The 115,343-nt window shown below is 73.5% G+C and carries 96 protein-coding genes and 1 tRNA gene (1 of these 97 cut by a window edge); 28 read left to right on the forward strand and 69 right to left on the reverse strand.

The window, feature by feature from the left end; translation table 11 throughout:
* The 6 genes from MCM47_RS01680 to MCM47_RS01705 form a co-directional block, all read left to right on the forward strand.
* On the forward strand, positions 1 to 275 hold a 275-nt coding region (locus tag MCM47_RS01680), incomplete at its 5' end, for a hotdog fold thioesterase (protein WP_238740203.1).
* Positions 276 to 910: 635 nt separating this feature from the next.
* Positions 911 to 2,143 (forward strand): branched-chain amino acid ABC transporter substrate-binding protein, encoded by a 1,233-nt coding sequence (locus MCM47_RS01685; protein WP_238740204.1) that lies wholly within the window; start codon positions 911 to 913, stop codon positions 2,141 to 2,143.
* Positions 2,144 to 2,270: 127 nt separating this feature from the next.
* A complete protein-coding gene (locus MCM47_RS01690) occupies positions 2,271 to 3,200 on the forward strand; it encodes a branched-chain amino acid ABC transporter permease (protein ID WP_238740207.1) in 930 nt (309 codons plus the stop codon).
* 5 nt (positions 3,201 to 3,205) lie between these two features.
* Positions 3,206 to 5,149 carry a branched-chain amino acid ABC transporter permease gene (locus MCM47_RS01695; protein WP_238741458.1) on the forward strand — a complete coding sequence of 648 codons (1,944 nt, stop codon included), beginning with the start codon at positions 3,206 to 3,208 and terminating at the stop codon, positions 5,147 to 5,149.
* Positions 5,150 to 5,157: 8 nt separating this feature from the next.
* A complete protein-coding gene (locus tag MCM47_RS01700) occupies positions 5,158 to 6,018 on the forward strand; it encodes an ABC transporter ATP-binding protein (RefSeq protein WP_238741460.1) in 861 nt (286 codons plus the stop codon).
* On the forward strand, positions 6,015 to 6,731 hold the full coding sequence (locus MCM47_RS01705; RefSeq protein WP_238740209.1) for an ABC transporter ATP-binding protein: 717 nt from the start codon (positions 6,015 to 6,017) through the stop codon (positions 6,729 to 6,731). Before MCM47_RS01700 ends, MCM47_RS01705 begins: the two co-directional genes overlap by 4 nt.
* 68 nt (positions 6,732 to 6,799) lie before the next feature.
* On the opposite strand, the gene MCM47_RS01710 is transcribed toward MCM47_RS01705, so the two are convergent.
* A complete protein-coding gene (locus MCM47_RS01710; RefSeq protein ID WP_238740211.1) occupies positions 6,800 to 7,456 on the reverse strand; it encodes an ANTAR domain-containing response regulator in 657 nt (218 codons plus the stop codon).
* 92 nt (positions 7,457 to 7,548) lie between these two features.
* Here MCM47_RS01710 and MCM47_RS01715 point away from each other — a divergent pair.
* Together MCM47_RS01715 and MCM47_RS01720 are read left to right on the forward strand one after the other, a co-directional pair.
* Positions 7,549 to 7,632 (forward strand) — tRNA-Leu (locus tag MCM47_RS01715).
* 197 nt (positions 7,633 to 7,829) lie between these two features.
* Positions 7,830 to 8,303, forward strand: coding sequence for a helix-turn-helix domain-containing protein (locus MCM47_RS01720; protein WP_374209045.1), 474 nt, complete (start codon positions 7,830 to 7,832; stop codon positions 8,301 to 8,303).
* A gap of 39 nt (positions 8,304 to 8,342) precedes the next feature.
* Here the strand turns inward: MCM47_RS01720 and pyk are convergent, their stop codons facing one another.
* Positions 8,343 to 9,773 carry a pyruvate kinase gene (pyk, locus tag MCM47_RS01725; RefSeq protein ID WP_238740213.1) on the reverse strand — a complete coding sequence of 477 codons (1,431 nt, stop codon included), beginning with the start codon at positions 9,771 to 9,773 and terminating at the stop codon, positions 8,343 to 8,345.
* 354 nt (positions 9,774 to 10,127) lie between these two features.
* Here pyk and MCM47_RS01730 point away from each other — a divergent pair, with 354 nt between their 5' ends.
* From MCM47_RS01730 to MCM47_RS01740, 3 genes are read left to right on the forward strand one after another with little or no spacing between them, the layout of a single operon-like run.
* Complete coding sequence (locus MCM47_RS01730) at positions 10,128 to 11,225, forward strand: hypothetical protein (RefSeq protein ID WP_238740215.1); 1,098 nt, start codon at positions 10,128 to 10,130, stop codon at positions 11,223 to 11,225.
* A gap of 40 nt (positions 11,226 to 11,265) precedes the next feature.
* Positions 11,266 to 12,930 carry a VWA domain-containing protein gene (locus MCM47_RS01735; RefSeq protein ID WP_374209071.1) on the forward strand — a complete coding sequence of 555 codons (1,665 nt, stop codon included), beginning with the start codon at positions 11,266 to 11,268 and terminating at the stop codon, positions 12,928 to 12,930.
* Positions 12,917 to 13,639, forward strand: a complete 723-nt coding sequence (locus tag MCM47_RS01740; RefSeq protein ID WP_238740218.1) for a hypothetical protein — start codon at positions 12,917 to 12,919, stop codon at positions 13,637 to 13,639. The genes MCM47_RS01735 and MCM47_RS01740 overlap by 14 nt, the downstream gene beginning before the upstream one ends.
* Before the next feature lie 51 nt (positions 13,640 to 13,690).
* Here MCM47_RS01740 and MCM47_RS42485 read toward each other — a convergent pair whose 3' ends face one another.
* Positions 13,691 to 17,035, reverse strand: a complete 3,345-nt coding sequence (locus MCM47_RS42485; RefSeq protein ID WP_305067930.1) for a LuxR family transcriptional regulator — start codon at positions 17,033 to 17,035, stop codon at positions 13,691 to 13,693.
* A gap of 805 nt (positions 17,036 to 17,840) precedes the next feature.
* Between MCM47_RS42485 and MCM47_RS01755 the strand changes: the two genes are divergently transcribed.
* The 3 genes from MCM47_RS01755 to MCM47_RS01765 all read left to right on the forward strand — a co-directional run bounded on the left by MCM47_RS01755 (position 17,841) and on the right by MCM47_RS01765 (position 22,015).
* A complete protein-coding gene (locus MCM47_RS01755) occupies positions 17,841 to 18,509 on the forward strand; it encodes a response regulator transcription factor (protein WP_255751656.1) in 669 nt (222 codons plus the stop codon).
* 297 nt (positions 18,510 to 18,806) lie between these two features.
* On the forward strand, positions 18,807 to 20,636 hold the full coding sequence (locus MCM47_RS01760) for a bifunctional UDP-sugar hydrolase/5'-nucleotidase (RefSeq protein ID WP_238740220.1): 1,830 nt from the start codon (positions 18,807 to 18,809) through the stop codon (positions 20,634 to 20,636).
* Between the two features lie 161 nt (positions 20,637 to 20,797).
* Entirely contained in the window at positions 20,798 to 22,015 is a 1,218-nt protein-coding gene (locus MCM47_RS01765; RefSeq protein WP_238740222.1) for an IS30 family transposase, read from the forward strand.
* Positions 22,016 to 22,127: 112 nt separating this feature from the next.
* Here the strand turns inward: MCM47_RS01765 and MCM47_RS01770 are convergent, their stop codons facing one another.
* The 20 genes from MCM47_RS01770 to MCM47_RS01860 all read right to left on the reverse strand — a co-directional run bounded on the left by MCM47_RS01770 (position 22,128) and on the right by MCM47_RS01860 (position 43,650).
* Positions 22,128 to 23,585 carry an aldehyde dehydrogenase family protein gene (locus MCM47_RS01770; protein WP_238740224.1) on the reverse strand — a complete coding sequence of 486 codons (1,458 nt, stop codon included), beginning with the start codon at positions 23,583 to 23,585 and terminating at the stop codon, positions 22,128 to 22,130.
* A 79-nt stretch (positions 23,586 to 23,664) separates the two neighbouring features.
* Positions 23,665 to 24,531, reverse strand: coding sequence for a helix-turn-helix transcriptional regulator (locus tag MCM47_RS01775; RefSeq protein WP_238740226.1), 867 nt, complete (start codon positions 24,529 to 24,531; stop codon positions 23,665 to 23,667).
* Between the two features lie 312 nt (positions 24,532 to 24,843).
* The gene (locus tag MCM47_RS01780; RefSeq protein ID WP_238740228.1) at positions 24,844 to 26,304 is read right to left on the reverse strand and encodes a glutamate synthase subunit beta; all 1,461 of its coding nucleotides are present in this window, start codon (positions 26,302 to 26,304) and stop codon (positions 24,844 to 24,846) included.
* The gene (gltB, locus tag MCM47_RS01785) at positions 26,297 to 30,898 is read right to left on the reverse strand and encodes a glutamate synthase large subunit (RefSeq protein ID WP_374209072.1); all 4,602 of its coding nucleotides are present in this window, start codon (positions 30,896 to 30,898) and stop codon (positions 26,297 to 26,299) included. Before gltB ends, MCM47_RS01780 begins: the two co-directional genes overlap by 8 nt.
* A 487-nt stretch (positions 30,899 to 31,385) precedes the next feature.
* Positions 31,386 to 32,117: a VIT1/CCC1 transporter family protein gene (locus MCM47_RS01790; protein ID WP_238741465.1), complete on the reverse strand. Its 732-nt coding sequence runs from the start codon at positions 32,115 to 32,117 to the stop codon at positions 31,386 to 31,388.
* Positions 32,118 to 32,268: 151 nt separating this feature from the next.
* Positions 32,269 to 33,261 (reverse strand): prolipoprotein diacylglyceryl transferase, encoded by a 993-nt coding sequence (gene lgt / locus MCM47_RS01795; protein ID WP_238740232.1) that lies wholly within the window; start codon positions 33,259 to 33,261, stop codon positions 32,269 to 32,271.
* Positions 33,262 to 33,414: 153 nt separating this feature from the next.
* Positions 33,415 to 34,278, reverse strand: a complete 864-nt coding sequence (locus tag MCM47_RS01800; protein WP_238740234.1) for a thioredoxin domain-containing protein — start codon at positions 34,276 to 34,278, stop codon at positions 33,415 to 33,417.
* 72 nt (positions 34,279 to 34,350) lie between these two features.
* Positions 34,351 to 34,854, reverse strand: coding sequence for a MauE/DoxX family redox-associated membrane protein (locus tag MCM47_RS01805; protein WP_238740236.1), 504 nt, complete (start codon positions 34,852 to 34,854; stop codon positions 34,351 to 34,353).
* A 101-nt stretch (positions 34,855 to 34,955) separates the two neighbouring features.
* Positions 34,956 to 35,213, reverse strand: a complete 258-nt coding sequence (locus MCM47_RS01810) for a hypothetical protein (RefSeq protein ID WP_238740238.1) — start codon at positions 35,211 to 35,213, stop codon at positions 34,956 to 34,958.
* A gap of 199 nt (positions 35,214 to 35,412) precedes the next feature.
* Entirely contained in the window at positions 35,413 to 36,222 is an 810-nt protein-coding gene (gene trpA, locus MCM47_RS01815; protein WP_238740240.1) for a tryptophan synthase subunit alpha, read from the reverse strand.
* 2 nt (positions 36,223 to 36,224) lie between these two features.
* A complete protein-coding gene (gene trpB / locus MCM47_RS01820; RefSeq protein WP_238740242.1) occupies positions 36,225 to 37,475 on the reverse strand; it encodes a tryptophan synthase subunit beta in 1,251 nt (416 codons plus the stop codon).
* 48 nt (positions 37,476 to 37,523) lie between these two features.
* Entirely contained in the window at positions 37,524 to 37,673 is a 150-nt protein-coding gene (gene trpM / locus MCM47_RS43945) for a tryptophan biosynthesis modulator TrpM (protein WP_374209046.1), read from the reverse strand.
* Between the two features lie 10 nt (positions 37,674 to 37,683).
* Positions 37,684 to 38,490 carry an indole-3-glycerol phosphate synthase TrpC gene (trpC, locus tag MCM47_RS01825; RefSeq protein ID WP_238740244.1) on the reverse strand — a complete coding sequence of 269 codons (807 nt, stop codon included), beginning with the start codon at positions 38,488 to 38,490 and terminating at the stop codon, positions 37,684 to 37,686.
* 306 nt (positions 38,491 to 38,796) lie between these two features.
* Positions 38,797 to 39,237: a DUF2752 domain-containing protein gene (locus MCM47_RS01830; RefSeq protein WP_238740246.1), complete on the reverse strand. Its 441-nt coding sequence runs from the start codon at positions 39,235 to 39,237 to the stop codon at positions 38,797 to 38,799.
* A 134-nt stretch (positions 39,238 to 39,371) separates the two neighbouring features.
* Entirely contained in the window at positions 39,372 to 39,617 is a 246-nt protein-coding gene (locus tag MCM47_RS01835; RefSeq protein WP_238740248.1) for an HGxxPAAW family protein, read from the reverse strand.
* A gap of 230 nt (positions 39,618 to 39,847) precedes the next feature.
* Complete coding sequence (locus tag MCM47_RS01840; protein WP_238740250.1) at positions 39,848 to 40,483, reverse strand: TIGR02234 family membrane protein; 636 nt, start codon at positions 40,481 to 40,483, stop codon at positions 39,848 to 39,850.
* 32 nt (positions 40,484 to 40,515) lie between these two features.
* Positions 40,516 to 41,079: a Uma2 family endonuclease gene (locus MCM47_RS01845; RefSeq protein WP_238740252.1), complete on the reverse strand. Its 564-nt coding sequence runs from the start codon at positions 41,077 to 41,079 to the stop codon at positions 40,516 to 40,518.
* Positions 41,080 to 41,115: 36 nt separating this feature from the next.
* The gene (locus MCM47_RS01850; RefSeq protein ID WP_238740254.1) at positions 41,116 to 42,636 is read right to left on the reverse strand and encodes an anthranilate synthase component I; all 1,521 of its coding nucleotides are present in this window, start codon (positions 42,634 to 42,636) and stop codon (positions 41,116 to 41,118) included.
* 83 nt (positions 42,637 to 42,719) lie between these two features.
* A complete protein-coding gene (gene hisI / locus MCM47_RS01855; protein ID WP_238740256.1) occupies positions 42,720 to 43,100 on the reverse strand; it encodes a phosphoribosyl-AMP cyclohydrolase in 381 nt (126 codons plus the stop codon).
* 79 nt (positions 43,101 to 43,179) lie between these two features.
* The gene (locus tag MCM47_RS01860; protein WP_238740258.1) at positions 43,180 to 43,650 is read right to left on the reverse strand and encodes a hypothetical protein; all 471 of its coding nucleotides are present in this window, start codon (positions 43,648 to 43,650) and stop codon (positions 43,180 to 43,182) included.
* A gap of 186 nt (positions 43,651 to 43,836) precedes the next feature.
* On the opposite strand from MCM47_RS01860, the gene MCM47_RS01865 reads away from it, so the two are divergent.
* From MCM47_RS01865 to MCM47_RS01875, 3 genes are all read left to right on the forward strand, one after another.
* Positions 43,837 to 44,421, forward strand: coding sequence for a hypothetical protein (locus tag MCM47_RS01865; protein ID WP_238740260.1), 585 nt, complete (start codon positions 43,837 to 43,839; stop codon positions 44,419 to 44,421).
* 28 nt (positions 44,422 to 44,449) lie between these two features.
* A complete protein-coding gene (locus tag MCM47_RS01870) occupies positions 44,450 to 45,088 on the forward strand; it encodes a TIGR03085 family metal-binding protein (RefSeq protein ID WP_238740262.1) in 639 nt (212 codons plus the stop codon).
* Between the two features lie 126 nt (positions 45,089 to 45,214).
* Positions 45,215 to 45,997 (forward strand): VOC family protein, encoded by a 783-nt coding sequence (locus MCM47_RS01875; protein WP_238740263.1) that lies wholly within the window; start codon positions 45,215 to 45,217, stop codon positions 45,995 to 45,997.
* Between the two features lie 100 nt (positions 45,998 to 46,097).
* Here MCM47_RS01875 and hisF read toward each other — a convergent pair whose 3' ends face one another.
* From hisF to hisD, 8 genes are read right to left on the reverse strand one after another with little or no spacing between them, the layout of a single operon-like run.
* Complete coding sequence (gene hisF / locus MCM47_RS01880) at positions 46,098 to 46,868, reverse strand: imidazole glycerol phosphate synthase subunit HisF (protein ID WP_238740265.1); 771 nt, start codon at positions 46,866 to 46,868, stop codon at positions 46,098 to 46,100.
* Positions 46,865 to 47,296, reverse strand: coding sequence for a Rid family hydrolase (locus MCM47_RS01885; protein ID WP_238740267.1), 432 nt, complete (start codon positions 47,294 to 47,296; stop codon positions 46,865 to 46,867). The genes hisF and MCM47_RS01885 overlap by 4 nt, the downstream gene beginning before the upstream one ends.
* Positions 47,293 to 48,018, reverse strand: a complete 726-nt coding sequence (priA, locus tag MCM47_RS01890) for a bifunctional 1-(5-phosphoribosyl)-5-((5-phosphoribosylamino)methylideneamino)imidazole-4-carboxamide isomerase/phosphoribosylanthranilate isomerase PriA (protein WP_238740269.1) — start codon at positions 48,016 to 48,018, stop codon at positions 47,293 to 47,295. The genes MCM47_RS01885 and priA overlap by 4 nt, the downstream gene beginning before the upstream one ends.
* Before the next feature lie 19 nt (positions 48,019 to 48,037).
* Positions 48,038 to 48,673: an imidazole glycerol phosphate synthase subunit HisH gene (gene hisH / locus MCM47_RS01895; protein ID WP_238740271.1), complete on the reverse strand. Its 636-nt coding sequence runs from the start codon at positions 48,671 to 48,673 to the stop codon at positions 48,038 to 48,040.
* A gap of 34 nt (positions 48,674 to 48,707) precedes the next feature.
* Positions 48,708 to 48,860 (reverse strand): hypothetical protein, encoded by a 153-nt coding sequence (locus MCM47_RS01900; RefSeq protein ID WP_238740273.1) that lies wholly within the window; start codon positions 48,858 to 48,860, stop codon positions 48,708 to 48,710.
* Positions 48,857 to 49,450, reverse strand: a complete 594-nt coding sequence (gene hisB / locus MCM47_RS01905) for an imidazoleglycerol-phosphate dehydratase HisB (RefSeq protein ID WP_238740275.1) — start codon at positions 49,448 to 49,450, stop codon at positions 48,857 to 48,859. The genes MCM47_RS01900 and hisB overlap by 4 nt, the downstream gene beginning before the upstream one ends.
* Before the next feature lie 6 nt (positions 49,451 to 49,456).
* Positions 49,457 to 50,557 carry a histidinol-phosphate transaminase gene (locus MCM47_RS01910; protein WP_238740277.1) on the reverse strand — a complete coding sequence of 367 codons (1,101 nt, stop codon included), beginning with the start codon at positions 50,555 to 50,557 and terminating at the stop codon, positions 49,457 to 49,459.
* On the reverse strand, positions 50,554 to 51,861 hold the full coding sequence (gene hisD / locus MCM47_RS01915) for a histidinol dehydrogenase (RefSeq protein WP_238740279.1): 1,308 nt from the start codon (positions 51,859 to 51,861) through the stop codon (positions 50,554 to 50,556). The genes MCM47_RS01910 and hisD overlap by 4 nt, the downstream gene beginning before the upstream one ends.
* A gap of 91 nt (positions 51,862 to 51,952) precedes the next feature.
* Between hisD and MCM47_RS01920 the strand changes: the two genes are divergently transcribed.
* From MCM47_RS01920 to ybaK, 3 genes are all read left to right on the forward strand, one after another.
* On the forward strand, positions 51,953 to 53,530 hold the full coding sequence (locus MCM47_RS01920; RefSeq protein WP_238740281.1) for an oxidoreductase: 1,578 nt from the start codon (positions 51,953 to 51,955) through the stop codon (positions 53,528 to 53,530).
* A 94-nt stretch (positions 53,531 to 53,624) separates the two neighbouring features.
* Positions 53,625 to 54,353, forward strand: coding sequence for an LON peptidase substrate-binding domain-containing protein (locus MCM47_RS01925; protein ID WP_238740283.1), 729 nt, complete (start codon positions 53,625 to 53,627; stop codon positions 54,351 to 54,353).
* 66 nt (positions 54,354 to 54,419) lie between these two features.
* Positions 54,420 to 54,914 carry a Cys-tRNA(Pro) deacylase gene (gene ybaK, locus MCM47_RS01930; RefSeq protein ID WP_238740285.1) on the forward strand — a complete coding sequence of 165 codons (495 nt, stop codon included), beginning with the start codon at positions 54,420 to 54,422 and terminating at the stop codon, positions 54,912 to 54,914.
* 43 nt (positions 54,915 to 54,957) lie between these two features.
* On the opposite strand, the gene MCM47_RS01935 is transcribed toward ybaK, so the two are convergent.
* The 6 genes from MCM47_RS01935 to MCM47_RS01960 all read right to left on the reverse strand — a co-directional run bounded on the left by MCM47_RS01935 (position 54,958) and on the right by MCM47_RS01960 (position 61,238).
* Positions 54,958 to 55,731: a hypothetical protein gene (locus MCM47_RS01935; protein WP_238740287.1), complete on the reverse strand. Its 774-nt coding sequence runs from the start codon at positions 55,729 to 55,731 to the stop codon at positions 54,958 to 54,960.
* Between the two features lie 82 nt (positions 55,732 to 55,813).
* Positions 55,814 to 56,626 (reverse strand): ABC transporter permease, encoded by an 813-nt coding sequence (locus tag MCM47_RS01940; RefSeq protein WP_238740289.1) that lies wholly within the window; start codon positions 56,624 to 56,626, stop codon positions 55,814 to 55,816.
* A complete protein-coding gene (locus MCM47_RS01945) occupies positions 56,623 to 57,606 on the reverse strand; it encodes an ABC transporter ATP-binding protein (protein ID WP_238740291.1) in 984 nt (327 codons plus the stop codon). Before MCM47_RS01945 ends, MCM47_RS01940 begins: the two co-directional genes overlap by 4 nt.
* Positions 57,607 to 57,699: 93 nt before the next feature.
* On the reverse strand, positions 57,700 to 58,920 hold the full coding sequence (locus MCM47_RS01950; RefSeq protein ID WP_238740293.1) for an NYN domain-containing protein: 1,221 nt from the start codon (positions 58,918 to 58,920) through the stop codon (positions 57,700 to 57,702).
* 271 nt (positions 58,921 to 59,191) lie between these two features.
* A complete protein-coding gene (locus MCM47_RS01955) occupies positions 59,192 to 60,238 on the reverse strand; it encodes an aspartate-semialdehyde dehydrogenase (RefSeq protein ID WP_238740295.1) in 1,047 nt (348 codons plus the stop codon).
* A 109-nt stretch (positions 60,239 to 60,347) separates the two neighbouring features.
* Positions 60,348 to 61,238 carry a dihydrodipicolinate synthase family protein gene (locus MCM47_RS01960; RefSeq protein ID WP_238740297.1) on the reverse strand — a complete coding sequence of 297 codons (891 nt, stop codon included), beginning with the start codon at positions 61,236 to 61,238 and terminating at the stop codon, positions 60,348 to 60,350.
* Between the two features lie 72 nt (positions 61,239 to 61,310).
* On the opposite strand from MCM47_RS01960, the gene MCM47_RS01965 reads away from it, so the two are divergent.
* Positions 61,311 to 62,198 carry a LysR family transcriptional regulator gene (locus MCM47_RS01965; protein WP_238740299.1) on the forward strand — a complete coding sequence of 296 codons (888 nt, stop codon included), beginning with the start codon at positions 61,311 to 61,313 and terminating at the stop codon, positions 62,196 to 62,198.
* A gap of 39 nt (positions 62,199 to 62,237) precedes the next feature.
* Here MCM47_RS01965 and dnaE read toward each other — a convergent pair whose 3' ends face one another.
* Positions 62,238 to 65,771 (reverse strand): DNA polymerase III subunit alpha, encoded by a 3,534-nt coding sequence (dnaE, locus tag MCM47_RS01970; RefSeq protein ID WP_238740301.1) that lies wholly within the window; start codon positions 65,769 to 65,771, stop codon positions 62,238 to 62,240.
* Positions 65,772 to 65,959: 188 nt separating this feature from the next.
* Between dnaE and MCM47_RS01975 the strand changes: the two genes are divergently transcribed.
* On the forward strand, positions 65,960 to 67,288 hold the full coding sequence (locus tag MCM47_RS01975) for a DUF2252 domain-containing protein (RefSeq protein WP_238740303.1): 1,329 nt from the start codon (positions 65,960 to 65,962) through the stop codon (positions 67,286 to 67,288).
* Positions 67,289 to 67,294: 6 nt separating this feature from the next.
* Here MCM47_RS01975 and MCM47_RS01980 read toward each other — a convergent pair whose 3' ends face one another.
* Both MCM47_RS01980 and MCM47_RS01985 read right to left on the reverse strand, forming a co-directional pair.
* Positions 67,295 to 68,092: a hypothetical protein gene (locus MCM47_RS01980; protein ID WP_238740305.1), complete on the reverse strand. Its 798-nt coding sequence runs from the start codon at positions 68,090 to 68,092 to the stop codon at positions 67,295 to 67,297.
* A gap of 72 nt (positions 68,093 to 68,164) precedes the next feature.
* Positions 68,165 to 68,755: a dienelactone hydrolase family protein gene (locus MCM47_RS01985; protein ID WP_238740307.1), complete on the reverse strand. Its 591-nt coding sequence runs from the start codon at positions 68,753 to 68,755 to the stop codon at positions 68,165 to 68,167.
* Positions 68,756 to 68,959: 204 nt separating this feature from the next.
* Between MCM47_RS01985 and MCM47_RS01990 the strand changes: the two genes are divergently transcribed.
* Positions 68,960 to 70,594 (forward strand): alkaline phosphatase, encoded by a 1,635-nt coding sequence (locus tag MCM47_RS01990; protein WP_238741467.1) that lies wholly within the window; start codon positions 68,960 to 68,962, stop codon positions 70,592 to 70,594.
* 39 nt (positions 70,595 to 70,633) lie between these two features.
* Here MCM47_RS01990 and MCM47_RS01995 read toward each other — a convergent pair whose 3' ends face one another.
* The 10 genes from MCM47_RS01995 to MCM47_RS02040 all read right to left on the reverse strand — a co-directional run bounded on the left by MCM47_RS01995 (position 70,634) and on the right by MCM47_RS02040 (position 84,299).
* On the reverse strand, positions 70,634 to 71,506 hold the full coding sequence (locus tag MCM47_RS01995; protein ID WP_238740309.1) for an ABC transporter permease: 873 nt from the start codon (positions 71,504 to 71,506) through the stop codon (positions 70,634 to 70,636).
* Positions 71,503 to 74,358, reverse strand: a complete 2,856-nt coding sequence (locus tag MCM47_RS02000) for an alpha/beta fold hydrolase (protein WP_238740311.1) — start codon at positions 74,356 to 74,358, stop codon at positions 71,503 to 71,505. Before MCM47_RS02000 ends, MCM47_RS01995 begins: the two co-directional genes overlap by 4 nt.
* Before the next feature lie 149 nt (positions 74,359 to 74,507).
* On the reverse strand, positions 74,508 to 78,020 hold the full coding sequence (locus tag MCM47_RS02005) for a hypothetical protein (RefSeq protein WP_238740313.1): 3,513 nt from the start codon (positions 78,018 to 78,020) through the stop codon (positions 74,508 to 74,510).
* Positions 78,021 to 78,022: 2 nt separating this feature from the next.
* Positions 78,023 to 78,649 (reverse strand): hypothetical protein, encoded by a 627-nt coding sequence (locus tag MCM47_RS02010; protein WP_238740315.1) that lies wholly within the window; start codon positions 78,647 to 78,649, stop codon positions 78,023 to 78,025.
* Positions 78,650 to 78,739: 90 nt separating this feature from the next.
* Positions 78,740 to 80,632 (reverse strand): hypothetical protein, encoded by a 1,893-nt coding sequence (locus MCM47_RS02015; protein ID WP_238740317.1) that lies wholly within the window; start codon positions 80,630 to 80,632, stop codon positions 78,740 to 78,742.
* Between the two features lie 148 nt (positions 80,633 to 80,780).
* Complete coding sequence (locus tag MCM47_RS02020; protein ID WP_238740318.1) at positions 80,781 to 81,224, reverse strand: hypothetical protein; 444 nt, start codon at positions 81,222 to 81,224, stop codon at positions 80,781 to 80,783.
* 278 nt (positions 81,225 to 81,502) lie between these two features.
* On the reverse strand, positions 81,503 to 81,967 hold the full coding sequence (locus MCM47_RS02025; protein ID WP_238740320.1) for a GNAT family N-acetyltransferase: 465 nt from the start codon (positions 81,965 to 81,967) through the stop codon (positions 81,503 to 81,505).
* A 43-nt stretch (positions 81,968 to 82,010) separates the two neighbouring features.
* On the reverse strand, positions 82,011 to 82,949 hold the full coding sequence (locus MCM47_RS02030) for an RluA family pseudouridine synthase (protein WP_238740322.1): 939 nt from the start codon (positions 82,947 to 82,949) through the stop codon (positions 82,011 to 82,013).
* Positions 82,950 to 83,001: 52 nt separating this feature from the next.
* Positions 83,002 to 83,601: a signal peptidase II gene (gene lspA, locus MCM47_RS02035; RefSeq protein ID WP_238740324.1), complete on the reverse strand. Its 600-nt coding sequence runs from the start codon at positions 83,599 to 83,601 to the stop codon at positions 83,002 to 83,004.
* Positions 83,602 to 83,795: 194 nt separating this feature from the next.
* Positions 83,796 to 84,299, reverse strand: coding sequence for a TraR/DksA family transcriptional regulator (locus MCM47_RS02040; protein ID WP_308222271.1), 504 nt, complete (start codon positions 84,297 to 84,299; stop codon positions 83,796 to 83,798).
* A gap of 618 nt (positions 84,300 to 84,917) precedes the next feature.
* Between MCM47_RS02040 and ileS the strand changes: the two genes are divergently transcribed.
* Entirely contained in the window at positions 84,918 to 88,046 is a 3,129-nt protein-coding gene (ileS, locus tag MCM47_RS02045; RefSeq protein WP_238740326.1) for an isoleucine--tRNA ligase, read from the forward strand.
* A 186-nt stretch (positions 88,047 to 88,232) separates the two neighbouring features.
* Here the strand turns inward: ileS and MCM47_RS02050 are convergent, their stop codons facing one another.
* The 16 genes from MCM47_RS02050 to rsmH all read right to left on the reverse strand — a co-directional run bounded on the left by MCM47_RS02050 (position 88,233) and on the right by rsmH (position 106,750).
* Entirely contained in the window at positions 88,233 to 89,570 is a 1,338-nt protein-coding gene (locus MCM47_RS02050; RefSeq protein WP_238740328.1) for a DivIVA domain-containing protein, read from the reverse strand.
* 59 nt (positions 89,571 to 89,629) lie between these two features.
* Complete coding sequence (locus MCM47_RS02055; RefSeq protein WP_238740330.1) at positions 89,630 to 89,911, reverse strand: YggT family protein; 282 nt, start codon at positions 89,909 to 89,911, stop codon at positions 89,630 to 89,632.
* Positions 89,912 to 90,004: 93 nt separating this feature from the next.
* Positions 90,005 to 90,607 (reverse strand): cell division protein SepF, encoded by a 603-nt coding sequence (locus tag MCM47_RS02060; RefSeq protein ID WP_238740332.1) that lies wholly within the window; start codon positions 90,605 to 90,607, stop codon positions 90,005 to 90,007.
* 222 nt (positions 90,608 to 90,829) lie between these two features.
* A complete protein-coding gene (locus tag MCM47_RS02065; protein ID WP_238740334.1) occupies positions 90,830 to 91,642 on the reverse strand; it encodes a YggS family pyridoxal phosphate-dependent enzyme in 813 nt (270 codons plus the stop codon).
* On the reverse strand, positions 91,642 to 92,373 hold the full coding sequence (gene pgeF / locus MCM47_RS02070; protein WP_238740336.1) for a peptidoglycan editing factor PgeF: 732 nt from the start codon (positions 92,371 to 92,373) through the stop codon (positions 91,642 to 91,644). The genes MCM47_RS02065 and pgeF overlap by 1 nt, the downstream gene beginning before the upstream one ends.
* Positions 92,370 to 93,599 carry a cell division protein FtsZ gene (gene ftsZ / locus MCM47_RS02075; protein WP_238740338.1) on the reverse strand — a complete coding sequence of 410 codons (1,230 nt, stop codon included), beginning with the start codon at positions 93,597 to 93,599 and terminating at the stop codon, positions 92,370 to 92,372. The genes pgeF and ftsZ overlap by 4 nt, the downstream gene beginning before the upstream one ends.
* Before the next feature lie 365 nt (positions 93,600 to 93,964).
* Positions 93,965 to 94,771, reverse strand: coding sequence for an FtsQ-type POTRA domain-containing protein (locus MCM47_RS02080; RefSeq protein ID WP_238740340.1), 807 nt, complete (start codon positions 94,769 to 94,771; stop codon positions 93,965 to 93,967).
* Positions 94,764 to 95,870 (reverse strand): undecaprenyldiphospho-muramoylpentapeptide beta-N-acetylglucosaminyltransferase, encoded by a 1,107-nt coding sequence (gene murG / locus MCM47_RS02085; RefSeq protein WP_238740342.1) that lies wholly within the window; start codon positions 95,868 to 95,870, stop codon positions 94,764 to 94,766. The genes MCM47_RS02080 and murG overlap by 8 nt, the downstream gene beginning before the upstream one ends.
* Positions 95,871 to 95,876: 6 nt before the next feature.
* Positions 95,877 to 97,184, reverse strand: a complete 1,308-nt coding sequence (gene ftsW, locus MCM47_RS02090) for a putative lipid II flippase FtsW (protein ID WP_374209047.1) — start codon at positions 97,182 to 97,184, stop codon at positions 95,877 to 95,879.
* A gap of 110 nt (positions 97,185 to 97,294) precedes the next feature.
* Positions 97,295 to 98,746 (reverse strand): UDP-N-acetylmuramoyl-L-alanine--D-glutamate ligase, encoded by a 1,452-nt coding sequence (murD, locus tag MCM47_RS02095; protein ID WP_238740344.1) that lies wholly within the window; start codon positions 98,744 to 98,746, stop codon positions 97,295 to 97,297.
* Positions 98,743 to 99,804: a phospho-N-acetylmuramoyl-pentapeptide-transferase gene (gene mraY, locus MCM47_RS02100; RefSeq protein WP_238740346.1), complete on the reverse strand. Its 1,062-nt coding sequence runs from the start codon at positions 99,802 to 99,804 to the stop codon at positions 98,743 to 98,745. The genes murD and mraY overlap by 4 nt, the downstream gene beginning before the upstream one ends.
* Positions 99,805 to 101,205: a UDP-N-acetylmuramoyl-tripeptide--D-alanyl-D-alanine ligase gene (gene murF / locus MCM47_RS02105; protein ID WP_238740348.1), complete on the reverse strand. Its 1,401-nt coding sequence runs from the start codon at positions 101,203 to 101,205 to the stop codon at positions 99,805 to 99,807.
* Positions 101,202 to 102,767, reverse strand: a complete 1,566-nt coding sequence (locus MCM47_RS02110; protein ID WP_238740350.1) for a UDP-N-acetylmuramoyl-L-alanyl-D-glutamate--2,6-diaminopimelate ligase — start codon at positions 102,765 to 102,767, stop codon at positions 101,202 to 101,204. The genes murF and MCM47_RS02110 overlap by 4 nt, the downstream gene beginning before the upstream one ends.
* Positions 102,768 to 102,860: 93 nt before the next feature.
* On the reverse strand, positions 102,861 to 105,176 hold the full coding sequence (locus tag MCM47_RS02115) for a penicillin-binding protein 2 (protein ID WP_238740352.1): 2,316 nt from the start codon (positions 105,174 to 105,176) through the stop codon (positions 102,861 to 102,863).
* Positions 105,173 to 105,739, reverse strand: coding sequence for a cell division protein FtsL (locus tag MCM47_RS02120; RefSeq protein ID WP_374209048.1), 567 nt, complete (start codon positions 105,737 to 105,739; stop codon positions 105,173 to 105,175). The genes MCM47_RS02115 and MCM47_RS02120 overlap by 4 nt, the downstream gene beginning before the upstream one ends.
* A gap of 36 nt (positions 105,740 to 105,775) precedes the next feature.
* Positions 105,776 to 106,750, reverse strand: a complete 975-nt coding sequence (rsmH, locus tag MCM47_RS02125; protein WP_238740354.1) for a 16S rRNA (cytosine(1402)-N(4))-methyltransferase RsmH — start codon at positions 106,748 to 106,750, stop codon at positions 105,776 to 105,778.
* A 570-nt stretch (positions 106,751 to 107,320) separates the two neighbouring features.
* Between rsmH and MCM47_RS02130 the strand changes: the two genes are divergently transcribed.
* From MCM47_RS02130 to MCM47_RS02145, 4 genes are all read left to right on the forward strand, one after another.
* A complete protein-coding gene (locus MCM47_RS02130; protein ID WP_238740356.1) occupies positions 107,321 to 107,860 on the forward strand; it encodes a carbonic anhydrase in 540 nt (179 codons plus the stop codon).
* Between the two features lie 304 nt (positions 107,861 to 108,164).
* A complete protein-coding gene (locus MCM47_RS02135) occupies positions 108,165 to 109,211 on the forward strand; it encodes an AAA family ATPase (RefSeq protein WP_374209049.1) in 1,047 nt (348 codons plus the stop codon).
* A gap of 1 nt (position 109,212) precedes the next feature.
* Complete coding sequence (locus MCM47_RS02140; RefSeq protein ID WP_238740358.1) at positions 109,213 to 110,535, forward strand: DUF58 domain-containing protein; 1,323 nt, start codon at positions 109,213 to 109,215, stop codon at positions 110,533 to 110,535.
* Positions 110,532 to 112,988, forward strand: a complete 2,457-nt coding sequence (locus MCM47_RS02145; protein ID WP_238740360.1) for a DUF3488 and transglutaminase-like domain-containing protein — start codon at positions 110,532 to 110,534, stop codon at positions 112,986 to 112,988. The genes MCM47_RS02140 and MCM47_RS02145 overlap by 4 nt, the downstream gene beginning before the upstream one ends.
* Positions 112,989 to 113,187: 199 nt before the next feature.
* On the opposite strand, the gene MCM47_RS02150 is transcribed toward MCM47_RS02145, so the two are convergent.
* The 3 genes from MCM47_RS02150 to MCM47_RS02160 all read right to left on the reverse strand — a co-directional run.
* Complete coding sequence (locus tag MCM47_RS02150) at positions 113,188 to 113,577, reverse strand: DUF3040 domain-containing protein (RefSeq protein WP_238740362.1); 390 nt, start codon at positions 113,575 to 113,577, stop codon at positions 113,188 to 113,190.
* A gap of 432 nt (positions 113,578 to 114,009) precedes the next feature.
* Entirely contained in the window at positions 114,010 to 114,762 is a 753-nt protein-coding gene (locus tag MCM47_RS02155) for a methyltransferase domain-containing protein (RefSeq protein WP_238740363.1), read from the reverse strand.
* A 71-nt stretch (positions 114,763 to 114,833) separates the two neighbouring features.
* Positions 114,834 to 115,343: the 3' portion of an SAV_6107 family HEPN domain-containing protein gene (locus MCM47_RS02160; RefSeq protein WP_238740364.1), read on the reverse strand. The gene runs 63 nt beyond the window's last position; 510 of the gene's 573 nt are visible here — the last part of the coding sequence; the start codon falls outside the window, past its right edge; its stop codon occupies positions 114,834 to 114,836.

Genomic DNA, 115,343 nt, shown 5'->3' on the forward strand with positions numbered 1-115,343 from the left:
AGCCGTACGGGCTGCTGCACGGCGGCGCCTCGGCGGCGCTGGCCGAGACCCTCGGTTCGGTCGGCGCGATGCTGCACGCCGGGCCCGGCCGGTACGCGGTAGGCGTGGACCTGAACGCCACCCACCACCGCTCGGCCACCTCCGGCCTGGTCACCGGGGTGGCGACCGCCGTGTTCAAGGGGCGCACCGCCGCCACCTACGAGATCGCGATCACCGACGACACCGGCCGCCGGATCACCAGCTGCCGGCTGACCTGCATGCTGCGCGACCTCTGACGCGACCCCGGGCCGACCGACGCACCCCTGGGCGCGCCCCCTGACGCCCCGTCGGCCCGGCGACCCTCCCGACGGCGGGTCAGCCGGGCTTACTGACCATCAGATCCCTTACGGGCCCCCTTGTTTGACCTTCGACCGCCCTGGGCAGGCGTTGGTCTATACAAGGGGGCCCCTGCGTTTTCACAGAATTTCAACCGTGTAACGCTGAGTGACATTGAGCGAATTCGCTCGACAGGGGACCCCGACGACCCGAGTGACACGGAAGTCCGTTCGTCAACCCCATGAACGTCCGATATACGGACGAGCGCGCCCGACACGAGCACAACGGACGGTCTCGTCCGATTATCGGAGAGGCCAGGAGTAACCCTCATTTCTGGGCCTTACACCTTTCTACCGGCCGGTAGAACCCCGGCAGCGCCGGATCGATCGAGCCAAAACGACCACATAGTGAGACAGTCGCTCCGTGTGCTCATAACAAGAGAATCACAGCCTCGCCACACCACTGCCGGAGCCCGCCCGACGGCATCTAGAGTCACGGCCAGTCACCGCGCCACCGGATTGGGCCAGGCAGCCCATCGCGCATCCCGGCTCCCGCCATTCAGGCGCGGCGCCCTCCTGAACCGAAGGGGACCCCTGTGCGTCATCGTTCAGCAGTTGTCGTGAGCATTGCCGTGATCGGCGCCCTCAGCCTGAGCGCCTGCGGCTCCCGCGGCGAGAAGAAGTCGGGGGACGGCAACAACGCCGGGTCCAGCACCACCGTCACCATCGGTGTCGACGCCCCCCTCACCGGCGACCTCTCCGCCCTCGGCCTCGGCATCCGCAACTCCGTCGAGCTCGCCGCCAAGCAGGCCAACGAGAAGAACGAGGTCCCCGGGATCAAGTTCCAGATCAAGGCCCTCGACGACACCGCCAAGCCCGCCCCGGGCCAGCAGAACGCCACCCAGCTGGTCGCCGACAAGGACGTCCTCGGCGTCGTCGGCCCGCTCAACTCCAGCGTCGCCCAGTCGATGCAGCAGATCTTCAACGACGCCAACCTCGTCCAGATCTCCCCCGCCAACACCGGCGTCGCCCTCAGCCAGGGCGAGAAGTGGGCCAGCGGCGTCAAGGCCCGCCCCTTCAAGTCCTACTTCCGCACCGCCACCACCGACGCCGTCCAGGGCCCCTTCGCCGCCCAGTTCCTGGTGAAGGACGCCAAGAAGACCAAGGTCTTCCTCATCGACGACCAGAAGACCTACGGCGCCGGCCTCGCCGCCACCTTCAAGGGCGAGTTCACCAAGCAGGGCGGCCAGATCGTCGGCGAGGAGCACGTCAACCCCGACGACCGCGACTTCGCCGCCGTCGTCACCAAGGTCAAGTCCTCCGGCGCCGAGGCCGTCTACTACGGCGGCGAGTACCCCGCCGCCGGCCCGCTCTCCCTCCAGCTGAAGGAGGCCGGCGTCAACATCCCGCTGATGGGCGGCGACGGCATCCAGAGCGGCGACTTCATCAAGCTCAACCCCAAGAGCCAGGGCGACTACGCCACCGCCGTCGGCCTGCCCGTCGAGCAGCTCCCGACCGCCGCCAAGTTCATCGCCGACTACAAGAGCGCCGGCTACAAGGACGCCTACGAGACCTACGGCGGCTACTCCTACGACAGCGCCTGGGCCATCATCCAGGGCGTCAAGGCCGTCGTCACCGCCAACGGCGGCAAGCTCCCCAGCGACGCCCGCGCCAAGATCGTCGAGGCCGTCCAGAAGGTCTCCTTCGAGGGCGTCACCGGGAAGGTCTCCTTCGACGAGTTCGGCGACACCACCAACAAGCAGCTCACCGTCTACGCCGTCAAGGACGGCAAGTGGGCCGTGGAGAAGTCCGGCACCTTCAACGGCTGACCCGACCCGCACGTCGAACAGCCACAGCACACCGGAACACACGCGCGGGGGGCGCCACGAGTGCCCCCCGCGCGCCCCACATCCACCACCCACGCGGACCCACCCCACGCACAACGGAGGCCCAGCGGTGCACGACCTACCGCAGCAGCTGGCCAACGGCCTGATCCTCGGCGCCCTCTACGGGCTCGTCGCGATCGGCTACACGATGGTCTACGGCATCGTCCAGCTCATCAACTTCGCCCACGGCGAGATCGTCATGGTCGGCGGCTTCGGCGCCCTGACCGCCTACCTCGCCCTCCCCGGCGGCACCACACTCTGGCTGGCCCTACCGCTGATGCTGATCGCCGGCATCCTGGTCTCCACCCTCACCGCCGTCGCCGCCGAGCGCTTCGCCTACCGGCCGCTGCGCACCGCCCCCCGGCTCGCACCGCTGATCACCGCCATCGGCCTGTCGATCCTGCTCCAGCAGCTCGTCTTCTCCTTCTACCCGGACGCCAAGAAGGCCCGCGTCTTCCCCAAGATCCCGGGTGACCCGTTCGCGCTCGGCTCCATCACCATCCAGCGCAGCGACCTCTTCCTCCTGATCGCCGCCCCGATCTGCATGATCGCCCTCGGCTGGTTCGTCACCCGCACCCGCTCCGGCCGCGCCATGCAGGCCACCAGCCAGGACCCCGACACCGCCAAGCTGATGGGCATCGACACCGACCGCATCATCGTCATGGCCTTCGCCATCGGTGCCGCGTTCGCCGCCGTCGCCGCCGTCGCCTACGGCCTGCGCAGCGGCCAGGTCGACTTCCGGATGGGCTTCATCCTCGGCCTCAAGGCCTTCACCGCAGCCGTCCTCGGCGGCATCGGCAACATCTACGGCGCCATGCTCGGCGGCGTCGCCCTCGGCCTCGCCGAAGCCCTCGCCACCGGCTACATCCAGCACCTCCCCGGCATGCACCTCTTCGGAGGCGGCGCCTGGAAGGACGTCTGGGCCTTCGTACTCCTCATCGTCGTCCTGCTCGTCCGACCCCAGGGCCTGCTCGGCGAACGCGTCGCGGACAGGGCGTGAGCACCATGACGACCACCTCCACCACCGCCGGCACCGAGACCACCCCGGTCATCCCCCTGCCGACCCGCGCCGCCGTCCTGCTCACCGGCCTCGGAGCCGCCGCCACCGTCGCCTCCGCCCTGATGTCCTGGACCTGGACCGACGAGTTCCCCGGCGACCTCACCTACTACGGCTCCCCCGCAGGCCTCCAGTGGCTCGCCCTCACCGGCGGCCTCCTCACCCTCGTCCTGCTGCTCGCCGCCCAGGGCGTCCCCGGACTGCGCTGGGCCGCCCCCACCCGCAGCAACAACGCCGTCCTCCTCGCAGCCACCGGCGCCTTCGCCGTCGCCTGGTTCTCGATCGCGGCCATCGCCGTCGACCTCGGCGGCCTCGCCAACCTCGAACCCGGCGGCTGGGTCCTCGGCGCCGGAGCCCTGCTCGCCCTCGCCGGCACGCTCGGCCTCCCGCTCGACCGCCGCACCGGCGTCACCCTGCGCATCCTCGACCGGCGCCTCTTCCTGCTCGTCCCGGTCGCCGCCGTCGTCTGGTTCGCCACCCACGCCATCCCCGAGGACAAGCCCGTCGCACCGGTGCTCACCGCCCTCGCCGGCGGCATCGCCATCGCCGCCGCGGCCGTCCTCGTCATCCAGCTCGGCCACCTCGCCAACCACTGGCTGCGGCTCTCGAACACCACCCGCCCCCTCCCCGCGGCCCGCGAGCTCCCCTCCTTCCTGGAGGTCCTGCTCATCGTCGTCGCCTTCGGCATCGGCCTGTTCGCCATCACCTTCGGCATCGACACCGAGTACGGCGAGCTCTTCATCGCCTACCTGCTGCTCGCCGCCTCCGTCGGCGCCTCCCTCGGCAAGTCCGGCCTGCTGCCCCGGCTGCGCACGCTGACCGTCAAGTACCGCTCGGTCACCACCGGCGCCGCGTTCGCCGCCGCCGCCAGCTTCCCCTTCACCCAGACCAGCGACCAGTACACCTCGGTCGCCACCAACATCCTGATCTTCGCCACCGTCGCCCTCGGCCTCAACATCGTCGTCGGCCTCGCCGGCCTGCTCGACCTCGGCTACGTCGCCTTCCTCGGCGTCGGCGCCTACGCCGCCGCCCTGGTCTCCGGCTCTCCCGCCTCCCCCATCCACGTCCAGTTCCCCTTCTGGGCCGCGATGCTCACCGGCGCCGCCGTGTCGATGGTCTTCGGCGTCCTGATCGGCGCCCCCACCCTCCGGCTGCGCGGCGACTACCTCGCCATCGTCACCCTCGGGTTCGGCGAGATCTTCCGCATCACCATGCTCAACCTCAACGGGACCACCGGCCCCAAGGTCACCAACGGCTCCAACGGCATCCCCCGGATCCCCGACCTCAACATCCTCGGCTGGGACCTCGGCAAGCCCACCAACCTGTTCGGCATCGAGCTCGGCCGGTTCTCCAACTACTACCTGCTGATGCTCCTGGTCACCGCCCTCGTGGTGCTGGTCTTCGCCCGCGTCGGCAACTCCCGCATCGGCCGCGCCTGGGTCGCCATCCGCGAGGACGAGACCGCCGCCGAGGCCATGGGCATCAACGGCTTCCGCCTCAAGCTCCTCGCCTTCGCCCTCGGCGCCTGCCTCGCCGGCCTCGCCGGCACCGTCCAGGCCCACGTCAGCTACACCGTCACCCCCGACCAGTACACCTTCGCCGAGGCCCTCCCGCCCAACTCCGCCTTCCTCCTCGCCGCCGTCATCCTCGGCGGCATGGGGACCATCAGCGGCCCGCTCGCCGGCGCCACCCTGCTGTTCCTCATCCCCAAGAAGCTCGAATTCCTCTCCGACTACCAGCTGCTCGCCTTCGGCATCGCCCTCATCGTGCTGATGCGGGTCCGCCCCGAGGGCCTCATCCCCAACCGGCGCAGCCAGCTGGAGTTCCACGAGGCCTCGATCCCGGCCCAGTCGACCGGCGACACCGCCACCCTCACCAAGGCAGGGGCGTGACCACCCAGATGACCACCAGCAACGCCCCCACGACCGTCACCGACCGGCCGGCCCCGGCCCGCCCGCTGCTCGAAGTCGCCGGCGTCACCATGCGGTTCGGCGGCCTCACCGCCGTCAACGACGTCTCCCTCACCGTCGGCGAGGGCGAGATCATCGGCCTCATCGGCCCCAACGGCGCCGGCAAGACCACCTTCTTCAACTGCCTCACCGGCCTCTACGTCCCCACCGAGGGCAAGGTCACCTACAAGGGCACCGTCCTGCCGCCCAAGCCCCACCTCGTCACCCAGGCCGGCATCGCCCGCACCTTCCAGAACATCCGGCTCTTCGCCAACATGACCGTCCTGGAGAACGTCCTCGTCGGCCGGCACAGCCGCACCCGCGAAGGCCTCTTCGCCGCCATCCTGCGCGGCCCCTCCTACCACCGCGCCGAGGCCGAGAGCCGCGAACGCGCCATGGAGCTGCTGGCCTTCACCGGCCTCGCCGAGAAGGCCGACCACCTCGCCCGCAACCTCCCCTACGGCGAACAGCGGAAGCTGGAGATCGCCCGCGCCCTCGCCTCCGACCCCGGCCTCCTGCTCCTCGACGAGCCCACCGCCGGCATGAACCCGCAGGAGACCCGCGCCGCCGAGGAGCTCGTGTTCGCCATCCGCGACCGCGGCGTCTCCATCCTCGTCATCGAGCACGACATGCGGTTCATCTTCAACCTCTGCGACCGCACCGCCGTGCTCGTCCAGGGCCAGAAGATCGTCGAAGGCGACCGCGAGACCGTCCAGAACGACGAACGCGTCATCACCGCCTACCTCGGCGCCCCGCTCGAAGGAGCCACCGCCACCGAGGGCACCACCGCAGCACCGGAGGACACCCAGTGACCGCACTCCTTGAGGTCGAGGACCTCCGCGTCGCCTACGGCAAGATCGAAGCCGTCAAGGGCATCAGCTTCACCGTCAACCAGGGCGAGGTCACCACCCTGATCGGCACCAACGGCGCCGGCAAGACCACCACCCTGCGCACCCTCTCCGGGCTGCTCAAGCCGACCAACGGGAAGATCACCTTCGACGGGCAGCCGCTCAACGCGGTCCCCGCCCACAAGATCGTCTCGCTCGGCCTGGCCCACTCCCCCGAGGGCCGGCACATCTTCCCGCGCATGACCATCGAGGAGAACCTCCTCCTCGGCGCCTTCCTGCGCAGCGACACCGCCGGCATCGCCGCGGACGTGGAACGCGCCTACGGCCTCTTCCCGATCCTCGGCGAACGCCGCAAGCAGGCCGCCGGCACCCTCTCCGGCGGCGAGCAGCAGATGCTCGCCATGGGCCGGGCCCTGATGTCCCAGCCCAAGCTGCTCATGCTCGACGAGCCCTCGATGGGCCTCTCGCCGCTCATGATGCAGAAGATCATGGCGACCATCGTCGAGCTCAAGGCCAGCGGGACGACCATCCTCCTCGTCGAGCAGAACGCCCAGGCGGCGCTCTCGCTGTCCGACCAGGGCTACGTCATGGAGACCGGCCGCATCGTCCTCCAGGGCACCGGTGCGGACCTGCTGCACGACGAGTCCGTGCGGAAGGCGTACCTCGGCGAGGACTGACCCCGCCCGCACCACCACACGACGAAGGGCCCGGCGCACCGCCGGGCCCTTCGTCGCGTCGTCCCCGCCTACTCCCCGCCGGCCTCCTCGGCCTTCTTGCGGTCCTGGGCCTCGCCCTCCTCGATGACCGCCTCGGCCACCGCGGCCATCGTCATCCGGCGGTCCATCGAGGTCTTCTGGATCCACCGGAACGCGGCCGGCTCGTTCAGCCCGAACTTGGTCTGCAGCACGCTCTTCGCCCGGTCCACCAGCTTCCGGGTCTCCAGCCGCTGCGACAGGTCGGCGATCTCCTGCTCCAGCGTCCTCATCTCGGTGTACCGGGAGACGGCCATCTCGATCGCGGGCACCAGGTCGCTCTTGCTGAACGGCTTCACGATGTACGCCATCGCGCCCGCGTCCCGGGCCCGGTCCACCAGCTCGCGCTGCGAGAACGCGGTCAGCATCAGCACCGGTGCGAGGTGCTTCTCGTGGATCTGCTCGGCGGCGGACAGGCCGTCCAGGACCGGCATCTTCACGTCCAGGATGGCGAGGTCCGGGCGGAGCTCCTCGACCAGCCTCACCGCCGTCTCCCCGTCCCCGGCCTCGCCGACGACGGTGTACCCCTCCTCCTCGAGCATCTCCTTCAGGTCGAGGCGGATCAGCGCCTCGTCCTCGGCGATCACGATCCGGGTGATCTGGGGCGAATCGGTCTCAAGCGGCTGCGCCTGCTCGTCGGCGGTGCTCACGGGGCTCCTCATTCCGGCGGGGTACTGCATGCATGAGGGTACCCACACCCATCCGCAGTCGCCCACGCGGTATGCTGTCGCAGGCGCACCCAGCCGGGTTGGCGAAATCGGCTTACGCGGATGTCTCAAACACATCTGTCCGAAAGGACATGCGGGTTCGAATCCCGCACCCGGCACCTTGGCAGTGTTCCCGTAGGCAGGGAATTCATCACTTCGGGTGGACGACCTCAGAGTCGCCCCCGAATCACCTTCCGGCCCGCAGGCCGACCAGCATGACTGGTCTCTCTGCGCGTGCGGCCACATCCTGCTGCCCGACGAGTACCGCAGGACCCAGAGTTTCCAGATCACCTGCGACGAGAAGTAGCCGGGCATCATGGACTCCGTCGAACAGGCCATCCGCCAGGTCTTCCCCAACAACAAACCCTGCCGGGTCCGGCGGACCCGCTGTCGCGACGTCAAGGTCTACTCCGGTCACCTGACCTGCTACTTCCCCCAGCACGGCCCCGGCAGGAAGCACGAGCGCACGATAGCCCTGCAGCCCGGGCAGCAGGAAGTCGTCGACGCCCATCCCCAGGACTTCCTGCGCGGGCTGGTCCACTCCGACGGTTGCCGGATCACCAACTGGACCGTCCGCACGGTCGGCGGCGTCCGGAAGCGCTACGAGTACCCGCGGTGCTTCTTCACCAACACCTCGACCGACATCATCCGGCTCTTCACCGACACCCTCGACGCCGTCGGCGTGCAGTGGAAGGCCTCGAAGCCCCGCGCCACCGGCCAGGTCGACATCTCCGTCGCCCGCAAGGACTCCGTGGCCCTCATGGACGCGCACATCGGGGCGAAGTACTGACGGCGGCGCGGCCCCTCGGCAGGGCCGCGCCGCGGTCGGTCAGTCGTCCAGCGTGCCGACGTGGTGGACGCGGACGAGGTTGGTGGAGCCGGCGAGGCCGGGCGGGGAGCCGGCCGTGATGACGACGATGTCGCCCTTCCGGCAACGGCCGAGGGAGAGCAGGGCCGCGTCGACCTGCTCGACCATCTCGTCGGTGGTGGCGGCGAAGGGGCCGAGGAAGGTCTCGACGCCCCAGGTGAGGGCGAGTTGGCTGCGGACGGCGGGTTCGTAGGTGAACGCGAGGACGGGGATGGGCGAGCGGTAGCGGGTGAGGCGGCGGGCCGTGTCGCCCGACTGGGTGAAGGCCACGAGGTACTTGGCGCCGAGGAAGTCGCCGATCTCGGCGGCCGCGCGGGCGACGGCGCCGCCCTGGGTACGCGGCTTGTTGGCGGGGGTGAGCGCCGGCAGACCGGCGGACAGGACGTCGGACTCGGCGGCCTCGATGATGCGGCCCATGGTGCGGACCGTCTCGACCGGGAACTTGCCGACGGAGGTCTCACCGGAGAGCATCACCGCGTCGGTGCCGTCCAGGACGGCGTTGGCGACGTCGGAGGCCTCGGCGCGGGTGGGCCGCGAGGTGTTGATCATCGAGTCGAGCATCTGCGTGGCGACGATGACCGGCTTGGCGTTGCGCTTGGCCAGCTTGATGGCGCGCTTCTGGACCATCGGGACCTGTTCGAGGGGCATCTCCACGCCCAGGTCGCCGCGGGCCACCATGATGCCGTCGAAGGCGTCGACGATGGCGTCCAGGTTCTCGACCGCCTGCGGCTTCTCCACCTTGGCGATGACGGGGGCGAAGCGCCCCTCCTCGGCCATGATCCGGTGGACGTCCTCGATGTCGCGGCCGCTGCGGACGAAGGAGAGCGCGACGAGGTCGGCGCCGGTCCGCAGGGCCCAGCGCAGGTCGGCGACGTCCTTGTCGCTGAGCGCGGGCACCGAGACGGCGACGCCGGGGAGGTTGAGCCCCTTGTGGTCGGAGACCAGGCCGCCCTCGACGACCCGGCAGCGGACCCGCGGGCCGTCCACCTCGACGACCTCCAGGGAGACCCGGCCGTCGTCGACGAGGATCCGCTCACCGGGGGTGACGTCGCCGGCGAGGCCGGCGTAGGTGGTGCCGCAGCCGTTCTGGTCCCCCACGACGCCCTTGTCGGTGGAGATGGTGAACTCGTCGCCGCGTTCGAGAAGTACCGGCCCTTCGGTGAAGGTCTCCAGTCGGATCTTCGGGCCTTGAAGGTCGACGAGGACACCGACGCTACGGCCGGTCTCGTCGGCGGCCTTGCGGACCCGGCGGTAGCGCTCCTCGTGCTCGATGTGGGAGCCGTGGCTGAGATTGAGTCGGGCGATGTCCATCCCGGCGTCGACCAGGGCCTTGATCTGGTCGTACGAGTCGGTGGCGGGCCCGAGGGTACAGACGATTTTTGCTCGGCGCATACCCTGAGCGTAGGCATTACCGGCGCGTAACATCGCCGTAGGTCCGAACAGCGGGATGACCTTTGCAGGAAGGCGAGTTGAACAATCTGACGCAACGCCATCCGGACGCCCCGATCGAGGGGCGGCCCGACCCGCGGGTTGACGCCCGGGACGGTCGGCGGGTTGACGCGGCGGCGGGCGCCGGGACCCCGCGCACCCCCGCCGGGAAGCCGAACAGCCCATCGAGGATGCGATTCCGTGAAGGGGTGTTCACCTCTCGTTCACCGCGGCTTCCTCCCCGGCTCGCAGGCCGGGAGGACGCTCGTCACCCGGGTGGGAGCCCGGAGACGGATCGGACGAGGGGGAACGTTCGGCATGAAGCGCGCGGTCGGAGTGCTCGCGGCACTGGCACTGCTCGGTGGGGTGGCGTTCGCGCTGCTGCGACCGACCGGGCCCGGCGACGATCCGGGGCCCAAGGTCGTCACCGTCAGCGGGGTGATCGGCTCGGAGAAGCGCGACTTCTTCGAGGACCCTGACGTCAAGGCCGAGTTGGCCAAGCAGGGGATCAAGGTCAGCGCCCAGACCACCGGTTCGTGGCTGATGGGCGACAGCAGGCTCGACCAGCTCGACTTCGCCTTCCCGGCGAGCCTCTCCCCGGCCGAGGAGATCCGCAGGCAGCTGCAGCTCAAGGACGCGCCGATCCGGCCGTTCTACTCGCCGCTCGTGGTGCTGGCCCACCGGCCGACCGCAGAGGTGCTGGAGCAGAACGCAGTGGCGAGCCGGGACAAGGCCACCGGGGTGTGGACGCTCAGAATGGACGCGTACCTCAACCTGGTGAAGGCCGGCAAGAAGTGGGAGGAGCTCACCGGCGCTGCGGGCAACTCGGACCTCAGGGGCGCGGTCTTCATGACCACCACCGACCCCGCCGAATCCTCCTCCGGAGCGCTCTACCTCGCGGTCACCTCCTACGTCCTCAACGGCCACCAGGTGGTGTCGAGCGGCCCCGAGGTGGACCAGGTCAAGCCCGTGCTGCGGGCGCTGACCGCCAAGCAGGGCATCCAGGGCAGCAGCAGCGACCAGCCGTTCAAGGACTTCCTCACCAACGTCGGCAACCCGCTGGTGCTCGCCTACGAGTCGCAGGCCGCCCAGCTGGCCGTGGAGGGCAAGTCCACCGGTGACATGACCGTGCTCTACCCGGACACCACCGTCTCCTCCGACCACACCGTGGTCGGGCGCACCGAGGCCGGCCGGAAGCTGGCCGGCCTGCTGCGTGACGACGAGGTGCTGCGCCGGCTGGAGGCGAAGTACGGGTTCCGGCCGCAGGCCGACCCGTCCGCCTTCGCCAAGCAGGTGGGCGACCGCAAGGAGTCGCCGGCCTTCGCGCCGGACCTGTCGGCGGCGCAGGTGAAGCAGGCTCCGGTGCCGGCGCCCGACCTGCTGGCCAAGCTGATCGACGCCGCGAAGGGGAAGTGACGGGGGTATGGCGACCAGGACGGGTGGGGCGATGAGGACGATGGCGGGGGCGGCGGCCGCGGCGCGGCGCGGCGGCCGGTGGCTGGCGGCGGGGCTGGCCGTGCTGGTGGCGGTGACGGCGTGCACGTCCTCGCCCTCGCCGTCACCGGGCCCGCGGCAGAGCGACGCGCCGGCACCGACCGCCCGGGCAGGCGTGCTGCGGGTGCTGGCCGGCAGTGAACTGCAGGACATGGCACCGGTGTTGGAGGAGGCGCAGCAGGCCACCGGGGTGACCGTCCAGTTCGCCTGGACCGGTTCGCTGGACGGCGCGGAGGCGGTCTCCTCGGGCCGGGCGGACGGCAGGTACGACGCGATCTGGTTCCCGTCCAACCACTACCTGCGGCTGGACGAGGGCGCCAAGGCCAAGTTGCTGTCGGAGACGCCGGTGATGGTGTCCCCGGTGGCGGTGGGGGTGCGGGCGTCCACGCTCGGGGAGCTGGGCTGGGGCGACGGTTCCAAGGTGACGTGGGCGCAGCTGGCGGAGGCGGCGTCGAGCGGGCGGCTGGCGTACGGGATGTCCGACCCGTCGCGGTCCAACTCGGGCTTCTCGGCGCTGGTGGCGGTGGCGTCGGCGCTCTCGGGGGCGGACGCGGCACTGACCGAGGCGGACGTGCAGAAGGCGACGCCGGCGCTGAAGCAGTTCTTCACCGGGCAGAAGCTGACCTCGGGCTCGTCCGGGTGGCTTGCGCAGGCGTACACCCGGGCGGAGCGGGGCCGGGTCGGGGCGCTGGTGAACTACGAGTCGGTGCTGCTGTCGCTGAACAAGACCCTGCCGGCGGACCAGCAGCTGACCGTGGTGCGCCCGGTGGACGGCGTGGTCTCGGCGAACTACCCGCTGACGCTGCTCGGTTCGTCGGCGCAGCGGGAGCGGGAGGCGTTCCAGAAACTGACCGCGTACCTGCTCAGGGACGACGTGCAGAAGCGGATCTCGGAGCTGACGCTGCGCCGCCCGGTGGCGGCCGGTACGGCGGCGGCGCCGTCGCTGCCCGGCGACCGGCGGCGGGAGCTGCCGTTCCCGGGGACCCGGGCGGTGGCGGACGGGTTGCTGGCCTCGTACCAGAACGAGCTTCGCCGGCCGTCCCGGACGGTGTACGTCCTGGACACCTCGGGGTCGATGGCGGGTGACCGGCTGGCTTCGCTGAAGCGGGCGCTGGGCGGGCTGACCGGGTCGGACGACACCCGGGGAGTGCGGCGGTTCCGGGACCGCGAGGAGGTCACGCTGATCTCGTTCGCGTCCAAGGTGAAGTCGACCAGGACGCACACGGTGCCGCCGAGCGGCAGCCGGCCGGGGCCGCAGGAGGAGCTGTCGGCGATCAACGCGGACGTGCAGCAGTTGTCGGCGGACGGCGGCACCGCGGTGTACAGCTCGCTGGAGGAGGCGTACCGGGTGATCGAGCGGCAGCAGGCCGCGGCGGGCGACGACCGGTTCACCTCCATCGTGCTGATGACGGACGGCGAGAGCAACGAGGGCGCGACGGACAAGGACTTCCGGGCGTTCTACAACGGGCTGTCGTCGGCGCAGAAGGCGGTGCCGGTGTTCCCGATCCTGTTCGGTGACGCCGCCAAGGGGCAGTTGCAGGGGATCGCGGAGCTGACCGGCGGGAAGCTGTTCGACGGGACGGGGTCGCTGGACGGGGCGTTCGAGGAGATCCGTGGCTACCAGTAGCAGGGGTGGCGGGCCGGCGACCGGCGGCGCGGGTGGCGGGGAGTCGTTCGGCCGGCGGGCCTGGGGCTACCTGGAGTCGACCCGCAACCTGGTCGGCTGCGCGGCGGGGGCGGGCGGGCTGGGGCTGCACTTCGCCGGGTTCGGCGGGGCGCTGTGGCCGGGGATCGTGGCCGCGTTGTACGGCGCCGGTGTGCTGCTCTGGCCGTCCGGGAGGACGGCCGAGCCGCCCGGTGGCGGGATCGGTGCGGCGGGCGGGTCCGGCGAAGCGGGCGGGTCCGGCGAAGCGGCGGGCGCGAGCGGGTCCACGGGCGCGAGCGGGCCGGTCGGCGGCTCCGGTTCCCCGTCCGCGCCCGGCGGCCGGGCGACGCCGGCGGGCCCCCGCACGGCCCCGACACCGGCCCCGGCACCGGCCCCGGCACCGACCCGCCGCCCGGCCTGGCCCGAGCTGGAGGAGCTGGCCGCCTACCTGGACGGTGTCCCGTTCCCCTCGTCCGCCCGCCTGGACGGCCTGCTGGACGGGCTGCTGACGCGGCTGCGCGAGGTGGGCCCGGAGCCGGCCGCCGAGCTGATCGTGGCCCGGCGGCTGCCGGTGGCGGTGGACGGCTACCTGCGGGCCCGGACCTGGGACCGCTGGACGGCTTCCGGAGCCGGCCCGGAGGCGGAACTGGCCCTGGAGGTGGAGCTGATGGCGGTGTCGCTGGGCGCCTGACCACCGCGCCCGCCGGGCCCCGGCACCTCCCGGGTGCCGGCAGGGCGGCGATCAGCCCTCCAGCACCCCGGCCAGCTCCACCCGCCGCCGCACGCCGAGCTTGCGGAAGCTGTTGGTCAGGTGCGTCTCCACCGTCCGCAGCGCCAGGTGGAGCATCGCGGCGATCTCGGCGTTGGAGTGGCCGGCCACCGCCAGCCGGCAGATCCTCAGCTCGCTGTCGGTCAGCGCCTCGGCGCCCGCGTGCTCGCCACGGCCGAGCCGGGCGCCCGAGGCGCGCAGCGAGTCCACCGCGACCCCGCGCAGCCGTACCGCGCCGAGCCGCTCGGCACGGCTCGCGGCCTCGCGCAGCGCCCGGCGGGCGGCGCCCCGCCGGCCGCCCTCGGCGAGCAGCCGACCATAGGTGATCAGGGCGGGGACCAGCTCGACCTCCACCTCGGCACCGCGCAGCAGGCCGACGGACTCGGCGGCGAGGTCCAGCCCGTGCCGGCCGCCGGTGGCGGCCGCCAGGGCGCGTAAGGCGCGGGCGACGGTGCGGGGGGTGCCCCAGGTGCGGGCGAGTGCCAGCTCCTCCTCGGCGAGGGCGACGGCCGGGCCGGGTTCGCCGAGCAGCGTGTGGCAGTCGGCGGCGGTCGAGCGCCAGGGGGTGACGATGGGGCTGAGGACCTGCCGTTCGGTCTGCCGGCGCCCGCACTCCAGCAGGTCGATGAGCGCCGCGGCCGGCTCACCCGTGGCCAGCCGGAGCAGGCCGCGGGCGTACAGGTACTCGTTCCACTCCCAGGAGTCCTGGGAGTGGTCGGCGGCGACGGCCCGGGCGAGGCCGTGGGCCTGCCAGTACCGGCCGGTCTCGGTGAGGGCGATCACGGCCTGGGCGACCAGGTGGGCGTTCTGCTGGCCGAGCAGGCCGGCGTAGCGGGCGCGGGCCGCCTCGGGGCTGTCGGCGCGGTTCACCCGGCCGGCCCGGTTCGCCCGGTCGGCGCGGTCCACCCGGTCGGCGCGGTCCGCCCGGTCGGCGCGGTCCGCCCCGTCCACCCGGCCGTCGCGCCCGGTGCCGCTGCCGGTGCCGTCCTCGGCCGGGTCGCCGCCGCACCACCAGGAGAGCGGCGGTTCCCCCCGCTCGCGCCGCCCGGCCGGCTCCCCCGGCGGCACCTCACCCGGACCCGCACCCGGGCCGGCGCCCGTACCCGCGGCCCCGCCCGTACCCGCGCTGCGGCGCGCGGCCGGGGCGGGCCCGGTGAGCGCGAAGTCCTCCAGCAGGGCCTGGTACTCGCCGCGCATCACCCGGGTCTCGGCCCGGACGCTCAGCAGGCACTGGTAGCCGGGGTCCAGCGACGGCCCCCGGTACGCCGCCAGGCCGCGGTCCACCAGCCGGTCCGCCTCGCCCAGCCGGTCGGCCCACTGGGCCAGGGTGGCGGCGGACACCAGGACGTAGGGGCGGCAGACCGGGTCCACCGGGGCCGCGAGCAGCTCCCGGACGCGGCCGGCGACCTCCGCCGCGGAGAGCAGGCCGCTGGTGGAGTCGAACTCGGTGAGCAGCGCGTACGCGGGCGGCGCGAGCCGTTGGGCGCCGCGGGCGGCGAGCCGCCGGACGCCCTCGACCACCTGGAGCCAGCTGTGCCCGTCGTGGGCCGCGATCAGCGCGGCGGCGGCCTGGACGGCGTGCACCAGGTCGTCGCGGTCGCCGAAGCGCTCGGCCAGCTCCTCCATCAGTTCCAGCGCGGCGGGGGCGTCGCCGCGGGCTGCGAGGACGGCGCCGAGCGTGTTGGCGGTCCGGAAGACGCCTTCGTCGGAGCGCTGGAGGTCGACGGCCTCGGCGAGGTGACGGACGCCGGCGACGCGCTCGTCCGGGCCGAGCGCGGCTTCCAGGCTGCCGAGTTCGGTGAGGACGAGGCCGCGTCGGCGGTCGCCGAGCGGCTCGTCCAGGACGCGGCGCAGCAGGGCGACGGCGTCGGCCGGGCGGTCGCCGCGGGCGGCCCTGCGGGCGGCGGCGCGCAGGGTGTCGGCGGCCCAGCGCGGGCCGGGGGCGGGGGTGAGCAGCAGGTGTCCGGCGATGCGCTCGTCGGGGGCGCCGCTGCGGTGCAGGTACTCGGCGGCGGCGCGGTGGACCCGGGCGCGGTGGCCGGGTTCGTGGCCGGCGAGGACGGCGTCGGCCAGCAGGGGGTGGGCGAAGCGGGGCCACTGGCCTGGGCCGGGGTCGTCGAGCAGGCCCTGGGCGGTGAGTTCGGCGAGCCAGGCGGCCGTGCGGTCGGGGTCGGTGCCGGCGAGTTCGGCGAGCATGGCCGCCGGGGCGCAGGGGTCGGCACCGGGCAGCGGGGCGGTGCGGGCGGCGGGGTGCTCCTGCATCCGGGCCAGGGCACGGGCGGCGGCGAGGGCGCGGTCGCCGCCGCCGCGCAGCCACTCCTCGACGGCTTCGGGGAAGGCGCCGTCGGCCGGGCGGGGGCAGCTGTCGGGGAGTGCGCCCGGGGCCGTCGCGTCGGGAGGGGCGCCGGGGCCGGGGCCCGGGCCGCACGGGTCGGCGGTGAGGCCGGTGGGGCCGGTGGGGCCGGCAAGGTCGGTGGGGCCGGTGGGGCCGGCAAGGTCGGTGAGGAGGGCGGTGAGCAGCAGCGGGTTACCGCCGGTGGCACGGACGCAGTCGGCGGCGACGGCGGCCGGGGTACGGGGGCCCAGCCGGAGGGCGGCCAGCAGGGCGGCGGTGCGGGCGTCGAGGGGGTCGAGCCGGAGGCTGTCGACCAGGCCCGGGGGCAGGCCGCGGGTGAAGCGTTCGGGCGGGGTGCCGAGGGTGGCCTGCCGCCGCTCGGTGGCGAGCAGGAGGACGGGCAGCCGGTCGATCCGGCGGGCGAGACCGCGCAACCAGTCCCGGGAGGGCCGGTCGGCGAGGTGGACGTCGTCGACGGCGAGCAGGACGGGGTGGTGGGCGGCGTGGATCCGCAGGAGCGACCAGAGGGCGTCCTCGGCGGCCGCCCCGTCGGCGTCCGGCCGAACGGCGCCGGGCCCGAACGCACGCGGTCCGAAACCGCCCGACCCGCCCGACCCGCCCGAACTGACCGCCCCGCCGGCGAGGGTGTCGCGGCCGGGCGCCGGGGAGAGTCCGGGGCCGGGGCCGGACTCGAAGAGCTGGCGGGCGGCGGCGTAGGGGGTGTCGGACTCGTCCGCGGAACAGCGGGCCCAGAGGACGGTGGTGCCCCCGGCGGCGGCGCGGCGGGCGGCCTCGGCGAGCAGGGCGCTGCGGCCGGTGCCGGCCGCGCCGGTGAGCAGCAGGGCGCCGCCGGCACCGGCCCGGGCGCGGTCGGTGAGTTCGGTGATCCGCTCCAGGTGGGGGGTGCGGGCGGCGAGCGGTGGCGCCGGTGGGAACGGGGTGACCCGGTCCGGTCGCGGTCCGCGGGTACTGACGGTGCTCATCCTGCTTCCCTCCCCGGGATTCCCGCCGGTGGCCGGTCGGGATCTCTTCGCCGTCATGGGGAGTCGACCTGACGGCCGGTCGACCGGGTCCGGCGCCGACGGCCCGCCGTCGCACTGCCCCGCCGTCGCCCCACCTCGCGGTCGCCCCATCCGCCCCACCGCGAGGCCGTGGTGCTCTCCACCGCCACGACCAGCCGGAGCGACCGCCCTGAACGACCAGCCCTGAGCGACCCGCCCTGAACGACCGGCCCTGAACGACCCGCCCTGAGCGACCGGAACGACCGGGTCCGTTCGGGCAGGTCGGCCCGGTCCGGCGACCGCCGTCCAGCCCTCCCGGCGGGGCACGTCCGGCACGACCGGGCGGTCCGGCGAACCCGTACCGGGCGGCACCGGGCCGGCCGGCTGCCCGCTCGTGCACGCACCGCTCCGGCCCCGCCCCCGGACGAGAACCCTACCCCCGTCCGCGCGGCGGCCGGGAGCGGCACTGCTGCGCTGCGGCGATGCCACGCGGGCGGCGCGATCTCGTGGTGGACCACGATGGCCGCGGCCCGTCCCGGAGGGAAGCATGGAGGTCCTCGGGGGCACCGTCGCTCCCGGGCCGCACGACCGCGCGGCCCCCGCCCCGCCCGTTCACCGGGCGGCGCCCCCCTCGGCGCAGCGGGCCGGCCGTCCGGCGAGCGGGCCCGCGATTCTCCTGGAGGGGGCCAGATTGACTGTCCTGCACAGCGAGCACGACCGCCGCGGCGCGGCCCGGCGTGTCCCCGGGGCGGCGGCGCTGCCGCGGACCTCGGCGGCCCCGCGGCCGCTGCCCGCCCACCATGTCGGCCGGCCGGGCGCCGCCCCGGCCGCCGTCGGCCGGACCACGGTGGTGGTGCGGGCAGCGGACCCGATCTCCCGGGCCGGCGCCGAGGCGCAGCTGCGCCGCGACCCGGGCCTGGAGCTGGTGGAGGAGGCGGCGGCCGGTCCGGGCGCGGTCTCCGTGCTGCTCGCCGAGCAGGCGGACGCGGCCGTGGTGGCGACGCTCCGCAAGCTGGTGCGCGGCGCCGAGCAGCGGGTGGTGCTGGTGGTCGAGCGGATGCGCGAGAGCGAGCTGCTGGAGGCGGTGGAGTGCGGGGTGGCCGCGATCCTCTGGCGCCGCGAGGCGACCGCCGAACGGCTGGGCCGGGCGGTGCAGGCGGCGGCACGCGGGGACGGCGACCTGCCGGCCGATCTGCTGGGCCGGCTGATCACCCAGGTGGGCCGGTTGCAGCGGAGCGTCCAGGGGATGCCGGGCGGTGCCCCGGCCGGGCTGTCCGAGCGCGAGGCCGATGTGCTGCGGCTGGTGGCCGAGGGCTGGGACACCGGGGAGATCGCGGCCCGGCTGTCCTACTCCGAGCGCACCGTCAAGAACGTGCTGCACGGCCTGACGACCCGGCTGCAGCTGCGCAACCGGGCGCACGCCGTGGCCCACGCCGTCCGTGAGGGATACATCTAGGCCGCGGCCGGCACCCGCCCGGGTGCCCCAGCACGCCCGCCCGTCCGCCACCCCGAGCGCGGACGGGCGGGCGCCGTGCACTCCGGGGCGGCCTCACCGGGCCCTCCACGTCTTGACGAGAGCTCAGCACTCCCCCGTCCGCGTCACGAAGGAGTCGCCAAGATCTCACCCCTTGGAAAGGTCCGGGGGCTATCAATCCGCCTGGTCGCACGGCACACTTCTACGCGCGTACCTCTACGCGCGTCACCACACCGTCGTTGACGGTCCGTCGCAGCCGCCCACCCGGGAGAGTCGTCCATGTCCCTGAACCGCCGTGACTTCGTCACCCGGTCCGCCGCCACCGCCGCCGGTGCCGCCCTCGTCGGGGGCGCCGGCCTCGCCGCCGCGTCCCCCGCCGCAGCGGCCGGCCCGGACGACGCCGTGGCCAAGGGCAAGCCGAGCAAGAAGCAGGCCTTCACCGTGATGGGCACCACCGACCTGCACGGCCGGGTGCTCAACTGGGACTACTTCACCGACGCGGTCTACGCCGACAAGGCGCACAACGAGGTCGGCCTCGCCAAGATCTCCACGCTGGCCAAGCAGGTCCGCGAGGAGAAGGGCTGGGACCGCTGCCTGCTGATCGACGCCGGCGACACCATCCAGGGCACCCAGCTGACGTACTACTACGCCCGGGTGGAGCCGATCGCCACCGAGGCCGACACGGCGCCCGAGCACCCGATGGCGCTCGCCATGAACACCATGGAGTACACCGCCGCCGCGCTCGGCAACCACGAGTTCAACTACGGCATCGACACCCTGCGCGCCTATGAGGAGCAGCTGGACTTCCCGCTGCTCGGCGCCAACGCGCTGAACGCCCGCAACGACAAGCCGGCGTTCCCTCCCTACGTCATCCGCAAGCTGAAGCTCGGCTCCGGTCCGGCCCTCAAGGTCGGCATCCTCGGCCTGACCAACCCGGGCATCGCGATCTGGGACAAGGCCAACGTGGCCGGCAAGATGACCTTCCCCGGCATCGTCGAGACGGCGAAGGTCTGGGTGCCGAAGGTCCGGGCGGCCGGTGCCGACGTCGTCGTGGTCGCCTGCCACTCCGGCATGGACGAGGCCACCTCCTACGGCGACCAGCTGCCCTGGGCGGAGAACGCCTCGGTCGCCCTGGCCGAGCAGGTGCCCGGGATCGACGCCGTCCTGGTGGGCCACGCGCACAAGGAGATCCCGCAGCGGCTGGTGGTCAACAAGGAGACCGGCAGGACGGTCGTGCTCTCCGAGCCGCTCTGCTGGGGCCAGCGGCTGACCTGCTTCGACTTCGAGGTGGAGTTCGACCGCGGTGCCTGGCGGGTCGTCTCGCTCTCCTCGCGGGTGCTGAACTCCAACACCGTCCCGGAGGACCCGGAGATCGTCAACCTGATGTCCGACCAGCACAAGAAGGTGGTCGCGTACGTCAACCAGGTCATCGGCACCGCCAAGATCGAGCTGTCGATCGCCGAGGCGCCGTACAAGGACACCCCGATCATCGACCTGATCGGCCGGGTCCAGGCCGACGTGGTGAAGGAGGCGCTGGCGGGCGGCCAGTACGCCGGGCTGCCGGTCATCGCCCAGGCCGCGCCGTTCAACCGCACCGCGCGGATCCCGGCCGGCCAGGTCAAGCTGCGGGACGCGGCGGGCCTGTACATCTACGAGAACACCCTGGAGGCCCGCATCCTCACGGGCGCCCAGCTGAAGGACTACCTGGAGTTCTCCGCCAGGTACTTCAACCAGCTCGCCCCGGGCGCGCCGGTGGACAAGGCCACGCTGACCAACGCCCAGAACACGCCGGACTACAACTACGACTCGCTGTACGGCCTGAGCTACGACATCGACATCGCCCAGCCGGTCGGCTCGCGCATCGTCGACCTCGCCTTCGAGGGCAAGCCGCTCGACCCGTCGGCCCGGTTCGTCCTGGCCGTCAACAACTACCGCGCCAACGGCGGCGGCAACTTCCCGCACGTCGCGGCCGCCCAGAAGGTGTGGGCCAACTCGGACGAGATCCGCAACGCGATGATCGCGTGGGTGAAGGCCAAGGGCGTCATCGACCCGGCCGACTTCGCAGCCCAGTCCTGGCGCCTGGTCCGGGCCGGCCAGCCGGTCTTCTGATCCGGCCGGACCGCCTGCCGTCCACGCCCCGCCACCCACTTCCCCGGGTGGCGGGGCGTCCGCCGTCCGGGAACCGAGCGGGAACCGGGAACGACGGAGCCCCGCCTCCCCCTTCCCTTGGGTTCTAACGGTCGTCGCAACACCTCAGCTCAAGGTGTGCGATGGACTTCGAGATTCGCGGGGAGCGGAAGCCGCAGGGGCCCAGGAAGCTCCGTGCCGAGCGGGCGGAATACTTCCGGCTTGTGCGACAGGGCTACAGCAACAAGGAGGCGTCCCGGCTGGTGGGCGTCCACGAGCGGACTGGACGCGAGTGGCGCAACGGCCGGACGGACCCGAACAGGTTCCGGGCGCCCGCTCGACCCGGGGGGGCGCCCGCCTGCGCATCCGGACCGTCGCGGTACCTGCGCGAGGACGAGCGCATCCACATCGCCGACCGGCTCCGGGAGAAGGCCACCGTCCGCGCGATAGCGGCCGAGCTCGGCCGCAGCCCGTCCACGATCAGCCGGGAGATCCGACGCAACTGCCATCCCGACAGTGGCAGTTACCGACCCCATGCCGCGCAGGCCCGTGCCGACGAGCGGCGCCCTCGCCCCAAGTCGGGGAAGATCGCCCTCAACCCCGAGCTGCGGGCCGCGATCCAGGCCGGCCTGGACGAGCAGTGGAGCCCGGAACAGATCTGCCACGCTCTGCGCAGAACCTTCCCCGACCGGCCGGAGATGCACGTGGCCCACGAAACGATCTACCAGGCGCTCTACGTCCAGGGCCGCGGTGAGCTGCGGCGCGAGCTGGCCGGCGCCCTGCGCCCCGGCCGGGCCCGCCGCAAGCCTCAGCGCCAGACCAACTGCCGCCAGCCCCGTTTCACCGACCCGATGGTCATGATCAGCGAACGCCCAGCCGAGGCGGAGGACCGGGCGGTGCCCGGGCACTGGGAAGGGGATCTGATCATCGGCAAGGACGGCGCCTCCGCGATCGGCACCCTGGTCGAGCGCCACACCCGCTACGTGATGCTCCTGCACCTGCCGAACGGCCGCACCGCCGAGCACGTGCGCGACGCCCTCACGGAGACCGTCCAGACTCTGCCCGCACACCTGATGCGCTCGCTGACCTGGGACCAGGGCAGCGAGATGGCCGCCCACAAGAGCTTCACCGTCGCCACCGGCGTTCCGGTTTACTTCTGCGACCCGGCCAGTCCCTGGCAGCGCGGCTCGAACGAGAACACGAACGGCCTGCTGCGGCAGTACTTTCCCAAGGGCACCGACCTGTCCGTCCACGGCCCGGAACACCTCGCGGCGGTGGCCGTCCAGCTCAACGGCCGCCCACGCAAAACGCTCGGCTGGGAAACCCCAGCCGAGCGCCTGCATAAACTCGTCGCGGCCTGATCAAACCGACCACGTGTTGCAACGATCCCTGGAAACCGCCTCCGGAGGTGGCGGGGCTCCGTCGTCACGAAGCGGCCCACGGCGGCCACCGCCCCGGCGGCCACGGCACCGGTCAGAACGGGAAGCGGCTGCGCCCGTGCTGGATGGAGATCCACTTCACGGTGGTGAAGGCGTCCACGGTGGACTCGCCGTTCAGGCGGCCCACACCGGAGTTCTTCTCGCCGCCGAACGGGACCACCGGCTCGTCGGCGACGGTGCCGTCGTTGACGTGGATCATGCCGGTCTCGATCCGCTGCGCCACCCGCACCCCGCGCTCGACGTCGGCGGTGTGGACGGCGCCGCTGAGGCCGAACGGGGTGTCGTTGGCCAACCGGACGGCCTCGTCCTCACCGTCGAAGGGCACCACCAGCACAACCGGGCCGAAGAGTTCGCGTTGCAGGATGGGCGCGTCGGCGGGCAGGTCACCGAGGACCACCGGGTCCATCAGGCAGCCGTTGGTCTCGCCGCGCAGCAGCACGGTGGCGCCGGCCGCCACCGCCTGGTCGACCTGGGCGGTGATGGCGTCGGCCTGCACGGGGTTGATCAACGGGCCGATCTGGGTGGCCGGGTCCCGGGGGTCGCCGACCGTCAGCGAGGCGACCTTGGCCACGAACTTCTCGGTGAACTCGGCCTGGACGCTGCGGTCCACCAGCACGCGGTTGGCCGCCATGCAGACCTGGCCCTGGTGGACGAAGCGGCTGAACACCGCCGCGTCCACGGCGTAGTCGAGGTCGGCGTCGTCCAGCACGATCAGCGCGCTGTTGCCGCCGAGTTCGAGCACCGTCCGCTTGAAGTGCGAGGCCGCGACGGTGGCGACGTGCCGGCCGACCTTGTCGGATCCGGTGAAGGCGATCACCTTGGGCACCGGGTGCTCGATGAACGCGTCGCCGATCTCGGCGATGTCGGTGACCACGACGTTGAGCAGGCCGGACGGCAGGCCCGCCTCCTCGAAGATCCTGGCGAGCAGGGTGCCGCCGACCACCGGGGTCTCCTGGTGCGGCTTGAGCACCACGCCGTTGCCGAGCGCGAGCGCCGGGGCGACCACCTTCATCGACAGGAACAGCGGGAAGTTGAACGGGCTGACCACGCCGACCACCCCGACCGGGAGGCGGTAGAGGCGGTTCTCCTTGCCCTCCACCGGCGAGGGCAGCAGCCGGCCCTCGGCACGCAGCGAGAGCTGCATCGACTCGCGGAGCATGTCCTTGGTGAGGGCGAGCTCGAACCCGGCCTTGAGCGCGGTGCCGCCCAGTTCGGCCGTGATCGCCTCGGTGATCTCCTGCTCGCGCTCCTCGACGATCCGCAGCGCGCGCTCGAAGACCAGCCGGCGGGTGTACGGGTTGGTGGCGGCCCACTCCTTCTGCGCCCGCTCGGCGGCCCGGTAGGCCTGGTCCACCTCCTCGACGGTGGCGACGGTCATGGTGGCGAGCTTGTCACCGGTGAAGGGGTCGACGTCGACGATGTCCCAGGAGCCGCTGCCGTCGCGCCACTGGCCGTCGATGTACTGCAGCGCCAACTCGGAGAAGTACGACATCTGATCCCTCTCGTGCCGATTCGGGAAGGCGTCAAGGCCCTCTCGATCAGATCTGATCGACACTCATCGTACGTACGGACTACAGCTCTTGGCGGACCGAGCGCAGAAGTTCCCGGCTCCGCTCGGTGGAGAGACCGTCCGCCACCAGACCGTCCATCGCGGCGACGTACTCGGCCACCTCGGCCGGCTTGTCGAGGTAGAGCGCGGTGGTGAACTGCTCCAGGTAGACCACGTCGGCGAGGTCCGGCTCGGCGAAGCCCAGCACGGTGAACGCGCCGCCCTCGGCACGCAGCCCGCCGAAGCCCAGCGGCATCACCTGGATCGACACGCGGGGCAGGTCGGTGAGCTCCAGCAGCCGGTCGATCTGCGCCCGCATCACCGCCGGCCCGCCCCAGGGCCGGCGCAGCGCCGCCTCGTCCAGGACGGCCACCACTTGGGGCGGCTGCTCGGCGGTGAGCACCCGCTGGCGCCGCAGCCGGACCTCCACCCGCCGCTCGACCTCGGCGGCCTCGGTGACGTGCCCGCCGGCGGTGATCACGGCACGGGCGTAGTCGGCGGTCTGCAGCAGGCCGTGGACGAACTGGACCTCGTAGCTGCGGATCTCGGCGGCGGCCTCCTCGAGGCCGAGGAAGGTCTGGAACCAGCCCGGCAGCACGTCGCCGTAGGTGTGCCACCAGGAGGTGGCGTTGGCGGCACGGACCAGGCCGAGCACGGAGGCCCGCTCCTGCTCGGCCTCCACGCCGTACAGGGTGAGCAGGTCGGCGACGTCGCGCTCCTTGAAACCGACCCGGCCGAGCTCCATCCGGCTGATCTTCGACTCGGACGCGCGGATCGAGTAGCCGGCCTCCTCACGACTGACGCCCCGGGCCTCCCTGAGCCTGCGTAGCTGGGAACCCAGCAGCAGGCGCCGTACCGTGGCACCCCCGCCGGCCTGAGTCGTGCTCATCGCGTCACCCTCCGCACCTCGCGCAGCCCCCCGGCCGTCGGCCGCAGTCTGCCACTTGGCACCGACAAACAACAGTCCGTCAGCGCACCCGCTCCAGGCCCAGGAGGGCCGGGCACCGCGGCGAGGCGCCCCGCCCGGGAACGCGTGAAGGCGCCCGCCCTCCACTGGTCGGGGAGAGGGCAGGCGCCGTGGCACCGTGCAGGCCCGGCAACGCTGGCGGGGGCAGCGGCTCGAACTCCCGGTGATGCGGCACCGGGCGACAGGGGGTCCGGACCCGCCGGCGGTGGGGCCGCCGGCGGGCTCGGGCGTGCGTCAGACCACCAGCGGGCGGTCCGTCGGGCGGATCGGGGCGGGCAGCGGGGTCTTGCCGCCCAGGTACCTGTCCACCGCGGCGGCGGCCGAACGGCCCTCCGCGATGGCCCAGACGATCAGCGACTGGCCACGGCCGGCGTCGCCGCAGACGTAGACGCCGTCGACATTGGTGGCGAACCCGCCGTCCCGGGCCACGTTGCCGCGGGCGTCCAGCTCGACGCCGAGCTGCTCGACCAGGCCGTTCCGCACGTCCGTGCCGGTGAAGCCCATGGCCAGGGTGACCAGCTGCGCCGGGATGGAGCGCTCGGTGCCGGGCACCGGCTCGAACTTCCCGTCCTTGAACTCCACCTCGACCAGGTGCAGCTCCTGGACGTTGCCGTCCTCGTCCCCCGTGAAGCGGGTGGTGTTGACGGCGTAGACGCGCTCGCCGCCCTCCTCGTGGGCCGAGGTGACCTTGTACGTCATCGGCATGGTCGGCCAGGGCTGGTGGCCCGGGCGGGAGTCGCTCGGGCGCGGCATGATCTCCAGCTGGGTGACCGAGGCCGCCCCCTGGCGCAGCGCGGTGCCGAGGCAGTCCGCGCCGGTGTCGCCGCCGCCGATGACGATGACGTGCTTGCCCTTGGCGCTGATCGGGGACTCGACGAAGTCGCCCTCCTGCACCTTGTTGGCCAGCGGCAGGTACTCCATGGCCTGGTGGATGCCCTTGAGCTCGCGCCCGGGCACCGGCAGGTCGCGCGCGGTGGTGGCGCCGGCGGCGACGACGACCGCGTCGAAGCGCTCGCGCAGCTGCTGGCCGGTGATGTCCTCGCCGACGTGGACGCCGGTGCGGAAGCGGGTCCCCTCCGCGCGCATCTGCTCGATGCGGCGGTTGATGTGGCGCTTCTCCATCTTGAACTCGGGGATGCCGTAGCGCAGCAGGCCGCCGATCCGGTCGGCGCGCTCGTACACCACCACGGTGTGCCCGGCCCGGGTGAGCTGCTGGGCGGCGGCCAGGCCGGCCGGGCCGGAGCCGACGACGGCCACGGTCTTGCCGGACAGGCGCTCGGGGATCTGCGGTGTGACGCCGCCCCGGTCCCACGCCTTGTCGATGATGGTGACCTCGACGTTCTTGATGGTCACCGCGTCCTGGTTGATCCCCAGCACGCAGGCCGACTCGCAGGGAGCCGGGCAGAGGCGGCCGGTGAACTCCGGGAAGTTGTTGGTCGCGTGCAGCCGCTCGATGGCGCCGGTCCAGTCGTCCCGGTAGGCCAGGTCGTTCCACTCGGGGATGAGGTTCCCGAGCGGGCAGCCGTTGTGGCAGAACGGGATGCCGCAGTCCATGCAGCGGCCGGCCTGCTTGGTGATGATCGGCAGGAGGCTGCGCTCGACGTAGACCTCGTTCCAGTCCCGCAGACGGACGTCCACGGGCCGGCGCTCGGCCAGCTGCTTGCCGGTGGTCAGGAAGCCCTTGGGGTCAGCCACGTGCCGCCTCCATCATCTTGCGAGTGGTCTCGGCCTCGGAGAGGCCATCGCGCTCAGCGGCGTCCTTGGCGGCGAGCACAGCCTTGTAGTCGGTCGGCATGATCTTGGAGAAGCGGGAGACCCCGCTGCCCCAGTCGGCCAGGAGCTCGGCGGCGACGGTGGAGCCGGTCTCCTCGTAGTGCTGCTGCACGGTCTCGCGCAGCCAGTCGCGGTCGTCGGCGGTCGGGGCCTCGATGCCCACCATGCCGTCGTTGACGTTCGCGGGGCGCAGGTCCAGCACGTAGGCGATGCCGCCGGACATGCCCGCCGCGAGGTTGCGGCCGGTCTCGCCGAGGATGACCACCCGGCCGCCGGTCATGTACTCCAGGCCGTGGTCGCCCACGCCCTCCACCACCAGGGTGGCACCGGAGTTGCGGACGGCGAAACGCTCGCCGGCCTTGCCGCGCAGGTGCACGCGGCCGCTGGTGGCGCCGTAGCCGATGGTGTTGCCGGCGATGACGTGGTTCTGCGCGTCGGCGCCGATCGCGGCGGCGTCGCGCGCCGGGCGGACGATCACCACGCCGCCGGAGAGGCCCTTGGCGACGTAGTCGTTGGCGTCGCCCTCCAGGCGCAGGGTGACGCCCTTCGGCACGAAGGCTCCGAACGACTGGCCGGCCGAGCCGGTGAGGGTGACGTCGATGGTGCCCTCGGGCAGGCCCTCGCCGCGGTACCGCTTGGTCACCTCGTGGCCGAGCATGGTGCCGACCGTGCGGTTGACGTTGCGGATCGGCAGCTGGATGCGGACGGCCTCGCCGCGCTCCAGCGCGTCCTCGGCCAGCTCGATCAGCTGGTTGTCGAGCGCCTTGTCCAGTGCGTGGTCCTGCGCGGTGGTGCAGTGCAGGGCCGAGCCCTCGGGCAGCTCGGGGACGTGGAAGAGCGGCGTCAGGTCGAGGCCGGCGGCCTTCCAGTGCGAGATCGCGGCCTGCGCGTTGATGTGCTCGGCGTGGCCGACGGCCTCCTCGATCGAGCGGAAGCCCAGCGAGGCCAGGATCTCCCGCACCTCCTCGGCGATGAACTCGAAGAAGTTGACCACGAACTCGGGCTTGCCGGAGAAGCGTTCGCGCAGCACCGGGTTCTGGGTGGCGACGCCGACCGGGCAGGTGTCCAGGTGGCAGACGCGCATCATGATGCAGCCGGAGACCACCAGCGGGGCGGTCGCGAAACCGAACTCCTCGGCGCCCAGCAGGGCGGCGATCACGACGTCGCGGCCGGTCTTCAGCTGGCCGTCGGTCTGCACCACGATGCGGTCGCGCAGGCCGTTGAGCAGCAGGGTCTGCTGGGTCTCGGCGAGGCCGAGCTCCCAGGGGCCGCCCGCGTGCTTGAGCGAGGTCAGCGGGGAGGCGCCGGTGCCGCCGTCGTGGCCGGAGACCAGCACCACGTCCGCGTGCGCCTTGGAGACGCCGGCCGCGACCGTGCCGACGCCGACCTCGGAGACCAGCTTCACGTGGATGCGGGCCGCCGGGTTGGCGTTCTTGAGGTCGTGGATCAGCTGCGCCAGGTCCTCGATCGAGTAGATGTCGTGGTGCGGCGGCGGGGAGATCAGGCCGACGCCCGGGGTCGAGTGCCGGGTCCTGGCCACCCACGGGTAGACCTTGTGGCCGGGCAGCTGGCCGCCCTCGCCGGGCTTGGCGCCCTGGGCCATCTTGATCTGGATGTCGTCGGCGTTGACCAGGTACTCGGAGGTGACGCCGAAGCGGCCGGAGGCGACCTGCTTGATCGCCGAGCGGCGCTCCGGGTCGTACAGGCGGTCCGGGTCCTCGCCGCCCTCACCGGTGTTGGACTTGCCGCCGAGGCGGTTCATCGCGATGGCGAGGGTCTCGTGCGCCTCGCGGGAGATCGAGCCGTACGACATGGCGCCGGTGGAGAAGCGCTTGACGATCTCGGAGACCGGCTCGACCTCCTCGACCGGCACGGGGGTGCGGCCGAGCGCGTCCAGCCGGAACAGGCCGCGCAGCGTCATCAGCCGCTCGGACTGCTCGTTCACCCGGTCCGTGTACTGCTTGAAGATGTCGTACCGGCGGTTGCGGGTGGAGTGCTGCAGGCGGAAGACGGTGTCCGGGTCGAACAGGTGCGGCTCGCCCTCGCGGCGCCACTGGTACTCGCCGCCGATCTCCAGCGCGCGGTGCGCGGCCGGGATGCCGGAGGCCGGGTAGGCCTTGGCGTGGCGGGCGGCCACCTCCTTGGCGATCTCGTCCAGGCCGATGCCGCCGAGCTTGGTGGTGGTGCCGGCGAAGTAGGTGCCGACCAGCTCCTCGGAGAGGCCGATCGCCTCGAAGACCTGCGCACCGCGGTAGGAGGCGACGGTGGAGATGCCCATCTTGGACATGACCTTGAGCACGCCCTTGCCGAGCGCCTTGATCAGGTTCCTGATGGCCTTCTCGGGCTCGACGCCCTGGATGAAGACGCCCTGGGCGACGAGGTCCTCGACGGACTCCATCGCCAGGTACGGGTTGACCGCGCCGGCGCCGTAGCCGATCAGCAGCGCGACGTGGTGCACCTCGCGGACGTCGCCGGCCTCGACCAGCAGGGACACCTGGGTGCGCTGCTTGGTGCGGATGAGGTGGTGGTGGATCGCGGAGGTGAGCAGCAGCGAGGGGATCGGGGCGTGCTCGGCGTCGGAGTGCCGGTCGGAGAGCACGATGATCCGGGCGCCGTCGGCGATGGCGGCGTCGGCCTCGGCGGCGATCGCGGACAGGCGTGCGGCCAGGCCGTCGCCGCCGGAGGCGACCTTGTAGAGGCCGGAGAGCGTGACGGCCTTCAGGCCGGGCTGGTCGCCGTCGTGGTTGATGTGGACCAGCTTGGCGAGCTCGTCGTTGTCGATCACCGGGAAGGTGATGCCGACCGAGCGGCAGGAGGCCGCCTCGGCGCCCAGCAGGTTGCCCTCGGGGCCGAGGTTGGACAGCAGCGAGGTGACGAGCTCCTCGCGGATGGCGTCCAGCGGCGGGTTGGTGACCTGCGCGAAGAGCTGCACGAAGTAGTCGAACAGCAGGCGCGGCTTCTCGGAGAGCGCGGCGATCGGGCTGTCGGTGCCCATCGAGCCGAGCGCCTCGCCGGCGGTCCTGGCCATCGGCGCGAGGATGACCCGCAGCTCCTCCTCGGTGTAGCCGAAGGTCTGCTGGCGGCGGGTCACCGAGGCGTGGGTGTGCGCGATGTGCTCGCGCTCCGGGAGCTTGGCGAGCTGGATCTGGCCGGCCGCGACCCACTCCTCGTAGGGGTGCTCGGCGGCCAGCGCGGACTTGATCTCCTCGTCCTCGACGATGCGGTGCTCCGCGGTGTCGACGAGGAACATCCGGCCGGGCTGCAGGCGGCCCTTCTTGGCCACCTTGTCCTGCTCGATGTCGAGCACGCCGACCTCGGAGGAGAGGACGACCAGGCCGTCCTCGGTGATCCAGTAGCGGGCCGGGCGCAGGCCGTTGCGGTCGAGGACGGCGCCGATCTGGGTGCCGTCGGTGAAGGTGACGCAGGCCGGGCCGTCCCAGGGCTCCATCAAGTTGGAGTGGTACTGGTAGAACGCGCGGCGGGCCGGGTCCATGGTGGCGTGGTTCTCCCACGCCTCCGGGATCATCATCAGCACCGAGTGCGGCAGCGAGCGGCCGCCGAGGTGGAGCAGCTCCAGGACCTCGTCGAAGGAGGCCGAGTCGGAGTGGTCCGGGGTACAGATCGGGAAGATCCGCTCCAGGCCCTGGCCGTTGCGGTTGGCGGGGATCAGGTCGGTGGCGAGCTGGGACTCCCGGGCGGTCATCCAGTTCCGGTTGCCCTTGACCGTGTTGATCTCGCCGTTGTGGGCGACGAAGCGGTACGGGTGGGCGAGCGGCCAGCTCGGGAAGGTGTTGGTCGAGAAGCGCGAGTGCACCAGGCCGAGCGCGGAGGCGTACAGCCGGTCCGACAGGTCGGGGAAGAAGGGCTCCAGCTGGCCGGTGGTCAGCATGCCCTTGTACACGATGGTGCGGGCGGAGAGCGAGGGGAAGTACACCCCGGCCTCGCGCTCGGAGCGCTTGCGGACGACGAAGGCGATCCGGTCGAGGGCGAGGCCCTCGACGCCGTCCTTGCTCAGGAAGACCTGCCGGAAGCGCGGCATCACGCTGCGGGCGGTGGCGCCCAGCAGGTCGGGGGTGACCGGGACGTCGCGCCAGCCGAGGACGGTCAGGCCCTCCTCGTCCGCGACGGCCTCGATCTTCGCGACGGCTGCGGCGTCGGCCGCGTCCTCGTCGGGCAGGAAGGCGATGCCGACCGCGTAGGCGCCGGCGGCGGGGAGCTCGAAGTCGACCTTGGTGCGCAGGAACGCGTCCGGGATCTGGGTCAGGATTCCGGCGCCGTCGCCGGAGTCCGGCTCGGCACCGGTGGCGCCCCGGTGCTCCAGGTTCCGCAGGACGGTCAGCGCCTGCTCGACGATCTTGTGGTCGGCGATGCCGGTCAGCGTGGCGACGAAGCCGACGCCGCAGGCGTCGTGCTCGTTCCGCGGGTCGTACAGGCCCTGAGCAGCAGGTCGCGCATCCGGAACGAGCGCGTACGGCGGGCGGGCTGCGCCGGCCTGGAGCTCGTTGGCGGAGTGCATGGATGCAGACAGCATCGGCTCTCCCGTCGTCGTCTTCTTCAAGTGCAGGTGCAGTAGGGACGACGTTGGCCCTGATGCGATTTCGTGCAAGTTACATGATGCCCAAGATCCCGGAAAGCGGAATATCCGGTCCACATCGCGGACGGACCCGCAGGTCAAGGGTGAAGGGGGGACATGCCACAGTGCACGTCCCGACGATTGTGCCCGGCGGTCGGCGGCCCGAAACAGGGGCGAAATCCCCCGGCTACGGAAGCCGATCAAGGCCACCTGCGAATCCATTCCCGGAGTCGGTCCCCGGGATGCGAATCAGCGGCCCCCGAGCCCGGATGCTGAGACTAGGCCAGGTGGCGCCCGCACTCCATGTGCGGAACGTCACGCGCTGCGCAGCATAACCATGCAGGCCTCTGTACCATCCCACGAGCCCGCGACCGGCGGCCCGGTCAACCCGCCGCCCGCCCGTCGCCCGCCCGCCCCTGCGCCGCTCGGCTCAGCCCACGTGCCCGCCGATCAGCCAGCCGAGCAGGTACGTCACCCCGGCCGCCGTCCCGCCCAGCACCAGCTGCCGCAGCCCGCTGAACCACCAGCTGCGGGCCGTCACCCGGGCCACCACCGCGCCGCAGGCGAACAGGCCGGCCACCGAGAGCAGCAGGGCCGGCAGCAGCGTGGTCGCCCCCAGCAGGTACGGCAGCAGCGGCAGCAGTGCGCCCACCGCGAAGCAGACGAAGGACGAGCCGGCCGCCACCCACGGCGACGGCAGGTCGTTGGGGTCGATCCCCAGCTCCTCGCGGGCGTGGATCTCCAGCGTCTGGTCCGGGTCGGCGGACAGCTGCCGGGCCACCTCGTGCGCGAGCTCCGGCTCCACGCCACGGGCGATGTACAGCTGGGCCAGCTCGGCCAGCTCGCCGTGCGGGTTGCGGCTCAGCTCCAGCCGCTCGGCCTCGATCTCCGCCTGCACCAGCTCGCGCTGCGAGGCGACCGAGGTGTACTCCCCCGCCGCCATCGAGCACGCCCCGGCCGCCAGGCCGGCCAGCCCGGTCAGCACGACGGTGCCGCTGGACACCGCGCCTCCCACCACGCCGGTCATCAGCGCGAAGTTGGAGACGAGCCCGTCCATCGCACCGAAGACGGCCGGCCGCAGCCAGCCGCCGTTCACGTCGCGGTGGTGCCCCGCGGCGGGGATGCGGGGGTGGTTCCCGGCCTCGGGCTCCAGGGTGGTCACGCTCACGGTTGGTCCCTCCCGTTCGATTCCTCTGCGTCGAACGTAGACCGTCTGAGCTGGGCATTTCCAGCAAAGTAAGGCTGTCCGAACAGACCTCCGGCCGCCCTCCGCGAGCATCGCGGGGGCGGCCGGAAGGCGGGATCGTCCCAGGTCAGGTGAGGTTCTTGGCGTCCTTGTCGGCGGGGTCGGCCGCCGCGTCGGCGGGCCCCGAGGCGGGCTCGGAGGCGGACTTCCCGGCCGCCGGAGCGGAGGGCTTCGCCGGCTCCTCGTCGGCCGGGCCGTCGGCGGGCGCCGTTCCGGCGTCCTCCGGTCCGTGCGCCGAGGGGTCGATGGTGGCCGGGTCCTCCCGGCCCGGGCGCTTCCTGCCGACGATCACGAAGTAGGTGACGGCGGCGATGAAGACCGCGATCGCCACCCAGTCGTTGAGCCGCAGGCCCAGGATGTGGTGCGCCTCGTCGATCCGCAGCCACTCGGTCCAGAACCGGCCGACCGTGTAGGCGGCCACGTACAGCGCGAAGGCCCGGCCGTGACCGAGGGTGAAGCGGCGGTCCGCCCAGATCACCAGCAGCGCCACCCCGACGCACCAGAGCGACTCGTAGAGGAACGTCGGGTGGTAGGTCCCGGTGACGACCTCGCCGTTCGGCAGCGTCTTGTTGATCTCCAGGCCCCACGGCAGGGTGGTCTCCCGGCCGTACAGCTCCTGGTTGAACCAGTTGCCCCAGCGGCCGAGCGCCTGGGCCAGCGCGATGCCCGGGGCGATCGCGTCGGCGTAGGCGGGCAGCGGAACGCCGTGGCGGCGGCAGCCGATCCAGGCGCCGACCGCGCCGAACGCGATCGCGCCCCAGATACCGAGGCCGCCTTCCCAGATCTTGAAGGCGTTCCAGGGGTTCCGGCCCCCACCGAAGTAGAGCTGGTGGTCGGTGATCACGTGGTAGAGCCGGCCGCCGACCAGGCCGAACGGCACGGCCCAGACGGCGATGTCGCCGACCGTGTGCTTGCCACCGCCCCGGGCGACCCAGCGCTTGCTGCCGAGCCAGACGGCCACGACGACACCGAGGATGATGCAGAAGGCGTAGGCGCGCAGCGGGATCGGTCCGAGGTACAGGACGCCCCGAGACGGGCTGGGAATGTAGGCGATATCCATGGCAGCTCCGACGCTACAGGGTCGGCGGCCCGGCTCGGACACCCCGCGGGTCACAGATCGGCTCACAGATCCCGGCCGACGGGGTGGCCGACACGCCGCCACCCCCTCCGGACGGGGAGGGGGCGACGGGCGGCCGGTGCCGCGGGCCCGGGCTCAGCCGGCCTTCGGCGACGGGTTGTTCGCCTCCGAAGCGGTGCTGGTGGGCGCCGGGGACTGGCCGTGCGAGCCGGTGCTACCCAGCGACTTGCCCTGGTTCGCGGCGTCGACGGCCTCCACCAGGTTCTGCGGGGTGATCTCCTGGCTGCCGTTCTTCGGATAGACCGGCTGCCCGTTGAGCAGCACCGTCGGGGTGGACTTGAAACTGGACTTGTCGAAGTCCTGCTGCACCGCGGAGACCCAGCCGCCGTACTTGTTCCCGTTGACGCAGGCCTCGAAGGCGGGCGTGACCAGCCCGTCGACCTGCTTGGCGAGGCTGATCAGGACGGCCTTGTCGCCGAAGGCGTCGTTGGTCTCGTCCGGCTGGTTGCGGTAGAGCACGTCGTGGTAGTCGCGGAAGTGCCCGGCGTCCTGGGCGCAGGCCAGCGCGTTGGCGGCGGTCTTCGAGCCCTTGCCCGGCACGGCCCGGTCGATGAACGAGACGATGTGGTACTGGGTGCCGACCTTGCCGGCGTCCTCCAGCTGGTCGATCGTCGGGGAGAACTCGCGCTCGAAGCTGCCGCACGCGGGGCAGCGCGGGTCCTCGTAGACGGTGAGCACGGAGGGCGCGTCGGCCGCGCCGACCGGGACGACCAGGTTCTTGTCGCCGATCGTACCGGCGGGCGCGGCGGTGGGGGTCTCGGGCTTGGAGCGCTCGTTCTGCACCACCACGCCGGTGATCACCGCGGCGGCGATGACGGCCAGCACCACCCCGCCGACGACCAGTTTCTTCTTGCGCTTGGCGCGGGCCTCATCGGCCGCGCGTTCCGCCAGCATCCGCTCGCGGGCGGTGCGCTTGCCTTCTCGGTTCTTCTCGCTCATTGCCTTGACATTCACAATCGGGGCCTGATCCGGGTCGGTGTCGGGTGTGGGGTGCGGTACTGCGCCGGCCGGTCAGCTCGCCAGCCATTCGTCCGCCGAGAACCTGGTCCGGGGGTAGCGGATCAGCCACCCGGCGAGCAGCAGGAACCCGGTGTCGCGCAGGATCTCCTGCAGGTACTCGGTCTTCGAGGCGTCCACCGTCCCGCCGCCGCCGAAGCAGCCGCAGTCGATCGAGATGCCGCGCGCCCAGGCGGAGGCGATCCCGGCGATGAAGGCGAGCAGCAGCACCGCCGAGACGATCGCGACCAGGCGGACGCCGAGGCCGATCAGCAGCAGCAGTGCGAGCGCCAGCTCCAGGAACGGCAGGGCGTAGCCGACCGGCTTGACCAGGGACTCGGGCAGGATCTCGTACGCGCGGACGGCCTGTGCGGCCTCGGCCGGGTCGGCGATCTTGGCCAGGCCGGCCCACCCCCACACCACCGCCAGGCCGAGCCGGGCGGCCGTGCTGACCCACGCCGTTCCGCTCCACTGCGCCAGCCGGCCGGCCGCCATCGGGAAACCCCCCTCGGGAAACACGTTCACTTCCTGATGAACCGTAAGGGATGAAGGGTGGTTCCTCCGTATTCAGGAATTAAGCCGGATGGGTGACGTCTGATGACGTTCTGTCCGAATCCGTTCTAGCGGGCGTTCGGGTCGCAGCCCGCCGGCCACCCCGGGTCGAGGAGGTCCCGCCGCCCGCCGTGCCCCGCGCGCGCGGCCCGGGCCACCGCGTCCTCGCGGGCCGCCTCGGCGCAGACGTAGGCGTCCCGCTCGGCCCGTTCCGCACCCCGCCTGGCCAGCGCCTGGCCGACCACGGCGTCCGCCCCCACGGCGGCGCTCAGGGCCAGGACGGCCGCGGCCGCCCGCAGCAGCACGGCTCGCTGGAGACCCGCCACCGGCCGACCCCTTCCGCTCGTTCCCGCCCTCGCACACCTCGTTCGTGCACTCGTCCCTCCACTCAACGCCGGTCAATCGCCGCTGATGCGTCTACCCGCCGCTGTTCACTCGTTCGGGTTCCGTTCGGCCCGGCCCGCCCGGGGGACGCCGACGGCCCGCCGCCCCGCGAGGGGGCGACGGGCCGTCGGGCGGGTCCGGTCAGCGGCGGCGGACGCCCTCCGCCAGCTCGCCCGCCAGGGTCCGCACCGCGGCGAGCGCGGCCTGCTCGTCGCCGTCGGCGTCCAGGATCCGCTGGACGAAGGCCGAACCGACGATCACACCGTCGGCGAAGCCGGCCACCTGGGCCGCCTGGTCGGCCGTCGAGACGCCGAGGCCGACGCAGACCGGCAGGTCGGTGGTGGCCCGGGTGCGGGCGACCAGGTCCTCGGCGAGGTCGCCGACCTGGGCCCGGGAGCCGGTGACGCCCATCACCGCGGCCGCGTAGACGAAGCCGGAGCCGGCTGCGGTGACCTCGGCGAGCCGCTCGTCCTTGCTGCTCGGGGCGACCACGAACACGGTGTCCAGCCCGTGCTCGTCCGCCGCCTTGCGCCACTCCTCGGACTCCTCCACCGGCAGGTCCGGCAGGATGCAGCCCGCGCCGCCGGCCGCGGCCAGGTCGGCGGCGAAGCGCGCGGTGCCGTAGCGCTCGACCGGGTTCCAGTAGGTCATCACCAGCACGGCGGCCGCGGGGTGGGCCGCGGCGACCTCCTGGACGGTGCGCAGCACGTCCTTGATCCGGACGCCGCCGCGCAGCGCGATGTCGTCGGCGGTCTGGATGGTCGGGCCGTCCAGGACCGGGTCGGAGTGCGGCAGGCCGACCTCGACGACGTCGCAGCCGCCCTCGATCAGCGCGTTGACCGCCCGCACGCCGCCGTCCACGCTCGGGAAGCCGGCCGGCAGGTAGCCGATCAGCGCGGCGCGGCCCTGCGCCCTGGCGGCGGCGAGGATGTCACTGAGCTTCGATGCCATGGTCACTTACCCCCGCGGGCCGCGTCGCCGGCCGGCTCGTCGTACAGGCCGAAGTACTCGGCCGCGGTGTGCATGTCCTTGTCGCCGCGACCGGAGAGCGAGACCAGGATCGTGGCCTCCGGACCGAGCTCGCGGCCCAGCTCCAGGGCGCCGGCCAGCGCGTGCGCACTCTCGATGGCCGGGATGATGCCCTCGGTGCGGGACAGCAGCCGCAGTGCCTGCATCGCGGCGTCGTCGGTGACCGGGCGGTACTCGGCCCGCCCGGTGTCCTTCAGCCAGGCGTGCTCCGGACCGACGCCCGGGTAGTCGAGGCCGGCCGAGATGGAGTGCGACTCGATGGTCTGGCCGTCCTCGTCCTGCAGGACGTAGGTCCGCGAGCCGTGCAGCACGCCCGGGTCGCCCTTGGTGAGGGTGGCGGCGTGCTTGGGGGTCTCGGCGCCCTCGCCGGCCGCCTCGCAGCCGATCAGGCGCACGCCGGCGTCCGGGATGAACTCGTGGAAGATGCCCATCGCGTTGGAGCCGCCGCCGACGCAGGCGACGACGGCGTCGGGCAGCCGGCCGGTGCGGTCCAGCACCTGCTGCCGGGCCTCGACGCCGATCACCCGGTGGAAGTCGCGCACCATCATCGGGAACGGGTGCGGGCCGGCCACGGTGCCGAACAGGTAGTGGGTGGAGTCGACGTTGGCGACCCAGTCGCGGAACGCCTCGTTGATGGCGTCCTTGAGGGTGCGGCTGCCGGACTTGACCGACACCACCTCGGCGCCGAGCATCCGCATCCGGGCGACGTTCAGCGCCTGGCGCCGGGTGTCGACCTCGCCCATGTAGATGGTGCAGTCGAAGCCGAACAGCGCGCAGGCGGTGGCGGTGGCCACGCCGTGCTGGCCGGCCCCGGTCTCGGCGATGATCCGGGTCTTGCCCATCCGCCGGGTCAGCAGCGCCTGGCCCAGCACGTTGTTGATCTTGTGCGAGCCGGTGTGGTTGAGGTCCTCGCGCTTGAGCAGGACGCGGGCGCCGCCCGCCTCGGCGGAGAACCGGTGCACGTCGGTCAGCGGGCTGGGGCGGCCGGTGTAGTCGCGCAGCAGCCCGTCCAGTTCGGCGGCGAAGGCCGGGTCGGCCTTGGCCTTCTCGTACTCCTCGGCGACCTGCTCCACGGCGGCGACCAGCGCCTCCGGGATGAAGCGGCCCCCGTAGGCGCCGAAGTAGCCGCGGGTGTCCGGCACGTCGGCGCCGGACCGGTGGTCCTTCTCGGACATGGTGGGTCCTTCTCGAAGATGACGACAGTGGACGTCGGAACGGCTGGATCAGCCGTACGTCCTGCGCCATCGACGGCCCGGCACCTGCCCGGGCTCGCAGCCGATCACGTAGCGCACCCGTCTGCCCAGCACACGGCGTGCGGGCGCGCGGCAGCCGCGCGGGCGGCAGCCGGGGGCGAGACGGGAGGCGAGTTTCACGGCGGCGGGATCAGTCCTTGTGCCGGATGGCGGGGTGGGCGCCGGCCGCGACCAGGTCGGCCACCGCGGCGCGCGGGTTGCTGCCGGTCACCAGGGACTCGCCGACCAGTACCGCGTCGGCACCCAGGTTGGCGTAGGAGATGACGTCCAGCGGGCCGCGCACGCCGGACTCGGCGACCTTGACGATGCCGTCCGGGATCGCGTGGACGACGTTGCCGAAGGTGTTCCGGTCGACCTCCAGGGTCTTGAGGTTGCGGGCGTTGACGCCGATGATCTTCGCGCCGGCGTCCACCGCGCGCTCGATCTCCTCCTCGTCGTGCACCTCGACCAGCGGGGTGAGGCCGATCGACTCGGCGCGCTCGATCAGCGACACCAGGGCCGGCTGGTCGAGGGCCGCGACGATCAGCAGCGCGAGGTCGGCGCCGTGGGCGCGGGCCTCCCAGAGCTGGTACGCGGTGACGATGAAGTCCTTGCGCAGCAGCGGGGTGTCCACCGCGGCGCGGACGGCGTCCAGGTCGGCCAGCGACCCGCCGAAGCGGCGCTGCTCGGTCAGGACGCTGATCGCGGCGGCACCGCCGGCCGCGTAGTCGACCGCCAGGGCGGCCGGATCGGCGATCGAGGCCAGCGCGCCCTTGGACGGGCTGGAGCGCTTGACCTCGCAGATCACCCGGACCCCGTCGCCCTTCAGGGCCGCGACGCCGTCCTTGGCGTCCGGGGCCTTGGCGGCGAGCTCCTTGAGCTCGTCCAGGGAGACCCGGGCCTGCCGCTCGGCGAGGTCCTCACGGACTCCCTCGATGATCGTGTCGAGGACACTCATGCACCCACCTCGCTCAGCTCGGCGGGCGCTGGACGCGACGCGCCCCTGTGGTGGGTTCTCCCCCGGCCTCCGGCCGAGGGGATCCCCAGGCTCCGCTTGCACACGAGAGCGCCCCCATCGTTGGTCTGCTAGTCGTTCTAGCGGAAAGCCGGACAGCCAGTCTGGCCTCCGGCCCTTCGATGGTATCGGCACCAGGGGGCGCGGGGCGCATCCGCCCGGCGCGCGTCTCGCGGTTCGGGACGCTCCCCCGGACGGCCACGGGGCCCCTCCCGGCCGGGACTTCACCGGCCCGTCCGGGCGGCGGATTCAGACCAGCGGGGGTGCCAGACCGGCCCCGATCGGCAGGTTCCGGACCACCGTGAAGACCAGCAGCAGGAGTGCGACCAGCACCCAGCGCCGGACGCCGAGCACGAGCCGGGGCGCCGGTCCGCCGGTCGCCGCGGCCCAGACCCAGCGCACCCAGAGCACGGCCAGCACCACGAACAGCAGCACCGCGGGGGCGTTGTCGTGCAGTGCGCCGCTGAGGTCCCCGTGGGCCAGCGCGTGGACGCAGCGCAGTCCGCCGCAGCCGGGGCACCACCAGCCGGTGGCGGCCAGGAACGGACAGGTCGGGTAGTGGCCGGGGGCGTTCGGGTCCACCAGGGCGATGTAGCTGGTGGGGACGGCCACCGCGGCGAGGGCGGCCAGCGGCACGCCCAGCCGGCGCAGGACCGGCGGCCGGGCGGAGGCGGTGGGGGCGGCGTTCACGCCCCTGATTCTGCCCGGCCGGCCCGGCAGCGGACACCGTGACACAGCGGGCGGGGCGCAGCGGGCCGGTGGGAAAGGCGGAACGGCGGGCGTGGCGCCCGCCGTCGTGCCTCGTACCCGAAGACCGGTTCGGATCAGGCGGCGGCGAGCGCGGCCTGGTCCTCCTCCACGGTCGTCACGTGCTGGCTCGGCTGCTTGCCCATGCCCGCCATCGCCATGGCCTTGCCGACCACGCCGCCGAGCACGACGACCGCCAGGCCGGCGCAGACCAGCAGCACCGACGGGAGGATCATGGCGACGCCCGCGATCGCGAAACCGATGAAGGCGATGGTCACGCCGGTCCAGGCGGCGGGGGTGTGGCCGTGTGCTGCTGCTGCCATCTGAATGGTGCTCCTAGGCTCTCGGGGCCCGGCCGGGCCTGCGGGCCCCTGGCGGGTTGACGCGTTCCATTGTGCCGGGCCACACATCGGCACCCCAAGGCGGGTGCTCGTCTATCAGGTCACATCCGGCCCGGTCACCGGCGGTGGGCGGCGGGCGACGACCGCCCTGGCACCGGCCGGGGACGGCGCCCGGGCGGGGGCGGCGCCGGCCGGGGACGGCGCCGGCCGGATCAGGCCGCGGTGGGGTCCTCGCCGCGGTCCAGGGCCTTCCACAGGTCGGCCGGGGATTCGGCCGCCTTCGCCGGGGCCTTGCGGGTCGGCGCCTCGTACCGGCTGCCCATGGCCGGCCAGCCCCGCCCGTACCGCGCGGTGAGCAGCCCGGCCAGCGCCAGCAGCAGCCCGCCGACCAGCGCCACCCACGGCCAGGCGGTGTGGGTGACGTCGGTGGCGGTGGTGCCCGACAGGGCCAGCTTGCGGGCCGCCTCGGAGTCCAGCACGGCGCTGTCGCCCGCACCGGCCGCGGCCGCCGCGGCGGCGCCGAGGCCGGCCAGCAGCGTCAGCGCGCCGACCGCGATCCGGCCGGCGCCGCGGACCGCGAAGACCGCGACCGCCGCCGCCAGTGCCACCAGCGCCAGCCCGCCCGGCAGCTCGGAGATCCGGCTCCCGGTGACGGAGACCTCCAGCGTCCCGGCGGCCGCCCCGGCCACCCGGCCCTCGGCCCAGACCCGGCCGACGGCCGTCAGCACCAGCACCACGCCCAGCAGGGTCAGCAGCAGCATCAGGCCCACCGTGCGGCGACCGGCCTTCGCGGGCGCGGCCGGGGCGGCGGGGGCGGCTTCGGTACGGGACTGCTCGGGAACGCTCACCCGTCCACTATCCCCGACCGCACGCCCCGCCCCTACCCCGGGTCGGGCGCGAAGCCGTCGGTCGACAGTACGAGGGTGCGTTCCGCCAACGGCAGGAACACGTCGTTGCCGAAGGGCACCCGCTCGGCCTCCCGGTAGGCGCCGGGCGGCTCCGGGTGGCTGTGCACGGTGCAGGCCGCCGCCTCCGGATCCACCACGACGTACAGCGGCACGCCGCACTCGGCGAGGTAGCGCTGTTTGCGGACGAAGTCACCGTCCTGCTGGGACCGGGGGACGACCTCCAGCACCGCCCGGAGGTCGTCCGAGCGGTACCGCCCGCGGGCGCCCTGCCGCGCCCCCGGGGCGATCACCGCGAGGTCGGGCGCGTACCCGTACCGCGGGGACGGGAAGTCCACGACCTCACCGGTCAGCACGGTGCCGTGCCCTGCGAGCTGCTGCTCGACCTGGGCCGCCGCATCGAGGGCGACCTCCCGGTGGCCCTGCCCCCGCGGGGTCATGGTGATCTTCCCCGCGGTGATCTCGACCCGGTACCCCCGCGGCAGGCGCACACCCGCGAGGGCGTCCCAGGCCGATCCGGCGTCCTGCTGGTCCGACATGTCCGCCTCCTCGCCGCCGCACCGCACCGGTGCGGCTCACACCTCCGGCGTGCGCAGCGTATTCGCGGTGGCCACCGCCCGCAGGACGGCCGCCGCCTTGTTGCGGCACTCGGTGTCCTCGCCGTGCGGGTCCGAGTCGGCGACCACGCCCGCGCCCGCCTGGACGTAGGCGGTGCCGTCCCGCAGCACGGCGGTGCGGATGGCGATCGCGGTGTCGGAGTCCCCGGCGAAGTCCAGGTAGCCGACGCAGCCGCCGTACAGGCCCCGGCGGGTGGGCTCCAGCTCCTCGATGATGCGCATCGCCCGCGGCTTCGGCGCGCCGGAGAGGGTGCCGGCCGGGAAGCAGGCGGTCAGCACGTCGAAGGCGGTCCTGCCGGGTGCCACCCGGCCGGTCACGGTCGAGACGATGTGCATGACGTGGCTGTAGCGCTCGATCTGCATGAAGTCGACCACCTCGACGCTGCCCGGCGCGCACACCCGGCCGAGGTCGTTGCGGCCGAGGTCGACCAGCATCAGGTGCTCGGCCCGCTCCTTCGGGTCGGCGAGCAGCTCGGCGGCCAGCTCGGCGTCCTCGTGCGGGGTGGCGCCGCGGTGCCGGGTCCCGGCGATCGGGTGCAGCATCGCCTCGCCGTCGGTGACCTTGACCAGCGCCTCCGGGCTGGAGCCGACCACGTCGAAGCCGCCCTCCGCGCCGCCGTCCGCCCCCGGGAAGCGGAACAGGTACATGTACGGGCTGGGGTTGGTGGTGCGCAGCACCCGGTAGACGTCCAGTGCCGAGGCCGGGCAGGGCGCCTCGAACCGCTGCGAGGGCACCACCTGGAACGCCTCGCCGGCCCGGATCCGCTCCTTGACCTCCTCCACCGCCGCCCGGTAGGGCGCGCCACCGAACGGCGAGCGCACCTCGCCGGGGCCGGACGGGGTGAAGGTGGCCAGGCCCGGGTCGACCGGCTTGAGCAGGTCGGTCTCCATGGCGTCCAGCCGGGCCACGGCGTCCGCGTAGGCCTCGTCCACGCCGCTCGCCAGGTCGTTGTGGTTGACGGCGTTGGCGATCAGCAGGACCGTGCCGTCGGCGTGGTCCAGCACGGCGAGGTCGGTGGCCAGCAGCATGGTCAGCTCGGGGAGCCCGAGGTCGTCCGGGTTGAGGTCGGGCAGCTTCTCCAGCCGGCGGACGACGTCGTAACCGAGGTAGCCGACGAGGCCGCCGGTGAGCGGGGGCAGGCCGTCGTCGGCGTGGCGCGGGGTGTGCAACGCCTCCAGCGCGGCGCGCAGCACCTGGAGCGGGTCTCCCGTGGTGGGGATGCCCACCGGCGGGGTGCCGAGCCACCGGGCGTTCCCGTCCGGGTCGGCGGTGAGCACCGCGGCGCTGCGGACGCCGACGAAGGAGTACCGGGACCAGCTGCGGCCCTGCTCGGCGGACTCCAGCAGGAAGGTGCCGGGGCGCTCGGCGGCGAGGCTGCGGTAGAGGCCGATCGGGGTGAGGCCGTCCGCGAGGAGCCTGCGGGTGACCGGGATGACCCGGGTGTCGGCGGCGAGCTTGCGGAAGGCTTCGAGATCCATGACGGGCGGCACCTTCTGGTCGTGGTCGGCTTCTGGCGGCGTTCGGCGGTGGAGCGGGCGGCGCGGCGCTGCGGCCGGCGGGATCAGCCGAGCGGGAGCACGTCGGCGTCGAAGCAGGTGCGGTCGCCGGTGTGGCAGGCGGCCCCGGTCTGGTCCACCTTGACCAGCAGCGTGTCGCCGTCGCAGTCCAGCGCGACCGACACGACCCGCTGGGCGTGGCCGGAGGTGTCGCCCTTGACCCAGTACTCCCGGCGGCTGCGGCTCCAGTAGGTGCAGCGGCCGGTGGTGAGGGTCCGGTGCAACGCCTCGTCGTCCATCCAGCCGAGCATCAGCACCTCGCCGGTGTCGTGCTGCTGCGCGATGGCCGGGAGCAGTCCGTCCTGGGTGCGCTTGAGCCGGGCGGCGATCTCGGGGGCCAGCGCGGTGGAGCCGGGGGCGGCGGGCGTGGTGGGGGTGGTGGACATGCGCCCATTGTGTCAGCCCGGCCCCGCGCACACGTGCGCCGTCCGGTGAGCGGGCGCATCACGGCCGTGAGCGGGCCCATCACGGCCTCGCGCAGCCTTCGGGCCAGATCCGGTGGACGAAGAGCCCTGCCTGCCGCGCCAGTTCGGCGACGCGGGCCGGCTCGCTGCCGGGCTCGCCGTCCCAGACCGCGACCAGCTCGTCGATCATGCCGACGAGGGCCCGCCCGGTGTCGTCACCGAGGCCCCCGTGCTCGGCCGGGGCCAGCCGGTGGACGGCGTTGGCCTCGTTCATCAGCTGCAGCCGGGTGGCGCGGTGCCGGTCGTCGGCGCGGCCCACGACGAGCGCCCCGGCGGGAACGACGACCTCCACCTTGCCGCCGTGCTCCAGCACCGAGCGGGCGAACCAGCTGTCCGGGCCCTCGTCGGCGCAGGTGACACCGACCAGCTCGTACGGGCCGAAGGTGGTGACGAGCCGCCAGAGGTCCCCGCGGACCAGCATCTCGGTGATGCCCCCCGACAGGCCCCGGTGACCGGTGATTCCGACGCGCATCCGCATGCTCCTGGGATCGTGTCGTGCCGGGGCGAGCCTATCCGACCGCCCCGGTCCGCTCCGGCCGCTCCGGTCCACGCCGGTCCGCACCGGTCCGCACCGGTCCGCACCGGCCACGCCGGTCTGCTCGTACGAGTTGTGCCAACCGCCTGCCGGGAGGGCCCGCGGTGGGCCATCCTCGTGGCCATGACCTCCGAGCAGCCGACCCCCGCGCAGCCGCCCGAGCCCGCCGCGCGCCCGCCGCGGGGCCTGGTCCTCGCCGTCGCCGCGGTGCTGGCCGCGCTGCTCGCGGTGGTGGCCACGGTGCTGCTCTGGCCGGAGAAGGAGCGGGCCCCGCTCCCGCCGCCGCCCTCCCCGACCACTGCCACGCCGTCCCCGACGCCCACGGCGACCCCCACGCCGACCCCGACGCCGAGCAGGGTGGTGCCGTACACCTTCTTCCCGGTCGGGACGTGCTTCGACCACCCGCAGCAGACCAGGACCGTCACCAAGCCGGAGGCGCGCCCCTGCGAGGGGGAGCACGACGGGGAGGTCGTCGCCGACCTCCTGCTGCCGGACGGGCTGACCGAGACCCAGCTGAACAAGGCCGTCCGGGACGGTTGCAAGGAGTCGCTGGCCGCGGCCGAGGCCCGCCAGGGCGGCGGGACGTTCTACACCCTGCCGATCGGGCCGCCGATGGCGCAGTACCAGCAGGGCTGGCGGGACTACACCTGCTCGCTCACCTCCGGCACCCGCCCGGGCACCCCCAAACTCACCGGGCACCTCAAGTGACGCGGTGAGGACGGCCTACGCTGACACCATGTCGAACCACGCCCTCGCCGAGCGCCACCGGCTGGCCGAGCTGCTGGCCGCCGCCGGGCCGGACGCGCCCACCCTCTGTGCCGGGTGGTCCACCCGTGATCTCGCCGCCCACCTCGTCGTCCGGGAGCGGCGGCCGGACGCCGCGGCGGGGATCCGGGTCGGCGCCCTCGCCGGCCACACCCACCGGGTGCAGTCCGGGTACGCCGAGCGCCCGTACGAGGAGCTGCTGCGGCTGTTCCGCTCCGGCCCCCCGATGCTCTCGCCATTCGCCCTGCCCGGCGCCGACGAGGCCGCCAACACCGTCGAGTACTTCGTGCACGCGGAGGACGTCCGCCGGGCCGGCGAGGAGTGGACCCCGCAGCCGGTGCCGCCCGGGCGGGCGGACGCGCTCTGGCGCCGGCTCCCGCTGCTGGCCCGGATGGAGGCGGGCCGCCGCTCCCCGGTGCGGCTGGAGCTGGCACGCCCGGACGGGCAGAGCCTGACGGTCGGGCCGGCCGGGGCCCCGGTGGTGCGGATCACCGGCGAGCCGGCCGAGCTGGTGCTGTTCGTCTACGGCCGCGGCGAGCGCGCAGAGCTGGCCGTGGACGGTCCGCCGGACGCGGTCACCGCGCTGCGGCACGTCCTGCCGCTGCCCTAGGACGGCGGCGGGCCGGCGCGTGTCCGGCTGCGGATGTCGGTGGCGGGGTGCAGACTCGCTAGGGGCCGCCTCGCCGACCCGTCCGGGGTCGACCGGCCGTCGTTTCCGTCGAAGGAGCACCACCCCATGCTCACCACCGACTTTCCCGCCGGCTCGCCCTGCTGGATCGACCTCGGCAGCCCGGACCCGGCCGCGGCCGCGACCTTCTACGGCGCGGTCTTCGGCTGGACCTTCCAGGACCTCGGGCCGGAGGCCGGGGGTTACGGCTTCCTGCAGGCCGCCGGCAAGACCGTGGCCGCCGTCGGTCCGCTGACCGAGGAGGGCGCGCAGTCCGCCTGGACGACCTACTTCCGCACGCCCGACGCGGACGCCACCGCGGCCGCCGTCGAGAAGGCCGGCGGCACCGTGCGGGTCGCACCGTTCGACGTCATGGAGGCCGGCCGGATGGGCCAGCTGACCGACCCGCAGGGCGCGCAGTTCGCGATCTGGCAGGCCGGCACCACCACCGGCCTGGACGCGGTGTCCACCGACAACGCGCTGGTCTGGGCGGAGCTGCACACCCCGGACCCGGAGGCCGGCTTCGCCTTCTACCGGCAGGTCTTCGGCTGGCGCTCGGAGAAGTTCCCCGCACCGGGGATGACGTACCTGGTGGTCTCCCCCGCCGAGGGAGACCAGCGGGCCACCACCTTCGGCGGCATCGCCCCGGTCATGGCCGAGGGGCAGCCGCCGTCCTGGACGCCGTACTTCGCCACCGAGGTGGTGGACGAGCTGGTCGGCCGGGCGCAGGCGGCCGGCGGCCGGGTGCTGATGGCCGCCGAGGACGTCCCGAACGTCGGCCGGATCGCCTGGCTGGCGGACCCGTTTGGCGCGCCGTTCGCACTGATCAAGGGCGAGCCGCAGGACTCTTGAGCGCGCAGGCCCCCTGAACGGCACCGGGGCCCGCCCGCCGTGCGGCGGGCGGGCCCCGGTGTGTTCGGCCGTGCTCCGCCGCGCTGCCGTCCGGCGCGCCTCAGCGGACCGGGTGACCGGCCTCGCGCAGCGCGTCCTTGACCTCGCGGATCCGCAGGTCGCCGAAGTGGAAGACGCTGGCGGCCAGCACCGCGTCCGCGCCGGCGTCCACCGCGGGGGCGAAGTCGGCGGTCTTGCCGGCGCCGCCGGAGGCGATCACCGGGACGGACACGGTCTTGCGGACCGCCCGGATCAGCTCCAGGTCGTAGCCGTCCTTGGTGCCGTCCGCGTCCATCGAGTTCAGCAGGATCTCGCCCGCACCCAGCTCGGCCGCCCGGCCGGCCCACTCGACGGCGTCCAGGCCGGTGCCCCGGCGCCCGCCGTGCGTGGTGACCTCGAAGCCGGACGGCGTCTCGGTGCCCTCCGGGCAGCGCCGGGCGTCCACCGAGAGGACCAGCACCTGGCGGCCGAACCGCTGGGCGATCTCCCGGATCAGCTCCGGGCGGGCGATCGCCGCGGTGTTGACGCCGATCTTGTCGGCGCCGGCCCGCAGCAGCTTGTCGACGTCGTCGGGGGTGCGGATGCCGCCGCCGACGGTCAACGGGATGAAGACCTGCTCGGCGGTGCGGCGGACCACGTCGTAGGTGGTCTCCCGGTCACCGGAGGAGGCGGTGATGTCGAGGAAGGTCAGCTCGTCGGCGCCCTCGGCGTCGTAGAGCTTGGCCATCTCGACCGGGTCACCTGCGTCGCGCAGGTTCTGGAAGTTGACGCCCTTGACCACCCGGCCGGCGTCGACGTCCAGGCAGGGGATGACTCGTACGGCGAGGGTCACGGCTGTCCGCCTTCCACAGTGCTTGCCAGCCCGGGCCGGTGGGCGTCGAGTTCCACCTCGACCAGCATCCGGGGGTCGATCAGGCCCTGGACCACCACCATGGCGGCCACCGGGCGTACGGTCTCGAAGATTTCGCGGTGGGCACGGCCCACCGCGTCCACGTCACGGGCGTGGGTCAGGTACATCCGGGTGCGGACCACGTCGTCGGCGGTCAGGCCGTACGCGGCCAGGGCGTCCAGGCCGACCCGGAAGGAGGCGACCGCCTGCTCGTACGGGTCGCCCTCGCCGACGAGGGCCCGGCCCTGGAAGGGCCGGGCGCCGGCCACGTGCACGTGGTCGCCCGCGGCCACCGCCTGCGCCGAGCCGAACACCTCCTCCCAGGGGGAGATTCCGCCGACCCGACCGCGCACGACCTGACGTTCCGTCATCCTGAAACCGCCTCCAGGGCCTCTTCGAGCGTGAACTTCTGCTCGTAGAGTGCCTTGCCGACGATGGCGCCCTCGACTCCCTCGCCGACCAGGGTCGCGATGGCGCGCAGGTCGTCCAGCGAGGAGACGCCGCCGGAGGCGACCACCGGCTTGTCGGTGGCGGCGCAGACGTCGCGCAGCAGCTGCAGGTTGGGGCCGGTCAGGGTGCCGTCCCGGTTGACGTCGGTGACGACGTAGCGGGCGCAGCCCTCGGCGTCGAGGCGGGCCAGTACGTCGAAGAGCTGGCCGCCGTCGCTGGTCCAGCCGCGGCCGCGCAGGGTGGTGCCGACGACGTCCAGGCCGACGGCGATCCGGTCGCCGTGCTCGGCGATGACCTTGGCGACCCACTCGGGGCTCTCCAGGGCGGCGGTGCCGAGGTTGACCCGGGTGCAGCCGGTGGCGAGGGCGGCGGCCAGCGACGCGTCGTCGCGGATGCCGCCGGAGAGCTCGACCTTGATGTCCAGCGCGCCGGTGACCTCACGGATGAGCTCGCGGTTGCTGCCGGTGCCGAAGGCGGCGTCCAGGTCGACGAGGTGGAGCCACTCGGCGCCGGCGTTCTGCCAGGCGAGGGCGGCGGCGAGCGGCTCGCCGAAGGAGGTCTCGGTGCCGGAGGCGCCCTTGACCAGGCGAACGGCCTGGCCGTCCCGGACGTCGACGGCGGGGAGCAGTTCGAGGCGGCTCATGGTGTCAGCTCTCAGATCGTCAGAGGGTGTTGACCCAGTTGGTCAGCAGGGCGGCGCCGGCGTCGCCGGACTTCTCGGGGTGGAACTGGGTGGCCCAGAGCGGGCCGTTCTCCACGGCCGCGACGAACGGCTGCCCGTGGGTGGCCCAGGTGACCATCGGGGGGTCGATCCGCGCGCTGTGGATCTCCATGTCCCAGTGCCGCACCCCGTAGGAGTGCACGAAGTAGAAGCGGGTGTCGGCGTCGAGGCCGGCGAACATCCGGCTGCCCTCGGGGGCGTCGACGGTGTTCCACCCCATGTGCGGGACGACCGGCGCGTCCAGCGGTTCGACCGTGCCGGGCCACTCGTCGCAGCCCGGGGTCTCCACCCCGTGCTCGACGCCCTTCTCGAAGAGGATCTGCATGCCGACGCAGATCCCCAGCACGGGGCGGCCCCCGGAGAGCCGGCGGTCGATGATCCAGTCGCCCCGGACGCCCTTGAGCCCGCGCATGCAGGCCTCGAAGGCGCCGACGCCGGGGACGAGCAGGCCGTCCGCGTCCATCGCCGCCCGGTAGTCGGAGGTGACGGTGACGTTCGCGCCCGTGCGCTCGACGGCGCGCTGGGCCGAGCGGAGGTTGCCCGAGCCGTAGTCGAGCACGACGACGTTCTTGCCCATGTTCAGGTTTCCCGGTCTTTCGTTGGCTCGACGGTTACAGGCGCATCAGGCCGGAGACCAGGCACATCACCGAGCCCAGCGCGAGGACGAGGATGACGCCCTTCGACTGCTTCTGCTTCCAGAACGAGATCACGCCGCCGGCCAGGAAGAGGCCGGCGAAGAGGAGGACAACAGCGGACTTGCTCACAGCGCACCCTTGGTCGACGGGAGGATGCCGGCCGCGCGCGGGTCGCGCTCGGCGGCGTAGCGCAGCGCCCGGGCCAGCGCCTTGAACTGGCACTCCACGATGTGGTGCGCGTTGCGCCCGTACGGCACGTGGACGTGCAGGGCTATCTGCGCCTGCGCCACGAAGGACTCCAGGATGTGCCGCGTCATCGTGGTGTCGTAGCTGCCGATCATCGGCGCCATGTTCTCCGGCTCGGTGTGCACCAGGTAGGGGCGGCCGGAGAGGTCCACGGTGACCTGGGCGAGGGACTCGTCCAGCGGCACCGTGCAGTTGCCGAAGCGGTAGATGCCGACCTTGTCCCCGAGCGCCTGCTTGAAGGCGGCACCGAGCGCGAGGGCGGTGTCCTCGATCGTGTGGTGGGTGTCGATGTGCAGGTCGCCGTCGGTCTTCACGGTGAGGTCGAAGAGGCCGTGGCGGCCGAGCTGGTCGAGCATGTGGTCGTAGAACCCGACGCCCGTGGAGATGTCGGTCCTGCCGGTGCCGTCGAGGTCGATCTCGACCAGGACCGAGGTCTCCTTGGTGGTGCGCTCGATGCGTCCGATACGGGACATACGGGGTTACAGCTCCTTGATCACGGTCGCGACGGCGTCCAGGAAGGCGTCGTTCTCGGCGGGGGTGCCGGCGGTGACGCGCAGCCACCCGGGAACGCCGTTGTCCCGGACCAGGACGCCGCGGTCGAGGATGGCCTGCCAGACGGCGTGGGTGTCGTCGAAGCGGCCGAACTGGACGAAGTTGGCGTCCGAGTCGGTCACCTCCAGGCCGAGCCCGCGCAGCGCGTCGACCAGCCGGTCGCGCTCCGTCTTGAGCCGGCCGACGTAGCCGAGCAGGGTGTCGGTGTGCTCCAGGCACGCCAGCGCGGTGGCCTGGGTGACGGCCGACAGGTGGTACGGCAGCCGGACCAGCTGCACCGCGTCCACGACGGCCGGGTCGGCGGCGAGGTAGCCCAGCCGCAGGCCGGCCGCGCCGAAGGCCTTGGACATGGTGCGGGTGACCACGAGGTTGGGCCGGCCCGCCAGCAGCGGCAGCAGGGAGTCCCGGTGCGAGAACTCGACGTACGCCTCGTCCACGACCACCAGGCTGGGCCGGGCGGCCTGCGCCGCCTCGTACAGGCGCAGCACGGTCTCGGCGGCGACCGCGGTACCCGTCGGGTTGTTCGGCGAGCAGACGAAGACGACGTTCGGCCGGTGCTCGGCGATGGCCGCCTCGGCGGCGGCCACGTCGACGGTGAAGTCCTCGCTGCGCGGGCCGGAGATCCAGCCGGTGCCGGTGCCGCGGGAGATCAGGGCGTGCATCGAGTACGAGGGCTCGAAGCCGAGCGCGGTGCGGCCGGGGCCGCCGAAGGTCTGCAGCAGCTGCTGGATGATCTCGTTGGAGCCGTTGGCGGCCCAGACCTGCTCCCGGGCCACCGGGTGCCCGGTGGTGCGGGTCAGGTACGCGGCCAGGCCTTCGCGCAGCTCGACCGCGTCCCGGTCGGGGTAGCGGTTGAGGCTGCGGGCGGCCTCGGCGACGCGCTCGGCGATCCGGGCCACCAGCTCCTCGGGCAGCTGGTACGGGTTCTCGTTGGTGTTCAGCTGGACGGGAACGTCGAGCTGGGGCGCCCCGTAGGGGGACTGTCCGCGCAGTTCGTCGCGGATCGGGAGGTCGTCGATCTTCGTCACGAGCCGGGGACACTCCAGTCGAATCGGGCCTTGATCGCGTCGCCGTGCCCGGGGAGGTCCTCGGCGTCCGCCAGGTTGACGACGTGCGCGGCGATGCCGGCCAGGGCCTCGCGGTCGTACTCGACGACCTGGACGCCGCGCAGGAAGGTCTGGACGGAGAGCCCGGAGGAGTGGCAGGCGCAGCCGCCGGTCGGCAGCACGTGGTTGGAGCCGGCCGCGTAGTCGCCGAGCGACACGGGGGTGTACCGGCCGATGAAGATCGCGCCGGCGTTGCGCACCCCGGCGGCGACGGCGTGGGCGTCCCGGGTCTGGATCTCCAGGTGCTCGGCCGCGTACGCGTTGGCCACCGTCAGGCCCTGCTCCAGGTCGTCGACCAGGATGATGCCGGACTGCGGACCGCCGAGCGCCTGGGCCACCCGCTCGCCGTGCCTGGTCCGGGCGACCTGCTCCTTGAGCTCGGCCTCCACCGCGTCGGCCAGCGCCGGCGAGTCGGTGACCAGCACCGAGCCGGAGGTCGGGCCGTGCTCGGCCTGGCTGATCAGGTCGGCGGCCACCTCGGTGGCGTCCGCGCTGTCGTCGGCGAGCACCATGATCTCGGTCGGGCCGGCCTCGGAGTCGATGCCGATCCGGCCGGAGAAGTAGCGCTTGGCGGCGGCCACGTAGATGTTGCCCGGACCGGTGACCATGTTCACCGGCGCGCACTCCTCGGTGCCCAGGGCGAACATGGCGACCGCCTGGGCGCCGCCGACCGCGTACACCTCGGTGACGCCGAGCAGCGCGCAGGCCGCCAGGATGGTCGGGTGGACGCGCCCGCCGAAGGCCTTCTGCGGCGGCGAGGTGACGGCGATGCCGGTGACGCCGGCCTCCTGCGCGGGCACCACGTTCATCACCACGGAGGACGGGTAGACCGCCAGGCCGCCCGGCACGTAGAGGCCGACCCGGTCGACCGGCACCCAGCGCTGGGTGACCGTGCCGCCGGGCACCACCTGGGTGGTGTGTCCGGTGCGTCGCTGGTCGGCGTGGACGGTGCGGGCGCGGCGGATCGACTCCTCCAGGGCGGCCCGCACCTTCGGGTCCAGTCCCGCCAGGGCCTCGGCGATCTGCTCGGCGGGCACCCGGGTGGACTCCAGCCGCACGCCGTCGAACCGCTCGGTGAGCTCGATCAGCGCCGTGACCCCGCGATGGCGTACGTCCTCGGCGATCGGCCGCACCTTCTCCAGGGCGGCCGCGACGTCGAAGTCGGCACGGGGCAGCAGGTCACGCGGGTCGTCGAGCGAGCCGCGCAGATCGATTCGAGAGATCACGCCAACCAGTGTAAGGAGTGGCCGGAATCGCCGGTCCCGCATTTCAGTCCGTGATACGAAAGGCGAGACGACCGGGGGAAACGGGGGAACGATGGCGGAACGGGCACCGGACGGCTGGACCCGGGTGGAGCAGGGGCTCTGGGAGGCGTTCCGGCACGGCCGGATCCACGACCTGCGGGCCGGCGACGCCGAGCAGGACGACCCCTTCGGCGGGGCCGAATGGGGGCCGGAGCGGACCGTCCGCGCCGAGGTGCTCTCCCGGCTGCTGCTGGACGGCCCGACCGCCGTCCCCGGGCGGGTCGCCTCGCTCAAGCTGACCGGGGCCCGGATCACCGGCCCGCTGCGGCTGGCCGGCGGCACCATCGGGCACTACGTCGAGCTGCACGACTGCCGGTTCGAGCAGAAGGTCCTGATGTCCGAGGCCGAGGCGGGCACGCTGCGCTTCGTCGGCTGCCTGCTCCCGCGACTGGAGGCCTCCCGCCTCGTCACCTCCGGCGACCTCCACCTGGCCCGCTGCCGAATACCCGAGGGCCTGCGGCTCACCGACGCCCGGATCGGCACCGACCTGCTGCTCAACCAGAGCGTGCTCGGCGCCGACCGGTACGGCCGGGCGGTCTCCGCCGACGGGCTCGGCGTCCACCAGGACGTCGAGGCCGAACGGATCGAGGTGCGCGGCGAGCTGTCGCTGCGCACCTGCCGGATCGGCGGCCGGCTGTCGCTGCGCGGCGCCCAGCTGCACGCCGTTCCCGGCAACCGCACCTGCCTCAACGCCGTCCGGATGACCGTCGGCCACACGCTCTACCTGACCAGCTCCGCCGACTTGGGCTGGGTGGGCTCCCAGGCCTACTACGGCTCCGGCTACGGCGAGAGCCCGGCGCCGGACGCACCGAGCACGCCGTTCCGCGCCCACGGCAGGGTCCGGCTCTCGGACAGCCGGTTCGAGAACGCCTGCCTGATCTCCGGCGAGTTCCACCTGGAGGGGGACGACGAGCTCTCCCTGCGCCGTATCCAGACCCCCGAGCTCCGCTTCAGCTGCAAGGTCCCGCCCACCGGCACCGTCTCGCTCTCCCGGGCCCGGATCGGCAACCTGGTCGACGACCCCGACGCCTGGCCGCGGGGCAGGCGGCTCGGGCTGACCGGCTTCACCTACGAGTGCCTGCGCCCGGTCGCCCCGTTCAGCGTCCAGCAGCGGATCGCCTGGCTGGAGGGCTCCTCGGTGGAGTTCCAGCCCGAGTCCTACGAGCAGCTGGCCGCCGCGCTGCGCCGGGACGGCGCCGACGACGACGCCCGCGAGGTGCTCTACGCCAAGCAGCGCCGGCGCCGGCAGACCCTGCCGCTGCCGGCCCGGATCTGGGGCCGGGTGCAGGACGCCACCGTCGGCTACGGCTACCGCCCCGGCCGGGCCGCGCTCTGGCTGCTGCTCGCCTGGGCGCTCGGCAGCCTCTACTTCGCCACCCACGAGCTGCAGCCGCTCAAGGCCGACGAGAGGCCGCACTGGAACCCGGTGCTGTACGCGCTGGGCCAGCTGCTCCCGGTCGTGGACCTCGGTCAGCAGGGCTGGAACCCGGGCGGCGCCGACCAGTGGGTCGTCTCCGGCCTGGTGATCGTCGGCTGGGTGCTGGCCACCACCGTCGCCGCCGGCGCCACCCGGATGCTCCAGCGCGGTTAGCGCCTCTCCTTCGGATCCCGTCGAGGCGCTGGGTCCCCGCTTCGGGCCGCAATGCCCGGGCGGACGGGGGCCGCGGGGAACTACGCTGTGCGCCGTGACAGAACGGCTGCCGCTCTTCCCGCTGAACACCGTGCTCTACCCGGGCCTGGTGCTGCCCCTGAACGTCTTCGAGGAGCGCTACCGCCGTCTCGTCGCCGACCTGCTCGCGCTGCCCGAGGACCAGCCCCGCAGGTTCGGCATCCTCGCCATCCGGGACGGCCGCGAGGTCGCGCCGGTCCGGGCGGACGACGGCCCGGCCGGTCCGCTGGACGGCCTCGGCACCGTCACCGGCGACCCGCTCGAAGCGATGTACCACGTCGGCTGCGTGGCCGACCTCGCCTCCGCCCAGGAGCAGCCCGACGGCCGGTACGAACTGCTGGTCACCGGCACCACCCGGTTCCGGCTGCGCTCGGTCGACACCGGCGGCCCCTACCTGGTCGGCGAGATCGAGCCGATCGAGGAGCAGCCCGGTGAGGGTGCCGGGGCGCTGGCCGCCGGCGTGGAACGGGCCTTCCGGACGTACCAGAAGCGGCTGGCCGGGGCCCGCGAGGCCAGCACCGTCGGCCACCAGCAGCTGCCCGACGACCCGCAGGTGCTCTCCTACCTGGTGGCCGCCGCCTCGGTGCTCGGCACGCCGGTCAAGCAGGAGCTGCTCGCCTGCCCGGACACGGCGCAGCGGCTGCGCACCGAGCTGGAGCTGCTGCGCCGCGAGACGTCCGTGCTGAGCTGGCTGCCCTCGCTCCCGGCGGTCGACCTGACCCGCCAGTCTTTCAGCCCCAACTGACAGCCCCACCGACACGTCAGCCCCGGCTGACAGACCCGACCGACTCCCGCCCCGGAGGTCCCGCAGATGGCCAGGAAGCCGAAGAAGGGCGGCCAGGGCACACCTGCCACGGTCGCCCTGGAGAACGCCGCCGTCGCGTTCACCGTGCACGCCTACGAGCACGACCCGGCGGCCGCCTCCTACGGCGGCGAGGCCGCCGAGGCGCTCGGGGTCGCCGCCGAGCGGGTGTTCAAGACGCTGGTCGCCGACGTGGACGGCGTCCTCACCGTGGGCGTCGTCCCGGTGGCCGGGCAGCTCGACCTGAAGGCGCTCGCCGCGGCCGTCGGCGGCAAGCGCGCCGCGATGGCCGACCCGGCCGCCGCCGAGCGCAGCAGTGGGTACGTCCGCGGCGGCATCTCCCCGCTCGGGCAGCGCCGGCCGCTGCGCACCGTGGTGGACGACAGCGCGCTCGGCCACCCCACGGTCTACGTCTCGGCCGGCCGGCGCGGGCTGGAGGTCGAATTGGCCCCCGCCGACCTGGTCACGCTCACCGGCGCCAGCACCGCCCCGATCGGACGCTGACCCGCCGCCCCGAGCGGACGCCGGTCCGCCCCGGCCCGGGGGCTCAGCCCAGCCGGTCCTCCGGCGGCCGCGGCCCGTCCTGCGGCCCCCCGGCCGGGCCCTGCGCGACGTCCGTGGGACCGGACGGCAGACCGGCCGGCGGCTGCTGCCCCGCGGAGGGGCCGGCCCAGTACGGCGGCGGGTCCTCCTCGCGCTTGCCGAACGCCGCCGAGAGCGCCAGCAGCACCACCATGGCGGCCATCGGCCAGGCCAGCAGCGCGCCGTACGCCCCGAGGTCGATGTCGGCGTCGAAGTGGCCGCCGTCGCCGACCCGCTTGGCCTCGGCGACCAGGTCACCGGCCGGGCCGAGCCGGCGGCCCAGGCCCCAGGCGCCGACCGAGGCCAGCAGCCCGCCGACCGCGAGGCCGACCGCCACCGCGATGCCGCCGCCGCGCCGCCGGGTGGCCAGGAAGGCCCCGAGCGCGGTCAGGGCGCCCATGCCCAGACCGATCAGGACGAACACGCTGTCCGCCCCGGCCCGCTGCTCGCCCTCCGGGTCGCCGTAGAGGATCTTGTTGCCGTCGACCACCAGCGGCACCTTCGGCGCCAGCCACGCCCAGAGGGCCGCCATCGCCACCCCCAGCACCAGGCAGACCAGCACCGTGACCGCTCCGACCTTCAGCTCGGGCAGCAGGCGCTGGAGCGCGGGTCCGTCCGCCTTCCGTGCGAGGGCCCGGTCCGGCGCCTCCGGCGGCGCGAACGGGTTCGGGGCGGAGGTGTCCGCTTCGGCGCCCGCAGCCGCGTGCAGGGGATCCGGAGGTGTGTTCGGTACGGTCACCCGCCCATCGTTTCACGAGCGCCGCCGGAACGGACCCGCCACCCGCACCGTGGACGCCCGGGCCGGGCACCCGCGTCACCCGCTACCGGGTGGTGGCCCGCCGGTACGCCCAGGTGGCGACGGCCAGCGACACCACGCCCACCCCGGCGCAGACCGCGAGGTTGCCCGCCACCTGCGCCCAGTCCGGATCGGCGGCGAAGGTCCGGGCGAAGGCCTCGACCCCGTACGTGGAGGGCAGCAGGTCGCGCAGCCAGAGCACCGGCTGCGGCAGGTGGTCCACCGGCAGCACCCCGAGCAGCAGCGCCGCCGACATGCCGAGCTGCCCCAGCATGGTGGCGATCTCCTGCCGGGGCGCGAGCAGCCCGCAGGCCGCGCCGAGCCCGGAGAGGGCCGCCCCGGCCAGCGGCACCACCGCGAGCAGCACCCAGAGCTGCCCCAGCGGCAGCCCGAACATCACGGCCCCGGCCGCGGCGGTCACCAGCGCGCCGGGCAGCGTGAACGAGGCGTACGCGGCGGCCGCGCCCAGCACCACCGAGGCGGCGGGGACGGGCAGCGTCGCGTAGTGGTCGAGGCCTCCGGTGGCCCGCAGCCGCCCGAAGTACTGGGCCAGCAGGTTGAGCGCCACGAACGCCACCACCAGCACGCTGGACCCGGCCACCACCGAGCGCGCGGCCGCCGTCTCCCCCGGGTCGACCACACCGCGCATCATCACCAGGATGCCGAGCGACTGGAAGGTCGCGACGAACAGCAGCGGGATCCGGGCCACCTTGGCGCGGGCCAGCTGCGCCCGGTACACGGCGGCCAGCGCGGGCAGCAGCCGGGCGGCCGGCGCCAGCGGGGCGGGCCCGGCGTCCGTCGTCCCGCTGGTCTGCGGCGGCGCGGAGAGCAGCGTCACTTGACCAGTCCTCCATGGCGGCCGCCCAGCTTGAGGTAGGCGTCCTCAAGGCTCGGGGTGGCCAGGGTGAAGTCGTCCAGCGCGGCGAAGGCCGGGCCGGTGGTGACGGCGGCGACCAGCTCGCGGGCCTCCTCCGGGGTGGTGCGCACGGTCCAGCGGCGGCCGGTGCGCTCGGCGCGCCCGGCCAGCTCCGCGACGGCGGGCACGGTGAGCGGGGCCTCGTCCCGCCAGACCAGGTCCAGCCGGACGTCGCCGTCGACCAGGGCCTTGAGTCCGCCGGGCGTGTCACAGGCGATCACCCGGCCGTCGTCCAGCACGGCGACCCGGTCCAGCACGGTCTCCGCCTCGATCACGTTGTGGGTGACCAGCAGCACGGTCGTGCTCAGCTCGGTGCGGCGCCGCTCGACGGCGCTCCAGACCGCGCGGCGGGCGACCGGGTCCATGCCGGTGGTCGGCTCGTCGAGGACGAGCAGCGGCCGCTCCCCGACCAGCGTGGCGGCGAAGCAGGCGAGCCGGCGCTGACCGCCGGAGAGCTTGGCGAGCGGGCGGTGGGCGAGCGGTTCGAGGGCGAGCTCGGTGAGCACGTCGGCGGCCTCCGCCCGGGCCTGCGCCCGGCTCAGGCCGCGCAGCCGGCCGGTGGTCTCGGCGGCGAGCGCCACGGTCAGCTCGTCCAGCGCGGTGGACTCCTGGCCGAGGTAGCCGAGCAGCCGGGCGGCCCGCTCCGGATGGCGGACCACGTCGTGGCCGAGGATCTCGACGGAGCCGGAGTCGGGCCGCAGCAGCCCGGTGAGCTGGCGGACCAGGGTCGACTTGCCGGCGCCGTTGGGGCCGAGCAGGCCGAAGATCTCACCCCGCCGGACGGTCAGGGTGACGCCGTCGTTGGCCCGGACGTCGGCGGCCGCGGCACCGCGCCCGGAGCGGTACGTCTTGACCAGGTCGCGTACGGCACAGCACGGCGAGGTCACCTCTGGACGGTTCACGCGCTGCCCTCACTCACGAGCGAAGACTCTACGCCGTGCGGCCCGCGAACCGGACAAGGGGGCCTGATCACCCGCGCAGGACGGCCGCGGCGGTCAGTCGTCCACGACGACGTCCCCGCCGGGCACCCGCCCGGACAGTTCCTTCCAGAAGCCGGCCCGGATCGCGTACCGGTCGTGCTCGTCGATCTGGTCGTCCTTGTGCGCGAGCAGCCCGAACCGGGCGGCGTAGCGCAGCAGCTCGCCGTCGACCCGGTGCGGGATGCGGGGGTAGTCGGGCCAGAGCACGGTGAGCCGCTCGGCGTTGCCGATCCGCTCGCACCAGCGGCGGGCGAACACCTGGCCGACCTCGTGGGCGTCACCGCCGATCGAGGTGATGTCCTCCTCGCGGTCGGCCCAGCGCTGCTCGGCCGTGGTCAGCTGGGCCAGGGTGGGCAGGCAGTCGCCGGCGGTGGCGGCCTGCTCGGCGGCGGGCCGCTCCACCCAGCCGCGGTCGGAGGACCAGCGCAGCACCGGGCCGGCCGGGTGGCCCGCGGCGGCGGGCGGCGCGGGGGCGGTGCGGCCCGCTATGTCCTTGGGCGTCGGGACGACCTTGAGCGCGGTGGCGGCCGCCGGGGCCGGTCGCCCGTTGGCCGCCGGCACCGCGGCCGGGGCCGGCTCGGGGCGGACCGCCGGCACCGGCACCACACCGGGCGGGCCGGCCGGCGGCGCGGCCAGGATCTTGGCGATCTCGTGCCGCGGCCCGGGGGCAGGGAAGACTGCGGCGTTGTCGCGCAGGCTGAACGACCCCTCGATCCACTCCCGGTCGAGCACCCGGCGCTCGTCGGCCTCGCCGACCAGGTCCTCGGACTGGTTGAAGTCCCCGTCGGCGGCCTGCAGCGCCCAGAGGTGGACGACCACGCCGTGCTCCTTGGCCGACATCATGCCGGGCAGCAGGTCGCCGTCGCCGGTGATCAGCACGACGTCGGCGCAGGCCCGGTTGCGGGCGAGCTCGGAGAGCTCGGCGTGCATCGCGGCGTCCACGCCCTTCTGCACCCAGCGACCCTCGGCCCGGGTCAGCGCGCCGAGCCGGACGGTCACCCGGGGCAGTACCCGCAGCCGGCGGTGCTCGGGCATCGGGCGGCGGTCGGGGGCGGCGTCGAACCAGTAGATCCGCAGCAGCGGCAGGCCGGTCTCGGCCTCGGCCCGCTCGCGCAGGGCGGTGATCAGCGCGGTGTGGTCGACGGTGACCCGGGAGCGCGAAGGGTCCCCCGCGAGCAGGCTGGCGGCGGCGCCCAGCAGGTATCCCGCGTCCACCAGGACGACACAGCGGTCCATCGCGCACCTCTTTCCGCTCGCCCTCGGGTCAGGCGCCGCCGGTCGCGGTGCCGGGTGGGCGCGGTCCGCCCGGCGGCCGGGCCCGGATGGGGTGAGGGAGGCCCGCAGCCGCCCGATCGTTGGGTCACCTTTACCCCTGGTTCGCGCGCCGAATCTCGGCGGATGTCGCGGTCCGGCAACGGCCGGGAACGCGACGGGCCCCCGTCCCGGAGGACGGGGGCCCGCTTGGCGCGCGGCCGGGGCCGGGCGCGCGGCACCTGCGGCCGGGTGCTCAGCCCCGGAGCTCGGCGGCGACCAGCTCGGCCAGCTGGACGGCGTTGAGCGCGGCGCCCTTGCGCAGGTTGTCGTTGGAGAGGAACAGCGACAGGCCGTGCTCCACCGTCTCGTCGGCCCGGATGCGCCCGACGTAGCTCGGGTCGCGGCCGGCCGCCTGCAGCGGGGTGGGGATCTCGCTCAGCTCGACGCCGGGGGCGCCGGTGAGCAGCTCGACCGCGCGCTCGGGGCTGATCGGGCGTTCGAAGCGGGCGTTGATCTGCAGCGAGTGGCCGGAGAAGACCGGCACCCGCACGCAGGTGCCGGCCACCTTCAGCTCGGGGATGCCGAGGATCTTGCGGCTCTCGTGGCGGAGCTTCTGCTCCTCGTCGGTCTCGTTGGAGCCGTCGTCGACGATCGAGCCGGCCAGCGGCACCACGTTGAAGGCGATCGGCCGCTGGTAGACCTTGGGCTCGGGGAACTCGACCGCGCCGCCGTCGTGGGCGAGCGCCGAGGCGCCGTCGACCACCTTGGCGGCCTGGTCCTGCAGCTCGGCCACGCCGGCCACGCCGCTGCCGGAGACGGCCTGGTAGGTGGAGACGACGAGTGCGGCGAGGCCGGCCTCCTCGTGCAGCGGCCGCAGCACCGGCATGGCGGCCATGGTGGTGCAGTTCGGGTTGGCGATGATGCCCTTGGGGCGGTCGGCGATCGCCTCCGGGTTGACCTCGGAGACGACCAGCGGGACCTCGGGGTCACGGCGCCAGGCGGAGGAGTTGTCGATCACGACCGCGCCGGCCGCGGCGACCTTGGGGGCGAGCGCCTTGGAGGTGGCGCCGCCGGCCGAGAAGATCACGATGTCCAGGCCGGTGTAGTCGGCCGTGGCCGCGTCCTCGACGGTGATCTCGGTGCCCTGCCACGGCAGGGTGCGCCCGGCCGAGCGGGCGGAGGCGAACAGCCGCAGCTGCTCCACCGGGCCCAGGCCGCCCTCGCGACCCGCGCGCTCCGCCAGGATCTCGCGGACCACGCCGCCGACCTGGCCGGTGGCCCCGACAATGCCGATCTTCATTCCGACAACTCCTCTTGATGTTGCTGTTCACAGCCGCGCTCTGCCCATCATGCCTTGCCACGGGCGGTGCGCGACCTGGCATTCCACGGTGTGAGAGACCCGGACCCGCTCAGTGGTCCAGACCGGTGGCGAGCTCCAGCGCCCGCGCGGTCTCCGCCGGACCGGCCGGCAGCAGCGGCAGCCGCACCGAAGGGGTGGGAATCAGGCCCCGGGCGTGCAGCACGCCCTTGACCACGCTCGGGTTGGGAGCCGCGAACGCGGCGGCCGACAGGGCGCTCAGCCGGTGGCCGAGCGCGCGGGCCCGCGGGACGTCCCCGCGCTGCCAGGCGGCGGCCAGCTCGACGAACCGGGCCGCGGCCAGGTGGGCGGAGGCCAGGATGCCACCGGCCGCGCCCAGCGCCAGCATCGGCGCGAGGAAGGCGTCGTCCCCGGCCAGCACCGCGAAGCCGGCCGGCCCGGCGGCGAGCAGCTCGACGGCGTCGTGGTCCATCGCGCCGGTCGCGTACTTGACGCCCACCACCCCCGGCAGGGAGGCGAGCTCGCCCAGCGCGGCGGCCGGGAGCGCCTGCCCGGTGCGGTACGGGATGTGGTAGACGACCAGCGGCACCGAGCTCGCCGCGGCCAGGGCCCGGAAGTGCGCCAGCGTCCCCGCCACGCCCGGCCGGACGAAGGACGGCGCGGTGACCAGCGCGGCCGCCGCGCCCGGCACCCGCTCGCGCAGGCCCGCCAGCTCCTCGGCGGCCGCCCGGGTGTCCGGACCGCCTGCGCCGACCACCAGCTGCCCGCCCAGCTCGGCGCAGGCGGCGGCGCAGACCTCGACCACCGCCGCCTTCTCCGCCGCGTCCAGGGTGGCCGGCTCGCCGGTGGTGCCGAGTGCGACCAGCCCGGCCGCACCCTCGGCGAGCACCGAGCGGGCCAGCTTGTCCAGCGCGTCGAGCGCGACCGAGCCGTCGGCGGCGAAGGGGGTGACCAGGGGAACGTAGATGCCCTTGAGTTCCATGGCCATGATCCTGCGATCCCGCCGTCCCGCAGGTCCAGTTCACATTTCCGACGCTTCTCGTAAGCTGAGCCGATGCTCGACGTCCGACGCCTGCGCCTGCTGCGCGAACTCGCCCATCTCGGCACCATCGCCGCCGTCGCCGAGGCGCTGTCGTTCAGCCCTTCGGCCGTCTCCCAGCAGCTGTCCGTCCTGGAGAAGGAGGCCGGCGTCGCCCTGCTGGAGCGCACCGGGCGGCGGGTGGCGCTCACCCCGGCCGGGCGGAACCTGGTGCGGCACGCCGAGGCGGTGCTGGCGCGGCTGGAGCAAGCGGACGCCGAACTCGCCCACGCCCGCGAGGGGCTGGCCGGTCCGCTGCGGATCGGCACCTACCCGTCGGCGGCCAAGGCGATCATCCCGGCGGTCCTCGCCGAGCTGGCCGGGTGGCACCCGGGGCTGGAGCCGATGGTGAACGAGGTGGACCCGGCGGCCGTCGCGGCGGCCCTGCGTGCGGGCGAGCTGGACGTGGCGCTGGTGCACGAGTACGACCTCGTCCCGGCCGACCCGGAGCCCGGCCTCGCGGTGACCCGTCCGGTGTTCACCGAGCCGATGTACCTGGCGGCCCGCGCCCCGGGGACGGTCGCCGAGCACCGCGCGGCCCCGTGGATCATGGCGCCGCCGGGGACGCTCTGCCACGCCATGGCCGTCCGGGCCTGCGAGAGCGCCGGCTTCGCGCCCCGGATCCGGCACCAGATCGACGACTTCTCGACGGTGCTGGCGCTGGTGGCGGCCGGTCAGGGGGTGGCGCTCGTCCCCCACCTGGGCATCGCGCAGACCCCGCCGGGGGTGGTGCTCACCCGGCTGCCGATGTACCGGCGCACCCGGGCCGCCTTCCGCGCGGGCGCCGGCTCCCACCCGGCGATCTCGGCCTTCGTCTCGGCCCTGCACACCGCCGTCCCCGCCGGCCTCGGCGGCGGGTCCTGATCCCTCGGGACCGGCACCGACCCGCCGCCGGGGGCGGGATCACCCCGCCAGGCAGCTCGGCCCGAGCAGCTGCTTGAGGTCCCCGAACAACGCCGGGTCCGACTTCACCCGGTGCCGGTCCAGCCGCAGCACGGTGGTCTTGTTCCGCGCCTCCAGCCGCACCCGCACCTCCGTCGTCCCCCGGTGGCTGCTCAGCACCTCGCCGAGCCGGGCCACCAGCGGGGGCGTCACCTTGCCGCTCGGGATGTTGATGACGATCGGCGCCTCGGCGTGCGCGTTCGACAGGTCGGGGACGGACAGCTCCATGCCCATCAGCCGGGGCACGTCCTCCCGCTTGTCCAGCTTGCCGCGGACGAACACCACGGCGTCCTCCACCAGCTGCGAGGAGACCAGCTGGTAGCTGGCGGGGAAGAACATGCAGTCGATCGAACCGGCGAGGTCCTCGACGGTGGCGATCGCCCAGGCGTTGCCCTGCTTGGTCATCTTCCGCTGCAGGCCCGAGATGATGCCGCCGATGGTGACGATGGTGCCGTCCGGCCGCTCCGCGAGGTCCGCCACCGCGCAGTCCGCCTTGTCGGCGAGCACGTGCTCGATGCCGTGCAGCGGGTGCGAGGAGACGTACAGGCCGAGCATCTCCCGCTCCTGGGTGAGCAGGAAGGACTTCTCCCACTCCTCCTCGGAGAAGACCACGTCCAGCCCGAAGCTCGGCTCGTCGCTGGTCGCGTCGCCGCCGAACAGGTCGAACTGCCCCTCGGCCTCCTTGCGCTTGACCCCGACGACGTTGTCGATCATCGGCTCGAACTGTGCGATCAGCCCCTTGCGGGTGTGCCCGAGCGAGTCGAAGGAGCCCGCCTTGATCAGCGATTCGACGGTCCGCTTGTTGCAGACCACCGACTCCACCTTGTCCAGGAAGTCCGGGAAGGAGGCGAACTTCCCCTTCGCCTTCCGGGTCCGGATCATCGACTCGACGACCGGCCCGCCGACGTTGCGGATGGCCGTGAGGCCGAACCGGACGGTGTCGTCGCCGTGCGGGGTGAAGTCCGCGTCCGACTCGTTGACGTCCGGCGGGAGCACGTTGATGCCCATCTTCCGGCACTCGTTGAGGTAGACCGCGGACTTGTCCTTGTCGTCCTTGACCGAGGTGAGCAGGCCCGACATGTACTCGGCCGGGTAGTTGGCCTTGAGGTAGGCGGTCCAGTAGGAGACCAGCCCGTACCCGGCGGTGTGGGCTTTGTTGAACGCGTAGCCGGAGAAGGGGACCAGGACGTCCCAGACCGCCTGGATCGCCGCGTCCGAGTAGCCGCGCTCCCGGCAGCCCTTCTGGAACGGGACGAACTCCGCCTCCAGGATCTCCTTCTTCTTCTTGCCCATCGCGCGGCGCAGCAGGTCGGCCTGGCCGAGCGAGTAGCCGGCCAGGATCTGCGCGGCCTTCTGCACCTGCTCCTGGTAGACGATCAGGCCGTAGGTGGGCCGGAGCACCTCCTCCAGGGGCTTCTCCAGCTCCGGGTGGATCGGGGTGATCTCCTGCTGGCCGTTCTTGCGCAGCGCGTAGTTGGTGTGCGAGTTGACGCCCATCGGGCCGGGCCGGTACAGCGCGAGGACGGCGGAGATGTCCTCGAAGTTGTCGGGCTTCATCAGGCGCAGCAGCGAGCGCATCGGCCCGCCGTCGAGCTGGAAGACGCCGAGCGTGTCGCCGCGGGCCAGCAGCTCGTAGGTGGGCTTGTCGTCCAGGGGCAGATCAAGCAGGTTGATCTTGATGCCCTTGTTCTTCTCGATCGCCTTGACGGCGTCGTCCATGATCGTCAGGTTGCGCAGGCCGAGGAAGTCCATCTTGAGAAGGCCGAGGCCCTCACAGGTGGGGTAGTCGAACTGCGTGATGGTGACGCCGTCGGTGTGCCGGGTCCACACCGGGATGTGGTCGGTCAGGGGCTCGGCGGACATGATGACGCCGGCCGCGTGGACGCCGGGCTGGCGGATCAGGCCCTCGATGCCGCGCGCGGTGTCGATCACCTTGCGGACGTCCGGGTCGGTCTCGTACAGCCCGCGGATCTCGCCGGCCTCGCTGTAGCGCGGGTGCGAGGGGTCGGTGATGCCGGAGAGCGGGATGCCCTTGCCCATGACGTCCGGCGGCATCGCCTTGGTGATCCGGTCGCCCATCGCGTACGGGTAGCCGAGGACGCGCGAGGAGTCCTTGATGGCGGCCTTCGCCTTGATGGTGCCGTACGTGACGATCATGGCGACCTTGTCGGAGCCCCACTTCTCCGTCACGTAGCGGATCACGTCACCGCGCCGGCGCTCGTCGAAGTCGATGTCGACGTCGGGCATGGAGATGCGCTCGGGGTTGAGGAAGCGCTCGAAGATCAGGCCGTGCGGGATGGGGTCGAGGTCGGTGATGCCCATGGCGTAGGCGACCAGCGAGCCGGCCGCCGAACCACGGCCGGGACCCACCGCGATGCCCTGGCCCTTCGCCCACATGATGAAGTCGGCGACCACGAGGAAGTACGCCGGGAACCCCATCTGGATGATGGTGTCCATCTCGTACTCGGCGAGCTTCTTGTGCTCCTCGTCGTACCCGTTCGGGAAGCGCCAGTCCATGCCCTCCCAGACCTTGGACCTGAAGAAGTCCGCCTCGGACTCGAAGCCCTCCGGGATCGGGAAGCGCGGCATGAGGTTGCGGAACTCGAACATGCCGGTGGTGTCGACCCGCTCGGCCACCAGCAGCTGGCTGTTGCGGCAGCCCTCCTGCCAGGCGTCCGAGGAGTCCAGCGCGTACATCTCGGCGGCCGACTTGATGTAGTAGCCGGTGCCGTCGAAGCGGAAGCGGTCCGGGTCCGAGAGGTTCTTGCCGGTCTGCACGCAGAGCAGCAGGTCGTGGGCGCCGGCGTCGGCCTCGGTGGTGTAGTGCGAGTCGTTGGTGACCACGGGCGGGATGCCGAGCTTCCTGCCGATCTCGATCAGCCCGTCGCGGACCCGCTTCTCGATGTCGAGACCGTGGTCCATCAGCTCCAGGAAGTAGTTCTCCTTGCCGAAGATCTCCTGGTACTCGCCGGCCGACTTGAGCGCCTCGTCGAACTGGCCGAGCCGGAGCCGGGTCTGCAGCTCGCCCGAGGGGCAGCCGGTGGTCGCCATCAGGCCGCCGGAGAGCTCGGCGATCAGCTCCTTGTCCATCCGGGGCCACTTCACCAGCCAGCCCTCGGAGTACGAGCGCGAGGTCAGCTTGAAGAGGTTGTGCAGGCCCTCCTTGTTCCGGGCCCAGATGGTCTTGTGGGTGTAGGCACCGGACGCCGAGACGTCGTCCTTCTTCTGGTGCGGCTGGCCCCAGAGGATGCGCTTGGTGTTGGAGCGGGACTCCGGCGCGACGTACGCCTCGATGCCGATCACCGGGGTGATGCCCGCGCCGGTGGCCTGCTTGTGGAACTCGGCCGCGCCGTACATGTTGCCGTGGTCGGTCATCGCGACGTGGGTCTGGCCCAGCCGCTCGACCTCCTTGAACATCTGCTTCAGCCGGGCGGCGCCGTCCAGCATCGAGTACTCGGTGTGGACGTGCAGGTGCGCGAACGGCTGATCGCTCAAGGCGGGGCCTCCGGAGGCTCGTGCTTGTCTGGCTGGCCGGCGAACGTGCAGGTCACAGAGGGTGCCTGGAAACAGATACGGCCCGAGCCACTCCCGGGGCCCGGACCAGCACTCACACGTTCACGCCCCTACTCTAGCTCCCGGACGCACCCGTCTCCGGCCACGCGCCGCGCCTCGAAGGATGGCCCATGTCTCACCCGCTGCCCGCCGACACCGACCGCGCCGAGGCGATACTCGGCGTCTTCGACTCGGCCTTCGGAGAACTGCTCGCCAAGGACCCTGCGGCCTTCCGCGTGAAGTTCCGGAAGATGGCCGCCTCCGCCTTCGCCTTCTACCGGGGCACCGCGGCGCTCTACTACGCCGATCTCGCCTCCGGTCCCTTCCGGGCCCACGGCGCCGCCTTCCTGGACGAGCGGACCAGCCGGGTCTGGATCCACGGCGACCTGCACGCGGAGAACTTCGGCACCTACCTGAACGCCGAGGGCCGGCTGGTCTTCAACGTCAACGACTTCGACGAGGCCTACGTCGGCGCCTTCACCTGGGACGTCCAGCGGCTGGCCGCCTCGCTGGCGCTGATCGGCTACGCCAAGGCGCTCTCCGACGAGACGATCACCGAGCTGGTCACCGCCTTCGCCACGTCCTACCGGGAGCGGATCGCCGCCCACGTCTCCGCCGGCGACGCGGAGCCGTTCACCCTGGACACCGCCACCGGCCCGGTCCTGGAGACGCTGCGCGAAGCCCGCCTGCAGACCCGGGTCGCACTGCTCGACGCCGAGACCGTCGTCGAGGGCTACGACCGCCGCTTCCGCCTCGGCGGCGGCGCGATCGAGCTGGACGAGCCCACCAAGGCCGAGGTGCTGGCAGCCTTCGAGGCGTACCTGGCCACCCTGCCGCCGGCCTCGCGGACCCGGCCGGAGTCGCTGCGGGTCAAGGACGTCGTCGGCCGCCGCGGCATCGGCATCGGCTCGGCCGGCCTGCCGTCCTACAACCTGCTGCTGGAGGGGCACACCGACGCCCTGGAGAACGACGTGATCATCTACATGAAGCAGGGGCAGACCCCGGCCGTGTCGCGGCACGTCACCGACCCGGCGATCGCCGGGTACTTCGAGCACGAGGGCCACCGCACGGTCATCTCGCAGCGCGCCCTGCAGGCCCACAGCGACCCGTGGCTCGGCCACACCACCCTGCACGGGCGCGGCCAGCTGGTCGCCGAGGTGTCGCCGTACGCCACGGACCTCGACTGGACCGACCTCAACGAGCTGCCCGACCTGCTCGCCGTGACGGAGTACCTGGGCCACGCGACCGCCACCATGCACGCCGCGGCCGACGAGTCCTCCAGCGGGCACAGCCTGGTGCCGTTCTCCACCGAGCACGCGATCGACGCGGCGATCGCCCGTGACGAGGCCGGCTTCACCCGGATGCTGGTCGACTTCGCGCACGCCTACGGGGCCCGGGCCCGCGCCGACCACCAGCTGTTCGTGGACCTCTACCGCAACGGCCGGATCCCCGGCCTGTAGGCCCGCTCAGGGCCGCTCCAGGGCCGCCAGCCGCTCCCCGGCGGCGGCCCTGACCGCGGGCGCCTCCATCGGATCGTCCCGCAGGTACGCCAGCCGCTCCCGCACCTCCGGCCGGTCCGGCGCCTGCGCCACGGCCAGCGACCTCTCGTCCTCCTCGCAGCCCCACAGGCACTCGACATGGATCTCCGCCAGCCCGGCCGGGTCGATCGCCGCGAGCGCCTCCAGGTAGCTCGCGCGCTCGCAGGAGTGCGGCGTCCAGAGCCAGAACCGCCGCAGCAGCGACACCGCACCGCGGGCCCCGGCCCCGAACCCCGCCAGCTCCCGGGCCACGCCGTCCGCACCGCACCACTCCCGCTCCACCCAGGCCCGCTCCAGCTCGGCGACCAGCGCCGGGACGTCCTGCGCCGGCACGTCCCGCGCCGGTCCGCACTCGACCGGCGCCCGGTGCGCGGCGCCGTCCGCGCCCTCCGGCCTCCGGCCCCCCAACGCCTGCCGTGCCTGCGCCGACCCGCTCGCCGCGAGCAGACCCAGCACCCGGGCCGCCTGTTCGCGCGTCTCCGTCCCCCGGCCCAGGCCGTCCACCACCGGCTCCAGCGGCAGTCGCAGGTCCCGCACCAGCCGCGCCAGGTACACCGCGCGCTGGTCGGCCTCCCCCCACCGCCAGTCCCGGCGGATGCATCCGTACACCAGCTCGGCGGCGGCCGCCGGATCCTCGGCGGCCATCCGCGCGCCCAGCCCCCGCCCGCGCTGCACCAGCCCGATCAGCGTCCCCGCGGGGGCGTACCGGCCGTCGCCCATCCTCATGTCCTCGTCCTGTCCCGGCCGCGCGGACGGCCCGTCGAGCCGTCAGCCGTCGACCCGTCAGCCGTCGACCCGTCAGCCGGCCTGCTCGTCCAGCTCCGCCAGGAAGTCCAGTGCCACCGCCCAGGTCTGCTCGGCCGCCTCGGCGTCGTAGTCCGGCAGGTCGGGATCGGTGAAGACGTGCCCGGCGCCGCGGTAGCGGTGCACCTCGACGTCGGCGCCGGCCTTGCGCATGTTCAGGTACCAGGCGTTGAGCCAGTCCTCCGACTCGAACGGGTCCGGCTCGGCCACGTGCAGCTGGACGGGGACGGACGTCGCCGCGTCCTCGCGGATGTCCGAGGTCCCGTGCAGGAGCAGCAGCCCGCGGGCGTTCTCGTCGGCGAGCGCGAGGTTCTGGGCGAGCGAGCCGCCGAGCGAGAAGCCGGCGTAGACCAGCGCGGTGTCCGCGCCCAGCAGCGGGGCGGCGGCGCCCACCGCCCGGCGCAGCAGCTCGTCGTTGCCGATCTCCTCCTTGTGCGCCATGGCCTCCTCGATGTCCTCGAAGGTCCGCCCCTCGAAGAGGTCGGGGGTGTGGACGGTGTGCCCGGCGGCGCGCAGCCGGTCGGCGGCGGCGTGGACGGCGGGGCGCAGGCCGTACACGGAGTGCAGGAGCAGGATCTGGGCCACGGGCGGGACTTCCTCGGTGCAGCGGGGGGCGGGCAGGGGACGAACCGCCCCATCATCGCTCATGGCCGCCGGGTGGCGGCGCACCCGACCACCGGTGGCCGGACGTCACGCGGCGGTGAATCGACGACAAACAGTCAGTTCAACGTATGGAAGGCATCGTTACCGCCGGGTAGCCTGTGCGCCGTGACTGACCTTGTCGATGACATGACTGCCGCCCGCCCGCACCGCCGCCAGGTGCTGAAGGCCACCGCCATCGCGGCCGGCGCCGCCGCCCTGCCGCTCACCCTCGGCACCGCGGCCCACGCCGTGACCGCCCCGCAGTTCCTGCACGGCGTCGCCTCCGGCGACCCGCTGCCCGACGGCATCCTGCTCTGGACCCGGGTGACCCCGACCCCCGAGGCCGTCCCCGGCTCCGCCGTCGGCCCCGACACCGAGGTCCGCTGGGAGCTCGCCACCGACAAGGCCTTCACCCGGATCGCCGCGAGCGGCACGGTGACCGCCACCTCCGCCGCCGACCACACCGTCAAGGTCGACGTCCGCGGTCTGACCCCGGGAACCGCCTACTGGTACCGCTTCACCGCCGGTGGCAGCGTCTCCCCCGTCGGCCGCACCCACACCACCCCGGCCGCCGACGCCGCGCTCGACCGCCTGCGCTTCGGCGTCGCGTCCTGCGCCAACTGGGAGGCCGGCTACTTCTCCGCCTACCGCCACCTCGCGGCCCGCGGCGACATCGACGCCTTCCTCTTCCTCGGCGACTACATCTACGAGTACAAGACCGGCGAGTTCTGCGCCCGCGGCACCGTGGTCCGCCCGCACGCGCCGACCCACGAGATCCTCAGCCTCGCCGACTACCGCACCCGGCACGGCCGTTACAAGACCGACGAGGACCTCCAGGCGCTGCACGCGCAGGTCCCGACCATCGCGATCTGGGACGACCACGAGTTCGCGAACGACGCCTGGTCCGGCGGCGCCGAGAACCACACCCCCGGCGCCGAGGGCGACTGGGCGGACCGGGTCGCCGCCGCCAAGCAGGCCTACTTCGAGTGGATGCCGGTCCGCCCGTCCGTCGCCGGCACCACCTACCGCCGCCTGCGCTACGGCAAGCTCGCCGACCTGCACCTGATGGACCAGCGGTCGTTCCGCTCCCAGCAGGTCAAGGTCGGCAACGGCGAGATCGACTCGCCCGACCGCACCATCACCGGCCGCGCCCAGATGGACTGGCTGAAGTCCGGCCTCAGCGCCTCCGACACCACCTGGCGCCTGATCGGCAACGAGGTGATGATCTCCCCGGTCGCCTTCTTCTCGCTGCCCGACTACATCCTGCGCCCGCTGGCCAAGCTGCTCGGCCTGCCCGGCGAGGGCCTGGCGGTCAACACCGACCAGTGGGACGGCTACACCCACGACCGCCGCGAGCTGCTCGACCACCTCAAGTCGAACGGCATCGCCAACACCGTCTTCCTCACCGGCGACATCCACTCCGCCTGGGCGTCGGACGTCCCCTACGAGGCCGCCACCTACCCGCTCTCCGGCAGCGCCGCGACCGAGTTCGTGGTCACCTCGGTGACCTCGGACAACATCGACGACGCCCTCAAGGTCCTGCCGCAGACCGTCTCCCTGGCCGCCGTCGCCGCGATCAAGGCCGCCAACCGCCACATCAAGTGGGTGGACCTGGACTCGCACGGCTACGGCGTCCTGGAGGTCACGCCGGAGCAGACGCAGATGGACTACTACATCCTCTCCGACCGCACCCGCAAGGACGCCACCACCAAGTGGACGCGCTCCTACCGCACCCTCTCCGGCACCCAGCAGGTCGAGCGGGTCTACTCGCCGATCAGGTGACCCGGCCCCGAGGGGTGCCGGTCGGCCGACCGGCACCCCTCAGGACACCACGTCCTTGCGGCCGAAGCCGCGGAAGGCCAGCGCGAGCAGCACCACCGCGTAGGAGAGCGACAGCGAGACGCCCTGCAGCATGCCGCCCCACTCCGGCTGCGGCTGCAGGGCGTCCGCCCAGGCGTACTGCCAGTGCGCCGGCAGCCACTCGCGCAGGTCGCCGAGGGCGGTGACGGCGTCCAGCACCCCGGTGACGATCGAGGCGAAGACCGCCCCGCCCACCGCGCCCAGCGGCGCGTCGGTGGCGGTGGAGAGCCAGAACGCCAGGGCCGCGATGACCACCTCGCTCAGGAAGACGAACGCCACCGCGATCGCCAGCAGCGGCAGGGCCTCGCCCGCCGGCAGGCTCACCCCGGCCGGCAGCCGCAGGTCCCCCCAGCCGTACGCGGCCGTACCGACCGCCAGGCCGATCACCGGCAGCAGCACCACGGCCGCCGCCGAGAACGCCAGCCCCACCACCAGCTTGCGGGCCAGCAACCGGGCCCGGGGCACCGGCGCGGCCAGCAGGTAGCGCAGCGAGGACCAGCTCGCCTCGGAGGCCACGGTGTCCCCGCAGAACAGCGCGACCGGGATCACCAGCAGGAAGCCGGTGCCCATGAAGAGCATCGTGGTCGCGAAGTTGAGCCCGGAGGCGGTGGCCAGCTCGATGAAGGTGGTCCGGTCGGCCCGGCCCGGCGTGCCGCCGATCTGGAACGCGGCCAGGATGACGAACGGCATCGCCGCCAGCACCCCGCCGATCACCAGGGTGCGCCGGCGCCGCAGCTGGCGTACCGCCTCGACCCGCAGCGGCAGCGTCCGGCCCGCCCGGTAGCCGGCGGCGTGGTCCGGCGAGACGGCCTCCGGCGGAACAACGGCCGTCATGCGGCACCTCCGATCAACGACAGGAACGCGTCCTCCAGCCGGCGGTGCGGTCCGGCCCGCTCCACCGGCACCCCCGACCGGACCAGCTCGGCCACCAGCTGGCTGGCCGCCATGCCGTCCAGCCGGACCAGCAGTCCGCCCTCGACCGCCTCCGCCGAGCCGACCCCGGCCAGCGCAGCCGTCTTGTCGGCGGCCGCCGCCAGCTCCTCCGGACCGAACGAGACGGGCGTGCCGACCAGCAGCAGCTCGCCCGCGCCGACGATCTCGGCCACGTCGCCGGTGGTCACCAGCCGGCCGCGGTCCATCACCACCAGGGCGGTGCAGGACTGCTCGACCTCGGAGAGCAGGTGGCTGGAGACGATCACCGTCCGGCCGGCGGCCGCGTACCGGATCATCACCTCGCGCATCTCGCGGATCTGCGGCGGGTCCAGCCCGTTGGTCGGCTCGTCCAGGATCAGCAGGTCCGGCAGGCCCAGCATGGCCTGGGCGATGGCCAGGCGCTGGCGCATGCCCTGGGAGTAGGTGCGCACCGCGCGGTCCAGCGCCTCGCCGAGCCCCGCGATGGCCAGCGCCTCCTCCAGGTGCGCGTCGGCCTCGGGGCGCCCGGTGGCCTCCCAGTAGAGCCGCAGGTTGGCCCGCCCGCTGAGGTGCGGCAGGAAGCCGGCGCCCTCGACGAAGGCGCCGACCCGGGAGAGCACCGGTGCGCCCGGGCGCACCAGGTGCCCGAAGATCCGGATCTCGCCCACGTCGGGCCGGATCAGGCCCATCAGCATCCGCAGCGTGGTGGTCTTGCCCGCCCCGTTGGGGCCGAGCAGTCCGAGCACCTGGCCCTGTTCCACCCGGAAGCCCAGGTCCCGCACCGCGTACCGGTCCGCCGAGCCCTTGTAACGCTTGCTCAGACCGGTGATCTGCAGCGGCACGCCGGCCAAGGCCGGGTCGAACGCCGGGCCGCGGGCACCCCGCCGCCGGCGCAGCCGGGGCACCAGCAGCAGGACGGCCGCCACGGCGACGGCGGCCACCGGCAGCAGCCAGGTCCGCGCGGGCAACGGCGCGGCCTCGGTCACCAGGGCGTCGACGGTCGGCAGGGTGAGCGGCCCGGCCGCGGCCACCCGGTAGGTGGCCGGCTCGACCGGCGAGGCGTACGCCAGGTCGGTGGCGGCCAGCACCAGCCGCAGCCGGTGCCCGGCGGCGAAGGTGTGGTCCACGGTGGGCAGCGCCACGGTGACGGTCCGGCCGTCGGCCGCGTCCGCGCCGGTGACCCGGAGCGGCGCGGACAGTTGCTGCGGCAGGGCCTGCCTGCCGTCCGGCCCGACGTCGTAGAGCTTGGCGAAGAGCACCGCGTCCGGCCGGTCGGCCCGGACCCGCAGCGCGACGGTCGGCTGCCCGGTCAGGTGCAGCGGCACGTCCAGCGGCGCGGTGTCGAAGCGGGCCGACTGGCCGGGGAAGTCCAGGGAGAGCCCGGCGCCCAGTGAGGCCGCCTGGCTGAGCGCGCCGACCCCGGGCAGCGCGGAGATGTTGGGCGGCGCGCCGCCGGGCGGGTTGGCGAAGGCCTGCTCGGCACCGGTCAGCTCCAGCTGCCGCGAGCCGGTGCCGCCGAGGCCCGGGTAGGCGTCGGCGGTGGCGCCGCGCAGCACGGCCTGGAATCCGGTGGAGTCGACGCCGCCGGTGCGGGTGACCCGGAACGCCGGGCCGGTGTCGCCGCCGGCGTCCTTCGCGTCGGGATGCTTCAGGAAGTGGTCGAACCAGCCGCTCACCCGGGCGTCCACCCGCGCGCTGGTGTCGGTGCCGCCGTCGTGCCCGCCCGCGAACCAGTCCACCGCCACCGGCGCGCCGTTGGCCGCGACCGCCCGGGCGATCGCGTCGCCCTGGTCGAGCGGGAACAGCGAGTCCTGCTGGCCCTGGACGACCAGGGTGGGCGCCTTGAGCCGGTCGGCGACCGAGGACGGGCTGGAGCGTTCCAGCAGCGCGACGGCCTCCGGATCGGCGTGCCCGCCCGCGGCCACCCGGTCGTACATCCGGCAGAGCTCGTCCAGGAAGCGCCCGCAGCCGACCTCGGCGTCCTTGGCACCCTGAGCTCCCCTGGGACCCCGGGTGCCCTTGCCCGCCCCGGCGTCCGTGCCCGGCGCCGAACCGCTGCCTGCGGGCGGCGCGCCGCCGGACGGGCCGAGGTCGCCCGCCGAACCTGTGGTGAAGAAGATCCCGGCCCAGAGCCTCTTGAACACGCCGTCCACCGCGCCCGAGCCGCGCACGCCCTGCGGGAACAGCGCGTCGGCCAGGTTCCACCAGGTGATCTGGCTCGCCACCGCATCGACCCTGTGGTCGTACGCGGAGCCGAGCAGCGCCACCGCACCGCCGTAGGAGGCGCCGGTGATGCCCACCCGCGGGTCACCGGGCCCGTCCAGCTGCACCTCGGGCCGCTGCGCCAGCCAGTCGACCAGGTGCCGGACGTCCTCGACCTCGCGGTCCGGCGCGTTGAGGCCGATCTTCCCGCCGGACTCCCCGAAGCCGCGGGCCGACCAGGTCAGCACGGCGTAGCCCTGCCGGGCCAGCTCCCGGGCGCGGTCGCGCTCGCCCTCCTTGGAACCGCCGAAGCCGTGGGCGAGCAGGACCGCCGGGCGCGGGCTCGTCCCGGTGGTGAAGAAGGAGGTGTCGAGGTCGATCCGCTGCTCGCTGCCGGGCGTCTCGGGCATCGGGAGGAAACGGTTCTCCTCGCGGACCGGCTGCTCGCCGCCTGCGGCGGCCACCGTCCAGGTGCCGGCTCCGGCCAGCACCGCCAGTGCGAGGACGGCCGCCGGCAGTCTTCGGGTCGTCAGCCTCTCGCGCCAGCGGCGCCCTGCTCCTGCGAGCCTCATGGGGAGTGATCGTATCCGTCCCTCGGGTAGGGGCCTGATAAGGGCACCGCCTCGCGCGACGGCGTTCCGGCGGCCTCCCGCGTGCCCGCGCACCGGCGGGACCCGGAGGGCCCCGACGGCCGCTCGGGCAGGATCCGAACGAGAGGACCTCAGACCCGGTGCAGAGAATGCCGGCCCTCGTCCGTGTTCTTCACCTCCAGCCCGGGAGCGTCCAGCAGCTGGGAGAGACCGGGTGCCGGGAGGTCGAGGTGGATCCGGTGCTCGGGGGTCCGGGGAACGACCCCGTCCGGGTTGTCCGGATCGGGCATGGTCGGAGCGTCGTGCGGGCCGACGTGCGCCCTGCCGACCAGCAGGACGAACTTCCCGTCGGATCCGGCCTGGCCCAGTCCGACGGCGTCGGCCACGTAGGTGTTGAACCGCGCGGCACGGTCGTAGAGCGTCCAGGGGCCGTCGCCCTCGCGACGGGCGGGGTGCCCGTCGACCGCCCGGACTCCGACTCCTTCGGCCTTGGCGCTCTCGATCGTCGCCCGCAGGCCCTCGCCGTGGCTTCTTTCGTAGCGCGAGACCATCGCCTCCAGCAGCGGCGGCATGTCCGCGTTCGCCGGAGCCCGCAGATGAGCGTCCAGGTGGGACTGGAACGAGTCGCCGCGCAGCGCCTCCAGGTAGACGGTCCGCACCCCGGCCTCCCGAAGGGCGGCCATGTTGTTCTTCAGGAAGTCGAAGCTCTGTGGCTCCCCGTGCTTCTCACCCAGGACGATCCCCGGGTGGTCCTGAAGGATCCGGCCGGCGGCGGTGATGGCGTCGGGAGCCTCCCGCAGCACCGAGTCCACGCGGGCCAGGGCCTCCGCGGGCAACCCCGGGGGCCTGCGGAGGGTGTTGGCCACCACCATGTCGTCGAGCCGGTCACGGCGGGCGTCCTGGGCCTCCCAGTAGTCGGCGGTCCGGTAGTCCATGCGTGCCATCGCCTCGACCCGCTCCTGGGTCTTCGCCAGCATCTTCTCCGGGGCCCGGCGTGCGACGGGATCGGCGGCCAGGTCCTTGATCCCATTGAACGCCAGCGGGGCGAGGTCGTTGAGCGTGGTTGGGTCGAGACGGGTCTTCAGCGTGTTCGTCCGCTTGTTGAAGTGGATCGCCTCCACAGGTACCCGAGTGGTGGTCTCCGGGTGCAGGTACGTGCCCCCGGGGCTCGGGTGCGTCAGGGAGTACATCATGTTCCGGATGCCCTCCGGCACGGCTGTCGGCCTCAGCAGCGTGTGCATCTTGTAAAGCGCCTTCTGCCCCGCGGACGACTGGAGCGGGAAGGCCAGCGCAGTCATCCCCGCCGGGTGCTCGTGCAGTGAGCGGGCCGGCCGGGCCGCCTCGCCCCGACCGGGCACCGGCTCGGTACGGACCCCCGGGAGGTGCGGCGCCCCCTCCGGACGGACCGGACCGGTACGGAACTCCGCCGGAACGGGCGGACGGCCCGGCTGCGCGGTGGGATGCACCGCCGCCGGGGCCGGCGAACCGGCGACGGGCGCGGTGGCGCTGCTGTGCAGGAACGGCGTCCCGTGAACGTCCGACGGGCCGCTCACCGGCCGGCCGGCACCGGAGGACACCCCGTCGGCCGGGCCCGCAGCGAGCCTGATCTCGTCGGCCCCGGACCCGAACGGACGGACCAGCGCCTCCGGCGAGGTGTGGGCCGCCGCGGCGTCGGTGTGCGAGAGGTGCAGCTCGGGCACCTCCGGCGCATGCCGCATCGACAGAGACCCCTCCCCCACCGGATGCACCGGCTGCACCGGCCCGGCCGCCGCCCCAGACGCCAGATGCAGCTCCGGCACCTCCGGCACATGCCGCATCGACAGAGGCCCCTCCCCCACCGGATGCACGGGACCGGCCGCCACCTCCGGCGCCACATGCAACTGCGGCACCTCCGGCACATGCCGCATCGTCAGAGGCCCCTCCCCCACCGGATGCACGGGACCGGCCGCCACCTCCGGCGCCACGTGCAGCTGCGGCACGTCCGCCCCGTGGTGGCCACCGGCGGCCGGCAAGGGGGTCTCGTGCGCCGCCGTGGTCGGCACGCCGGCCGCGCCCCCCTCGTGCAGCGGCGGCAGGGAGGGGGCGTGGCCCGCCGCGGGCGTCGCCGCGCCCTCGTGGGGAAGGGTGGCCGCCCCGTGCGCCGGCTCGTGCGTGGAGGCGGGGCCGACGTGCTGAGCCGGCGTTCCCTCGGACACCGACGCGTGCGAGCCGGCAGCCGTCGGCGCCGCCGTCTCCGTGACCGGCGGGTGCGGGCCACCGCCAGGGGCGGGTGAGGCCTCGGCGTGCCCGGGCGTGCCGCCCTGCCCGCCGTGGCCCACAGGCCCGGGCGTGCCGCCCTCACCGCCGTGGCCCGCACCCTGCACCGGCGAACCGCCGCCCGCGGCGCCGTGCTCGGACGGCGCAGCCGCCGGATGGGGCTGGGACTGCGCGGTACCCGCACCGTCCGCGGCCGGGTGCTGCGTCGGATGGGCTCCGCCCCCGGCCGGCTCCGCCGCCGGGTGCTGGCCGCCCGCGGGCACGCCTTCGTGCGGAGCGCCCGCGGGTGCGCCGTGGGCGCCCGCCGCAGGAGAGTCCGCCCCGGCCACGTGCTGGGACGCGGCCGGCAGGCTGCGGCTGCCGTCGGTGCCCGCCGGGCGCTCCGCCCCGGCCGACTCGCCCGGGCCTGGCGCCGGCGCGTGCTCCGGAACGTGCGCCCCGGCGGGGACCTCCGCCCCTGCGCCGCCCGGGACGGCGCCGTGCGGCACCTCCGCCGGTGTCCTGAAGTGTCCGTTGACCGCCGCGCCCGCCGCATGCAGACCGGCGGCGCTCGCTCCGCTCAGGCCGGAGCCGAGCAGGCTGTGGCTGTCCACCGTCCCGGTGGTCGCGGCCTGGGTGATGACGTCCGCGCCCACGCCGGCCGCGCCCGCCGTCACCATCTTGCCGGGGACCGTCCCCATGACCTTGCCGAGCCCCAGCTTCGAGCCGGCCGCGCCGATGCCCTTGCCCAGCAGGTTGCCGGAGGCGCCCGCCACCGCGCCGCCCACCGCGTTGTCGCCCAGCTCCTTCAGGTCGAGGCCCTTGCGGTGCCCCTCCAGCACCTGGATGCTCTGGGCGAGCAGGTTGATGGCCGCCATCTGGACGGCCTGCTTGGCGGCGAACTTCATCGCCTCCACGGCCAGCTTCTTCAGGATCTGCTGGACGGCCGTACGGCTGATGCCGACCATGACGGGGATCTGGGCCAGCGACAGACCCGCCGTGAACGGTGCCTCCACCTCGGCCGTGGCGATCTCCACAGCGAGGATCCCCAGCTGGGCGATGATCTGGATCTTCGCCGTCTCGGCGGAGTTGGCCATCGACTCCAGCATGTCGGCCATGCCCTCGCAGGCCTTGGCCAGGCCGGGGAGGGCGCCGGGCTGGCTCTCGCCCTGCCCCACGGTGAACTTGTCCCAGTACTGGGACAGTCCGGTGGCCGCCACGCCGACCTGACCGACCAGCGCACGCCGGACGGCGGCGTCTGCGGACTCCTCGACGTCCTTGAGGGTCCCGGCCATGGTGCGCCAGTGCTCGGCCATGCTCCGCAGGTTGTCCTCGTCGGCCTCGGGCCAACGCGTGCCGGACAGCAGCAGCAGGACCCACTGGAGGGGTTCGGGAAGCTCGGTGGCCATGGTCAGCGCCTCCCGCCGGTGTGCACCATCGGGCCGACGTGGGGGGCGGGCAGGGTCGGTGCGACGGGGCCCGGCGCCTGGGGCGGGGCGGCCGCCGCGGGGAGCGGGTCCGCGGGGCGGGCGGCCGTGCCCGGGCCCTCGGCACGGCCCTTGAGGGCGTTCACGAGGTTCCGCTCGGTGTTCTCGTAGTTGTCCGCCATCCGCTGCAGGCCCTCCGCGACCCGGCGCAGCGCGGCCGGGAGGCCCTTGAGGCCCTTGAGCGTGCCGGCGCTGTACGCGAGATAGCCCTTCTCGCCCTCGGCGAACTGGTGCCCCGCGTGGTCGTTGCCCCACGGGTGGGTGGCGTTCATGCTGGTCAGGAAGCTGTCCAGGGCGAGGTACGCGGTGGAGACCCGGTCCGAGGCGACGAGCATCGGCGAGACCGCCGCCCGGTACTGCGCGGGGTGGGCCTCGAAGCCCGTCCCCGCGCTCTTCGCGGGCGCCGCCGGTGCGGCGGCGGCTGCGGCCGCCGGACCGGCGGCGGTGGCGTCGGCCGCCCTCGTCGCCGTCACGAGCCCCATCACGGGGGCCTGATCCGGCGTCCCCGCCTCGCCGGGGCCGTGCACCTTCGTACCGAACTGATCTTCCATGACGCTCTCTCCCCGATGTGCCGCCGGCGGTCTGGCGACCTGTCAGCGGTGTTGCTGCGGGCGCCGGCCGACGGCCGACAGCACGCGTGACTACTCGTCGTTCCCGGTCCGGCCACCGACGGGGCCGTCCCCCCGGGCCGCCGGCTGCCGTGCCGCCCCGCCGGGGGCGGGCCTGTCGAACTCCCCTGCGGCCGCCAGCTTCGCCAGGGCGGCCCGGAGCTGAGGGCTCGGCACCTGATAGCCCCCCTCCTCCCGGAGCGGTGCGGGCCTGCCGCCGGCCTCCGGCCCGGCCTGCGCCCCTCCCACGGCGCCCGCCGGGGCCGCTCCGACCACGCCCCGCAGGTGCGCGGCCGGGGCTGCCGACCGTCCCTCCGTCCGCCCCGAGGCGGCCTCGGCACCACCCGTGCCCACAGCGCCGCCGGCCGTACCGGTCGTCCCCTCCCCCGGGCGGCCGCCGGTCCCGGCGTCCGGTCCCAGCACCACGCTGGTCAGCTGGGTGAGGAGATCGGCTGCGGGGTCCGGCGGTGGCTCGGCTCCGGCAGCTGCGGCCTGCGGAGCCTCCGCCGGGCGCCGTTCGCCGGCCTCGGTACGGGCGTCGTCCAGCCACCGCCGGTGCGCCCGCTGCTCCTGCCGGTCGCCGGGCCGGGCCTCGGCGGCCGGGCCGTGCACGGCGTCGTCGGACACCGCCTCGTCCTGTTCCGGCGCCTGTCCGACGACCAGGTCGGGCCTGCGCCTGCCGCGTATCCCCTTCTTGCCCCCGCCACGGCCCGGAGCGTGCAGGCCCCCCGGGACGGGGCCACGCCCGGCGACACCCGCGCCGACGGCGGAGGCGCCCGCTCCCGCTCGCACGCCGGTCCCGGACGCGCCCGCGCCCGACGGCTGGCGCGTCGTACCGCTCGGGCCGTGTCCGCCCGCTCCTGCCCGGCTCCCCGCAGCGGCGGCGGCCGCCGTACCGGAGGGCAGCCCGAGGCCCGCGCCCGCGAAGGAGGGCACGGCACCCGCCCGGGCCCGGCCCGCCGAGCCGCCGACGCCGGCCCTGCGCCCACCGGGGCCGCCGAGGCCGCCGGCACCGCCGGCACCCGCAGCACCGCCCGGGCCGAGCACGCTCGAGGACGCGCCGCCGGCACCCGCCGGATCGGCGGCACCGCCGGCGGACAACCCGCCCTGCGCACCGGTGCCCGTGCCGGCGCCGGTGAACCCGGCCAGGTTCAGCCCCGGCACGGCCGCACCACCCGGCCGGCAAGCCGTTCCGCCCTCCCGGTCGAGCACCTCGGCCCGGAGGGATCCGGTCCGCGGCACCTCCGGTGCACCGAGACCGGCGAGCACCGGCCGCGCGTCACCACCCGTTCCTCCTCCGGTCCCCGCCCCGGGACCGCCGGCATCGGTGCCCCCGGCGCCGGCGCCCGGACCTCCTGCGCCCGCGAGCGCGCAGGCCTGCCCGGCGCTGTCCATGCGGTCGACCGAGCCGGCGTTCCGCCGGAGCATCGAGTCGACGTCCGCGCTCGCCTGCCCGACGTAGTGCCGGCACGAGTCCACCGCCAGTCCGACGCCCTCCGACCGCGCGGCCTCCGCGGGCGCGGCCCCGGGCATGCTGCCGTCGAGGTACTCCTTGGTCGACCTGAGCTGCTGCACCATGGCCGTCTTGGTGCGGCCCACGGTGCCGGAGGCCTCGTGGAGGCAGCGCGCCATCGCGAGCCCGCTCTCCAGCACGGTGACGGCATGGGTGTCGTCGCGGCCGGCGAACTTCTCCAGGTACTGCCGGAAGCCGTCCGCGGCCGGCCCCGACATGTGCGCCGCGGCCTGCTGGGCGCTCGCCACGATGGCGCGCACCCGGGGTTCGGCCGCGGTGTTCCAGGTGTCCCACGCCCGGGCGAGCTCCGCGAGCCGGTCCTCGTCGGCGTCGGGGAAGGCGATCCCCGCCCCGTTCTCGTGGCTCCTGAGGGTCGTGAGCACCGCAGCCAGGTCGGCGGGCAACTCGATCATGAAACTGGTCGCTTTCTCGGGCGGACCGGGCGGGCCGGCGGGCCGGGAGAACCGGCCGGACCGGCCGACACGGGCGCGCGCCCGGCGGACACCCGGCGGACGAACCGGGCGGTCGGGTGGAGGAACCGGCGCAAGGAGCCGGGGACGGTCAGACGGCGGCGGGCCGGGCCGGCGCGGACGGACCGCGTCCGCCGGGCACGGCGCCCGCCTCCGGGGGGAGGCCCGGCACCCCGGAGCTCCCCAGCAGTTCCTTCAGAGCGGCCACGTGCCCGCCGTCGGCCTCGCGGTACTGCCGGCACATCAGCAGCAGGTTCTCGGCCATCCGGCCGGAGTTCCCCAGGAAGCGGTGCACACCCTGGAGCGCCCGCGCCTGCTGTCCGACCAGCCCGCCGGTCCCCGGCCCCCCGCTCCCCGGCCCGGCGCCCAGGAGCGCCGCCCCCACCGGACCGGTGCCGTACGAGACGGGGGCGACCTGCCGGACGGCGGCCTCGACCGCGGCGGCGAGCGGTTCCAGCTCGCGGACGAGGGACTGGATCCTCCTGGCGGCCGCCTCGACCTCCTCGAGGTCGATCCGGAACGACCCGCTGCTCATCCGACTCACGCTCACCATCTCGGCTGGACCACTGACGCTCGTGACCGACCATTCACCATGCGCGTAACCGATCGATAAGCGGTTCGTGGGCGGATCACGCCCGGCCGGCTGCCCGCCGGCCGCGGGTGACGCCGGGGCCGGTACGCGGCGCCGCGCGGAGGGCCGGACCTCCCCGGCCTGCGGACACGCGAACGGCGGCCCGCCTCCGACCGAGGCGCGCCGCCGTCAACACTCTTCCACTCTTCCGTCCCCGGCCGTCCGAGCCGGGGATCCGCCGGTCAGAGAACCCGCGTCATCGTCCGGTGCGGGATCCCGGCGTCCAGGTACTCCGGGCCCTCGGCCGTGTAACCGAGCCGTTCGTAGAAGCCCAGGGCCCGGACCTGCGCGTGCAGCTCGACCTCACGCGCCCCGCGCCGGAGCCCGGCCGCCTCGACGGCCCGCACCAGCTCGGCGCCGAGGCCGGTGCCGCGCGCGGCCCGCACCACAGCCAGCCGGCCGAGGAGCACCCGCCCCTCGGTCCCACCGGTCAGCCTGAGCGCCGGCTCGCCGTGGATCAGCCGGGCCGTCCCCAGCGCCGCACCGTCCGCGCCGATCGCCAGCAGGTGCTCCGACGTGCCGTCGAGGTCGTCCCACTCCTCGTCCTCGGGGATCTCCTGCTCGACGATGAACACCTCGCGCCGCACCCCGTGCACCAGCGCGAGGTCGGCCTCCCCCTCGGCCACCCTGATGATGGTCGTGCTCATCCCAGTCTCCCCGTGTCCGGTATCCGTCGGCCCGCGGCCGCGGTCAGCTCTCCGACGCGATGGTGTCCAGCGCCTTGCGCAGGTCCGCCGGGTACTCGCTGGAGAACTGCACCCACTCGCCGTCGGCGGGGTGCTCGAAGCCCAGCGAGACCGCGTGCAGCCACTGCCGGGTCAGCCCGAGCCGCTTGGCCAGCGTCGGGTCGGCGCCGTAGGTGAGGTCGCCCACGCAGGGGTGGCGCAGCGCCGACATGTGCACCCGGATCTGGTGGGTGCGGCCGGTCTCCAGCTTGACGTCCAGCAGCGAGGCGGCCCGGTAGGCCTCGATCAGGTCATAGTGGGTGACGGACGGCTTGCCGTCGCGGGTGACCGCCCACTTCCAGTCCGAGCTGGGGTGGCGGCCGATGGGCGCGTCCACGGTGCCGCTGAGCGGGTCCGGGTGGCCCTGGACCAGCGTGTGGTACTTCTTCTCGGTCACTCGGTCGTGGAACTGCCGCTTGAGGTCGGTGTAGGCGCGCTCGGACTTGGCGACCACCATCAGGCCCGAGGTGCCGACGTCGAGCCGGTGCACGATGCCCTGGCGCTCGGCGGCGCCCGAGGTGGAGATCCGGTAGCCCGCCGCGGCGAGCCCGCCGATCACGGTCGGGCCGGTCCAGCCCGGGCTCGGGTGCGCGGCGACCCCGATCGGCTTGTCGACGAGCACGATGTCCTCGTCGTCGTGGACGATGCGCATGCCCTCGACGTGCTCGGCGACGATCCGCACGGGCGCGGCGGGGGCGGGGATCTCGACCTCGAGCCAGGAGCCGGCGGTCACCCGGTCCGACTTGCCGGCCACGGCGCCGTCGAGCGTCACCTTGCCGTCGGCGGCCAGCTCGGCGGCCTTGGTCCGGGAGAAGCCGAACATCCGGGCGAGGGCGGCGTCGAGACGCTCGCCCTCCAGACCGTCGGGAACGGGGAGGCTGCGGATCTGCGCTGCGGTACTCACCCGTACGAGTATGCCGGACGCGCGGCCCCGCTCTTGCGCGCCCGGTCCCCGGCTACTCGCCCTTCGCCTCCGGGCCGCCCCGGCCGGTCTCGTCCTTCGCGGCCGGCTGGTGGACGGTGCCGTCCGGGTTGCTGCCGCGGAAGGAGAGCAGGACGACCAGGATGCCGCCGCAGACGATCGCCGAGTCGGCGAGGTTGAAGACGGCGAAGTGCTGGACGGAGATGAAGTCGACCACGTGCCCGCGGAAGACGCCCGGCGAGCGGAACAGCCGGTCGGTGAGGTTGCCCAGCGCGCCGCCGAGCAGCAGGCCGAGCGCGATCGCCCACGGCAGGCTGTACAGCCTGCGGGCGATCCGCCAGATCACCACGATGACGGCCGCGGCGATCATCGTGAAGACCACGGTCAGCGCCTGGCCCATGCCGAAGGCGGCGCCGGAGTTGCGGATGACCTGGAAGGTGACGACGTCGCCGACCACCTTGATGGCCGCGTGGTTCTCCAGCCTGGCCACCACGAGCAGCTTGCTGCCCAGGTCGATCAGGAAGGCGAGCAGCGCGACGACGAGCAGGACGCCGATCCGTCGGCGGCCCTTCGGCGCCTCCTGCTCCGCCGGGGCGGCGGTCACCTCGCCGGGCTCGGCCACGGCCTCCTCCACGGCTTCGGCGGGGGTGGGGACGGCTTCGTCCCGCGTCTGGGGGGAACCTTGCGTACTGATGATCCGCTCCGCTGCCGATGGGGGTCCCCCCGCTCGTCGTCGGGGGGCGGGGGCCTCCGGTCGCCCGCCCGAGTCGATCGGGCGACGTTACGGGGTCGAGCGTACGGCAAGCCCGACCCCCCGCGTCGCCCCGGTCAGCGGCGCTCCTGCTTGGCCTTGCACTGGACGCAGAGCGTCGCCCGGGGGAAGGCCTGCATCCGGGCCTTGCCGATGGCCTGGCCGCAGGACTCGCAGGTGCCGAACCCGACGCCCTCCAGGCGGGCCAGCGCGTGCTCGGTCTGGGCGAGGCTGTCCCGGGCGTTGTTGGCGAGGGCCAGTTCGCTCTCCCGCGAGATGTTCTTCGTACCGGCGTCCACCTGGTCGTCGCCGGCTCCGTCGTTGGAGTCGCGCATCAGGCCCGTGATGGCCGCCTCGGCGGCGTCGATCTCCCCGCGCAGCCGGTCGAGCTCGCTGATCAGCTCGGCGTGCAGCTCGTGCACCTCCTCCGAGGTCCACGGGTCCTCGCCCGGGCGGACCGGGAGCTCGGCCGGGTCCACCGACTCGGCGCCGCGGGCCGCCGTGGCGGCCGCGGTGCGGGCGCGGCCGGGGGCCACGAGCGTGGCGTCGTTGCTGGTCTTGTGCCGTGCGGTAGTAGTCACGGTCCCCTCCCCTGGTTCTCCTGCCACGGCCTTGCGTGCCCGCTTGGTGGCGGTACCCGCGCCGGTTGCCTTATCAGCCATGGCTTCGACCCCATCTACGAACGAATCGAGCCGCCGGTTCCCGGCGGCTTCCAGTGCCGGAACGATAATCCCCATCAAAACCGGTCACAACATGACATACCGACGCCTCACCATGATCCCACCCGGGCAGCCGCCACAGCCGCCCCACCTGCGCGCTGACCAGAGTTGTGCCCAGATCACCCCCTCCTAACCACCCCCGCACAGCGCACCGGAAACGGGGCCGCGCGCCGCCGCGGCGACCCGGCAAACCGACTTGCGGCGGCCGATACACTGGGCCTGCAAGGCGCAGATGGGACGAGTACCGACGTACGCAGCCACCAGCGACCCGGGGACGGTGCGAGCCCGGGGGTGTGCACGGCGGGAAGATCACCCCGGAGCCGCCGGAAGAACGGCCACCGGCCTACTAGACCCGGCAGCAAGCCCAAACAAGAGGGCCGCACGCAGCACCGCGGCCAAGGAGGGTGGTACCGCGGGGCGGCATGCCGTCTCGTCCCTCCGTCGGATCCAGCCCACATCCGCCGGAGGTAGACGCCCGCGATGAGCACCTACAATCCCGTCCCCGCGCAGGTCGACCTGCCCGCCCTGGAACACCAGATCCTCTCCTTCTGGCAGGACAACAAGGTGTTCCGGCGCAGCCTGGAGCAGTCCGAGGGCCGCCCTGAGTGGGTCTTCTACGAGGGCCCGCCCACCGCCAACGGCATGCCCGGCGCCCACCACATCGAGGCCCGCGTCTTCAAGGACGTCTTCCCCCGCTACCGCACGATGAAGGGCTACCACGTCGCCCGCAAGGCCGGCTGGGACTGCCACGGCCTCCCGGTGGAGCTGGCCGTCGAGAAGGAGCTCGGCTTCTCCGGCAAGCAGGACATCGAGGCCTACGGCATCGCCGAGTTCAACGCCAAGTGCCGCGACTCGGTGACCCGGCACACCGACGCCTTCGCCGAGCTGACCACCCGCATGGGGTACTGGGTCGACCTCGACGAGGCCTACCGGACGATGGACCCGTCCTACGTCCAGTCCGTCTGGTGGTCGCTCAAGCAGATCTTCGACAAGGGCCTGCTGGTCCAGGACCACCGCGTCGCCCCCTGGTGCCCGCGCTGCGGCACCGGCCTGTCCGACCACGAGCTCGCGCAGGGCTACGAGACCGTCGTCGACCCCTCGGTGTTCGTCCGCTTCCCGCTCACCGGCGGACCGCTGGCCGGCGAGGCGGCCCTGCTGGTCTGGACGACCACCCCCTGGACCCTGGTCTCCAACACCGCCGCCGCCGTCCACCCCGAGGTGGTCTACGTGGTGGCCACCGACGGCAACGAGAAGCTGGTCGTCGCCGAGCCGCTGCTGGGCAAGGCCCTCGGTGAGGGCTGGGAGGCCACCGGCCAGCGCTTCACCGGCGCCGAGATGGAGCGCTGGGCCTACCGCCGCCCGTTCGACCTGGTCGAGATCGAGGACGCGCACTACGTCCTCAACGCCGACTACGTCACCACCGAGGACGGCACCGGCATCGTCCACCAGTCCCCCGCCTTCGGCGCGGACGACCTCGCGACCTGCCGCAAGTACGGCCTGCCGGTGGTCAACCCGGTGCTCGCCGACGGCACCTTCGCCCCCGAGGTCCCGCTGGTCGGCGGCCAGTTCTTCAAGAAGGCCGACGAGGCGCTGGTCGCGGACCTCAAGGAGCGCGGTCTGCTCTTCCGCCACCTGCCGTACGAGCACAGCTACCCGCACTGCTGGCGCTGCCACACCGCGCTGCTCTACTACGCGCAGCCGTCCTGGTACATCCGGACCACCGCCGTCAAGGACGCGCTGATCCGCGAGAACGAGGCCACCAACTGGTTCCCGGAGACGGTCAAGCACGGCCGCTTCGGCGACTGGCTGAACAACAACATCGACTGGGCGCTCAGCCGGAACCGGTACTGGGGCACCCCACTGCCGATCTGGCGCTGCGAGGAGGGCCACCTCACCTGCGTCGGCTCGCTGGCCGAGCTCACCGAGCTGACCGGCACCGACCAGAGCGGCCTCGACCCGCACCGCCCGTTCATCGACGACGTCACCTTCGCCTGCCGCGAGTGCGGCGGCACCTCGACCCGGGTGCCCGAGGTCATCGACGCCTGGTACGACTCGGGCTCGATGCCGTTCGCCCAGTACGGCTACCCGTACCAGAACAAGGAGCTGTTCGAGAAGCGCTACCCGGCGCAGTTCATCTCCGAGGCGATCGACCAGACCCGCGGCTGGTTCTACACGCTGATGGCCGTCGGCACCCTGGTGTTCGACAGGAACAGCTACGAGAACGTCGTCTGCCTGGGCCACATCCTGGCCGAGGACGGGCGGAAGATGTCCAAGCACCTGGGCAACATCCTGCAGCCGATCCCGCTGATGGACCAGCACGGCGCCGACGCCGTCCGCTGGTTCATGGCCGCCGGCGGCTCGCCCTGGTCGGCCCGCCGGGTCGGCCACGGGACGATCCAGGAGGTGGTCCGCAAGACCCTCCTCACGTACTGGAACACCGTCGCCTTCCAGGCGCTGTACGCCCGCACCACCGGCTGGGCCCCCTCGGCCGCCGACCCGGCCCCGGCCGACCGCCCGCAGCTGGACCGCTGGGTGCTCTCCGAGCTGAACACCCTGGTCCGCGAGGTCGACGCGGCGTTCGAGGCGTACGACACCCAGCGCGCCGGCAAGCTGCTCTCCGGCTTCGTCGACGACCTCTCCAACTGGTACGTCCGCCGCGGCCGGCGCCGCTTCTGGCAGGGCGACGCCGCCGCGCTCGCCACCCTGCACGAGGCGCTGGAGACGGTCACCCGGCTCATGGCCCCGCTCACCCCGTTCATCACCGAGCGGGTCTGGCAGGACCTGGTCGTCCCGGTCGTCCCGGACGCCCCGGCCTCGGTCCACTTGGCCACCTGGCCGGAGGCGGACGAGTCGCTGGTCGACGCCGACCTCTCCCGGCACATGGCGCTGGTGCGCCGCCTGGTCGAGCTCGGCCGGGCCACCCGCGCCGAGTCCGGCGTGAAGACCCGTCAGCCGCTCTCCCGGGCGCTGATCGCCGCCCAGGGCTGGGAGGAGCTGCCGGCCGACCTGCGCGCGCAGATCGCCGAGGAGCTCAACGTCTCCACCCTGGAGTCGCTGGCGGAGGTCGGCGGTTCGCTGGTCGACACCACGGCCAAGGCCAACTTCCGCGCGCTGGGCAAGCGTTTCGGCAAGGGCGTCCAGGACGTCGCCAAGGCGGTCGCCGCCACCGACGCCGCCCGCCTGGCCGCCGAACTGCGCGCCGACGGCCGGACCTCGGTCGAGCTGAACGGCGAGACGGTCACGCTGGCCCCGGACGAGGTGGTCATCACCGAGACGCCGCGCGAGGGCTGGGCCGTCGCCAACGAGTCCGGCGCCACCGTCGCCCTGGACCTGGCGATCACCCCGGAGCTCAAGCGCCTCGGCATCGCCCGCGACGCGATCCGCCAGATCCAGGAGGCCCGCAAGAACTCCGGCCTGGACGTCGCCGACCGGATCGTCCTGCGCTGGCGGGCGACGAACGAGGAGACCGCCGAGGCCGTCGCCGAGCACGGCCCGCTGGTCGCCGAGGAGGTGCTGGCCACCGACTTCGCGGCCGGCGCCGCCGACTGGGAGTCCGAGACCTTCGCCGACGAGGGCCTGGGCCTCGCCTTCCAGCTCCGCAAGGCCTGACCCCGCCCGGAGCGGCCGGCACCTCGGGGAGGTGCCGGCCGCTCCGGCGTTCCTGCTCGAACCCCGGGTCGGAACGGCTGGTCCCGGACGGCCCCGGCCCGCCCGCCGGCGCGTCCGGGAACGGCGAAGCGCCCCCGCCCCGACCCGAAGGTCGGAGCGGGGGCGCTTCCTGAGTGCCGACCGCGACTAGTTGTCGCCGTCCTCGTCGATCAGGAACCCGCGCATCGGCGCCGGCGCCTGCTGCATCGGCTGCGGCGGCTGGGGCCGGACGGCCGCCATCGGCTGCGTCATCCCGGCCGGCTGCATCTGCGGGGCACCGGTGTTGCCGCCGGAGGTCTGCCCGCCGAAGCTCGGGGCACCCGAGCTCCCGCCGAACGAGCTCTGCCCGCCGAACGAGGGCTGGTTCCCGCCGAAGGACGGCTGGTTGCCGCCGAAGCTCGGGGCACCGCCGCTCATCGCGGACGCACCGGCCGGAGCCATCGACGACGCGGCCGGCGGCAGCGACGCGGTGGCCGGGATGCGCGGCGGGGCGAGCGAGTCGTCGGCCTGCGACTCCAGCTGGCGCAGCTGGGTCTCCAGGTACGACTTCAGACGCGTGCGGTACTCGCGCTCGAACGCCCGCAGGTCCTCGACCTTGCGCTCCAGCGTGGCCCGGGCGGACTCCAGCGAGCCCATCGCGACGCGGTGCTTCTCCTGCGCGTCCCGCTCCAGCGCGTCGGCCTTGGCGCGGGCGTCCCGCTCCAGGCCCTCGGCACGGCTGCGGGCCTCGCCGACGATCTTGTTGGCCTCGGAACGGGCCTCCGAGATCGCCTGGTCGGCGGTCTGCTGGGCGAGCGCGAGCACGCGGGCCGCGCTGTCGCCGCCGGGACCCTGCTGCTGCATCGGGCCGCCGCCGAGCGGGCCGCCCATCTGCTGCGGGCCGCCCATGGGGCCGCCCATCTGCTGCATCTGCTGCTGGCCCATGCCCTGGCCCATCGGGTTGCCCATGCCCTGCGGGCCGCCGGGGCCGCCCATCGGCTGGAGCATCTGACCGCCCATCGGCTGGACCAGCTGCTGCTGGCCGCCCATGGTCTGGTTCATCTGCTGCTGCGGGCCGCCCATCTGCTGCGGACCACCCGGACCGGCCGGGAGCTGCGGGGCACCGGACGGCAGGCCGAGGGGCTGGTTGCCCATCTGCTGCTGCGGGCCGCCCATCTGCTGCGGACCACCCGGGCCACCCATCGGCTGCGGGCCACCGGGGCCGCCCTGCTGGCCGGGGACCGGCGGGCCGGATATGGCGGCCGGCACGGGAGCGCCGGGCCGCGACTCCTGCGGCGGCTCCTTGCGCATGTTGGCCTGGTTCTGCGCGGCGGCACGGGTCGCAGCGGCCAGCTTGGCACGCAGGTCCTCGTTCTCGCGGAGAAGGCGGGTCAGCTCCGCCTCGACCTCGTCGAGGAAGGCATCGACCTCGTCCTCGTCATAGCCTTCGCGCAGGCGGACGGTCGTGAACTGCTTGTTCCGAACGTCCTCGGGGGTCAATGGCATCTCTTCACCTCAACGTGATCGTCGGCACACCGGCATCCTGTCGCATCGCTCACCTACGACTAGGGCCGCACAAGCGAGATCAGGACATACACAATGATCATCAGTACGAAGAAGGACAGGTCGAGCGCCACGCCCCCGAGACGCAACGGCGGGATGAACCGCCGAAGAAGCTTGAGCGGCGGATCCGTGACAGTGTACGTGGCCTCCAGGACCAGGACCATGGCCTTGCCGGGCCGCCACGAACGCGCGAACTGGAACACCCAGTCCATCACCAGCCGCGCAAGCAGGAACACCAGGAAGACGGTCAGTGCGTAATAGAGCACCGCCCACACGATCCCCATCGCGCTTCCCTCTCCCCGGTTCTCGGCCCTCGGGCCGTGCCGCCTGTCGCTAACTCGCTGTCGATCAGATCCACACGTAAAGTCGTGGCCGGGTCAGCTCTGGTTGAAGAACCCACCCTCGGCGATCCGAGCCTTGTCCTCCGCCGTGACATCGACGTTAGCAGGCGACAGCAGGAACACCTTCTGTGTCACGCGCTCGATACTGCCGTGCAGACCGAAGACGAGTCCAGCGGCGAAGTCTACGAGGCGCTTGGCGTCGGTGTCGTCCATCTCGGTCAGATTCATGATCACCGGAGTCCCGCCGCGGAACTGTTCCCCGATGGTACGGGCCTCGTTGTAGGTCCGGGGGTGCAGCGTGGTGATGCGGTAGGGCTCTCGTTCGTTCACTACCTTGGGCATGATCACCGGGGCGCTCTTCTCCAGGTTGTGGCGGCGTTCGGGTGTGATGGACGACACTGGGGCCATCCTCGGGGCCTCCTGCCGGATCGGGACCGCGGCCGGCACCGGCTGCGGCGTGATCGAGGAGACCGGGGCGGGTGCCGGAGCGGCCGGCCGGGGGATGTCCTCGGTCCGCCCGGCGCGGATCGGCTCGGGGTCCGCGTCGTAGTCGTCGTCGGGGTCGTACCCCTGGCCGTCGTACGTCTCGTCCTCCACGAGGCCGAGGTAGACCGCCATCTTGCGCATTGCGCCGGCCATGCTCCTGTCTCCTCCGCTTGTGGTGGACCGTCCCGGCGGCCGGGCCCCACGGCCCCGCTGCGGATTCCACGGTTCCGCCCGCGACGACCCGCCGGGCCGACGGCCGGTCAGAAGTCGTGGGGAGGGGGCCGCGGAGCTGCGATCCACGGTTGGCTAGCGCTCTGGAAAGCTGCTAGTTTCTGTCCTATTTTGTCCTGCAGTCTGATCTACTACCCGGTGACGTTACCTGAGGGGTGACCGCACTCCGAGTACCGCCGTTCCGACGCGCACGTGTGTCGCCCCGGCGGCAACGGCCTGCTCCAGGTCGCCGCTCATTCCCGCGGAAACCATGGTGGCAGCCGGATGGGCCGTCCGTACGGCGGTTGCGATTTCCGCCAGCACCGCGAAGGCGCGGGCCGGGTCACCGGCGAGCGGGCCCACGAGCGGAGCGACCGTCATCACCCCGTCCAGCCGGAGCCCCGGCGCCTCGGCGATCGCGTCCGCCAGCGCGGCGACGTCGGCCGGGGCGACCCCGGCGCGGTGCTCGACCCCGCCCTGCCCGGCCGTGCCGCCGGCCGCCACGTCCTTGTCCAGCGCGACCTGCACCAGGCAGCCCAGCTCCGGCCGGTCCGACTTGAGCACCGCCGCGGACAGCGACTCCACCAACCGCAGCCGGTCGACCGAGTGCACGTGGTTCGCGTACCGGACCACCGAGCGGACCTTGTTGGTCTGCAGCTGGCCGACGAAGTGCCAGTCCAGCGGAAGGTTTCTGCACAGCTCCGCCTTGGGAGCGGCGTCCTGGTCGCGGTTCTCCGCGACGTCGGTGACGCCCAGCGCGGCCAGCAGCGCGGTGTCCTCCGCCGGGTAGGTCTTGGTGACCACGACCAGCTTCACCTCGTCGCGCGCCCGCCCGGCAGCGGCGCAGGCGTCCGCGATCCGCCGCTCGACGACCTCCAGGTTGGTGCCGAGTTCCTCGTACCGGGCCCGCTGCCCCTCCGTCAGGCCGGCGAGGAATTCCCGGCTGCCCGGGAACGGTCCGTAGATGTCGTTCGTCATCAGAGTTCAGAGCCCAACCAGACGTAGCTCGCGAGCCGGCCCGTGCGCTGCTCACGGCGATAGGAGTAGTGATCGGCGGATTCGAGGGTGCAGACCGATGATCGCACCGAATCGGTGACCCCCGCAGCGGCGAGCTGGGCCGCCACTCCCGCCGGCACGTCCAGCGCCGGGGTGCCCCAGGACGTCTGCGCGTACGCCGCCGGGACCACCGCGGCCACCTCGGCGCGCAGCGCGTCCGGGACCTCGTAGCAGCGGCCGCAGACCGCGGGGCCGACCGCGGCGGTGATCCGCCCGGGCTCGGCACCCAGCTCCCGCATCGCCCGGACCACCGCCGGGACCACGCCGGCCGCCAGCCCGGGCCGGCCCGCGTGGGCCGCGCCCACCACGCCCGCCACCGGGTCGGCCAGCAGCACCGGGGTGCAGTCGGCGGTGAGCACCGCCAGCGCCAGCGGGCGGTCGGTGACCACCGCGTCCACCACCGGGGCCTCACCCACCGGCTGGCGCTCCGTCACCACGGCGACGTCCGCACCGTGCACCTGGTTCATCCAGACCACGTCCGCCGGATCCAGCCCCAGCGAGCGGGCCGCGATCGCCCGGTTCTCCCGGACGGCGGCCGGATCGTCCCCCACCGCACCGCCGAGGTTCAGCTCCCCGTACGGCGAAGTGCTCACCCCGCCCCACCGGGTGGTGAAGGCGAAGTGAGCACCGTTGCGGTCCGTGCGATCGATCACTTAAGGAAGTCCGGGACGTCGAGCTCCTCGGCGGGGCTCTCCACGAACGGCTGGCGGGCCGGCTGCACCTGCGGCGGCACCGGGGCGGCGGTCGCGGTGGCCGGGGCCTCCGCCGGGCGTGACGGCGCCGGGGCCTCCGCCTCCTGGCGGGCGGTCACCGAGCCGATGCCCCCGTACGCCGGGCGGTTCGCCGGGCGCTCCGGCGCGGCGGCCGGCGCGGTGGCGGCCGGGGCCTGCTGGCCGGCCTTGACGACCGGGTCGCGGACGATGGCGGGCGGCTGGCCGCCGTCGAACCCGGCCGCGATCACGGTGACCCGGACCTCGTCGCCGAGCGCGTCGTCGATGACCGCACCGAAGATGATGTTGGCCTCGGGGTGCGCGGCCTCGCTGACCAGCTGGGCGGACTCGTTGATCTCGAACAGGCCGAGGTCGGAGCCGCCGGAGATGGAGAGCAGCACGCCGCGGGCGCCGTCGATCGAGGCCTCCAGCAGCGGCGAGGAGATCGCCATCACGGCGGCCGCCTTGGCGCGGTCCTCGCCGCGGGCGGAGCCGATGCCCATGAGCGCCGAACCGGCGTCCGACATGACGGACTTGACGTCGGCGAAGTCGAGGTTGATCAGACCCGGGGTGGTGATCAGGTCGGTGATGCCCTGGACGCCGGAGAGCAGCACCTGGTCGGCGGAGCGGAACGCGTCCAGCACGCTGACCTGGCGGTCCGAGATGGACAGCAGCCGGTCGTTGGGGATCACGATGAGGGTGTCGACCTCCTCGCGCAGGCTCGCGATGCCGTCCTCGGCCTGGTTGGCGCGGCGCCGGCCCTCGAACGTGAAGGGGCGGGTGACCACGCCGATGGTCAGCGCGCCGAGCGAGCGGGCGATGTTGGCCACCACCGGCGCGCCGCCCGTGCCGGTGCCGCCGCCCTCGCCGGCGGTGACGAAGACCATGTCGGCCCCCTTGAGGACTTCCTCGATCTCCTCGCGGTGGTCCTCGGCGGCCTTCCGGCCGACCTCGGGGTTGGCGCCGGCGCCGAGGCCCCGGGTGAGTTCACGGCCCACATCGAGCTTGACGTCGGCGTCGCTCATCAGGAGGGCCTGCGCATCGGTGTTGATCGCGATGAACTCGACGCCCTTGAGACCGACCTCGATCATCCGGTTGATGGCGTTGACACCACCGCCGCCGATACCGACGACCTTGATGACTGCGAGGTAGTTCTGCGGTGCTGCCACGTCGAAGGCCTCTCGCCTCGAATTTCCGGGTCGGCCCGACGCCCGGTGGGGCGTCGTACCGACGGATGTCGATGGGTAGGGAGCCTGGTTTCTGACTGAATGTCCGAAATGCCGACCGCCGACCCCAACCCTAAACTTGACCTTTAGGGTTAGTCCTGTGCCCCCGTCACATCACCAGGGGACACAGTCTGGTGACACAGGACACTAGGTGGCCGCTGGCACGCGTTTCAACGAACACGCCGAGCTTCCCTTTTTCTTTTGAGCCTATGTGATCATCGACCGGCCGATGAAACCGGGGTGACCACCAAGGTTCGGGCCGACGTCGAAAGCCGTCAACCCCTCCCTCGATCACAGAACCTACCGGATCATCCGGACACCGCCGGCGCCTCGGGCGCACTCACGTCGAAGTTCGTACCCTTCTGATGCATCAGTGCCACCAGGACCCGGGCTTTTCGATCGATTTGCTCCGCACTCCCCCAGCGGACCGTGGTACCCCCACCGAGCTGCAACTGGATGTCGTCGTACGAGTGCACCAGCACCGCCCCGGCCCGTTGCCGGATCTCGGCCGGAAGCCCGGCGGCGACCGCCACGGCGGCCTGGACCAGTCGGGGCCGACCGAGCACCGGCTCCGCGTCGGCGGCCTGCTGGCTCAAGCGGAGCTCGACCACCGGGACGCCTGCCGGGGCCGCCGCCTCGGTGGCGAAGCTCACCCCGGCGGCGTCGACCTGGGTGAAGCGGCCGTCCTCGCCCTTCACGGCGGCGACCGCGGTCCGCTGGGTGAGCTTCACCCGCAGGGTGTGCGGCCACCCCCGCCAGACCTCGGCGCCGGCCACCCGCGGGATCGCCTCCACCCGCTTCTTCACGTCGTCCAGGTCCACCCGGGCCAGCGGGCCACCGCCCAGCTCGCCGATGGCCGCGCGGACCTGGTCGGCCGTCAGCCTGTCGTCGGTCACGCCCTGGACCGCGACGCTGCGCACGTCCAGGGCCGGGGAGAGGAACACCAGCCAGGCCAGCACGCCGACCACCGCGGCGCCGAGCACGCCCAGCACCGCGACGCCCCGCCGGGAGAGCCGGAGCCGGGGAGCGTACTCCTCGTCCCCGAACTCCACCTCGTCCCGCGGGTACCCCCGGCCGGCGGCCGGGGGCGGGTCGGCGAGCCGGCCGTCAGCCACGGCGGCGGCCGCCCCGGGCGGCGTCGATCGCCTCGTAGACCATGCCGACCAGCAGCTCGTCGGCGTCCCGGCGGCCGAACTCGGCCGCCGCCCGGCTCATGTCCCAGAGCCGCTGCGGGTCGGTCAGCACCGGCAGCACGTTCTGCAGCACCCAGTCCGGGGTGAGCTCCGCGTCGTCGACCAGCAGCCCGCCGCCGGCCTTGACCATCGGCTGGGCGTTCAGCCGCTGCTCTCCGTTGCCGATCGGCAGCGGGACGAACGCGGCGGGCAGGCCGACCGCCGCCAGCTCGGCCACCGTCATGGCGCCGGCCCGGCACAGCATCAGGTCGGCCGCGGCGTAGGCGAGGTCCATCCGGTCCACGTACGGCACCGGGCGGTACGGCGGCATCCCGGGGACGTCGTCCACCTGCGGCAGCTCGTTCTTGGGACCGACCGCGTGCAGGATCTGCACGCCGTACTGCTGCAGCCGCGGCGCGATCGCGGTGACGGTCTCGTTCAGCCGGCGGGCACCCTGGGAGCCGCCGGAGACCAGCAGGGTGGGCAGCCGCTGGTCGAGGCCGAAGTACTGCCGGGCCTCGGGGCGGGCCGCGTTGCGGTCCAGCGTGGCGATCGTGCGGCGCAGCGGGATGCCGATGTACCGGGAGTCGCGCAGCTTGCTGTCCGGCGTGGAGACCGCGACGAAGTCGCTGTACCGGGCGCCGATCTTGTTGGCCAGGCCGGGCCGGGCGTTGGCCTCGTGCACCACGATCGGCACACCGGCCCGCTTGGCGGCCAGGTAGGCCGGCATCGCGACGTAGCCGCCGAAGCCGACCACGACGTCCGCGTTGACCCGCTCGATGATCTCCTGGGCGGCCCGGACGGTACCGCGCAGCCGGCCCGGGACGGTGATCAGCTCGGGGGTGGGCTTGCGGGGCAGCGGGACGGCCGGGATGAGCTCGAGCTGGTAGCCGCGCTCGGGCACCAGCCGGGTCTCCAGGCCGCGCTCGGTACCGAGGGCAGTGATCCCGACGGACGGGTCGTGCCTGCGGAGTGCGTCCGCGAGGGCCATGGCCGGCTCGATGTGACCGGCGGTCCCCCCGCCGGCGAGTACGACATGCACCGAAATTCACCGCTCCCTGCGTGCCGGCCCGGGGGCCGGGCGCGCTGTGGTTCGTCGTCGTGGCAGCACCCGGGCCAGTCGTCTCCTGATCCGGGAGTTCTTGCTCCGGGCGGCCAGGGCCGCCTTCGCGCCCGAGCTGCTGCGTGCCAGGCAGAGCAGCACCCCGATCGCGGACATGGCCGACAGCATGGCGGAACCGCCGTAGGAGAACAGCGGGAGCGGGACGCCCGCGATGGGCAGCAGTCCCAGCGCCGACCCCAGGTTGATCACGGCCTGCGCCATGATCCAGGTGGTGGCGGCTCCCGCGGCGTACCTGACGAAGGGGTCCTTCGTACCGATGGCCACACGGATACCCGCGTAGCCTAGTGCCGCGAAGAGACCGATCACCGACAGCGTCCCCACCAGGCCGAGTTCCTCGCCGGTCGCGGCGAAGATGAAGTCGGTGTGCGCCTCCGGGAGCTGGCCCCACTTCTCGACCCCGGCGCCGAGGCCGGAGCCGAACAGGCCGCCGAGGCCGAACGAGTAGACGCCGTGCAGCGCCTGGAAGCAGGCGCCGGCCGGGTCGAGCTTGGTGACGCCGATGCAGGAGAGCCGCTCCGCCCGGTGCGGGACGGTGACCACCAGGGCGGTGCAGACGACGACCGCCACGCCGAGGGTCGCCACGAACAGCCGCAGCGGCGCGCCGACCATCCAGAGCAGGCCGAAGAGCATGGCCACCAGGATCATCGAGGTGCCCATGTCACCGCCGAGCATGATCATCGCCAGCAGCAGCAGCGCGCCCGGCACCAGCGGGACCAGCAGGTGCTTCCACTGGTCGAGGGTGCCGTTGCGCTGTTTGCGGGCGAGCAGGTCGGCGCCCCAGAGCACCAGGGCGAGTTTGGCGAACTCGGACGGCTGGAACTGCATCAGGCCGAGATCCAGCCAGTTCCGGTTCCCGTTGACCTCGACCCCGACGCCGGGGATCGCGACCAACGTGAGCGCGCCGATCACCCCGAACATCACCGGGTAGACGATCACCCGCAGCACCGCGACCGGCACGGACGCGAAGCCGATCAGCAGCACCAGGCCGAGCACCACCGCGACCAGCTGCTTCAGGAAGTAGTACTGCGCCGAGCGGTGCTGGCCCAGGGCCAGGATCTGCGAGGCCGAGAAGACCATCATCAGGCCCAGGACGACCAGCAGCAGGGTCGAGCCGATGATCAGCAGGTAGGGCGTGAGCGGCCGGTCCAGGGTGTACCGCAGGCGGGCCCGGAAGGCCTGCAGGCGGGCCAGCGGGCCGGCCGACTTGTAGGCGGTCGTGGTGGCCGAGATCACCCGCCAGGGATCGGCAGCGCCCTTTTCCGGCGCACCGGAACCGCCCACCCCGCCCTGCCCCGCCACCACTCCTGCGCTCCCTCGTCTCCGCGGCCCGCTCGCCGTTCCCGCTATGGCGTGTCCGCCAGCTCCCGGACCGCCGCCGCGAAGAGGTCGCCGCGCTCGCCGTAGTTGGTGAACATGTCCATCGAGGCGCAGGCCGGGGCCAGCAGCACGGTGTCACCCGACCGGGCGAGCGATGCGGCCGTCCGGACCACCTCGGCCATCGCCACCGCGCCAGTCTGGCCCTCGGCCGCCTCGATGACCGGGACATCCGGCGCGTGTCGCGCCAGGGCCTCCCGGATCAGCGCGCGGTCCTCGCCGATCAGCACGGCGGCGCGCAGCCGCTCGGCCGCGCCCTGGACCAGGTCGTCGAAGGCCGCTCCCTTGGCCAGGCCGCCGGCGATCCAGACGATGGGACGGTAGGCGGCCAGCGAGGCGGCCGCCGCATGGGTGTTGGTGGCCTTGGAGTCGTCGACGTAGGTCACGCCGCCGACCACGCCGACCTCGGCGATCCGGTGCGCGTCCGGGCGGAAGGCCCGCAGGCCGTCGCGGACGGCCTTGACGTCGACGCCGTAGGACCGGGCCAGCGCTGCGGCGGCGAGCGCGTTGGCGATGTTGTGCGGCGCCGGCGGGTTGACGTCCGACACCGAACCCAGCTCGGCGGCGCTCTTGGTCCGGTCCGGCACGAAGGCCCGGTCCACCAGCAGGCCGTCCACCACGCCGAAGTTCGACGGGGCGGGCGCGCCGAGGCCGAAACCGATCGCCCGGCAGCCCTCCTCGACGTCGGCCTCGCGGACCAGCGCCTCGGTGGCCGGGTCGGCCAGGTTGTACACGCAGGCGACGACGTTGCCCTCGTAGATCCGGCCCTTGTCGGCGGCGTACGCCTCCATCGAGCCGTGCCAGTCCAGGTGGTCGGGCGCCAGGTTGAGCACGGCCGCCGAGTACGGGCGCAGCGAGGGCGCCCAGTGCAGCTGGTAGCTGGAGAGCTCGACCGCGAGCACGTCGTACGGCTCCTCGGCGAGCACGGCGTCCAGCACCGAGACCCCGACGTTGCCGACGGCGGCGGTGCGCTTGCCGGCGGCGGTGAGGATCGAGGCGAGCATCTGGACGGTGGTGGTCTTGCCGTTGGTGCCGGTGACGGCCAGCCAGGGGGCCGGCTCGCCGGTGGACGGCAGCGGCCTGCGCAGCCGCCAGGCGAGCTCGACGTCGCCCCAGACCTCGACGCCGGCCCGGTCGGCCGCGGCGAACAGCGCGCTGCTCGGCGGCCAGCCGGGCGAGGTGACGACCAGGCGGGTGCCCTCGGGCAGGGTCGCCCCGTCGCCCAGGCGGACGGTGACGCCCCGGGCCTCCAGCTCGGCCGCGCGGGCCTTCAGGCCCTCGCCGGAGCCGCCGTCCACGACGGTGACCCTGGCGCCGAGGCCGTGCAGCACGCGGGCCGCGCTGATGCCCGAGACGCCGAGGCCGGCGACGGTGACCGGCAGTCCGGTCCACTCCGGCCCGGCCGGCTGGAGGTTGGTCATCCGGTCACCCATCCCGCGTAGAAGAGGCCGAGGCCGACGGCGACGCAGAGGCCCTGGATGATCCAGAACCGGACCACGATCAGGACCTCGGTCCAGCCCTTGAGTTCGAAGTGGTGCTGCAGGGGCGCCATCTTGAAGACGCGCTTCCCGGTCATCCGGAAGGAGCCGACCTGGATGATCACCGACAGGGTGATGATCACGAAGAGGCCGCCGAGCACGGCGACCAGCAGCTCGGTGCGGGAGCAGATCGCCAGACCGGCCAGGGCGCCGCCGAGGGCGAGCGAGCCGGTGTCACCCATGAAGATCTTGGCGGGCGAGGTGTTCCACCACAGGAAGCCGAAGCAGGAGCCCATCAGGGCGGAGGCGACGACCGCGAGGTCCAGCGGGTCGCGGACGTCGTAGCAGTTGGCGGTGGCGGTGATGGCGTACGCACAGCTCTGGGTGTACTCCCAGAGGCCGATGAAGGTGTAGGCGCCGAAGACCATCACCGAGGCACCGGTGGCCAGGCCGTCCAGACCGTCCGTCAGGTTCACACCGTTCGACATCGCGGCGATCATGAAGTAGGCGAAGATCACGAACAGCACCGGGCCGATCGACCAGCCGAAGTCCCGGACGAAGGACAGGTGCTGGGAGGCCGGGGTGAGCCCCCGGTCGTCGCTGAACTGCAGTGCCAGCACGGCGAAGGCGAGGCCGACGAAGGACTGGCCGAGCAGCTTCGCCTTGGCCCGCAGGCCCAGCGAGCGGCGCTTGACCACCTTGATGTAGTCGTCCAGGAAGCCGACCAGGCCCAGACCGGCCGTCAGGAAGAGCACCAGCAGCCCCGAGACGGTCGGGGACTCGCCCGTTATCGCCTTGGTGGCGAAGTAGGCGATCAGCGTCGCCAGGATGAAGGCGATGCCGCCCATGGTGGGCGTGCCCTTCTTGCTGTGGTGCGCCTTCGGGCCGTCGTCGCGGATGTACTGGCCGTAGCCGTGCCGGGCGAGCAGCTTGATCAGGGCGGGGGTGCCCAGCAGTGAGAGGACCAGGCCGATCATGCCGGAGAACAGGATCTGCTTCATTTACGCAGCACCGTCCGCGAGCAGCGCCTCGGCCACCTTCTCCAGCCCCACCGAACGGGACGCCTTCACCAGGACCACATCCCCCGGCCGCAGCTGACTGCGCAGCAGCTCGACCGCCGCGTCCGCGTCGGACACCAGCACCGACTCCTCACCCCACGAACCTTCGTTCCTCGCGCCCAGTTCCATGCAGGCCGCCTCGCGCCCGCCGACCGCCACCAGCTTGGTGACGTCCAGCCGTACCGCGAGCCGCCCGATGGCGTCGTGCTCGGCCAGGCTCTCCTCGCCGAGCTCCCGCATCTCGCCGAGCACCGCCCAGGTGCGGCGGCGCTCCGGGCCGCGTCCCGCCATCGAGACCAGCGCCCGCAGCGCGGCCCGCATCGAGTCGGGGTTCGCGTTGTAGGCGTCGTTGACGACGGTGACACCATCGGCCCGGTCGACGACCTCCATGCGCCAGCGGGACAGCGCACCCGCCTCGCTCAGTGCTTCGGCGGTGTCGTCGACGGACATCCCGAGCTCCACCGCCACCGCGGCGGCGGCGAGGGCGTTCGAGACGTGGTGCTCACCGTACAGGCGCAGCTGCACGGCCGCGGAACCGGTGGGGGTGGTCAACGTGAACGATGGCCGTCCGGTGGAGTCCAGGCGAACATCCTGTGCCCGGACGTCCGCCTCCCGGGACTCGCCGAAGTACACCACCCTGGCCTTGGTCCGGGCCGCCATCGCCCGCACCAGCGGGTCGTCCGCGTTGAGGATCGCCGTGCCCTCCGCGGGCAGCGCCTCCACCAGCTCGCCCTTGGCCTCGGCGATCGCCTCCTTGGAGCCGAACTCGCCGACGTGCGCGGTGCCGACGTTCAGCACCAGGCCGATGCGGGGCGGGGTGATCGAGGTGAGGTACTCGATGTCGCCCTTGTGCCGGGCGCCCATCTCCATCACCAGGTGCCGGGTGCCCTCCTCGACCCGCAGCGCGGTCATCGGGTGGCCGATCTCGTTGTTGAGCGATCCCGGCGGGTAGACGGTCTCGCCGTGGCGCTGGAGCAGCTGGGCGATCAGGTCCTTGGTGCTGGTCTTGCCGGCCGAGCCGGTCAGCGCCACCACGGCGGTGCCCTCGGCGCGGGCCACCACGGCGCGGGCCAGCTTGCCGAGCGCGTCCACGACGCTGTCCACCAGGACGGCGGGCACGCCGACGGGGCGGGAGGCCAGGACGGCGACGGCGCCGGCCGCGACGGCCCGATCGGCGTAGTCGTGGCCGTCCACGCGCTCCCCGGCGAAGGCCACGAAGAGGCCCCCCGGGCGCATCTTGCGGGAGTCGACCTCGACCGGGCCGGTGACGAGGGTGGCGGGGTCGGCGCCGTCCAGGGTGCCCCCGACTGCTGCGGCCACCTCGGCGAGGGTCAGTGCGATCACGGCTGCTCCACTACTCCGGCGCCCCGGGCGGCCGTGGTCCGCGCGACGGCCTCGCGCAGCACCTCCCGGTCGTCGAAGGGGCGGATCTCGTCTCGGACGTACTGGCCAAGTTCATGGCCCTTGCCGGCCACCAGCACGGTGTCCCCGGCCTGGGCGCGGGCCACCGCGAGGTGGATCGCCTCGGCGCGGTCGGGAACGACCAGGACGGCGCCGCGCTCGGTCTCGGGCACCGAGGCGGCGCCGGTCAGCATGGTGGCGAGGATCGCCAGGGGGTCCTCGCTGCGCGGGTTGTCGCTGGTCAGCAGGGCCGTGTCGGCGAGCCGGGCGGCGATGGCGCCCATCGGGGCGCGCTTGTGCGGGTCGCGGTCGCCGCCGCAGCCGACCACCACGTGCAGCCGGCCCTTGGTGACCTCGCGCAGCGAGTCGAGGACGGCCTGCAGGGCGTCCGGCTTGTGGGCGTAGTCGACCACCGCGACGTAGGGCTGCCCGGCGTCCACCCGCTCCAGGCGGCCGGGCACCCCGGGCACCGCGGCGACCCCGGCCACGGCCTGCTCCAGCGGCAGTCCGGCGGTGACCAGGACGGTGATCGCGGCCAGCGCGTTGGCGACGTTGAACGGACCGGGCAGCGGCACCGCGGCGTCGGCCTCGGCGCCGTCCGGGCCGAGCACCCGGAAGGTCGAGCCGACCGGTCCGAGCTGGACGTCCACCGCCCGCCAGTCGGCCTCCGGTGCGCCGGTGGCGGAGAAGGAGGTGACCGGGATCTTCGCCTCGGCGACCAGCCGGCGCCCGTAGGCGTCGTCCAGGTTGGCCACCCCGAGGCGGGACTTTCCGGGCTGGAAGAGCCGGGCCTTCGCCTGGAAGTAGTCCTCCATGTCCGGGTGGAAGTCGAGGTGCTCGGGGGTGAGGTTGTTGAACAGCGCGACGTCGTAGACCACGCCGTCGGTGCGGCCGAAGACCAGCGCGTGGCTGGAGACCTCCATGGTCACCGCGTCCGCGCCGCGCTCGCCCATCACGGCGAGGATCGCGTGCAGGTCGGTGGCCTCGGGGGTGGTCCGCTCGCTCTTGATCCGCTCCTCGCCGACCCGCATCTCGACGGTGCCGATCACCCCGGGGCTGCGGCCGGCGCCGCGCAGACCGCCCTCGACCAGGTAGGAGGTGGTGGTCTTGCCGTTGGTGCCGGTCAGCCCGATCATCAGCAGCCGCTCGGAGGGCCGGCCGTAGACGGCGGCGGCCAGCTCGCCCATCCGGGCCCGGGGCCGGTCGACGACCAGCATCGGCAGTCCGGTGCCGGCCGCCAGCTCGGCGCCGGCCCGGTCGGTGAGCAGCGCGACCGCGCCGGCCGCCGCGGCCTGGGCCGCGAAGGCCGCGCCGTGGTGGTTGGCGCCCGGGAAGGCCACGTACACGTCGCCCGGACGGACCGCTCGGGAGTCGTGGGTGACGCCGGTGACCGGGCCCCCCTCGACGGGCGCGAGGCCGAGCAGTCGGGCCAGCTCGGCGAGCGGCTGGGCCGCGGCCCCGGTGGGGCGGGGCGGGCTCACGGTGATTTGATCGGGTTTCGGCACGGCGGGAAGGCTATCCGCCGAAGGGCGTCCCTTGCCAAACCGGGCCGCCGCCGTGGCGTCGTCCCACCCGGCCCGCTCGTTGTCCATGGTCGATCACGGCTTCCACTCGACGGGCAGGTTGGGCGCCTCGCTCCCGCTCGGCGGCACCTGCAGGGTCTTCAGGGTGAACTCCATCACCTGCTTGAACACCGGCCCGCAGAGCTGGCCGCCGAAGTGGCCGTTGACCGGGTCCTGGATCACGCAGGAGACGGTGACCCGGGGCTGGTCGGCCGGGGCGAAGCCGATGAACGAGGCGGTGTACCCGCGGTAGCCGCCGGTCTTCGGGTCCACCCGGTTGGCAGTACCGGTCTTGCCCGCCACCCGGTAGCCGGGGATGGCCGCCCGGCCGCCGGTGCCCTGCTCGTCGGTGACGACGGACTCCAGCATCTCGGTGAGCGTCCTGGCGGTCTGCTCGGAGACCACCCGGGACTCCGCCCCCGCCGGGGCCGGCGTGTACCGGCCGTCCGGTGCGGTCGTGCCCTGGACGACGCTGGGGGCGACCCGCACCCCGCCGTTGGCGATGGTGGAGTACACCGAGGTCGCCTGGAGCGCGTTGACCGACAGGCCCTGGCCGAACGGGATGGTGTACTGCTTCGACGCCTTCCAGTCCTCCGGCTTGTCCAGGATGCCGGCCGTCTCCCCGGGGAAGCCCAGGCCGGTCTGCTGGCCGATGCCGAACTTCCGCAGGTAGTCGTAGAGCACCCTGTTGGCCTCGGGCTGGGTGGCGCCCAGGGTCTGGGCGGCCTCGATGGTACCGATGTTGGACGACTTGGCGAGCACCCCGGCCAGGGTCAGGTACCAGGTGTCGTGCACCTCGTCGTCCTTGAACGCCGTGTCACCGCGGACCAGCGGGTAGGGGACGGTGACCTTGGTGTCCCAGCTCGCCTTGCCGGTGTCCAGCACCGCGGCCATGGTCATCAGCTTGGCGGTGCTGCCGGGCTCGTAGGCGTCCTGCAGCGCCGCGTTGCCCAGCTGGTTGGCCTTGGCGCTGCCCAGGCTGTTGGGGTTGAAGCCGGGCGAGGTGGCCATCGCGAGCACCTGGCCGGTCTTCACGTCCTGGACGATGACGTAGCCCTTCTCCGCCCCGGCGTTGGCGACCTGGTCGGTGATGGCGCGCTGGGCGGCCCACTGGATGTCCCGGTTGATGGTCAGCCGCAGGTCGGTGCCGGGCACGGCCGGGTCGAGCGAGCCCCCGGCGGTGGGCACCAGCCGGCCGCCGGCCTGGGCGTAGCTGCTGTGGCCCTCCTTGCCGGCCAGCTGCTTCTGGTACTGCTGCTCCAGGCCTCCGGCGCCCTCGCCCTCGGCGTTGACGAAGCCGACCAGGTTGGCGGCCAGGCCGTCCGAGGGGTAGACGCGCTTCTGGGTGTCGCGGTTGAAGACCCCGGCCAGCGGGTTGACGCACTCGTTGTCCAGCCTGGTCCGCCCGCCGTCCTCGGCGGGCTTGTTCAGCAGCCGCTTCTGGGCCGCGCAGGACCGCGATCCCGCCTGCTTCTCCAGGGTCGACTTGAGGTCGCTGATCTGGTTCTTGACGTCCGGGGTCTGCTGGGCGGCCAGGCGCTTGTAGCGGGTCCTGGGGGTGTGCAGATCGGCGGCGATCCTCTCCTTGGGCAGGCCGAGGATCGGCGCCAGCAGCGCGGCCGCCTGCTCGGGGGCGTCCGGGATGCCGGCGGCCTCCGGGGTGAACATGGCCGGGTCGGCGGTGATGTCGTACGCGTCGACGGTGGTGGCCAGGGCCACGCCGTCGGCGGACGTTATCGAGCCGCGCTCGGCGGTGATCGGGATGTCCAGGTAGCGGTTGGTGTTGGCGTCGGCGGCCAGCGCGTCGGAGTCCACCAGCTGGAGCTGGACCAGGCGGCCGGCGAAGACCGAGAACACCAGGGAGAGCGCCACCGTGACCACCCGGAGCCGGCGGCGCTGGTCGGCGAGCCTGATCGACCGGGGCTGCGGCGGGCGGGACTTCGGGCGCGGCCGGCCAGGCCCCTGGCCACGGGCGGCCGCACGGGCGTCGGGGCGGCGCTGCTGCGGGGTCCGCGGGGCGCCGGCCTTCGGGTCCCGGCCGCGGGGCGTCCCGGGCTTGGCGGCCGCGGCTGCGGGCTGCTGCGACCGCGCCGGCTGCGGCTTGGGCTTCGCGGACTGGGCCTTCGCGGGCTGGGGCTTCGCAGGCTGCGCCTTCGGCGGCTGCTTCGGCCGGGCAGCGGGCTGGGGCTTGGCCGGCTGCGCCTTGGCGGGCTGGGGGCGGCCGCCCTGGGCACGCGGTACCTGGCCGCGCGGGGTCTGGCCACGGGGCGTCTGGCGGGCCGCGGCGCCCTTGGCCGTCGGCCGGGGCCGACCGGTGCCGCCCGCTCCGCCGGAGGGCTTCCAGTCGCTCATCGGCCCGCACCCCCGCCCGGGGCGGGCGCGGCCGGCGGCGCCGGGTTGACCCGCACGGTGGTGTCGCCGCCGGACGCCGGCGCGGTGGGCGCGGCGCCGCCCGGCTGGGCACTCGGCGAAGGCTGCGGCCTGCCCGGCCACGGCTCGGCGGTGGAGCGCTTCACCGGCTGGTTGTCCTGGGCGGCGCCGGGCGAGCCCAGCACCTTGCCGCCGTTCGGGACGTCCAGGAAGGCCATCCCGCCGGCCGGGACCATGCCCAGCTCGGCGGCCCGGCGCGCGAGCGCGTCCGGCGCGGAGTTCTGGTCGATCTGGTGCTGCAGGCCCTGCTGCTCGTCGGTGAGCACGGTGGTCTGCCGCTGCAGCCGGGAGAGCTCGAAGGACCCCTCGTTGAGCGCGGTGTTCAGCGCGAGCAGGCCGAGCAGCCCGGCCGCCAGCAGGACCACCACCAGCACCGCGAACGGCGTCCGCCCCCGCACCGGCCGCCGCCCGGGGCGGACCGTGATCCGCGCCCTGCCGCCCTGCCCGGGGAGTACCGCACTCCCCGCCCCGCCTCCGGCCACCACGCTGTCTCCTCCGCCCTTCCCACCACCCCGGCCCGGTCAGCCCCGGGTGCTCCGGTCCCTGATCCTCTCCGCCACCCGCAGCCGCACGGGCGCGGCACGCCGGTTCTCCTCGATCTCCGCCTCGGTGGCCAGCTCGGCACCGCGGGTGATCAGCTTCAGCCAGGGCTGGTGCTCCTCCGGGACGAACGGCAGCCCGGGCGGGGCGGTGCTGGTCGCGCCGGCCGCGAAGTACTGCTTGACCAGGCGGTCCTCCAGCGACTGGTAGGACATCACGACGATCCGCCCGCCCAGCGCCAGCACGTCCAGTGCACCCGGGATCGCCCGGTCCAGCACCTCCAGCTCCCCGTTGACCTCGATCCGAAGCGCCTGGAAGGTGCGCTTGGCCGGGTTGCCGCCGGTGCGGCGGGTGGCGGCCGGGATGGCGTTGCGGACCAACTCGACCAGACGCGCGCTGGTGGTGAACGGTTCCTTCTCCCGCTCGCGCACGATCACCGAGGCGATCTTCCCGGCGAACCGCTCCTCGCCGTAGAACTTGAGGATCCGGGCCAGCTCGCCGTGGCTGTAGGTGTTCAGCACCTCGGCCGCGCTGATGCCGCGGGTCTGGTCCATCCGCATGTCCAGCGGCGCGTCCTGGGAGTACGCGAAGCCGCGCTCGGCCTCGTCCAGCTGCATCGAGGAGACGCCGAGGTCGAACAGGACGCCGTCGATCCGGTCGATGCCCAGGCGCTCCAGCACCTCGGGGATCTCGTCGTAGACGGCGTGCACCAGGGTGGCCCGGTCACCGAAACGGGCCAGCCGCTCGCCGGCGAGCTTCAGCGCCGCCGGGTCGCGGTCCACCGCGATCAGCCGGACGTCCGGGAACTGGGTCAGCAGGGCCTCGCTGTGCCCGCCGAGGCCGAGGGTGGCGTCCACCACCACGGCACCGGGCCGGGAGATCGCCGGGGCCAGCGCGTCCATGCACCGCTGCAGCATCACCGGGACGTGCTTGGGAGCCGGATCGTTGGTGGTCATGCGCGGTGGCGCCCTTCCTCGGTGCGGAGCAGCCCGACGTCCGGGAGCTCCGACCATTTTGGCCCACCGCGGGCCGGGACCGGCGCACGGGGGGAGCCCGCGGGGCCGGGACGCGGCCCGTGGTCCCCGCCCGCTCAGGGGGAAGGTCGTGACCGCCCGGCACCGGGGAAGGTGCGCCAGGTGGCACGGAGCGGGTGGAGGCCACGGGCCGCGTCGGCCGCCGCACCGGCCGGAAAGACCCGGTTGACGGGCCCCGACGGGTGTGCTCCACTGCGCCGCAACTCTATCGCGAGGCCCCCGGCAGTCAATGGCCCGCTCCGGCGCACCACCCGGGCGGCGGTACGGATCACCGCAGGTCGCGGGGGCCCCGACAGGCGTCCACCGGCCGGCCCGGCGGCCGGGCGCGGGGGTGCGCGCCCCCGGCGGGCCCGGCCGCCCGCACCCCGGTGGGCGGATCGGCACGGAACGCCCGCGACGGTGCCGTTTTGTGGATATGCGCTCGGTCACAGCCGCCCGGTCTGTATGCCCCGACCCCACCGCGCGGCGGTGAATCGCACTAACGTCTCCAGCATGACAGTGACCCCCGACCGGCCCACGCCGTCCGCCGCTGCCGATACCGCACCCGCCATCATCGACCGCTTCGTGGCGGCCAACCGCGAGTACGCGGTGACCTTCCGCGACGGCGGGATGGACGCCCGTCCCGTCCAGCGGATCGCCGTGGTCGCCTGCATGGACGCCCGACTCGACCTGTTCGCCGCCCTCGGCCTGGAGCTGGGCGACGCGCACGTCATCCGCAACGCCGGCGGCGTCGTCACCGACGACACCATCCGGTCCCTCACCATCAGCCAGCGCGCCCTCGGCACCCGCTCGATCGCGCTGATCCACCACACCGGCTGCGGCCTGCTCGGCCTCACCGAGGACTTCCGGCGCGAGCTGGAGCTGGAGGTCGGCCAGCGCCCGCAGTGGGCGGTCGAGTCCTTCGTCGACCTCGACGGCGACGTCCGGCAGTCCATGCAGCGGGTGCGCACCTCGCCGTTCCTGCTGCACACCGACGACGTGCGCGGCTTCGTCTTCGACGTCCACACCGGGTTGCTGCGCGAGATCTCCTGATCCTCCCGGCTCCGCCCCTCCCGGCCCTGCCGGCGCCCTCCGGGCCCCGCCGCGGCGCGACCGCGCACCGCCTCCCGCCCGCCGGAGCGCATCCCCGGTGCTTCCGGGCAAGAGGGTGACTTCTGGCCACCGCGCGGGGGAGAATGCGCCTGCCGGTCTGACCTCGAACCACCTGGGGCGGCCAGGCCGCAGGCCCTCCCCGGCGCCGGTCTCCCCCGCGGAACCGCTCCTCGAAGGGTCGCGTCAAGCATGGGGTGGGGGCCCGGCCTCGGGGAGGCGGGCGAAGGTGCCAGGGAGCGTACGGGTGACGAGCTACAACGATCAGGCCGGTCTCGAAGGTCGTGCGGGGGCCGACCAGCGGGCACCCGGGTACCACCCGGTCGGCCTGCCCGAGCTCGCCGCCGTCGTGGACCGGGTGCGGCAGAACATCGAGAGCGTGATCGAGGGCAAGTCGGAGGCCGTCCGGATCGCGCTCACCGTCCTGCTCGCCGAGGGCCACCTGCTGCTGGAGGACGTGCCCGGCGTCGGCAAGACCATGCTGGCCAAGGCGCTCGCCCGGTCCGTCGACTGCACCGTGCGGCGCATCCAGTTCACCCCCGACCTGCTGCCCTCGGACGTCACCGGGACCAACATCTACGACCAGCACCAGCGGGACTTCGAGTTCCGCCCGGGTGCGATCTTCGCCCAGATCGTGGTCGGCGACGAGATCAACCGCGCCTCGCCGAAGACCCAGTCCGCGCTGCTGGAGTCGATGGAGGAGCGCCAGGTCACCATCGACGGCACCAGCTACGAGCTGCCCTCGCCGTTCATGGTCGTGGCCACCCAGAACCCGGTCGAGATGGAGGGCACCTACGCCCTCCCCGAGGCCCAGCGGGACCGCTTCATGGCCCGGATCTCGATGGGCTACCCCAGCCCCGAGGCCGAGCTGGCCATGCTCGACGTGCACGGCGGCGCCAGCCCGCTGGACGACCTGCAGCCGGTCGCGCACGCCGCGGACATCCTCAAGCTGATCGACCTGGTGCGCACCGTGCACATCGCCGACCCGGTCCGCCGCTACGCCGTCGACCTGGTCGGCGCCACCCGCAGCAGCCACGAGCTGCGCCTGGGCGCCTCGCCGCGCGCCACCCTGCACCTGGTGCGCGCCGCCCGCGCCGCCGCCGCCCTCGACGGCCGCGACTACGTCACCCCGGACGACATCCAGCGCCTGGCCGTCCCGGTCCTCGCCCACCGCCTGATGCCGACCGCGGAGAGCCACCTCAGCCGCCGCACCGCCGAGCAGATCGTGGCCGAGCTGGTCGCCCGGATGCCGCTGCCGCGCCCGCAGGGCGGCCCGGCCGTCCGGAGGGGCTGAGGTGTCACCGTCCGACGAATCGTCGGGCCTGCGCGCCGGCCTGCGCGGCCTCACCACCCGGGGCCGGTCCTTCCTCGCCGCCGGACTCACCGCGGTGGCCTGCTCCTACCTGCTCGACCAGAGCGCGCTGCTGCACGTCGGCGTCCTGCTCGCCGCCCTCCCGCTGGCCGCCGCCCTGCTGCTGGCCGGCACCCGGTACCGGGTGGCCAGCGGCCGCCGGCTCAGCCCGCACCGGGCCGTCGCCGGCCAGGAGGCCCGGGTCCACCTGCGGATCGACAACGTCTCCCGGGTGCCCACCGGCCTGCTGCTGCTGGAGGACAAGGTCCCGTACGTGCTCGGGCCGCGCCCGCGCTTCGTGCTGGACCGGGTCGAGCCGCGCGGGCACCACGAGGTCTCCTACCGGGTCCGCTCCGACCTGCGCGGCCGCTACCCGCTCGGCCCCCTGCAGCTGCGCCTCGCCGACCCGTTCGGGATGTGCGAGCTGAGCCGTTCCTTCTCCGCCTCCGACGTGCTCACCGTGGTGCCGCAGGTGCAGCAGCTGCCGCACGTCCGGCTCAGCGGCGAGTGGATCGGCCAGGGCGAGAGCCGGGCCCGCACCCTGGCTCTGGCCGGCGACGACGACGTCATCCTGCGCGAGTACCGTCCCGGCGACGACCTGCGCCGGGTGCACTGGAAGTCCACCGCGCGCTACGGCGAGCTGATGGTCCGCCGCGAGGAACAGCCGCAGAAGGCGCGGGCCGCCGTCCTGCTGGACACCCGCGAGATCGGCCACCGGGGCAGCGGCCCGGCATCCTCCTTCGAGTGGGCGGTCGGCTGCGCCGCTTCGGTCGCCGTCCACCTGCTGCAGCGCGGCTACCAGACCCGGCTGCTCACCGACCTCGGCCACTGCGTCCCCGGCCCCGAGGCCGGCGACGGCAACAGCGCGGCCGACGCCTCCGGGCTGATCCTGGACGCGCTCGCCGTGGTCGACCTCTCCGACGGCGCCGGGCTCTCCCGGGCCGAGGACCCGCTGCGGGCCTCCGGCGAGGGCCTGCTGGTCGCCGTCCTCGGCGACCTGGACGAGGAGCAGACCGCCCGCTTGGCGCGGCTGCGCACCCGCACCGGCGGCGCGGTGGCCTTCCTGCTCGACACCGGTACCTGGGCCGGCCTGCGGATGGTCGCCCCCGACACCGGCGGGGAGGAGTTCCAGGCCAGGGTCCGGCAGCTGCGCGAGGCCGGCTGGACCGTCCTGCCGGTCCGCGCCGGGGACTCCGTCCCCGAGCTGTGGCAGGCCGTCGACCGGGCCGAGTCGCCCTCCCCCTACCGAGAAGAGGCCGGCGCGTGACCACCCGGGCCAAACTGACCGTGTACTCGGCGCTGGCCACCGCCCTGGCCGCGCTCTGCCTGACCCCGCTGCTCACCACGAAGGGCTGGATCCCCCACGCCTACCTGGTGATCGCCGTGGTCTCGGCGGCCGGTGCGGGCCTGCGCCGCACGCCCCTCTACCGCTGGACGGTGCCGCTCGGGCAGCTGGTCGCCCTGTTCCTGATGCTGCTGATCGGCTTCGCGGGCTCCGCCGCCACGTGGGGCGGCCTGGTGCCCGGCACCCACTCGGTGTCCGCGCTCGGCCGGGTCTTCGCCCACGGCCTGGACGACATCCAGCAGTACGCCATCCCGGCCCCGCCCAGCGCGGGCCTGCGCCTCATCCTGGTCGGCTCCATCGGGCTGATCGCCGTCCTGGTGGACACCGTCGCGGTGACCTACCGGCGCTCGGCCCTGGCCGGACTGCCGCTGCTGGCGCTCTACTCGGTCGGCAACGGGCTGGCCGGCGACCGCGGCAGCTGGGTCTGGTTCGGCCTCGCGGCCGCCGGCTACCTGGTGCTGCTCTTCGCCGAGGGCCAGGACCGGGTCTCCCGCTGGGGCCGGGTCTTCCGCGGGACGCCGCGCGGCACCGAGGGCTCCGGGTCGCTCAGCCTGAGCGGCCAGCGGGTCGGCGTGCTCGCCCTCGCGCTAGCCCTGCTGGTCCCCCCTCTCCTCCCCCAGTGGGACGGCGGCCTGATCCACGCCGGCGGCTCGGGCGGCTCCGGCGGCCCGGGTTCGGGCTCCGGCGGCGTCAGCAGTCTCGACCCGCTGGTCAGCATGGCCTCGCACCTGACCAACCCCAGCAACGACGAGCTGTTCACGTACGCGATGGACAGCGTCTTCGCCGACACCGCGTACCTGCGCACCGGCTCGCTCGACAAGTTCGACGGCACCGCCTGGACGCTCAGCAAGCCGGCGGTCTCCGAGCTCCCGGGCACCTTCCCGCAGCCGGAGGGCCTGCGGGACCTCAAGGCGCCCACGGTGACCGGCGAGTTCAGGATCGGCAACCGGCTGGAGGAGGGCTGGCTGCCGATGCCCTACCCGGCGTCCGCGGTCACCGTCCCGAACCGCTCGGACTGGCGGGTCGACACCCTCACCGGCACCGTCGTGCCGAACCGGGACCGGGCGCTCAAGGGCCTGAACTACAAGGTCGTCGCGCTGGACGTGAAGCCCACGGCGGACGAGCTGCGCAAGGCCCCGCCCGCGCCGTCCAAGATCATGGACCAGTACACCCCGGTGCCCGCGAACCTGCCGACGAGCGTCAAACTGCAGGCGGTGGAGCTGACCCGGAACGCGAAGACGCCGTACGACAAGGCGATCGCCCTGCAGAACTGGTTCACCGGCCCGGAATTCGAGTACACCACCGCCATCAAGGACAGCGGCAGCGGCAGCACCGCGATCGAGGCCTTCCTGCGCGACAAGCGTGGGTTCTGCGTCCACTTCGCCTCCTCCATGGCGGCGATGGCCCGCACCCTGCAGATCCCGGCCCGGGTCGCGGTCGGCTTCATGCCCGGGAACGCGAAGGCCGGCAACTCGTACTCGGTGACCGGCCGGATGTACCACGCCTGGCCGGAGCTGTACTTCGAGGGCTACGGCTGGATGCGCTTCGAGCCGACCAAGGGCCTCGGCGTGCAGCCCCGCTACACCTCACCGGTCGTCGAGCCCACCACCGCCCCGGTCCCGCAGCCGACCCTCACCGCGCAGGCCACCGGGCCGGTCACGTTGCCCTCGGCGGGCAGCAGCTGCGACCCCAAGCTGCGCCGGATGGGCGAGTGCGGGGACGAGCAGAAGACCGCCGGCGCGGCGCGGCAGGAGTCCTGGATGCCGTCCTGGCAGGTGCTGGTCGCCGTCGCCGTGGCACTGCTGGTCGTCGCCCTGCTGCTCACGCCGATGATCTGGCGGACACGGCTGCGCCGCCGCCGCCTGGGCGCGGGCGGGCGGCGCCGGCCCGGCGGGGACGGCCCGACGGAGCTCACCGACGCCCAGGTACTGGCCGCCTGGGACGAGCTGATCGACTCGGCCTGGGACGCCGGCATCGCACCGGACGAGTCGCGCACCCCGCGCGCCGCAGCCCGCCGGATCGCGGAGACCGCCGAGCTCGACACCGAGGCGGCGGCCGCCGCCGGGCGGCTGGCGCTGGCCACCGAGCGGGTCCTCTACGCCCGCTCCGCCCAGCTGTCGGACCAGGTCGCGGCGGACGTCCGGACCGCCCGGGAGGGCCTGAAGGCCGGCGCCGGCCGGGCCGTCCGGACCAGGGCCGTGCTGCTGCCCCCGTCCTCGGCCCAGCTCTGGTGGCGGATCTCCGACGCGGCACTGGGGGCCCGGCTCGCCCTGCGCCGCCGGGTCGCCGGGGTGACCGGGGCGGTCACCGGACCGGTACGCCGGGCCCGGGGCCGGCTGCGGCGCCGGGGCGGAGAGGACGACGGCCGGTCCTGAGACCGGGCAGCCGGGACCGGAGCCGCCGCGGCTCCGGTCCCGGACCGGGTGCAGGACCCCGCTCACGGGTGGTAGGGGCCCGAAAGCGCTCGCAAACGCCGAGGGCGGGCAGTCGGATCGACTGCCCGCCCTCTCGGCGTTCGTGAGGCCCGGTTCCGCCCGGTTCGTACGGCGGGGGCCGCGGGGGCCGCGGGGCCGCTCAGAACCCGCCGGTCTGCTCGTCCCTGCGTCGCTGCCAGCGCTGCTCCACCCGGTCCATCATCCCCGCCTTGCGGCGCGGAGCGGCGGCCGGCCGGGGGCCGGCGGCCTGACCTGCGGAACCCCGGCGCCAACCCGTCAGAGCGAAGACCGCACACCCCAGCATCACCAGGAACCCGACGACGCTGACCCAGATCTGGTCGGGGACGACCATGCCGCCCATCAGCAGGCCGACACCCACCACGAAGCCTCCGACGGCCAGGTAGACCCGCCGACGGGTGTAGGTGCGCAGCCCGGTTCCCTCGAGCGCCGACGCGAATTTGGGATCTTCGGCATACAGCGCTCGCTCCATCTGGTCGAGCAGTCGCTGCTCGTGCTCCGAGAGCGGCACGGAGTCCTCCTACTCGTCGGTCGCGGGTGCGACCGGTCCGCCGCCCCGGTCGGGGAGGCAAGTCCAATCAGCCATGAGAACGCGCGGTCGGACGCCTGTGCGGGGGCCCGGGCCCGTGTCGTCCATATGCCCCGAGCGTCCGGCTGTCATGCTTTCCGGCTTTACCCAGATCATACGGTCCACGGGCCCGTTCCGGGGTGGTCGACCACGCGCGGGACGGGCCGCATGGGACGGTCCGCGCCGCACTGGACTCAACGCCGTCCGGCCCGGACAAGTGCCCGATCCCCTGGAATGGGTCCGGAGCTGGGCAGCTCCGGCGGGGACGGCACGGATCCGGCGGGGAGCGGAGGCGGAGCCGAGGTGCAGGGGCGTGCCCCCGCGGCCGACCGGACGGAGGCCGGCGCAGGGCCGCCCCCCCTGCTCATCGCCGGGTCACGCCAGGGTGGCCAGCAGGTGGAGCTGGGTCGCCACCGCGTGGAACGCCGGCTGTCCGGCGGCGGCCTCCTCCAGCTTGAGCAGCGCCTCCAGCGCCCCCGGCTCGGTGTCCACCAGGACGCCCGGCACCAGGTCGGCGAAGACCCGGACGCCGTGCACCGAGTCCACCCGCAGACCGGCGCCGACGGCCAGCCGGTCGAGCTCGTCGCCGGTGAAGCGGCGCGGCATCGGGTCGTTCCCGCCCCAGCGGCCGTCGGGGGCGTCCAGCACCGTGCGGGCGTCGTTGAAGTGGCCCCCGAGCGCGCGGGCGAGCACCGCACCGTTGCGGTTGGCGGCCAGCAGGCTGACGAAGCCGCCGCGGCGCAGGGTGGCGGCCAGGCTGCCGAGCGCCTCGGCCGGGTCGTCCACGACCTCCAGCACGCCGTGGCAGAGCACCGCGTCCACGCTGCCGGGGGCGATCAGCTCGGGCAGCGTCTGGGTGTCGCCCTGGACGGCGCGCACCAGGTCGGTCACGCCGGCCTCGGCGGCCCGGCGCTCCAGCGCGAACAGCGCGTCGGGGCTCGGGTCGACGACGGTGACGCGGTGGCCCAGCCGGGCGACCGGGACGGCGAAGTTGCCGGTGCCGCCGCCGGTGTCGACCACGTCCAACACCGGCTGGTCCAGCTCGGCCGCCCGCTTCTCCAGGGCTGCGCGCACCACCTCCCAGACCACGGCGGTACGCAGGGCGCTGCGGGGACGCGTCGGGTACAAGGCGGGGCTCCTCGGCAGATCGATCGGATGGCCTCCACCTTAGACCGGTCGGTGCGCCCCGGTGCCGCCGGTCACCCCCGGGGATCCGGGTCGCCGGCGGCCTCGCCGTCCAGTGGCAGCCGCGGTGCGGGCGGCACCGGGTGCAGCCCGAGCAGCCGCTCGACCAGACGGAGGAAGAGCGCGCAGTTGCGGATCAGGTCGTCGGCGTCACGGGCCGAGGCCGCCCCCGTGATCCCGGCCTCCGCGGCGGCCCGGCGGCGTGCGCCCGCCGCGAAGTAGGGCGCCCACTCGGCGAGCTCGGGCGCGGCCTCGGGCAGGACCTCCCAGGCGCTGCGGATGGCCTGCCGCCGCCGGGCGCTCTTCTCCGGCCGGCCGCGGACGGCGAGCACGGCCGCGACCGTGCGCAGCGCGGCCAGGTGGGCGGCCGCGTAGCGCTCCAGCGGGTCCTCCAGGGCGCGAGCCCGGGCGAGGGTGCGGTGCGCCTCGGCGAGCAGGTCGAGTGCGGCCGGCGGGGCGGCGACCCGGCGCAGCACCGGGTGGACGTCGGCACCGGCCGGGGCGGCGGCGGACGGGCGGTGGGA

This window comes from Kitasatospora sp. A2-31 (genome assembly GCF_022288725.1).
Classification (GTDB): Bacteria; Actinomycetota; Actinomycetes; order Streptomycetales; family Streptomycetaceae; genus Kitasatospora.

Excerpts from the sequence above, each read along its gene's own strand:
- MCM47_RS01695 (WP_238741458.1), top strand. The coding sequence starts at position 3,206 with ATGACGACCACCTCCACCACCGCCGGCACCGAGACCACCCCGGTCATC.
- MCM47_RS01700 (WP_238741460.1), top strand. The coding sequence starts at position 5,158 with ATGACCACCAGCAACGCCCCCACGACCGTCACCGACCGGCCGGCCCCG.
- MCM47_RS01720 (WP_374209045.1), top strand. The coding sequence starts at position 7,830 with ATGGACTCCGTCGAACAGGCCATCCGCCAGGTCTTCCCCAACAACAAA.
- pyk (WP_238740213.1), bottom strand. The coding sequence starts at position 9,773 with ATGCGCCGAGCAAAAATCGTCTGTACCCTCGGGCCCGCCACCGACTCG.
- MCM47_RS01730 (WP_238740215.1), top strand. The coding sequence starts at position 10,128 with ATGAAGCGCGCGGTCGGAGTGCTCGCGGCACTGGCACTGCTCGGTGGG.
- MCM47_RS01735 (WP_374209071.1), top strand. The coding sequence starts at position 11,266 with ATGGCGGGGGCGGCGGCCGCGGCGCGGCGCGGCGGCCGGTGGCTGGCG.
- MCM47_RS42485 (WP_305067930.1), bottom strand. The coding sequence starts at position 17,035 with ATGAGCACCGTCAGTACCCGCGGACCGCGACCGGACCGGGTCACCCCG.
- MCM47_RS01760 (WP_238740220.1), top strand. The coding sequence starts at position 18,807 with ATGTCCCTGAACCGCCGTGACTTCGTCACCCGGTCCGCCGCCACCGCC.
- MCM47_RS01765 (WP_238740222.1), top strand. The coding sequence starts at position 20,798 with ATGGACTTCGAGATTCGCGGGGAGCGGAAGCCGCAGGGGCCCAGGAAG.
- MCM47_RS01770 (WP_238740224.1), bottom strand. The coding sequence starts at position 23,585 with ATGTCGTACTTCTCCGAGTTGGCGCTGCAGTACATCGACGGCCAGTGG.
- MCM47_RS01775 (WP_238740226.1), bottom strand. The coding sequence starts at position 24,531 with ATGAGCACGACTCAGGCCGGCGGGGGTGCCACGGTACGGCGCCTGCTG.
- gltB (WP_374209072.1), bottom strand. The coding sequence starts at position 30,898 with ATGCACTCCGCCAACGAGCTCCAGGCCGGCGCAGCCCGCCCGCCGTAC.
- lgt (WP_238740232.1), bottom strand. The coding sequence starts at position 33,261 with ATGGATATCGCCTACATTCCCAGCCCGTCTCGGGGCGTCCTGTACCTC.
- MCM47_RS01800 (WP_238740234.1), bottom strand. The coding sequence starts at position 34,278 with ATGAGCGAGAAGAACCGAGAAGGCAAGCGCACCGCCCGCGAGCGGATG.
- trpA (WP_238740240.1), bottom strand. The coding sequence starts at position 36,222 with ATGGCATCGAAGCTCAGTGACATCCTCGCCGCCGCCAGGGCGCAGGGC.
- trpB (WP_238740242.1), bottom strand. The coding sequence starts at position 37,475 with ATGTCCGAGAAGGACCACCGGTCCGGCGCCGACGTGCCGGACACCCGC.
- trpC (WP_238740244.1), bottom strand. The coding sequence starts at position 38,490 with ATGAGTGTCCTCGACACGATCATCGAGGGAGTCCGTGAGGACCTCGCC.
- MCM47_RS01835 (WP_238740248.1), bottom strand. The coding sequence starts at position 39,617 with ATGGCAGCAGCAGCACACGGCCACACCCCCGCCGCCTGGACCGGCGTG.
- MCM47_RS01845 (WP_238740252.1), bottom strand. The coding sequence starts at position 41,079 with ATGTCGGACCAGCAGGACGCCGGATCGGCCTGGGACGCCCTCGCGGGT.
- MCM47_RS01850 (WP_238740254.1), bottom strand. The coding sequence starts at position 42,636 with ATGGATCTCGAAGCCTTCCGCAAGCTCGCCGCCGACACCCGGGTCATC.
- hisI (WP_238740256.1), bottom strand. The coding sequence starts at position 43,100 with ATGTCCACCACCCCCACCACGCCCGCCGCCCCCGGCTCCACCGCGCTG.
- MCM47_RS01860 (WP_238740258.1), bottom strand. The coding sequence starts at position 43,650 with ATGCGCGTCGGAATCACCGGTCACCGGGGCCTGTCGGGGGGCATCACC.
- MCM47_RS01865 (WP_238740260.1), top strand. The coding sequence starts at position 43,837 with ATGACCTCCGAGCAGCCGACCCCCGCGCAGCCGCCCGAGCCCGCCGCG.
- MCM47_RS01870 (WP_238740262.1), top strand. The coding sequence starts at position 44,450 with ATGTCGAACCACGCCCTCGCCGAGCGCCACCGGCTGGCCGAGCTGCTG.
- MCM47_RS01875 (WP_238740263.1), top strand. The coding sequence starts at position 45,215 with ATGCTCACCACCGACTTTCCCGCCGGCTCGCCCTGCTGGATCGACCTC.
- MCM47_RS01885 (WP_238740267.1), bottom strand. The coding sequence starts at position 47,296 with ATGACGGAACGTCAGGTCGTGCGCGGTCGGGTCGGCGGAATCTCCCCC.
- priA (WP_238740269.1), bottom strand. The coding sequence starts at position 48,018 with ATGAGCCGCCTCGAACTGCTCCCCGCCGTCGACGTCCGGGACGGCCAG.
- hisH (WP_238740271.1), bottom strand. The coding sequence starts at position 48,673 with ATGGGCAAGAACGTCGTCGTGCTCGACTACGGCTCGGGCAACCTCCGC.
- hisB (WP_238740275.1), bottom strand. The coding sequence starts at position 49,450 with ATGTCCCGTATCGGACGCATCGAGCGCACCACCAAGGAGACCTCGGTC.
- MCM47_RS01920 (WP_238740281.1), top strand. The coding sequence starts at position 51,953 with ATGGCGGAACGGGCACCGGACGGCTGGACCCGGGTGGAGCAGGGGCTC.
- ybaK (WP_238740285.1), top strand. The coding sequence starts at position 54,420 with ATGGCCAGGAAGCCGAAGAAGGGCGGCCAGGGCACACCTGCCACGGTC.
- MCM47_RS01950 (WP_238740293.1), bottom strand. The coding sequence starts at position 58,920 with ATGGACCGCTGTGTCGTCCTGGTGGACGCGGGATACCTGCTGGGCGCC.
- MCM47_RS01955 (WP_238740295.1), bottom strand. The coding sequence starts at position 60,238 with ATGAAGATCGGCATTGTCGGGGCCACCGGCCAGGTCGGCGGCGTGGTC.
- MCM47_RS01960 (WP_238740297.1), bottom strand. The coding sequence starts at position 61,238 with ATGGAACTCAAGGGCATCTACGTTCCCCTGGTCACCCCCTTCGCCGCC.
- MCM47_RS01965 (WP_238740299.1), top strand. The coding sequence starts at position 61,311 with ATGCTCGACGTCCGACGCCTGCGCCTGCTGCGCGAACTCGCCCATCTC.
- MCM47_RS01975 (WP_238740303.1), top strand. The coding sequence starts at position 65,960 with ATGTCTCACCCGCTGCCCGCCGACACCGACCGCGCCGAGGCGATACTC.
- MCM47_RS01980 (WP_238740305.1), bottom strand. The coding sequence starts at position 68,092 with ATGAGGATGGGCGACGGCCGGTACGCCCCCGCGGGGACGCTGATCGGG.
- MCM47_RS01990 (WP_238741467.1), top strand. The coding sequence starts at position 68,960 with ATGACTGCCGCCCGCCCGCACCGCCGCCAGGTGCTGAAGGCCACCGCC.
- MCM47_RS01995 (WP_238740309.1), bottom strand. The coding sequence starts at position 71,506 with ATGACGGCCGTTGTTCCGCCGGAGGCCGTCTCGCCGGACCACGCCGCC.
- MCM47_RS02000 (WP_238740311.1), bottom strand. The coding sequence starts at position 74,358 with ATGAGGCTCGCAGGAGCAGGGCGCCGCTGGCGCGAGAGGCTGACGACC.
- MCM47_RS02005 (WP_238740313.1), bottom strand. The coding sequence starts at position 78,020 with ATGGCCACCGAGCTTCCCGAACCCCTCCAGTGGGTCCTGCTGCTGCTG.
- MCM47_RS02010 (WP_238740315.1), bottom strand. The coding sequence starts at position 78,649 with ATGGAAGATCAGTTCGGTACGAAGGTGCACGGCCCCGGCGAGGCGGGG.
- MCM47_RS02015 (WP_238740317.1), bottom strand. The coding sequence starts at position 80,632 with ATGATCGAGTTGCCCGCCGACCTGGCTGCGGTGCTCACGACCCTCAGG.
- MCM47_RS02020 (WP_238740318.1), bottom strand. The coding sequence starts at position 81,224 with ATGAGCAGCGGGTCGTTCCGGATCGACCTCGAGGAGGTCGAGGCGGCC.
- MCM47_RS02025 (WP_238740320.1), bottom strand. The coding sequence starts at position 81,967 with ATGAGCACGACCATCATCAGGGTGGCCGAGGGGGAGGCCGACCTCGCG.
- ileS (WP_238740326.1), top strand. The coding sequence starts at position 84,918 with ATGAGCACCTACAATCCCGTCCCCGCGCAGGTCGACCTGCCCGCCCTG.
- MCM47_RS02050 (WP_238740328.1), bottom strand. The coding sequence starts at position 89,570 with ATGCCATTGACCCCCGAGGACGTTCGGAACAAGCAGTTCACGACCGTC.
- MCM47_RS02055 (WP_238740330.1), bottom strand. The coding sequence starts at position 89,911 with ATGGGGATCGTGTGGGCGGTGCTCTATTACGCACTGACCGTCTTCCTG.
- MCM47_RS02060 (WP_238740332.1), bottom strand. The coding sequence starts at position 90,607 with ATGGCCGGCGCAATGCGCAAGATGGCGGTCTACCTCGGCCTCGTGGAG.
- MCM47_RS02065 (WP_238740334.1), bottom strand. The coding sequence starts at position 91,642 with ATGACGAACGACATCTACGGACCGTTCCCGGGCAGCCGGGAATTCCTC.
- murD (WP_238740344.1), bottom strand. The coding sequence starts at position 98,746 with ATGACCAACCTCCAGCCGGCCGGGCCGGAGTGGACCGGACTGCCGGTC.
- mraY (WP_238740346.1), bottom strand. The coding sequence starts at position 99,804 with ATGAAGCAGATCCTGTTCTCCGGCATGATCGGCCTGGTCCTCTCACTG.
- MCM47_RS02115 (WP_238740352.1), bottom strand. The coding sequence starts at position 105,176 with ATGAGCGACTGGAAGCCCTCCGGCGGAGCGGGCGGCACCGGTCGGCCC.
- rsmH (WP_238740354.1), bottom strand. The coding sequence starts at position 106,750 with ATGACCACCAACGATCCGGCTCCCAAGCACGTCCCGGTGATGCTGCAG.
- MCM47_RS02130 (WP_238740356.1), top strand. The coding sequence starts at position 107,321 with ATGACAGTGACCCCCGACCGGCCCACGCCGTCCGCCGCTGCCGATACC.